Source organism: Streptococcus sp. E17BB (assembly GCF_041807725.1).
Taxonomy (GTDB): Bacteria; Bacillota; Bacilli; order Lactobacillales; family Streptococcaceae; genus Streptococcus; species Streptococcus entericus.
This window is the reverse complement of sequence record NZ_JBGTZC010000002.1, coordinates 1-104,479: the sequence shown is the minus strand read 5'-3', so window position 1 is coordinate 104,479 and position 104,479 is coordinate 1. Positions and strand designations below refer to the sequence as shown.

Genomic DNA, 104,479 nt, shown 5'->3' with positions numbered 1-104,479 from the left:
GATTATATTTTTTACTACAATAACAAACGAATCAAAACAAAATTAAAAGGACTTAGTCCTGTGCAATACAGAATTAAATCCTTTCAATAATATTTCTTGTCCAACTTTTGGGGGTCAGTACATTACCATGGTATGTTTTTTTAATTCTGATGAGTTGTGTGGTAGGATTCATATGTTTCATAAGATACTTTTTAATGATGGTTTGGTGATTATAGGGCATCAATGACTTCTTCAGTGGTTAGGACTTGGTTAGCAATGTAACCAAAGTTGGTTAGAGCAGCATCGTAAGCCTCCTGACCAGGAGCGCCAATGGCATCTTTTGCCACAATCACGTTAAAGCCTGATTCGATCAACTCACGCATGTGAGAATCCACACAGAGGTTAGCATTCATACCAGCGAGGATGATGGTGTCGATACCGTTTTTGCGCAATTGCAGAGCGAGGTCATTGCTTTCAGGACCGAAAATCTTGTGCGGGCTAGTGAGGATGGTGTCTTCATCCATGAGTTCCTTCATTTCAGGGATAATATCCGCTCCAGAACCATCCACAACAGGGCTGTATTGGCTGTCACGCCAGAACATTTGGTTTTCGATCATCATGGTTTCGCCAGCTGCTTTGAATTGCCACTTGGTGTCATGTGGGTAGAAGTAGTGCGCAGAGATGAAGCGTTTGTAGCCCTTGTTTTTAGCAACAGCAAATAAGTTAATCAAATTCTCGATGGTATTGACCTTTTCAAGAATGTCTTTTGTAGCCCCAAAGCCTTTACCAGCAGGCTTCAAGAACTCTACTTGTGGGTCAGTAATGACGATGGCAACGTTTTTTGGGTTAAACATAAAAATACCTCTTCAATATGATTTTCAGTACCTACCGTTCGGTACAGAAAATAGAGTACCATGAAAAAATCATCTTGTAAAGTATTTGGCTTGAAAAGATGGTATAATTAAAAAAAACGGATAAAAAGGTATGAAGATGACAACCAGAGAGAGGATTTTAAAGCAGACCACTGAATTGATTTATCGTCAAGGTTATCTAGCGACATCAATTAGTGATATTATGGCAGCCAGTGGGGTTGGCAAGGGGCAACTCTATCATTATTTTGCATCGAAACAGGCCATCGGTCTGGAAGTAGTTACTCAGCTTTTAGGGGAATGGAGAAGTCAGCTCTTAGATGGTATTCTTTCCCAAGAAAATCCTAGACAGGCTCTAGTGGCCATGGTGGATTGGTTTTTTGAGTTTCATCAGAATCAGACGGTGTTCTATGGTTGCCCTTTGGGAAATTTGATTGTCGAGTTATCGGCTCAAGAACCTCATTTTCAGGAATTGCTGAAAGCGTTTATGACTGACTGGGAGGAGGCTCTTGTGTCTGTTTTACAAGCAGCTTATCCCGAACGCTCAAGAGGCGCTTGTCGTGAACAGGCAATTAATCTCCTAGCTAGCCTTCAAGGAGGTATTGTATTAGTAAAAGTTCACCAAGACCTAGATAGTCTAACTCTGGTTCGTCAACGTTTATTGCAGGACCTCGGCTTGGTGGCAGATAGAAGCTAATGAGTCTTTGACTTTGGCTTGGTCTTTTGAAAATCGTTAGTCCTTAAATGTCGATGATTTTTTGAGATGTCCTCGATTAAACACTTGTGGCAATAGGGTTGTTATAAGTGTTTTTTCATATTATTCCTGCTGTGAGCGTTACCTTTTTTGCCTTGTTTGATACCAGCCTTTATGGTAAAATGGGAGAACAGTTTACCGCTCGGCTATTTTCCAAAAGAGAAAATCAATGAGCTAAAAAAAGTCAAGAAGGAGGCGAATATGGACCTTTATGTGAAGCGGGTCATCATTCACCAATTTAGCCCAGATGATACAGAGCTTCGTTTGGCAGAGCAACCCTTGGAGTTGACGCCGCGCTTGGATGAGTATTTCCGAAAAAAACTCAGTAAGGTCTTTTCTGATGAGGCAAAGCGCGGGCAGTTTGCCGCCGACAATGCGTTCCTGAGCCTCTTGAGCGATGACCGCTATGAGACCTCTGTCAAGATGGCACAGCTCTGGAAAGAAGAGTTTGTCATCAGCGACAATCAGAAGACCAATGACTTGGTCTTTTTGGATGTTGATAAGGACGGACAGCCGTATTTTGCCTTCTTGCGTCTGACCCTCAAGGAAAATCTGGTGCACAGCTCGGTAGATAGCGATAAGCCCATTCAGATGACGACCAATAACCTCCCATCGGCAGCTCAAGCGCCGGATGAGGCTCTCATCATCAATCTGGACACCCGTGATTATTACCTGATTGAGAAGCGGATTAAGCACAATGGCGCCTTTGCCAATTATTTCTCTGAAAATCTCCTTGCGGTAGCTCCTGAGCAGTCGGTCAAAAAGTCCATCAAACTCATGGAGCAGACGGCGCAGAAGATTGCGGACAATTTCAATCAGGACGATTTTGCCTTTCAGGGCAAGATGAAATCAGCCCTCCACAAGAGCTTGGAGGCTGGTCATCAGTTATCGCCTGAGGAGTTGGCTAATCAACTCTTTGCTGATAATTTAACTGCTCGGCTGACCTTTGTGGACGAGCTCAAGGAAGCTATCCCAGAGCCGATCAAGCTGACAGACATCAATGCCTCACGCCAGTTAAAAAAGCTGGAAAATCAAAAACTCCCTCTCTCCAACGGCATCGAGCTTTTGGTGCCCAACCATGTTTATGAGGATGCTGACAGCGTGGAATTTATCCAGAACCATGACGGGACCTACTCCATTTTGATTAAAAACATCAAGGACATTGTCAGCAAATAATGTTGAAACGTTTACGACGCTTGATCGTGTTTGTGCTAGTGCTAGGTCTGGGTTTATGGAGTGCCCGAACCTATCTGGCAATCAAACATGTGTTGACCTATCGTCCCTTAGTGCAGGAAGTCTTGGCTGAAACAGGTAGTCCTGCTGGTCAAGACTTGATTTTAGCCATGATATTCACCGAGACCAAGGGTAAGTCTGATGACCTTATCCAGTCCAGTGAGAGTCTGGCTGGTTTACCAGGTCACATCACGGATAATAAGGAGAGCTTGATTCAAGGCATAACTGTTCTGTCTGAGAATTTCGTGGTGGCTGACAACGCTGGTGTTGATGTTTGGACAGCCGTTCAAGCTTATAATTTCGGTACAGCTTACATTGACTATGTGGCTCAGAGGGGTGAGGTGACGACCGTTGACCTAGCCAAAACCTATTCCCGAGAGGTGGTGGCTCCAAGTTTGGGGAATACCGATGGGCAGACTTATCCCTACTACCATCCTGTGTCGATTTGGCATGGAGAACCTAAGCTCTTACGTAATGGGGGAAATTATTACTACGCCAAACAGGTTCAGCTCAACCTCACTTTGATAAAGTTGGTTGCCACTATTGAGGAAAATTGATGTGACTTACTTTTTACCCTTTTTAAAACCCTATCGCTGGCAACTGATTTGGTCGCCGCTCTTAAAACTCTTAGAGGCATTACTTGAGCTTTTAGTTCCGATGGCTCTTTCAATCATCATTGATCAGGTCTTGCCTCAGCACCAGCCCCGTCTGCTATGGTTCTGGGGGGCTGGTCTGATTGGTCTAGCCATGTTTAATGTGCTTGTTGCCTTGCTCGCTCAGTATCTAGCAGCAAAAGCGTCGGTCGGTTTTGCGACAGCGCTCAATCAGACCCTGTTTCGTCATGTAACAGGGCTTTCGGTTCATCAGCAACAAGCGCTAGGAAATAGCGCTTTATTGACGCGATTGACAGTTGATGTTCTAGCTTTACAGACAGGGCTCAACCTTTTTCTACGGTTAGTATTACGCGCACCAATTATTGTTTTTGGTGCGGTGGTCATGGCATTTTTCATCAGTCCTTCACTAACCATCATTTATTTATTGATGGTAGCTGGTCTTTTTGGTTTAGCATATGGCCTATCCAGACGTGTTAGCGTTGCTTTTCTGTTCTTGAAACAGCAGCAAGAGAAGTTGTTTTCAGTCATTTCAGAGCAATTATCGGGCATGCGATTGATTCGAGCATTTCATCAAATCGATAGAGAGCAAGCCGATTACTCTAAACATCAGGAGACCTATACCCATGAAACGATAAAAGCGGCCAATCTGGCTAATCTTATCAATCCAGGAACCTACATCATTGTCAATTTGTCTCTTCTTGTTTTAATTTATCAGGGACGTCAGGATATTTTTGGTGGTCAGCTTAGTGCGGGAGCTTTAGTTGCTCTGGTAAATTATTTATTGCAGATTTTGCAAGAATTGCTCAAGATGATGAGTTTAACGGCTAGCCTTAGTCAGGCTTGGGTGAGTGGTCAGCGGATTAGAGGGCTCTTTTTGGAAGAAGAGGAAAACGTACACCAAATCTATCCGATTGACCGTCAATCAGTGTTGGGTTATGAATTGGAAACAGTTGGTTTGACTTATGGTTCTGCTGATTATCCTGTCTTATCCAATTTATCCCTCACTCTTCCATTAGGGCAATTTGTTGGGATTGTTGGAACAACGGGTGCAGGAAAATCAAGTGTTGTCAATCTTCTGGCAGGCTTATTACCGCCTAGTCGAGGGCAAATTTCCTTAAGGCTAAGCCGAGCGAGTGCAGAGCTGACACTTACTGAATGGCGTCAAGCTGTTCGTCTAGTGCCACAAAAAAGTCGCCTACTGTCTGGGACAATTCGTTCTAATTTGATGCTAGGGCTATCAGCTCCTGTCTCAGACGAGACCTTATGGCAGGCGCTGGACTTGGCACAAGCTAAAACCTTTGTTCAAGCCCTACCTGAACAACTTGATGCGCCTGTAGCGCCACTTGGCGCTAACTTTTCTGGTGGTCAGCGCCAGCGCTTGGCACTGGCTCGTGCCCTGGTGAAGCCATCACCTGTTCTCATCTTGGATGATGCGACATCAGCCTTAGATTATCTGACGGAAATGAAGGTCTTATCTGCGATTAAGGCGCAGTTCCCTGATACCTTGCTCGTGATGGTTTCCCAACGTCTAAAAAATGTGATGACAGCAGAACAGATTCTGGTTCTTGATAAGGGGCAATTGGTTGGTCAAGGGACCCATCAAGAGCTCCTTAGGAGCTCTGCTATTTACCAAAATCTTTATCAGTCACAGCTGAAAGGAGGTGGGGCGAATGATTAAAGGGCTACTCTCTTTTTTAGATGAGTTGAGGCACAGTCGTCTATTTTGGGGAATTGGTTTACTCTTGATGGGGCAGGTGGGACTGACGACCCTTTTTCCTTATCTTTTAGGGAGAATTCTTGACCAACTGTTGATTGAAGGAGCATTCTGGCAGTTGTTGCTGCAATTGGGCACGCTAATACTGCTAAATACATTCCTCCAGTGGGCAACACCACCGCTATATAACAGGCTGGTTGAAACTTATGTTAGCGAGCTGAGGCAGACTGCTATGACAAAGACCTTTCGCCTGCCGATAGCGGTTTTGGATAAGTATGGGCAAGGTGATTTTCTTAATCGTCTGACAGTAGACAGCCAGCAACTTAGTCAGGGCTTGATTTTGTTGTTTAGTCAATTTTTACCTGGCGTGATGACACTTGTCCTAACCCTAGCCATGATGGCGTACATGAATGGCTGGCTTGTCCTTCTTGTTCTTGCCCTGACTCCTGTCTCTTTTTTGTTGACTCATCGTGTGACAGCATCAGCTCATCGTTTCTATCAAGAGCAGGGAAAAACACGTGATCAGATGACTCAGTTTTTAGATGAGCACCTGCAAGTTCTCCCTTTGATACAGGCTTATGGTGCACAGGAACAGGTGTCTACACAATTTCAAGAGTTAAGCTCTGAATATGGGAAAAGTAGCCAATCAGCAATTTTTTACAGTTCAACAGTCAATCCCTTGACCCGCTTTGTCAATGCAGTGATTTATGCACTTTTGGTTGTTTTAGGCAGCTATCAGTTGCTTTTAGGTCGGATGACGCTGGGGCAATTAACAAGCTTTTTAACCTATGTCAACCAGTACACCAAGCCTTTCAACGAGATTTCGTCTGTTTTTGCAGAATTACAGGCTACGCAGGTCAGTTATCACCGTTTGTTGGATATGATTGACTTGCCTGAGGAAGCAGATGTCGTCTCAAGTCCTAGACCAGTTGTTCAAGGGGAAATAACTTTTGAGGATGTGAGTTTTGGTTATGAACCTGACCGCTTATTGATGAAGCATCTTGACCTCGAGATTCCTGCTGGTAGCATGGTGGGGATTGTTGGCCCAACAGGTGCTGGAAAGACGACCTTAATCAATCTGTTGATGCGGTTTTATGAGCCTCAAGGGGGACAAATTTTACTGGATGGTCAGCCGATTAAAGCCTTAAAAAAGGCTGACTTTTATGACCACATTGCAGTCGTCTTGCAGGAAACTTGGCTAAAAAAAGTCACTATTGCAGAGAATATTGCTTATGGTCGCCCGTCTGCAAGTTATGATGAGATAGTAGCAGCAGCTCAGACAGCCAATGCAGACTTTTTTATTCGCCAATTGCCACAAGGGTATGATACGATTTTGGATGGTGATCAGGTTGTCTTATCACAGGGACAGGAGCAGTTATTAGCGATCGCTCGGGTATTTCTCAAGTCACCACAAATCATCATTTTTGATGAGGCGACGTCGTCCTTAGATACCCTGACAGAGCAGCTTGTTCAAGATGCGTTGTCAAAATTGATGGTAGGTCGTACCAGTTTTGTCATCGCTCATCGTTTAATGACCATTCAGTCAGCCGATGTGATTTTAGTGATGGCAGATGGAGATGTTGTAGAGCAAGGCACTCATCACAGTCTGTTAGAAGCAGATGGACTGTATGCTAGATTATGGGAGACGGCTACTTCTTAATGTTCAGATAGCTCAAATGTTGTGCTTGCCAGCATCACTATTTTTTGATACAATACACTTAATTGAATATCAGCCTGTGAGACCAGTAGACAGATGGGAAGCTGTTCAGGGAGTTGAGCCGAGACTGCAAGCTCAATCAGTGAAACGCTGTTGAATTCACTCATATCAAGGTCTAAAATCAAGGTCTGTTCCCTCAGGGATGGATAGAAAACGGATGGTACCGCGTGTCAACGCTCCGCTTATTGGGAGTATTGGTATGCGTTTTCTTTTTTCTGACGAATAGACCACACTAACAAGAAAGGAATCTCATGGATTTACAAACACAACTTAAAGATTTACAGGCGACGACCGTTGCCAAACTCAAGGAAATTCGGCACGAGAATGCCAAGGACCTCCAAGACCTGAAAGTGCAGGTGCTGGGGAAAAAAGGTTCCCTGACCGAATTATTGAAAGGTCTGAAAGACTTGTCCAACGACCAGAAGCCGATTGTCGGCAAGATGGTCAATGAGGTGCGTGATGTGCTGACAACTGCCTTCGATGATGCTGCCAAACTCTTGGAAGAAGCAGCCATTGAAGCCAAGCTGGCTGCTGAAAGCCTTGATGTCACCCTGCCAGGTCGCCCGATCAAGCAGGGAAATCGTCATGTCTTGACCCAGACCAGTGAGGAGATTGAGGACATTTTCCTTGGTATGGGCTTCCAGATTGTCGATGGGTATGAGGTGGAGAAGGACTATTACAACTTTGAGCGGATGAACCTGCCAAAAGACCACCCTGCTCGTGACATGCAGGATACGTTCTACATCACCGAAGACATCTTGCTTCGCACCCACACCAGCCCTGTGCAGGCCAGAACCATGGACCAGCATGACTTTAGTCAAGGGCCGCTCAAGATGATTTCACCGGGGCGGGTTTTCCGTCGTGATACTGATGATGCGACCCATAGCCACCAGTTCCATCAGATTGAGGGGCTCGTGGTCGGCGAGAACATTTCCATGGGTGACCTCAAGGGCACGCTTGAGATGATTATCAAGAAGATGTTTGGTGAGGACAGAAAAATCCGCCTGCGTCCGTCTTACTTCCCATTTACCGAGCCATCGGTTGAGGTCGATGTGTCCTGCTTCAAATGTGGCGGTGATGGCTGTAACGTCTGCAAAAAGACGGGTTGGATTGAGATTTTGGGGGCTGGCATGGTTCACCCACGTGTGCTGGAGATGAGTGGCATTGACCCTGAGGTTTACTCTGGCTTTGCCTTTGGTCTTGGTCAGGAGCGGATTGCCATGCTGCGCTACGGCATCAACGATATCCGTGGCTTCTACCAAGGCGACGCCCGCTTCTCAGAGCAGTTCAAGTAGGAGGGAGCTATGACCATTAGTCGCGTGAGCCCTGACCAGTGGCAGGCGCTTCAGACCTTCTGTCAGGCGACCTTTACAGAGACCTTTGGTCAGGACAATAGCCCAGCAGAACTGGAGGCTTATTTTGCCACAGCTTATAGTGAGGAGCAACTACGTTCAGAGCTTCTGCATCCTCAGTCTGCAACCTATGTCCTGACTGTCGATGGGAACTGGGCTGGCTACCTCAAACTCAACTGGGGCAGTGCACAGACCGAGCAAGAACTCGACAAGGGCTTTGAGATTCAACGGATTTACCTGCTCAAGGCCTATCAAGGTCAGGGGTTGGGACAGGCCTTGTTCAATTTTGCCTTGGAGCAGGCCGACCAGTCTGGACAGGACTGGGTCTGGCTGGGGGTGTGGGAGCACAACCACAAGGCGCAGGTTTTTTATGAGCGATATGGTTTTGAAAAATTTTCAGAGCACCGATTTCCTGTCGCAGACAAGATTGATACCGACTGGCTGATGAAACGGAGGATTACCAAATGACCCCAGAACAGTTATGGAAAGAATATAAGACAGTTAACCCTCAAGCAGGAGATGACTATGAGGCTTGGGCCTTCGGCGTTTTGCCAGATGAACTCGCTCAGTTAGTCCTAGACGGTACCAAAACCGCTACCGCCTCTGGCTATGACCTTTATGCTCTAGATAATGACCCTCTGCCAGAAGCAGGTAGCTATGATGTTGTCTTAGATGGTCAAGGCAATGCTGTCTGTGTAATCCAAGTGACTAAGGTCTATGTCACGCCCTTTGATGAGGTGAGCGCAGAGCATGCCTACAAAGAAGGCGAGGGCGACCGCAGTCTAGCCTACTGGCGACAAGTCCATGAAGACTTTTTCAAACCTTATTACGAAGAAGCAGGACTTGTCTTCAACGGTCATTCAAACATTGTCTGCGAAGAGTTTGAAGTGGTGTATCCAATCCTATATCAGGAGTAACAAACGAGCGTTAGCGAGCGTATCAACTGTCTCCTCTGTAGTGAAAGAGGCTGGACAAAAGTTCTTTTCTCTCCATTTATTATCATAAAGTCAGCAAGACGCAGTGGTTGAGTGGGCTCTAATACGCTGATTTCATCAGCTTTTACAGCCCCACTCAACTGTGCGGAGGTGGGACGACAAAATCGAAACCTTCGGGTTACCGATTTTTGTCCCACTCTCACGGAAGTTTGGAGACTTTAGGCTCCAAACTTAGGAATGGAACTCTGTAACTTTGCTAAAACAGTCTCCTAGACTGTTTTACCTACCGTCCGCACCACTTAAGGAAACAGTCAAAATAAAAAATAAAGAAAGAAGAACCCATGTTAGTATCTTACAAGTGGCTAAAAGAGCTGGTCGACATTGATGTCCCAGTCGCTGAATTAGCCGAAAAAATGTCAACGACAGGTATCGAAGTAGAGGGCGTGACTACACCTGCTGAGGGCCTGTCCAATATCGTGGTCGGTCATGTCCTCTCTTGCGAGGATGTGCCTGACACCCATCTCCACCTCTGTCAGGTGGACACTGGTGACGGTGAGCCCCGCCAAATTGTCTGCGGAGCGCCTAATGTCCGCGCAGGCATCAAAGTCATGGTGGCTCTGCCAGGGGCTCGGATTGCCAATAATTACAAGATTAAAAAGAGCAAAATCCGTGGGCTGGAGTCTCTCGGCATGATTTGCTCTCTGGGGGAGCTAGGTGTTTCTGACAGCGTGGTGCCTAAGGAGTTCGCCGATGGTATTCAGATTTTACCAGAGGAGGCTGAAGTTGGTAGCTCCGTCTTTCCTTATCTGAGCATGGACGACGCCATCATCGAGCTCTCCATCACCCCTAACCGTGCCGACGCCCTCTCCATGCGTGGTGTTGCTCACGAAGTAGCAGCGATTTACGGTAAGTCGGTGCATTTTTCGGAAAAATCGCTGAGCGAAAGCCAAGATCAGACTGCCGATAAGCTTTCGGTGGCTATCGAGACCGACAAGGTGCTCAGCTATCAGGCTCGGGTGGTGGAAAATGTCACCATCGCGCCAAGCCCGCAATGGCTGCAAAACCTGCTCATGAACGCTGGTATTCGTCCCATTAACAACGTGGTCGATGTGACCAACTACATTCTGCTCTACTATGGACAGCCCATGCACGCCTTTGACTTGGATAAGTTTGACGGTAACCACATTGTGGCTCGTCAGGCTCGGGACGGAGAGACCATCATCACCCTTGATGGCGAGGAGCGAGAGCTGGTGACTGACGATATCGTGATTTCGGTCAATGACAAGGCTGTTGCCTTAGCAGGTGTCATGGGAGGTCAGTCAACTGAGATTGATGAGACCTCTAAAAACGTGGTCTTGGAAGCTGCTATTTTCAATGGTAAGTCCATCCGCAAGACCTCTGGTCGTCTCAATCTACGTTCGGAAAGCTCTTCGCGTTTTGAAAAAGGCGTCAATGTGGCGACGGTTTCAGAAGCTCTGGACATGGCAGCAGCTCTTTTGCAAGAGCTGGCAGGTGGTCAGCCAACGGCTGGTAGCTTGGTGGCAGGTGATTTGGACACCGAACCAGTTGAGGTGACTAGCAGCCTTGCCCATGTCAACAGCCGTTTGGGAACAGAGCTGACCTATGCTGATGTGGAGCAAATCTTTGCCCAGTTGGGCTTTGGCTTAGAAGGATCTGCCAACAGCTTTACGGTCAGTGTGCCAAAACGCCGCTGGGACATCAGCATTCAGGCGGATTTGGTCGAGGAAATTGCCCGTATCTACGGTTATGATAAGCTCCCAACGACCCTGCCTGAGACAGGTGGGACAGCAGGCGAGTTGACGATGACTCAGCGCCTCCGTCGTCAAGTGCGAACCTTAGCGGAGGGGGCAGGCTTGACTGAGGTGCTCTCTTATGCCCTGACCACGCCAGAAAAGGCGACAGCCTTCACCCCAGCACCGACTGCCCAGACAGAACTCATGTGGCCGATGACGGTCGACCGTTCTGTCCTGCGTCAAAACATGGTCTCTGGTATGCTCGACATCGTCGCCTACAACGTTAACCGCAAGAACAAGAACCTTGCCCTCTATGAAATCGGCAAGACCTTTACCCAGACTGGCAACCCACAGGAAGACCTGCCAACGGAAATCAATAGTTTCGCTCTTGCTCTGACAGGACTGGTGGCAGATAAAGACTTCCAGACCCCAGCTGTACCAGTAGATTTCTACTATGCTAAGGGAATCTTGGAAATGCTCTTTGCCAAGCTAGGACTTGAGGTGACTTATGTGCCAATGGCAGAGCTGGCTAGCTTGCATCCAGGTCGGACAGCAGCGATTCAGCTGGCAGATGGTACCAGCATTGGCTTTATCGGTCAGGTGCACCCGCAGACGGCCAAGGTCTATGATATTCCTGAGACCTATGTGGCTGAGCTCAACCTGACAGCGATCGAGGCTGCCCTGCCAGAAGCGGCTATCTTTACAGATATCAGCAAGTTCCCAGCTGTTAGCCGTGACATCGCTCTGCTCTTGCCAAAAGCCACTAGCCACCAAGCAGTGCTTGAAGCCATCGCAGCAGCTAAGGTCAAACGCCTGACAGCCATCAAACTCTTTGACATCTATGAAGGGGACAAGCTGCCAGCAGGCACCAAGTCCATGGCCTACAACCTGACCTTCCAAAACCCAGAAGCCAGCCTGACGGACGAGGAAGTCGCGACATTTATGGATAAAATTACTAGCTCTCTGACCAACACACTCGGTGCAGAGGTGCGGTAGAAGCAATTAACACTTTATCTTAGGAATCGAACAACCACTAAAAAACGTTCGGTTTAATTGGCATATCTTTAAAAAAAGATAAAAAATAATGCGTTTTTTATCTTTTTTTGTTATACTTAAGCAAATGCAGTAAGGAGACTAGACCATGACAACAGATATTGCAATTGCTCAGGCAGCAGTTCTTCAGCCTATTGTGGATATTGTTGAACCTTTTGGAATTTGTCCAGATGATTTGGAGCTTTATGGGAAATATAAAGCTAAGCTGTCTTTTGAGAAAATAGCTCAGCTATCCGATCAGCCTTTAGGGAAATTAGTATTGGTGACAGCAATCAATCCAACCCCAGCTGGTGAAGGTAAATCAACCATGACTATCGGCTTGGCTGATGCACTGAATAAAATAGGACAGAAAACCATGATTGCTTTGCGCGAACCATCTCTTGGACCAGTCATGGGGGTCAAGGGTGGTGCAGCTGGCGGAGGTTATGCACAGGTTCTGCCTATGGAGGACATCAATCTGCATTTCACTGGGGACATGCACGCTATTACAACAGCCAACAATGCCTTGGCTGCCTTGATTGATAATCATCTCCAGCAGGGGAACGAGCTAGGCATTGACCCCCGTCGTATCATCTGGAAACGCGTTGTTGACCTCAATGACCGTGCGCTTCGTCAGGTAATCGTTGGGCTGGGCAGTCCTGTCAATGGTGTGCCTCGTGAGGACGGCTTTGACATCACGGTAGCCAGTGAAATCATGGCTATCTTGTGCTTAGCGACCGATTTAGACAATCTTAAAGAGCGGTTGAGCAATATTGTAGTCGCTTATCGCTACGATAAATCACCTGTCTATGTCCGAGACCTGCAGGTTGAGGGTGTTTTAGCTCTCTTGCTCAAAGATGCGATCAAACCTAATCTGGTACAAACCATTTATGGCACACCAGCTTTTGTTCATGGCGGACCATTTGCTAATATTGCTCATGGCTGTAACTCTGTTTTAGCAACAAGCACCGCTTTACGACTAGCAGATGTGGTGGTAACAGAAGCTGGTTTTGGTGCTGATTTGGGGGCAGAGAAATTCCTGAACATCAAGACACCACAATTACCTGTGCAACCAAGTGCAGTGGTCATTGTCGCAACCTTACGAGCACTCAAGATGCACGGCGGTGTTGCCAAATATCAGTTAACTGATGAGAATGTCAAGGCAATAGAAGCAGGTTTTGCTAATTTAGCGCGGCATGTGGAAAACATTAGAACATTTGGTATTCCTGCGGTGGTTGCCATCAATGAATTTGTTACTGATACACCTGCTGAAATTGCTAAACTCAAAGAGTTATGTGCTACTATTGATGTGCCAGTCGAGCTGTCTAGTAGTTGGAAAAATGGCGCTGCTGGTGGCGTAGCTCTAGCTGAAACCTTAGTTGAAGTCCTAAAAGAGGATAAGGCAAGTTACCAACGTCTCTATGCGACTTCTGATCAGTTATTGACCAAGGTCGAAAAAGTTGCTAAAACAATCTACCGTGCCAAGTCTGTGACCTTGACCCACACTGCAAAGCAACAACTAGCCGATATTGAGAAAAATGGTTGGGGAGACTTACCAATTTGTATGGCAAAAACGCAATACAGCTTTTCAGACAATCCAGCCCTTCTTGGGGCACCTGAAGAGTTTGAGGTAACCATCAGAGAATTTGTCCCAAAAACTGGTGCAGGTTTTATTGTAGCCTTAACAGGTGATGTGCTGACCATGCCAGGCTTGCCGAAACAACCAGCCGCCCTCAATATGGACGTCTCGTCAGACGGTAGAGCTATTGGTTTATTTTAGTCCTCTGTGTGGTGCTAGAAGGTCAGTTGTGACACGAGCAACACATCTTGTAACATGATTGACAAAAAAGTGCTTAAATAATACAGTTTGGTTAAATCATCCCTAAGGCTATTGAAAAAGCAGTTGTTTGTGCTATGATAGAGATAGTCTCGAAAGAACAAGGAGAAATAACCATGCGTAAAAAAATGATTCTGGGCTCAAGTGTGGCTCTGACATTATTGACTTCAGGGATTGTTCAGGCACAAGATGTCGTTTGGACACCTCGTACAGCAGATGACGTGGCTGCAGATTTGAGTCAGCAGGGCCATCAAGCAAGTTATACCATCAAATATGGCGACACGCTTAGCACGATTGCTGAGGTACTGGGTGTTGATGTTGAATTATTGGGTAACATTAACCAAATCAGCAACCTTGATTTGATTTTCCCTGGAACTGTGTTGACAACAACTGTTAATGAAAACCATGCAGTGACAACTCTTGAGATTCAAGCGCCAGCAAGACAAGAAGCAGAGCCTGCACAAGCCAGTATCAATCTAGAAACAAACCAAGCAGTTATCAATAATCAAGTAGTGGACTTGGCAGAAGTAACAAGTAGCGAAACTCCTGCTGAACAGCCAGCAGTAGAGGTAACAGCTCCAGTAGCAGAAGCACCTACTGAAGTTGTTCCAGAAGTATCAGAAACTGAGGCTGAGGTGATTGAAGAAACAGTTCCAGCAACACCAGTTGCTGAAGCAACGCTTACTGAGGAAGTTACTCCAGAAACCCCAGTTGCTATCGAAGTGGTTGAAGCTCAGCCTGAGACCACAACAGTTGAGACACCTGATTCTGCCGTTACAGCACCAGCACCTGTTGAGGCGGCGCCTTCAACTGAGCCAGTAGCTTCAGTAGCACCAGCTCCAGCTGTGTTAGAACCTGTTGTTGCGACAACTCCTGTTGAAGCTGCTCCAGAGGTCGTTGAAAAAGTCGTAGAAACCCCTGTGGCAACAACTGTCGCTCCTGCGGTTACCGCAACTGCTCAAGCCACGACATTTACAGGATCTGAGGCAGGTTTGCAGCCACATGTTGTTGCCTACAAACAGGAAGTCCTATCGGCATTTGGTTCCATGTGGGTGCATGGCTACCGTCCTGATTCCGGTGACCACGGTAAGGGACTAGCTCTTGATTTTATGGTGACAGATAATGCTGCGCTTGGTGACCAAATTGCAGCCTATGCGGCCTCGCATATGGCAGAGAAAAAGATTTCATACATCATTTGGAAACAGCGCTTTTATGCGCCTTATGAGAGCAAGTATGGTCCTGCCTATACTTGGAACTTAATGGAAGACCGTGGCAGTGTCACTGAAAACCATTATGACCATGTGCACATTTCATTTCTTCCATAGTCAGGATAAACATTAAAAGCTGGGCAATAGGTCCAGCTTTTGTGTATAGATTTAGTGAGAGCAATAATGTATTAGGTGAGATTGCCTTTATACCCGAGGTAACCCAGTTTAGCTCAGTTTAAGTTAATTCTGTTATCTTACCTTAACTAGGCATTTACGATAGAGCTTAGCCGTGCTATAATAGCATAAAGGAGGCAAGAAGATGATTAAAGTATTGTTAATTGAAGATGATTTGAATTTGTCCAATTCTATTTTTGACTTTTTAGATGATTTTGTTGACGTGATGCAGGTGTTCGATGGTGACGAGGGACTGTACGAAGCGGAGAGTGGGGTTTACGATTTGATTTTGCTCGATGTGATGATTCCTGAGAAAAATGGTTTTGATGTGCTGAAAGAACTGCGTGCTAAGGGAAATACAACTCCTGTCTTAATCATGACTGCTAAAGAAGATCTTGATGACAAAGGTAAGGGATTTGAACTTGGAGCAGATGACTATCTAACCAAACCATTTTATTTAGAAGAGTTGAAAATGCGTATCCAAGCTCTATTGAAGCGTTCAGGCAAGTTGACTGATAACAATCTTCAGTACGGTAACGTTGTTGTTGATATGGCAACCAATACGACTACTGTTGACGGTGTTGAGGTTGAATTGCTCGGCAAAGAATTTGAGTTGCTGGTTTATTTTATGCAAAACCAAAATGTTATTTTGCCTAAAACACAAATTTTTGACCGTATCTGGGGCTTTGATAGCGATACAACGATTTCAGTTGTAGAAGTATATGTATCTAAAATTCGTAAAAAGCTTAAAGATAGTGACTTTGGGCATAATTTACAGACCTTGAGGAGTGTGGGGTATATGTTGAAAGATGCGAAATAAGTGGTACGGTCAACAACCCAAGCACGATGAATCGTCATTCAAACTGTTTTTCTCTGTGTTCACCATCATTTTCCTTGTGATGACCATGATTATCATTCAAGTCCTAAATAGTGGTATCTATGGCTCTGTGGATAAGAGTTTGTTCGAAGCGCGGGACAATATTAACCAATATGTTGATTTTCAGATGTCACTTCCGACAATGGAAGAGTTAACTTGGGCAATACTTAATGAAAAAGAGGCAGATAATCCACAAGATGAGCGTCCAAAACTAAAACCTAATCGGTACCTTGCAGCAAATATTGACGTTGTTCTTTATGATGCAAAAGGAAAAATTATTAACCAAATGGGCTATATGGCGCAACCCTATGACTTTCCTTTAGATGACTCACGTTTGAACGTTATTGAACAAGAAAAGATTCTAACCTATTGGGGGAAAGAAGAGTATTATCGGATTATTACTGTTCCAGTAGGCAATCTTAATTACCCCGAGATTGCTTATGCCAGCATTTTGGTGAATACGGAACAGCTTGACATCAGTAACAGGCGAACGGTTCGGGTTGTGATTAGTGTCATGATATTTTTCTGGGTGGTGTCACTTTTTGCAAGTATTTATCTGGCTCAGCGGACGAGAAAACCGATTTTAGAGAGTTTTGAGCGACAGAAAAAATTTGTTGAAAATGCCAGCCATGAACTAAGAACCCCTTTGACCGTTCTTCAAAATCGTCTAGAGAATCTGTTTAGAAAACCGCAAGCTACTATCTTGGACAGTAGTGAGAGTATTGCGGCTAGTCTGGATGAGGTACGCAATATGCGCTTGCTGACGACTAATTTGCTCAATCTAGCTCGGCGAGATGATGGTTTGACGCCTGAATTAACGACAATTCAGCCAGAATTTTTTGATACGATTTTTACCAACTATCAATTAGTCGCTGATGAAAATAGCAAAATGTTCAAGGGCATCAACCGTCTGGAGCATGCAATTCGCTCAGATAAAACCCTGCTGAAGCAATTGTTGACTATTCTATTTGATAATGCAGTTAAATATACAACAGACGATGGACACATCATCTTGACAGTTAGTCAGGTGGAGAAGTCTTTGCTTGTTGAAGTTGCCGATAATGGTGTTGGCATCTCAGAGTCAGATAAAATTAAGGTATTTGACCGTTTTTACCGAGTGGACAAGGCAAGAACAAGACAGACAGGTGGCTTTGGTCTAGGCCTATCTTTGGCCAAACAGATTGTCCATAGCCTAGGTGGCACGATTAAAGTTAGAGATAATCAGCCTAAAGGGACGGTTTTTGAAGTTAAATTACCTCTACAACAGATGAGCTAGGGCAAATGTCCTAGCTCGTCTTGCTTTCCTTTTGAAACCATGCTATAATGACCAAACACAGGAGTTTATATGAATAAAAGAATACGATATGGTCTGGCAGCTCTTGCTTTGTCAACTCTGTCTCTCTATCCTGTAGCGAGCAAGGCAATTCGCCATTACCAGCAAAAGCTGGTTCGTTTAGGAATTGCTGAGCAAGCAAAACAGCCCGAAGCAGCTGATGATGACGTGATTAAGCAGGGGCAAGCTGCGGTAGCAGCTAACTTTTATTACCAGCAATTAAGCAAAAAAGAACAGGCAGATTACATTCGACTGGTCACAGCTTTGCGGCAATTCGATACAAAATCACCCTTTAAAACGACGTCTAGTGACCGTTTGAAACGCATCTATCTGGCAGTGACCTACGATTTTCCAGAGTTTTATTGGCTATCAGAACAATCAGAAATTGATTTTTCTCAACTAATCTACCCCAAAGATGCCAAAGAAACTTATCAGCGTGTGCAAAGAGTAGCAGATGAGGTTATTGCGCAGATGCCTGACGGTAGCGATTACGATAAGGTCAAGTACCTTTACGAATACGTTATCCAACATACTCAGTACCATATAGAAGCCTTAAACAATGAATCGTTGATTTGGCAAGACCAGAGTGCTCGTTCTGTTTTTCTGGAACAAGAGTCTGTTTGTGCAGGATACAGCCGAGCTTTCCAGCTTCTCTGTCAAAAAGCAGGGCTAAATTGCCTCTACGTTGCTGGGGATATTGTTGCTTACGATTATCCGCATGCGTGGAACCTTGTTGAGATTGATGGTGATTATTACCCTGTAGACACCACTTGGGGAGACCCAACCTTTGAATCAGCTGTCGCTGGTCAAGATGCCAATCACATTAATTACAGCTATCTTTGTACACCGCGAGAGATTTTTGAGCGAACCCATACTGCATGGACAGGATTTGACAGTCCTGTTGGAGAGGCGCTGGTCTATCCGGCTCTAGCAGAGAATGCTCTTAACTATTATGTGCTGAACGGTTCCTATTTTGAGACGTATGATGAAACTGCATTAACTAACTTTATCGCAGAAAACGTTAAAGATGCTTCAGTCAAGGAGATTAGCTTTCAAATGGGAAATCAAGTTGCCTATGAGACAGCCTTTTCGGTCTTACAATCAGACACCTCACCAGTTCATGCCATGTTAGGGCATTTACCCAATTATCAAGGTTATGAGTTTTATGGTGACCAGCACACCTATCAGCTAGCCATCAAGATTCCGCGCTAAATAATTTGGGTACAAATCAACAATAACAAAAAACCAGTTCTTTTTTGAAGGAACTGGTTTGTTGTTTTGGTATTATGCCAATTTTGACGCAAGGCGTGCTTTATCACGACTTGCTTTGTTTTTGTGGATCAAGCCTTTTGACTCAGCCTTGTCGATGCTAGAAGAAGCAGCGCGGAACAACTCTTCAGTTGGGTTTGCTTCAAATGCTTTAATCGCTGTACGCATCGCAGATTTTTGTGATGAGTTCTTAGCGTTTTGTTTAACGTTAAGCTCAGCACGTTTGATAGCTGATTTGATGTTTGCCAATGTTTTCACCTCCATTTATCTTAACTATCCCATTATATAGCAAAAACTCTCATTTGACAAGTGGAAATTACTTTTTCAGAAAAAATTTTATAAGAGGTCAAACTAGACTGCATTTTGCAGGATGTGACGGTGGATAAGCAAATCGCCTTTATCTAGGTAGTCTGCCTGCTCAGAACCACCAAACACTAAAGCTGGCGTAAAGAAATAGCACTCATTTGGAGCCAATGGTCCTAGACCTTTGACAGCTTCTTGATAAAGAGGTTGTTTGAGGAGGTCAGTTGTAAACTGGTCTTCAAGAGCGAGTTGGCTAAAGAAATCTTGCCACTGATAGGCTAGAACAGGGGGTTGTCGATAATGAATGTCGAGAAGAGCGATATCGCTGGTGGTATCATCAAGGTGGCGATAATAAATCAGATCACCAAAGGCCGTTTTGAAGAGAGGGATACGGTCTAGAGAATCCTGACCCAGCCAAGCATTTAAGGTACCCTGATAATCTTTGGGGTTAATGATGGTCAGTAAGCCATCAGCTAATTCCCTTTCGCCATGCTGTAGCAAAAAATCCTGCAACTCTTGAGGCAAGCGGTGGTTATAATCAGCTAATTGCTCTGCAGAAATGTTGCTAATTTGCTTACCGGGTGGAAATTTTCTCAAGAAACGAGCAAAAAGCTGAGTTTCTTTTTGCTTTTTGAATAAGTTGAAAAATGACATCAGTACTCTCCTAGTTTACTTTTTCAAGTAAATCTTATCAATTTGATGGTTATCGCTTTTATGAAGAATGAGCTCGGCTCGATTTCTGGTTGGCTCGATGTAGTGCTCCAGATTGACCAGATTGATGGTTTTCCAGATGTTTTTGGCAAATTGCTGAGCATCAGCCTTATCCCAGAGAGAAAACTTGTGGTAGTAGCTGGTCGTGTCTTCTCTGGCACGATCCAGGTGCTTTTCAAAACGTTCCAGGTACCAGTTTTCGATAATTTGGCTATCGGCATCGATGTAGATAGAAAAGTCAAAGTAATCGCTCATGTAGAGCCGATTGTTTTGCTGGTTTTGAAAGACGTTAATACCTTCAACAATCAGAAAATCAGGAGCATCAATCGTTTGGACTTGGTCAGGCACGATGTCGTAGATGTCATGAGAGTAGACAGGCATGGTTGCTCTGCCATTATTTTTTACCGTATCAAGAAAATTCAGCAAGCGTTCCATGTCGTAACTCTCAGGGAAGCCTTTTTTGTTTAGGATATTATTGGCGATAAGATACTCGTTGGGGTAGAGAAAGCCGTCCGTTGTGATGAGCTCGACCTTACTTTTTTTATAGGTGCGTTCGAGAAGCAGCTGGATTAGCCTGCTGGTGGTTGATTTGCCGACAGCGACACTACCTGAAATCCCGATGATAAAGGGACGGCTATTCAAGCGTTCCTGTAAGAACATGCTTTTGGAGAAGTTGAGGTTATCTTGATTGTGTTTGTAAATCTGAATAAGCTTGATAAGCGGGAGATACACTTCGCTAACTTCCTGAATGGTGATGCTGTCGTTGAAGCTTTTGATGGCGTTGAGTTCATCTTCAGTTAAGGGAACATGGCTTTTTTGATGGAGCGTTTTCCAATCTTGACGTTCAATTGGGGTAAAGTTGATTAATTCCTGCATGGCTAATCCTTATTAAATTAAGTTTTTTGCATGTTTTCTCTATTATAGCATGATTTCATCAAAACAAGCCTATAAAAATGCCACCATATTCTGCGAATAATACGTCTCTATTTTTGAGGGGACTGATTGGACGAGGATAAGGTTAAGGATCTGGCAATTTGGCTTGTTCTGGTTTAGGAGTGACATGTCATGAACAAATTTTTAAGGCTTAACTTTGCCCCAAGCCTTTTTCTCCATGGTGTTTGTTGCGAAGAAAACGTTGTGAAACTGGTTATTTTCTTTAAAATATGCTATAATATAGCAGAATGTTACTCTTATTTAGGAGTAAAAACGGTAAAGAAAGTGTAAATAATGTCAGAGAAAGATTTAGAACAATTAGCACAGGAGTATGACGCTAGTCAGATTCAGGTTTTGGAAGGCTTAGAAGCTGTTCGGATGCGTCCAGGGATGTATATTGGCTCAACCTCCAAAGAGGGCTTGCACCACTTAGTCTGGGAGATTGTTGACAACTCCATCGATGAGGCCTTGGCTGGTTTTGCTAGTCAGATTGAGGTGTTTATTGAGCCGGATAATTCCATCACGGTTGTTGATGATGGTCGTGGGATTCCTGTCGACATTCAGGAAAAGACAGGTCGTCCTGCGGTGGAGACGGTCTTTACGGTACTCCATGCGGGGGGTAAATTTGGCGGTGGTGGCTACAAGGTATCAGGTGGTCTTCACGGCGTTGGCTCATCTGTTGTAAATGCCCTCTCCACGCAGCTTGATGTTAAGGTTTATAAGAACGGGCAGATTTACTACCAAGAATACCGTCGTGGTGATGTGGTGGCCGATTTGGCGGTCATCGGTGAGACTGACCGCACGGGGACGACGGTGCATTTTACGCCAGATTCTGAGATTTTCACAGAAACAACCGAGTATGATTTTGCCCGTTTGGCTAAGCGTGTTCAGGAGCTGGCCTTTCTCAACAAGGGCTTGAAAATCGCTATTACCGACAAACGTGGTGAAGACGAGGAGACCAAGAGCTTCCATTACGAGGGTGGGATTGCCAGCTACGTCAGCTTTATCAATGAAAATAAAGATAATATCTTTGAAGAGCCGATTTATACCGATGGGGAGCTGGATGGTATCTCTGTCGAAGTCGCGATGCAGTACACCACCGGTTATCATGAGACGGTGCTCAGCTTTGCTAATAATATCCATACCCACGAGGGGGGAACCCATGAGCAAGGCTTCCGCACAGCTCTTACCCGTGTTATCAATGATTATGCTAAGAAAAATAATATTCTCAAAGAAAAAGATGATAACCTGACGGGCGAAGATGTCCGTGAGGGGCTGACAGCAGTTATTTCAGTCAAGCACCCGCATCCGCAGTTTGAGGGGCAAACCAAGACCAAGCTTGGTAACAGCGAGGTTGTTAAGATCACCAATCGTCTCTTTAGCGATGCCTTTAACCGTTTCTTGTTAGAACACCCACAGATTGCTCGTAAAATCGTTGAAAAAGGTATCCTTGCTAGCAAGGCGCGGATTGCGGCCAAGCGGGCGCGGGAGGTCACACGAAAAAAATCAGGGCTTGAAATTTCCAACCTGCCTGGGAAACTTGCGGATTGCTCGTCCAACGATCCGACCCAAACGGAGCTCTTCATCGTGGAGGGTGATTCGGCTGGTGGTTCAGCTAAGTCAGGACGTGATCGTGCATTCCAAGCTATTTTGCCGATACGGGGTAAGATTCTCAACGTCGAAAAGGCAACCATGGACAAAATCCTTGCCAACGAGGAAATTCGGACCATTTTTACCGCTATGGGGACAGGGTTTGGGTCGGACTTTGATGTGTCCAAGGCGCGCTACCAGAAACTAGTTATCATGACCGATGCCGATGTTGATGGTGCTCACATCAGAACCCTGCTCTTGACCTTGATTTATCGCTTCATGCGCCCTGTTTTAGAGGCGGGATATGTTTACATCGCCCAGCCACCGATTTATGGGGTTAAGGTTGGTAGTGAGATTAAGGAGTACATCCAACCGGGAGCCGACCAGGAAGAACGGCTCAGAGAGGCAGTTGCCAAATACAGTCAAGGGCGCTCTAAACCAACAGTTCAGCGTTATAAGGGTCTGGGGGAAATGGATGATCACCAGCTCTGGGAAACGACGATGAATCCAGAAAAACGTTTGATGGCACAGGTGTCTGTCGATGATGCCGCTGAAGCAGACCGCATTTTTGATATGCTGATGGGTGATGACGTCGCTCCTCGACGTGAATTTATTGAAGAAAATGCTGTTTACTCAACGATTGATATCTAAAACCCTTTGTCAAAGCCATTTAAATATGCTATAATCGTAATGATATAGACTAAAATTAATATTCTAAGGAGAATATATGCCTATCAAACAGAGCGGAATTATACTACTGATTGTAGCCGTCATTTTGATTGCTATCGTGGGCTACCTTGTCAGTGTATTTGTTAGACGGAAAAATGACGGTATTATTGCCGAATTAGACAAACGAAAAGAAGGGCTGATGTCTCAGCCAGTCTCTGATGATATCGAAGCGATTAACCAGCTCCAGTTGGTTGGTCAAAGCCAAGAAGAATTTGATTCTTGGAAGGAACGATGGGCTATTTTAACAACTGAGACATTTAAGCAGTTGGAAGAGGACATAGAAGAGGCTGAAGTTTTTAATGACACCTTCCATTTCTTAAAAGTAAAAAAATCAGTGGAAGCTATTGATGCACAGCTTAAAGAGACTGAGACGGAATTATCAAATATTCGTCAAGGGCTAGTAACTCTCAAAGAACAGGAAGAAAAAAATAGTGCACGTGTGAAGTATGCACTTGACCTGTATGAAGAGTTGCAGGAAGGCATTTCCTCAAAAGAGAGCGAGTTTGGTTCTGCTCTTACTGAAATCAACAAGCAATTATCAAATATCCAAACCGAGTTTTCTCAATTTGTAGCCTTGAACACATCAGGGGATCCACTCGAAGCAGCAGAGATCTTGGAGCGTGCTGAAGAGCACACCATTGCGTTGGGTCAAATTAGCGAAAAGGTCCCTGGACTAGCTAAAGAGCTACAAGATAGACTAGCAGATCAGCTAGATGACCTGGAAACAGGTTATGCGAAACTCTTAGAAGAGAACTATCATTTTGGAGACCAACCGATTGAACAGCGTTTCCAGACCATTCGTGAAGCCATTACAGCTGGGAAAAATGATTTGGCTGGTTTAGAGTTAGACAAAGCAGAGGCAGGTATAGAAGACATCCAAGCACGTCTTGATAGCCTTTATGAACTCTTCGAGAAAGAGATTGCTGCTCAACGAGAAGTGAAAAGACTTATCCGTCGCTTGCCATCTTACTTGGAGCATGTGAAAACTAATCATAGCAAGTTACAAGAAGAAATTCTTCGCTTGCAACAGTACTACATTCTGGATGATGCAGATAGCAGTACCCTGAAAGGGTTAAGCCGTCAGATTGAAAAATTGGAAGAAGGCTCATTGGCGCATTTGGATGACAGTCAGTTGCCAGAAGAACCATTCTCAACCTTGGAAAAGCGTTATAGCACGGCAGTGAAAGGGTTAGAAGGTATCGAGCAAGAACAGTTATCTCTGACGACTCATCTTAAAGAGATTGATAAAAAAGAAGTAGAAGCTCGTCAGCTGATGGAGCAATCTATCAACCGTCTTCATATCATTAAACGTTTTATAGAAAAGCGCCATATACCAGGTGTGCCACAAGAATTTCTGAGCATTTTCTTTACTACTAGCTCACAAGTGGAAGCTCTCATGGCTGAGCTTGACCGCCATCGCATCGATATTCAGGCAGTCAATCGTTTGACTGAAGCCTCTGATAGTGCCATGGCTAAGCTTGAAGAGACAGCTTACACCGTTGCCCAGTATGCTACCTTGACCGAACAGCTGCTACAGTATTCAAACCGCTACAGAAATTTTGACAAGAATGTCCAAGCTAGTTTTGAAGCAGCTCTTCATTATTTTGAGGTTGAGTATGATTACCGTGCAGCCTTCGATGAAATTTCCTATGCTTTGGAAATTGTTGAGCCAGGAGTGACAGAACGGTTTGTAACATCGTATGAAAAAACGAGAGAAATGATTAGATTTTAACAAAGGGCTGGAATTTTCCAGTCTCTTTTATATGCAATGAACATCATGTCACAATAAAAAATCAACCTTGTAATGGTTATTAACTAAAGAACAATTATTTGAGCATTCTAATCTAATTGTGCTATAAGTTCCTCATTGATCGCAAAAATAAAAAAAGCTGACTGATAAGGTCAACCTTCTATGGTAATGAATCAAAGGTATAAAGGATTCAGGCAGTCGACAGAGGAAGAACATATTTTCAGTGTAAGAAAAGTTCAGTAATAGCCGCTTTTTGACCGGGAATTAAGAGGTGGTTTTCAATGAAAAGGGGCAGTTCTGATGGTGACACCCAGCGGTAATCAGCTGTTTCTTCGATTTGTAATTGGACTGCCTTTTTATCGTTTGTCGTCATGGCTTGAAAAATATGGAAGTAGCAGTGGTAGCGATCGTCAAAATAGGTGTTGTAAAGTGACAGTTTATCGAGGCTTAGTCCAGTTTCTTCTAAGACTTCTCGCTTAATAGCCTGCTCTGCCATTTTGCCCGCTAGGGCAGAACCACCACAAGAAAATTCCCAATAATTAGGGAAACTCGCTCGGCTAGCAGCGCGTTTGACAAAAAGTAAACTCCCATCTTCATGGCAAACCATGGCTTCAACAACTAGGTGATAATACCCGTCTGGAATGGGCTCTCCTCGGGTCAGTTTCAAATCAGCAAGGGTACCATCAGCTAGGTAAGCATCCCAAATTTCTGTTGTCATTTTTGCTCCTTTACTTAGTTGATAGGGAAGTCAATGATAGCAGATGGCTTAGCCTCTGTCAAGAGGCTTGCCGCTTGTGTGAACTTAGTGTAGACTAAAAAGAGAGGTTTGCTCGATTTATGCTTGTTAATAGAGTGATTTTCATAAGTTAATCTAATTGCCAAGATAGGAGGTCAGTATGATTTATGTGATTTACCTTTTAGTTGTATTTTTCGCCACTTGTATCGGTGCTGTGACTGGCGTTGGGGGTGGCGCCATTATTAAGCCGATTTTTGACAGACTGGGTTATGATTCTGCTGTCGTCATTGGCGCTTATTCGTCAATCGCAGTTTTTACCATGTGTTTGAGTTCGCTTGTGCGCCAACTCTGTATAAAGCCTACTGTTGATTCAACGGTTTTAGTCGGTCTAAGTGCGGGCTCAGTCTGTGGTGGCTTTTTTGGAGAGCAACTGTTTCATCAGATGACCAGTAGTGTCCCGAATGAAACCGTCAAAGCCTGGCAAGCAGGACTTCTTATTCTTGTTTTGCTCTTTACCACCGGCTATCACATCAAAAAGGAAAGTCTCCCCACCTATCGTGTCAATAATGCTTGGTTGATTACTTTTTTAGGTCTTGTCATTGGGATGCTGTCGATTTTCTTAGGCATTGGAGGCGGGCCACTTAACATCGCTGTTCTCGTGATACTCTTTTCATATACGGTCAAAGAAGCCGCCATGTACTCCCTAGCTATGATTTTCTTTGCACAATTGCCCAAGATTACCTTAATCGTTTGGAAATGGCAGAGCTATGGAGTTAGCCTTGGCTTTGTTGGTCTGCTGATAGTCGTTGCCGTTGCTGGTGGAATGATTGGGACATGGGGATATCGCCGCTTGACTGATAAGCAAGTAAATGTACTATTTTTAGCTTTGACGATTGCTATAATTGGTATTAGTGTGATGAATTTAGTGACTAATCTCATCTAACCAAACAGCTTTTTCCAGAGCGATTTTTTGGTAGGCTGAGTAGGCTCATCGACAAAGTAGTCGGGATAGAGTTCCTGTACCTCGATTTCTGATAGCTGTTCAGCCTTATCTGTATGAAGGACAAACCCATAAGGCGACTGTGCCTTATCCTCATCAACAACTGTTGCTTGGATACCAATTGCTTGAGCAGCTTTTAGGTAAGATATTTCAAGAGCGTTATCCAGACGAGCAGAGAGCTTTAGGTGAAGGTGGGCGTATTTTCTGTGATAATCTTGCAGAACGGTGTCAAGATTCTTGATGAAGACGGGGTGCTGAGCGTTAGCTATTGTCCCTAAAAGCACCACCCGTTCAGCAAATGTGCCGAGGTAGTGCCTCTGTTGGTCAGGGTCAAGCCGATGTTCGCCTGTTGCCATCTGTTGAATTTTTTGGTCTAATGTCATTAGTGTCTCCTTATGATGAAATCACTAACTATTATACACGTTTTTAACTTTTTACGGACTTTTAAGATTTTGATTTGATTATCTGGCCATTTTATGATAAGATAAAAAGGTAACAAATTAAAACTCATAAGGAGAGTCAATAATGTCAATTATTACTGATGTTTACGCTCGCGAAGTCCTCGACTCACGCGGTAACCCAACTCTTGAAGTTGAAGTTTATACAGAATCAGGTGCATTCGGACGCGGTATGGTACCTTCAGGTGCCTCTACTGGTGAGCATGAAGCAGTTGAGCTTCGTGATGGCGATAAGTCTCGTTACCTTGGTCTTGGTACTCAAAAAGCGGTTGACAACGTGAACAATGTCATCGCTGAAGCGATTATCGGTTTTGACGTTCGCGACCAACAAGGTATCGACCGTGCGATGATTGCTCTTGATGGTACACCTAACAAAGGTAAACTTGGTGCTAACGCTATCCTTGGTGTGTCTATCGCTGTTGCGCGTGCAGCTGCGGACTACCTTGAAGTGCCACTTTACAACTACCTTGGTGGTTTCAACGCTAAAGTGTTGCCAACACCAATGATGAACATCATCAATGGTGGTTCTCACTCAGACGCTCCTATCGCTTTCCAAGAGTTCATGATCATGCCAGTTGGCGCACCATCATTCAAAGAAGGTTTGCGTTGGGGTGCTGAAGTCTTCCATGCCCTTAAGAAAATCCTTAAGTCTCGCGGTTTGGTAACAGCTGTTGGTGACGAAGGTGGTTTTGCACCTAAGTTTGAAGGCACTGAAGACGGTGTAGAAACCATTCTTGCTGCGATCGAAGCTGCAGGCTATGAAGCTGGCGAAAACGGCATCATGATTGGTTTTGACTGTGCCTCATCAGAGTTCTACGACAAAGAGCGCGGTGTTTACGACTACACTAAATTTGAAGGTCCTGGCGGTGCCGTTCGTACGTCTGCTGAGCAGGTTGACTACTTGGAAGAGTTGGTTAACAAGTACCCAATCATCACCATCGAAGATGGTATGGATGAGAACGACTGGGATGGTTGGAAAGCCCTCACTGAGCGTCTTGGTAAACGTGTACAATTAGTTGGTGACGACTTCTTCGTGACAAACACTGACTACCTTGCTCGCGGTATCCAAGAAGGTGCTGCTAACTCAATCCTCATCAAAGTTAACCAAATCGGTACACTTACTGAGACTTTTGAAGCGATTGAAATGGCTAAAGAAGCTGGCTACACTGCTGTTGTTTCTCACCGCTCAGGTGAAACTGAAGATTCAACCATCGCTGACATCGCTGTTGCGACAAACGCTGGTCAAATCAAAACAGGTTCACTCTCACGTACAGACCGTATCGCGAAATACAACCAATTGCTTCGTATCGAAGATCAATTGGCTGACGTTGCTCAGTACAAAGGGATTAAGTCATTCTATAACTTGAAAAAATAGTATGTAAGGGGTAAAACCTTACTATACCAGCACTTTGGGGCGGTTTCCCAAGGTGCTTTTTTCAATTTGTTACCCCTTTGTTACCCCAAAAGCTGATTTTTGGTGCAGAGAAAGGGCAAACCCCAGAGGGGTAACCCTAGCTATTTTATAAATTATTGACGGCTGTTGCATAGGTGATAGCCGTTTTTTGTATCTGGTCATTGTCAACATGCCAGTAAGTGTTTTGTGTGAGATTGGCGCTTGAGTGTCCTAGCCGATATTGAGCATCTTTGGCATTGACCCCAGCATACAAAATCAGTGACGTGTGCGTGTGTCTGAAGCCATGAAAAGAGACATAGGGCACGCCAGCAGCTGCAAAGTGTTTTTTTAGTCGCTGTCTCAACGGACCAGAGTAAGCATATTTTTGCGTAAACACAGAGAATACAACCGTCTCAGACCGCCCAAGTTGCCAGCTTTCGATTTGTTGGCGGTTTTTGTATTGCTTGAGCATGAGTAGCGTTGCCTGGTCTATTGGTATATCACGATAGCCAGCATTTGATTTAGGGCTGTTTAGCCCATTCTGACGGTTTAGGGTCTTATTGATGCTGATAATACCCTTGTTTAGGTCAATATCAGCCCATTCAAGAGCCAAAGCCTCACTAATACGGCAACCAGTAGCCAGCAAGAGCTTATAAAGCGTGACATCGAATAGAGTAGTATAGTTTGATTGGTCGAGGGTATCGAGATAAGCCAAGAACGTTTTTAGCTCTTGCTTATCTAGGCACTTGACCTTTTTCTGTTCGGTTTGCCTTTTACGTGGCATAATAACCTCACGAGCTGGATTGAACGGCATCAGTTGCATAGCTACGCCATATTGCAAGATGCGGCGGTTGAGGTTATGGAGTAAGCCATAGTTAGCAAAAGCCCCTTTCTCACCGCTATTGGCTTTATTTGCCCATTTATTGACCTGTTGCTGGATAATAGGGGTCGTGAGCTTATCCACCCTGTAATCACCAAAAACAGGTAGCAGGTGCTTTTTGATAGTCCCAGACATTGATTGTACAGTATTAGGCTTGACTGTATGCTTGTAACTATCCCACCAGAGGGAGACAAGCTCTTTATAGGTCGTGATGGTTGGTTTTGGCTTTCTGGTTGAGCCGTTAGCAATAAACTCGCTGATAGCTGTTTTAGCCTTTGCTTTTACGCCCTTTTGAGTTGATGCCGTCACCGTGGTGCGTGTCTTTTTACCTGTCATCTGGTCAATGCCAAGATAAACGCTAGCCCGATAAACGATTTTGCCATTTTGCTTTGTAATTTGTTTGATATTCATGTATGTTTCCTTTCCATCAGCAGGCAAGCGGATTTGTTGTTAAGGTATTTATACATGGATTGTCTCTATATCGTCGCTAGAGGCACGAGAATAGGGCTGTAATCGTTTGTTTTGGGGTGCGTGGTAAAATTATACCGCCGAGGGTTAAAACGGCTGTATGGGGGTTATAGGAGCGTGATAGTCACAGGATGTTGAAAATATTGAATAGGTTTAGTAGTGGATAAACTTGACACAACTTGACATTTATTCCCAACAAAACCCAACATTTGGGGGTTATAGCGTTATTGTTAGCCTTTGTTTTGGATGAGTTTCTTTCCAGAAAATGCTATGCGTTTTTTGAATGTATCTATCCACATATCACCACCGTATTTAGGTTGTTCATATTTTAAGAAATTTTCACAGATAGCTATCTCAGCTTGATAGTCTTTCAAACCACGGTAGTTTATAGCGATACGTTCGTAAAGTGGTGCTGTAAAATCAACCCCTTTTTGTCCGATGAGTGGCAGTAGCAACTCATTTGACTGTTGGTATTGCTTTTGTTTGGATAATCTTTCGCCTTTTTCAAATAGTTTCCAGCCCTCATCTCTTAACTTATCAAATGCTATCTGTTCTCTTAGTTCTTTGGCGCTGTCTTTCAGACCTATTTGGTCGAGATAGTCAGCGTGTTTGGTTCTGAAAGCTTCATAACTTGCTCTGTTTGCAGCCTTATCCTCGTCAGTCACCCAGCCAGATTTGTGTAGTTTTATGTAATGCTGATTATTGTTGATTAGTTCTTTCCCTTTTGGTGTGAGTAACCCATCTTGTTCCAAAAGCCCAAGATTTATCAATCGAAGAGTGGCAACGCCATAGTCTGTTACGCCGTAGTTCCTAGAGAGATGAACAGGGTATTTTTCAGTAAATAGACCAAGCCGCTTTATAACCCAGAGCAAGATTAAATCAGAGATAACTATGTTGGGTTCGGCTATTTGCTGTTTTGCCCAAGGGTAAACATGCTCATAAAAATCAGGGTCGTCTATTTCTTTACCATAGATTTTTATTTGGTCTCTTGTAGGCGGTTCTGGTATAGTGCTAGTTTTTGAGAATAGTTTTTTTAAGGAGGATAATAACGGCATCTGTTTAGTCCTTTTTATGCATACGGTCGATGAGTTTGCTTATTAAATCAAAATCATCATCTTTTAGTTTTGAAAGTTTAGATATGACTGTATTGTATTTTGAGAGATAGTCATCAAATGACTGTTCGCTATTTTTCTCATCATTATCAGAAGCATCATTTAAATCAGGCATCACCATCGGATAACCCGTAGTATAGAAAAAATCCTCCTCTGACCAAGTCCTGAAACCGCTATGACCCAAGAGGTAAGAAACTTGCACTCCAAAATAGTCCGCTAGTTGCTGGGCTTTGTCGGATTTGATATCACGTTGGCCTTGCTCCCAACGGAGTATGGTCAGCTTTGAAACACCTATTTCCTCGGCTAGCTCTTGCTGGGTTAGCCCTTTTTCTTTGCGTAAGTCTTTAATTTTATTTTCCATGAGTTTACTACCTTTCCACTTGATTATATCCCGATTTTAGAAAAGTATCAAAAAAAGTTACAAAAAAATAAAAAAGTTGTTGAAAAGTAACAAAAAAGGGTACATAATCAATATTGTATTATCCGAAACGGATACACAACCCAAGCACTCAAACCTTACTACCTTTCACGCTTGGCTATTAAAAGACAAAGGAGGACATCAATGCTTATCACTCACGATATGGCGGAGCGTATTCGTATCAAGAGAGCCGTGAACCGTCAGACCATGAAAGACCTAGCCCAAGAGCTGGGAACGACCTATAAGACCCTATCGCTGATTGAGCAGGGCGATTATGACCTACGGCGTGACATCTATGACAGGGTGGAACGCTGGCTAAAAGATGACTAGAGAGGCAGGCAAGATGGATTATAACATCATTTTACGCAACGGCGATTTAGTCGTTGACAGTTTGACAGTAGCGGATAAATTCGGTAAAGAGCATCATCGAGTGCTGAAAGATATTCGCAAACGGATAGCAGACATCGATGAGTTAGGAGATGAAGACAATTTTGACTATATCTCACCAGATACCTATTTTTATGCTGACACCTACCCAGATAGCTACGGCAGGAATAAACCTTGCTATTACATGAACCAAAAAGGTTTTACATTTTTAGTCATGAGTTACACAGGCAAAGAGGCGACTAAGTACAAACTAGCCTATATCGAGCAATTCGAGCGCATGAGACAGGCGTTGTTGACCAGAGAGCAACCGCTCATTAGAACACATACCGAGTTTATCCGTGAGGGCTTGCGCCGTCGCCCTCAAGTTGTCAAGATTGATTGGGAGACACCCGGACCAGACCATTATTGCTTTGGTATTTGGGAAATCTTGAGACTTTACGGCTATAGCGGTGCTGTCACGATGAGCTTTTTACAAGAGGCTAGACCGCTAGTTGTCTTTTATGGTTTGCCTTATTTTGAGGAAGTTATCAACTATTGCGCAGCTAAAGACAAGTTGCATCTAGGCTATATTTTAAAGGTTCTTGACGACTACCACCCAAGCGAAGTTGAACAGATGGTAGATGACCCTGTCTTTGGCATGGGACAGTCTTACTCACCAACAGCTATGACATGGCTGGTTGATTAACCTTAAATCAATTTGAAAAACAACCAAACATAGGCTCACAGAGCAAAGAAAAAGCCGTATGCAGGCAACCAAACCAAACGCATACGACCTCGACCAAATAAACAACAAAACAGCAGGCAAGCGGATTTGTTGTTAGGGTATTTACATAGGGGAACAGCCCCTTTGAAATACTATTTACTACATTTTACCAAAGACGGAGGAAAAATACAATGACCACAGATGAAATTAAACGCTACGGTAACCAGTTAGCCGATATGTTACCACGTATTGAGATGATAAAAGGGTATAGTAACGCTCTTATTTTAGCGAATAGACACGGGGTTGATGCCACTATTTTACGCTGCCAAATGCATGAGGCTTTTGTTACCTTTTATGCTCAAGCGGAGCAACTATATAGGGAGCTGGATTTAATCGCTTTTGACTTGATGGCTTATGATGACGAAAAAGAACAGGAGGCTATCAGAAAACATGGGAGATAAGATTATAGGTGGTTATGAGTTGCTACTGACAGAACTTGAGGATTGTATCACGGTTTTAGAGGCAGTAGATAGCGATATTGCCCCAGAAAAGGCACAAGCATTGTTAAAAGTAGCTACCAATGCCTTAAAACACCTTGTAACAGAACATACAGCTGTTATTGATGAACAAATAAAGCGAGGTGATAATTGATGGAAGTTCTATCTAAAGAAATCCAGCTAGAAGGGTTGAAAGAGCTGAAACAAGCTCTAAATACCCTTGTTGAGCTAGAGAAACAGAGAGCAGGTAAACTAGATTTGATAACACTCAAGGAGTTATTAGAGATACTGGATATATCAGAGCCAACGCTGAACAGATGGGAAGATATGGGACTGAAAAGGTATCAAGCCCCCGTGGATGGAGCTAGAAAAATCTTTTATCGCCCTAGTGATATTTACTTGTTTTTAGCAGTTAGTTAGGAGGTAAACAATGCAGATAGTCATTATAGACAGCACTAGATGGCGAGGTAAGGGCTTTTATTTGCCTACCCTTGATGTTGCCTTTATCAGCGATAAAGTCGCAGAGGCGGAGCGTGAGAGCCTGCTAGACAGGCTGAAACAGTCACAGAATAAAACGATTTGGAGGTAAGAATGGTTAAACAACATTACACCGTTAGCCATGTGATGGCAGACGGTACAGAGCTAGATGATATTACAGGGTATGTTATCCCAGATGATAACCCAGTATATGACATTTTTAAGAAAATCAATGAAGATAGATGGGCAGGTGAAGTTAATTAGTGGCAAAAACAAAGATTTATTTTTGGCTCAAGATTGATAAAAAGTTTTTTGATAATATCTTTATCAAGCGACTAAAGACAGTTCCAGGTGGCTATACAATGACAGTTATTTATATCCGCTTGATGCTTGAGAGCCTAGATAGTGATTGCATTCTTTACTATGAGGGTTATTTTGAAACACTAAAGGAGGAGTTAGCTCTAAAGTTAGATGTTTCAGAAGATGACATAGATATGACCATGGCATATTTTACGAAATGTGGTCTTATCCAAATCGACGAGGATAAAAACGCAGAGCTACCACAAGCTAAAGCCTTGGTACAACAGGAGACTAACCAAGCAGCATATATGCGTGAATATCGCAAAGAGCAACGGAAGAAAAACAATAATCTTACAATGTTAACTGATGGGCTTACAACGTTAACTACGTGTAAGACAGAGATAGAGAAAGAGTTAGATAAAGAGAAAGAGGTAGAAGTAGAGAAAGAACAACCTACCACCCCCACCCCTATCCATTCTCAAGATTTTGTCACTCTTTACAAATCATTCGAGCAGGAGACAGGCAGACCGCTATCACCTATGCAACAAGAGGAGCTAGGTTATATGTTGCAGGATTTTAGCCCTGACCTTATCCAAGAGGCTTTGCGTGAGGCAGTAGGACAAGGGAAGGCTAATTTTGCCTATATCAGAGCTATTCTTAACCGTTGGAAGTCTGACAACCTGCTGACAGTTGAGTTAGTGCATAATGCCAAGAAATCACGCACCAAGTCAGCGGACACTAAAAAGCCGATGACACAGGAAGAATGGCAACCCACGCCAGAATATCCATTTTAGGAGGTTATACAGATGACATTAAAAGCGAGTTTTGATATACCGCAGGCAGTAGAGATACATGAGGTTTGCCCGATACACAGTATAAACTTACAACAAATCCCAAAACCGCTGACAACAACAATTGGCAGAAATGCAAACTATGAGGCAATTAAGGCAAAACGTCACATCCCCCCTTTTTGCCCACTTTGTCGCATGGAGCAAACGGAACAAGAAAATCAAGCAAGAATATCAAGCTCACTCAATCAGCAACTATACTCCGAAACCTACCACGTTTTGGAGCGTGATAGCAATATCCCCTCAGAGTTGCAAGGAGCTAGCTTTGATACTTTCAAGGTGAGCAACCAAAATGAAAACCAGCTACTGGAATTTGTCGTAGAACAGTCTGAAAAGTATCTAGGAGGCATGAAAGGTAATACTCTGATAACAGGCGACCCAGGCATCGGAAAGAGCCATTTAAGTCTTGCTATGGCTAAAGCTATCAACGAGGGCTACAAGGCTAAGGGAGAGCCTAAAAGTGTCCTATTCATTAGTCTGACCGAGATTATCAAGGAAATTCAAGAGGGCTGGAACTATGGCAGAAACGCTAAACTGACCGCCCATGATGCTAAAAGGTTACTGACAGGGGTTGACTATCTGATTTTAGATGATATTGGTGAAATAAGCGGAGAAATCGGAAAAACTGAAAGGGATTTAATTTTCGATGTGTTGAACCATCGAGAAACAACGATTTTTACAACAAATCTGGATAGTCAGCAACTCAAACGCTATTACGGTGACAAGATTTATAACCGCATTTTGAAAGGTCTTGAGGGAAATAGTTATAAGGCTTTTGGTATTGCGGGTAAACGGTACGCTATCAATCGACTAAGAGAAAATGGCACTTTATAGTTAACCAAGAACGTACCAAGAACTTTTAGGCTCATAGAGCCATCAAAAAGCCCATATCAGCTGTTTTAATTGTTGGGTGGTAGAAATTATCTAGCGTGACTTAAAACGGCTGTACAGGGCTTGTATGAGCTTGTGGTGTTGAACAATGAATGAACAATGAGAAAATGGTTGAGTAGAAGAGCATCTAATCAATCGAAGCTAAGATAAAGCAAAGAACAGGAGGCGAAATAATGAAATGGATAAATTCAGACAGCGATGTAATGTGGTGGTTGAAAATGTGTTTAATCACAGGGGTTACAATCCCTATTGTGTTGATAATCAGCTTTGTAGTTCTCGCCTTATCAATCCATTTGCTAAGAGCAATAGGCATTGATATTCATAGTCTATCAGACCTTATTAGGTAACAAAACGGGGTAATAAATTCCCTTTACCAACTGAAAAAACTTATAAAATCAAGGTTTAGGGCAAGAAATATTATTTGAAAATCAAATAGGAGGTATAAAATGACACAATCAGATGATAAAAAATTAGAGGCTTTGCTAAAAAATGGTTGCATTCTCTATATGAAAAATGGTATAATAAAGCAAGTGACACCCCCAGAGCATGGAACTATTAAGCTAAAAAGCCAAAATGGTGTGTTAGTTTACAAGGAAGTGACCGCAGGGGAGCAACTATAAAAAATATACTGACTAGAAAAACTAGAGGTATGATAATTGAGTTTTAACGCTCTTTTGTCATACCTCTTTTTCGTTGTCATAAGTCATAGGGAGGTACAACATGACACTTACAATAATTAAAAACGACATCAAGGCTTTTGCTAAGAAAAAACACGGTTATATGACAGGTTATATTGCTATGCAAGAAGATTTTAATAAGCGGTTAGCTGCTGGTATGATTGGCGAGCAACGGGCAAAACAGGAGCTTGAGAAGTACAAAGCAGAGGGTAACACCTATGCACGCACCACGTACAATCAAATTATAGATAATATTGACCGAGTGCATGAGCAAGAATTAGCCAAACTCAAAGAAAAAGAGCTGTCAGTAACTGCTGATGACGTGGCAGAATTGAATTTGCTAGCTAGTATGGAAATGACCAAAGATGAGCTGGTGACTTACTATGAAAAATTCAAGCATAAGCCGTTAGCGATTAAGAAGCTTAATGAGATTGCCAAACAACAGCCAGAGCTGTTTGTAAATATGCAGGATTACACCGCAGAACAGGCATTAACTAACCTTATTGACTTTTTCAAACAACAACTAGCATTTTTTGAGGGGCGGTTACAAATCAACGGTGATAAAATTTTGGCTGTCACAATGGATATGGTGGTCAGTGCAGAAGTAACCGCTCTTGATGCCCGTTTAGGGGAGTATTTGGATTTATAAAGGGGCTGACACCCCCCTTTATTTTTCTATGGAGGTATGAAATGGCAAATGAGCATAACCTAATACCAGTAACCAAGCGAACCAAAGAAGAACAGCGAGCTATATCGTCTAAAGGTGGTAAGGCATCAGCTGCTGCTAGACGAAAGAGAGCAGACTTAAAGCGAGCATTAGACATTATTTTGACAGCAGAAGTCAGCAATCCAAATACTAGGGCTATGCTAGAAGAGATGGGTCTGCCCACCGATAATCAGACTTTGCTAGCCTTGTCCTTATTTCAGAAAGCTGTCAGAGGAAATGTTAGAGCATCAGAGTTGATTGTTAAAGTTGTTGCTGAAAAAGATGAGCTAGACAGGCAAGAGCAGAGAGAACGGATTAAGCTCTTGAGGCATAAAAACAGGGAGGCACAGGCGATAGATGCCACGGAGGCAGAAAAATTGGTATTTGTTGATGAGTGGGCAGGGGAGATGCCAGAGCTTGATACTTTAGGTTTGCCCCCTATTGAGTGATGATATGAAGATGACAATTAAGGAGCAACTAAATGAGCTGAAAGACCTAGCCCCATTTATCAAAAACCTAGAGGAGGAGCTAGCACAGGGTTATCCCATCTATGACTTTTTTGCTGATAACTTGGCGGAGTGGGAGGAGCAAACCCTGGATAGCATTAAGCAGCTAAAAGCCAAACGGCAAGCTGTGATAGATTTAATCAACAGACTAGACAGCCCTTTACACCGTGAAATCTTGCTTGTAAGGTACAGAGACGGTATAAAATGGAAAGACTTGCCCCAAAGTTTGAATTTGCCAGATACTGATATTCGCAGACTGCATAAGCAGGCCATCGAGGAACTGGATAGGGTGGAGCGTGACCTTAAAAAGGGCTAAGATTAGGCTAAGGTTGTCATAGGCCACACAAAGCCACGAGAACAGGGGAAATTAGGCGATTAGCTACCTAGTCAGAGTAAATAGGCACGCACCGCCTAAAATCGCTATACGGCCTTTATATGGCGTTTATAGATGGTGCAAGTTTTAGCTTTTAATTTTCAGTAAAATATGCTATAATTTGTTATCAAGTCGCATAGCCGACACCTGCCCACCAGAGCAAATCTGGTAGAGAGCTATCTTGTGAGGGATAGACTTTCCGTGTTGATTATACTAGTCACTACAACATGTTAGCCCTTTTGGGCTTTTTTGATTAAATCACTTGACACGTATGACACGTATGATATAATAGAGTTGTCAGGAGGTAGAGTACTATGCCGATGACACAAAAAGAAACGGTTAAGCTCTTGACCGCTCATGGTTGGATAAAGACCAAGGGTGGCAAGGGATCGCATATCAAGCTAGAAAAGGCAGGAGAGCGACCGATAACCGTTCCCCACGGTGAAATCAATAAATACACCGAACGGGGTATTAGAAAGCAAGCAGGGCTACTATAAGCTAGCCCTAGGTTTTCTTTGGATTTTGCAGGAGGTAGCACATGTTAGTAACTTATCCAGCTTTATTTTATTATGACGATACAGAGGGCGAAAATACAGTCCCTTACTTTGTACATTTTCCCGATATTGAGGGGTCAGGTACACAAGGAAGTAGTATTACAGATGCTATGGCGATGGGAGCAGAATATCTAGGTATGATGGTCTCGCATTATATCGAGAACGGCGAGCCAGTACCTCAACCATCAAGCATTAACAGCCTATCCTTGATTGATAATGACCCATTCAAAGATGATGCCGATTTTACCTTGACTTATGACCTAGACAAGTCTTTTATCTCGCTTGTGACTGTTGATGTGGCAGAATATCTAGGACAGCAAGAGCCTATCAAAAAGACCTTAACAATCCCAAGATGGGCGGATAAGGTGGGGCGTGAGTTAGGGATTAACTTTAGTCAGACCTTAACTAAGGCTATTGCAGAGCGAAGATTGCAATCCTAAGCCTAGCACCTGCTGGGCTTTTCTGCTATAATGCATCCAGACAACGATAAGCAGGATAGACTAAAAACACTAGGTAACACTAGAAATACAGTAGCGAGAGGTGCGTGAGTATGCTATGATGTTAATTGACAATCCTTAATAAATGTGTTACAATGTAACACAAAGAAACGAGGTAAACATCATGAGTACAGTAACCATCAGATTAAATCAAGAAGAAGAAGTCTTTTTCAAGAGCTATGCCCAACTCACAGGACAAAGCCTATCAAGTCTTTTTAAGAAAGCCTTGGAGCGTGATATTGAAGATGAGTATGATTTGAAAATCTATAAGCAAGCCTATGCAGAGTATCAAGCAGACCCTGAAACAATCAGCCATGCCGATTTTAAGAAAGAGCTGGGCTTGTAAATGTACCGTATAGAGTATTCAAAAAAGGCTCAAAAGCAGATTAGAAAGCTAGATAAATCTATCCAAAGGCTGCTTTTTGCATGGGTAGATAAGCATTTAGACGGTACAGAAACCCCACGAGCCAACGGTAAGGGTTTAACGGGTAATCATGCCAACGAATGGCGTTATCGTATTGGTGATTATAGGCTGATATGTGATATTCAAGATGACAAGTTAGTGATTTTGGCACTTGAATTTGGACATCGTAAAGATATTTATTGATACGGAGAAAATCAATGGTAACTAATGGTGCTATTGGTAGTAACTGGCGAGATATTCAGAAAGAACTTTTGTCACTAGAGGAAATCCGAGAAAGTGATATGAGAGTTGCTATCATGAGTGAGCTTATCGAGGCTAGAAACGAAAAAGGTATCAGCCAAAAAAGCTAGAAGAACTTAGCGGCGTGAGCTAGAAGATAGCACAAAAACAGCGTAAAAAATAAATCTAGATGCAAAAAGAAAAGCACGTTTAATCGTCCTTTTCCCTTGCCTGCTGAACTCGTCAATTTGTTACCTATTTTTATTACCCTTTGCCTTTATTGTGTGTTACCCTAGTTTATCCATTATAGCTAAATTAGGTTTTCTAAAGGTTAAAATTAGGCTTGTTTTAGGCTGTTATCTACTATTGTTAATAACTTGAAAAAATAATCTGACATAGATTAAAAACAGTCTCGGTTTTACCTAGGCTGTTTTCCTGTAGATGGGAGGAGAGATGGGAAAAAAGTGGTTGTATTTTGATATTGGTTCGACCTTGGTTGATGAAGAGTTAGCTTATCAAGATTTTATTAAACGGTGCGTACATCAGTTACAAGAAATTGGTATAGAGGTAGACGAGCAGAAGTTTTATGATAAGATGCTGCAGTTTGCCAAGGAAGGATCTGATCCAATAACAAGTGCTTGGAATTTCTTTGTTTCATTTGACGTGGCACGACCGAAGTGGTCGCATGCATTTGAAACGGTCTATCCAGGTGTTGTAGACATGTTGGCAACATTAACGAAAACTTATAAATTAGGGATTATTGCCAATCAAGGTTTAGGCTTGCAGGGACGTTTAGAAGGGTGGAAGATACGTCCATACTTTGAGTTAGTAATTGCCTCGTCCGATGTAGGGATGAAAAAGCCAAATAAGGAAATATTTCAATATGCTCTCACTAAGGCAGATATTTCAGCTAAACAGGCGATTTATATCGGAGATCGGATAGATAATGATATTATTCCTGCCAAAAAGATAGGAATGCGAGTCATCCGTATCTTGCAAGGCTTTGGGCAATATGCACCTGAAAATATGCAACAGATAAGCGATGTCTGTATTGCAAGTATCTTAGACGTACCTGCTGTTTTACATGGGATGACGAATTAGTTGAGGATTATCCGTTTTTTCATATTGGGATAAGGGTTAGTAAATCTAATAACTTTCTTTTGGACCGGCTTTAAATGAGTTGGTCTTTTTGTCTAGAAAAGCTAGCCGTTTCAAGAAAAAACTGTAAAGTGCTCTCTTATGGTTTTTGCTAACAATAGGAGCGTGAATTTGGTATAATAGTATCATGATGGAACAAATATGGACTCTTCTAAGCCATATACTTTTTATTTATGTGATACATGGCTTATTACTAGAAAAATAAGTCAATGTTAGTGGAACGTCTAGGAGATTTATCCTAGGCGTCTTCTTGTTTTTAAAATAATCGATTATCACAAGCTTTTGCTGCTGCCTTCAGGAGTGATTGTGCCTATTTGAATTGAAAGAAGGTAAATACTCTAGCTATTTTATGCTATAATTAAGTCATGAACGATAAAATTGTACCAAGTTATGCGGTCGTTGATTTGGAGGCGACGGGAACGGGTTCTACTGCGAGGATTATTCAGGTAGGTATTGTCATTATTGAAGAAGGGAAAATCGTGACAACCTACGAGACGGATGTCAATCCTCATCAGTCGCTTGATAAGTCTATTGTAGCATTGACAGGAATTACAGATGAGCAGCTGGCAGTTGCTCCTAATTTTTCTCAGGTAGCTAAGACCATTTATCACTTACTTGAAGATCGGGTTTTTGTCGCCCACAATGTTCATTTTGATGCCAATTTATTGGCTGAGCATTTATTTTTAGAGGGATTTGAATTACGAGCGCCCCGTGTTGATACGGTTGATTTGGCACAGGTTTGTTTTCCGACGCTTGCAAAATATAGCCTTGAAAGTCTCAGTCAAGAGTTAGGTTTGTCTTTAGATGCCGCCCATACGGCGATTTCTGATGCTCTGGCGACTGCTCAGCTATTTTTGAACATTATAGAGGTGTTACATCGATTGCCAAGGCAAACCCTGACGAGTTTGTCAGGGCTTGCTCATCATCTCTTGTATGAAACGGGTCAGGTGATTGAGTTAGCCTTGGCACAGGCTTCGTCTAGAACACAGCCTCATCTGTGGGCTGTCGACAACTTGCTAATCAGACAACCGATCGTGTTGCCTCAGCCTTTGCCGTTGGAAGAGGAATTTAAGGCTAATCTTAAGCGTTTGGGGCTAGAGGATCGGTCAAAGCAATCTGACTTTGCGGCAGTGGTGTCTTCAGAATTAGCAAAGACAGCTCCTGTCTTTATACAGGGTGAGGCGGGGCTGGGGAAAACCTACGGTTATCTCTTGCCCTTGCTAGCAGCTGCTAAAGGGAGACAAATCGTTGTAGCAGTGCCTACAAAATTGTTACAAGAGCAGTTGATGACCAAGGAAGGGCAACGATTGTCGCATGTTTTTCAGATACGTTTGACCAGCATAAAAAGTTCCAAACATTACCTTGATTTACAAACTTTTTCAGATAGTTTACAACAAGAAGATAGTAACCGTTTGGTTAATCTGTTCAAGATGAAACTTCTGGTTTGGTTACTTGAAACGACAACTGGAGATTTAGATGAGATTGGTCAAAAATTTGGCCTGGATGCCTATATTGACCAGTTTGGTCATTCAGGGCGCCTCAATGATTATTCTGTTTTTGCTAAGGCTGATTTTTGGCGACGTTGCCAGCAGAGTGTTCAAAATAGTCAAGTTATTGTCACCAACCACGCCTTCTTGCTGTCTAATTTGCAAGCTCAGCCAGACCTCCTAAAAGACAGGTTGCTGGTGGTGGATGAGGCGCAGCGATTTTTCCTCGCTATGGAAAGCAGCTCAAGGCGGCGTGTAGATATCACAAAGGTCTTAGTAACCATTCACCAACTACTGGGACAAGAACAGGACTTGCTTCACCGGCGTCTTTTGGAAAGTCTGCAACGACAGCTAAATCGGATGGTGACGACCTATTATCAGCACAAAGGCAGTGACGTAGGGCAACAAGTGATAGAAAGTTTGCGCCAGGATTTGGCCGAATATGACCAGATACATTTGCGCGACTTAAGAGAAGTTGTGGCAGGTTATGCTGATTTTTGGCTTGAAACGAGTTATCAAACTGGAAAACGTCAGACCTTTTTAGTCGGTGCGCACCTTGATTTTTTGAACATTAGTCCTCAGCTTCTACAAGCTGCCAAGGCTTATTTCATTTCAGCGACTATTGCGATTAGCAAGCGCGTGTCCTTGCCCGATCTCTTAGGTTTGCCTAACTCCTCTGTTCATTTGTTGGACAATGGCAGAGCAGCTAATCAGCACATTTGGGTCGACACCAGTATGCCGACACTGAAACAGGATAGTGATGAGCACTATCTCGATGCCCTGATTGCGCGTTTACGGCAGTTATCAGAACTGAACTACCCTATTCTCGTCCTATTAACCTCAAAACAGATGTTGCGAACCGTTTCAGACCGCTTAGCCGCCATCGACTTGCCCCACCTTGCTCAAGATTTGCATGGCAATGCCAGTGCCGTTAAACGTCGATTTGACAAAGGCGAACATCAAGTGTTACTAGGTCTAGGGACATTTTGGGAGGGATCAGATTTTGCTGATCAGGATAATCTGATTATTCTCATTCCGAAGTTACCGTTCGATAACCCTAAAGACCCATTCGTCAAGAAAATCAATACCCAGCTTAAGGAACAGGGGAAACAGCCTTTTTATGACTATGCCTTACCTCTAGCGGGTCTACGCTTAAAACAAGCACTCGGAAGAGGAACTCGCCGAGAATACCAACGCTCTGCAGTTTTAATCTTAGATAGTCGCTTGGTCACCAAGCCCTACGGTAAAGATCTGTTGAACATCCTAGAGCAGCAGGCAGAGACGACCCTTGAAAAAATTGAGAAAATCCTACCCCAAATTCAAGATTTTTGCTATAATAATAAGGATAAGCCAGATAAGGCTAAATAAACAAGGAGAGGGCTAATGAGTGAACGTTGGAATTGGTTTAAAACAGTCATCACTTGGCTAGGGTTAAGTCTAGTCCTGATGCTGCTGACTGGTTTAGTATTTTTTTATCTGGCGATTTCACCACGCCTGACCGCACAACATCAGTTGCAACACTTGGCAAGGGATTATGCTAAATTGACTGATGTGAGTGACGTTGCAGTGTTTAATGGCGCAGACACTTATTACAGCATAAGAGGGAAGGATGACAATGAACAGGACATTTTACTTCTCTTGTCAGATCATCAAGAACAGCCTGAACTGATCAGTCTTGACAACCTATTGAGTCATGAGGAACTCCTAAAGCGAGCTGAAGAGGAGGGGCTAGTGCCTCAACGAGTAGTAGCTGGTCGCCATAACAACCGACTTGTCTGGGAGATTAAAAGTCAGGAAAAATACTATATTTTTGATGCTGAGACAGGTGACTTAATCACCGTCTGGGGCTAGAGAAAGGAAGCGTATGACCAAGTTATCTGACCGTGTCCTGTCCATGCAGGAAAGTGTGACCTTGCAGGCAGCGGCGCGTGCTAAGAGTCTAAAAGCTCAAGGGCGAGATATTTTAGAATTGACCTTGGGAGAGCCTGACTTTGTGACCCCTCGGCATATTCAGCAAGAGGCGATGGCTGCGATTGAGAATGGCTCTGCTAGTTTTTACACCGTAGCGAGCGGTCTGCCAGCTCTAAAGGAGGCCATCAGTCGTTACTATGAGACCTATTACGGCTACTCTGTTGACCAGAATGATGTCGTGGTGGCGACGGGTGCCAAATTTATCCTCTATGCCTTTTTCATGGCGGTGATCAATGCTGGTGATGAGGTATTGATTCCGACCCCTTACTGGGTATCTTATGCTGATCAGGTAGAGATGGCAGGAGGCAAACCTGTTTTTGTAGAAGCAAGACAAGAGCAGCACTTCAAAGTCACAGTTGACCAGCTAGAGCAGGCGAGAACGCAACAGACCAAGGTCTTGCTATTGAACTCGCCCTCTAATCCGACAGGCATGATTTACACATCTGATGAATTGACCGCTATTGGAAATTGGGCAGTCGAACATGATATTCTGATTTTGGCTGATGACATCTATGGTCGCTTGGTCTACAATGGAGCGATCTTTACCCCTATTTCCAGCCTATCAGAAGCCATTCGTCAGCAGACCATCGTGGTCAATGGGGTGTCCAAGACCTATGCCATGACGGGTTGGCGCGTGGGCTGGGCGACAGGGCAGACAGACGTCATTGCTGCCATGAGTAAAATCATCAGCCAGACGACCTCTAATCTGACCACTGTCTCCCAGTATGCTACCATCGAAGCGCTGACGGGTGACCAAGAGCCAATTGAAGCCATGCGAGCGACTTTTGAGGAACGGCTAAACACTATTTATCCGCTCTTGAATGAGGTGAAAGGTTTTGAAGTGGTCAAGCCAGAAGGAGCCTTCTACCTCTTTCCAGAGGTGTCAGAGGCCATGCGACTGAAAGGCTTTGATGATGTGACCGTCTTTACCAATGATATCTTGGAGCAAACAGGTGTCGCTCTGGTGACAGGAGCAGGATTTGGAGCTCCTAGTCATCTTCGCCTCAGCTATGCCACGGATATGGAGACCCTAAAAGAGGCGGTTAGACGATTGAGAGAATATATGGAAGAAATGTAACGAGCCACACCTATGACTAAATGAGTGGGTGCTGCGACGTTCTCACCTAGAAATCGAATCTATTTCTAGGTGAGAACTAGTGCAGAGCTTAGCCAAGTCCCCATAGGGATTGGCGTGTTAGCTCTGCCGTCCATACGACATCAGGAAGTATCAAAAAAGAAAAATCATTTTTGTAGAAAAGAGAAGATTATGACTAGAACATTAGTAACCATTAACCAAGTTAAAGACCATGTTGGTCAGGAAGTGACCATCGGTAGCTGGGTGGCCAATAAGTCAGGTAAGGGCAAGATTGCCTTTTTGCAACTGCGTGACGGGACTGCCTTTTTCCAAGGAGTTGCCTTCAAGCCAAACTTCATTGAGACATTCGGTGAAGAGGAAGGAACAGCGAAGTTTGACCTTATCAAACGCTTGAGCCAAGAAAGTTCTGTTTACGTGACGGGTATTGTCAAAGAGGACGAGAGGTCTAAATTCGGCTACGAGCTGGACATTACGGACATCGAGCTGATCGGTGATAGCCAAGATTACCCGATTACACCGAAAGAACACGGCACGGACTTCCTCATGGACAATCGCCACCTCTGGCTGCGTTCGCGCAAGCAGGTGGCCATTCAGCAAATCCGCAATGCTATCATCTATGCGACTTATGACTTCTTTGATCAAAATGGCTTTATCAAGTTTGACAGCCCGATTTTGTCAGGGAATGCGGCGGAAGACTCAACAGAGCTTTTTGAAACGGACTATTTTGGTCAGCCAGCTTACTTGAGCCAGTCTGGTCAGCTCTACTTAGAAGCTGGTGCCATGGCACTGGGGCGTGTGTTTGACTTTGGTCCGGTATTCCGTGCAGAAAAATCCAAAACCCGTCGTCACTTGACCGAGTTCTGGATGATGGATGCAGAGTATTCTTTCCTGACGCACGATGAATCTCTGGACTTGCAAGAAGCCTATGTCAAAGCTCTGATTCAAGGGGTGATCGATCGTGCACCGCAGGCTCTTGAAACTCTTGAGCGGGATGTGGACTTGCTGAAATCCTACATCGACCAGCCCTTCAAGCGGGTGTCTTATGACGATGCGGTGACGCTTTTACAAGCTCACGAAAATGACGAAGACGCTGATTATGAGCACATGGAGCATGGAGATGACTTTGGTTCACCACATGAAACCTGGATTTCAAACTACTTTGGTGTACCGACCTTTATCGTCAACTACCCAGCCAGCTTCAAGGCCTTCTACATGAAGCCAGTTCCAGGAAATCCTGAGCGCGTGCTCTGTGCCGACCTTTTGGCGCCAGAAGGCTATGGGGAAATCATCGGAGGTTCCATGCGTGAGGACGACTACGAGGCACTGGTTGCTAAGATGGATGCTCTTGGCATGGACAAGTCAGAGTACGAGTTCTACCTTGACCTTCGCAAGTACGGCTCAGTGCCACATGGTGGTTTCGGGATTGGTGTCGAGCGGATGGTCACCTTTGTCGCAGGAACCAAGCACATCCGTGAAGCCATTCCATTCCCACGGATGCTTCACCGAATAAAGCCATAGGAAAATCGGTAAAGCATGGGTGCGACGCCATTCTCAGGCAACAAAGTCTTTCTTGAGAATGGCTAAGGAGTGGCATCGGATTGGGGATCTATAATCACGGTGAACAGTAAACGTGCAGAGACGGCAAGAATATTTAAAATATCTGATTAAACCTGTTTTAAAAGTTATCAAAATAGTAGTGTTAAGACTGAAGAGAATGCAAGATGGATTTTCTTCAGTTTTTTTGTATTTAATTTACTTATTTTTACTTATTTTTACTTATTTTTACTTATTTTTACTGATAAACACTTGACTTGTAATAAGAAAGCGAATACAATATAAATGATGATATAACAAACAGGAGGCTTTTGATGATTCAGAAGAAAAAACTCAGAAAATCTAAGGGCAAGTGGATTGTTGTCCTGTATTCGGCCTTGGCCTTGGGAGCAGCAGCTGGGCATGAGACTGTTTTAGCTGAAGGTCCTGCACCGCAACCACCTGCAAGTGGAGAAACAGGTGGCGTAACGAGTTCGGCGGGAACATCGGAATCACCAGAGACAGTGATATCTACAGCAACAGCTCAGCCATTGGCGACGCCAAATACCAATCATCTGAAAGCTGCAGAAGTGACAGCATCAGATGTTGAAACAGGTACGAGCTTTACAGCTGAAAAGGCAGTAGATGGAGATGAAGCAACTCGTTGGGCGACTGATCGTAACCCTTCACAACCGAGCTTAACCCTAACCTTGACTAACGATACGCACATTGAGCGAGTAGAAATCGATTGGGACAAGCGGGACAATGCTGGTAAGAATGCTCCTGACCCGAATGTTAGACGATGGCGCCTGTCTTATGCCACAAGTGATGCTACTAATGCTAATCCCGAAACAAGGGAGTGGCTTGTGGCCTATGAACGTTCAAGCGGGACACCAGCAGCAGAAGAGGTTGTTAATCTTGCTGCACCAGTGGTTGCTCGTTACTTAAAATTAGATATTTTAGAGTCAGTTCCAGGCACCATCAATTGGAACAACGTTGGGGTGCGTGAGGTGAGAGCCTTCTCAAATCCATCAGACAGTGCCTTGCCAACTCGCTTGGAGCAAATTGATGCCCTAGCGTTCAACGATACAAAGACTCAGTTAGTCTTGCCAGAGCTGACAGGAGTAGAGTTAATTGGTAGCGACAAGCAAGGGGTGATTGATTTAACTGGTCGTGTTTACCAGCCCTTGACTAATCAAACCGTTAAGGTTATGCTCAAACAAACCTTGGGAACTGCTGTTGCGACTAAGGAATTTGAGGTAGCAGTGACTGGTCGCTACGCTGATGAGGGCGTTGGCACAAAACCAGCAGTTGTTCCCGTTGTCCAGCAGTGGCACGGGGTAGAGGGGACCAGCACGATTACAGCTGATACTGTGATTGTTGCTGATGATAGCAACTTTGGTAGAGCTGCTGAGCTCTACCGCGAGGATCTGCTAAGCCGTGGCTTAACCTTGTCAACGGGCGATAGCACAGCTGCTCAGCGGATCGAGTTCAAAAAAGTTAGCGACAAAGGCTATGGTCAAGAGGGCTATGGCATCACAATTAATAACGGTGTCATCACCATTGAAGCAGACCATCATACAGGAGCTTTTTATGCCACTCGCACGCTCTTGCAGCTGGGTGAAAGTAACTTGCAAAATGGTGAGATTCGTGATTTCCCAAGCTTCAGTCACCGTGGTTTCTTGCTAGATACAGGTCGTAAGTTTGTGCCATTTAACACCGTCGTTGAGATGATGAAAAATATGGCCTACTACAAGATGAATGACCTGCAGTTGCACCTCAACGATAACTACATTTTCCTCAAAGAGCATATCAAGGATAAACATCTGACTTCAGAGCAAGAGCTGGACTACGTACTCAATAACGCTAGCACAGGTTTCCGCGCTGAGATTGATGTGGTTGGTGAAAATGGAGTTCGCCTAACGTCAAAAGACCATTATACGAAAGACGAACTCAGAGCCTTGGTCCGTCTGGCTGGTGATTTAGGCATTAACCTTGTACCAGAGATTGACACGCCAGGTCACGCCTTGTCCTTTGTCAAAGTCCGTCCAGACCTCATGTATAAGGGGGCATCTCTCCATCGTGGCAAACATAATGTTGAGCGCGTTGCGATGTTAGACTTGGGAGAAAAATATGACGAAACACTCGCTTTTGTCAAATCGGTCTACCAAAAACTCTACTTCGATGAGGATGCACCGCTCAAGGATGTTACAACTGTTCATATCGGAACGGATGAATATTATGGTGAGGGGGATCACTACCGTCGCTACTTGGCAGACATGCTTCAATATGTCAAGGAAAAAGGCAAAACACCACGTTTCTGGGGGTCACTATCCTTTATGTCAGGTGACCAAGCCATTGATGGTCGTGGAACGGAGCTTCAAGTCTGGAACGTGGGCTGGCACCATCCAAATCTTGCTCTGTCTATGGGAGCTAAGGTGATCAACATCACCGACAATCCAACCTATAGTGTACCGAGCGGTAGTGGTTCTGTCGGTGGTTACGGTGACTATGCTGGTTATACGACACAGTATGACCGCTGGACACCGAATGACTTCCGCACAGGTGGCGGTCCTGCCTATCCTGCCTCTCACCCTCAAATTATCGGTGGCGGTCATGCGGTTTGGAACGACAACATTGACCTGCATGAGACAGGTATTACTTCTTATGATGTCTTCAAACGCTTCTTTGTGACCATGGGTGTTACTGCTGAGAAAACATGGGGTTCCCCACGTTTAGCGACAGCATTTGCCAACCGACAAACCCTGCCTCAAGACCGTGTCTATGCCCCTGGAACCAATCCAGAGTTCCGCTCTGCCATTGACCATGCGACAATAACAAAAGAGAGTTTAGCTGACCTTCAAGGCGAAGGTGTTACAGCAGGTGCAGATGGGCTGGTCTTTGCAAACAACCATTCTTATCTGGAAACGGGATTAGGTCAAGTTGGACCTGATGTTGTGTTGACCTTGGAGGTGACCCCAACTGGTGAAGGTCCTCAAGGCATTTTAACTGATGGTCGAAATGCCATCTTCCTCTCAGACCAAGACGGTAAGCTGGCCTATATTAACGAGCACCTCCATATCCAATTTGACAAGACCTTGGAAGCAGGGCGCCGCTACAAAGTGACCTTTGTCACCAAGGAACTCAAAACAGATGTTTATGTCGATGATGTTAAGATTGCCCGTCTACCACAGGCGGCTCACCCAAATCTAGCCCACACAACCTTTGTCCTCCCGCTAAACTATATCGCTGGCTTCAAGGGAACGCTTCATCGCCTTGACTTGACCCACGATCCTTATGTGAGTCCATTGGTTGTTAGCCCTTCGGAAATAGCAGATCTGACCACTAATAGTCAGGATACCGAGCATGGTGGACAGATTGATAAAGCCTTTGATGGAAATTCAAGCACCATTTGGCATAGCCATTGGACAAATAAACAGCCACATTACACTGTTGATATTGCTCTGAAACAGCCAACTGCACTGCAAAGTTTGACCTACCTCCCACGCCAGTCTGGGACAAATGGGCATATTCGTCGCTATGAAGTCTACGCTAAGGTAGAAGGGCAGTTGACCAAGATTGCTGAAGGTCAGTGGGCAAATGATGCCGCTGAAAAAGTAGCTAATTTCACACCGCTGACGACCAACCATATTCAGTTGAAAATTTTAGAAGGAACAGGTGGCTTTGCTAGTGCTGCAGAACTGACCCTAAACAAAGTCCTAACTCAACCGGGAGAAACTGCTTCTCCTGATGCTACGGATGAACAGCCAGACAATGGGGTAAGTCCAGAAGCACCAAAACCAGCTAATCCAATTATCAAACAGCTGAGCAACCAGCAGACAGCAAGTGCTACAGGAAATAAGATTGTCTTAGAGGATGATGTTAAGGACTATCTGAAAACAGCAGAAGAAGGAACCATTTATGTGGAATATCGTGTACCACAAAATGCTCCAGCATTCTATAGTATTTTTAACGCCACCAGTGGCAACAATCAAAACCAGTACACTGTTTTGTACGCTAAAAACGGTCAAATCGGTGCAGAAATTCGCCCAAGCGTTACCATTGACCTAAATGCAGGAACTGAACGTGTGAAAAATGGGGAGTGGCATGCAGTAGCGATGACCTATGGAAAAAATCCAGAAAATGGTCAAAACATAGTAAAACTTTATGTCAATGGCGTGCTATCACAGTCTAAAGACATTGAGCCAGATGTGTTCAAGGCAATCACAAACTTAACTCACGCTCAGCTAGGTGCTGCCCAGCGCGTGAACGGTCCAGTTTGGGGAGTTGCTGGCATGGATATCAGGAACTTCACCCTCTATAATAAGGCTCTGACAGCTGAAGAGGTTGTTGAACGTTCAGAAGCCTTTATCCGTGTACCTTACGACTTACCAGCCAATCCAGGCGAGGTAGCGACAGCTAAGGCTGCCGTCTTTGAGAGCGGTCGAAATGGTCAGAAGAACAGAGATGGCGTGCATTCCTTCCGTATTCCAGCCTTGCTGAAGACGCTTGATGGCACACTGATTGCTGCTACTGACCAGCGCCATACGACATCAGGTGACTGGGGAGATATTGCAACGAGCATCAAACGAAGCACAGACAATGGTGCCACTTGGGGAGATACCATTAAGATTGTTGATTTGAAAAATAATCCAAATCCAGCCAATCCTAATTTTAACCCAATGACCATTGACCCAGGCTTGGTACAAGAACCAACGACAAAACGTATCTTTGCCCTCTATGATATGTTCCCAGAAATGCAAGGTGCTTTTGGGTTATCCAATCGTCGTCCAGCATCATACACAACAGTTGGAGAACAGTCTTATCTGAACCTCTATAAGGCCGGAGAGACAGCTGCTTATACCATTCGTGAAAACGGTGTGGTTTATACACCAGCTGGAGAGGCCACAGACTACCGTGTTAATGTTAATGACAATAGCCAACACTATGCTAACTTAGGGGATATTTATCAAGGAAATACTTTAATCGGTAATGTTTATTATCAGACCAACTCAAGCTCACCGTTTAAGGTTGCTCCAAGCATGCATATCTGGATGTCTTACAGTGATGATGATGGGGTAACTTGGTCACGACCAAAAGACTTAACAGCCAGTCTCAAGAAAAATAAAGAGTACATGAACTTTATGGGCATCGGTCCAGGCACAGGTGTCGTCTTGCACACAGGAGAGCACAAGGGACGTCTGGTTATCCCAGCTTATGCCACCAACTTTATTGGTAATTCTGCCATTAACAATTCGCAGTCATCAATGGTCTTCTACTCAGATGACCACGGCGAAACTTGGCATTCTGGAGAGTCTGTCAATGATAATCGTAGACTTGCTGATGGCACGGTTCTGAATTTGCGAGATATGGATAATCGTATCGAACAAATGACAGAAGCAACGTTATTGCAACTAAATAATGGTCACCTCAAAATGTTCATGCGCAATCTTAAAGGTAAGGTGCATATGGCGACTAGTTTGGATGGCGGAGCAACGTGGCAAAATGACCTTGAAACCTTGATTGATGTTCCGGACGTTTATGTTCAGCTATCTGCTGTTCGTGTAGAGCGTGATGGTAAGGAATATGTGGTGCTTGCCAATGCCAACGGTCCAGGTCGTACCAACGGTCATGTGCGTCTGGCGGAAGTCACAGAAAATGGTCAGTTGAACTGGATTAACCATCGTTTGATTCAAGATGGTAGCTTTGCCTATAACTCTCTGCAATACTTGGGCAACGATGAGTTTGGCTTGCTCTACGAACATAGTGAAGGCGGTCAGAACGATTATACCCAGTATTATCGCAAGTTCAACTGGACATTCTTGACCAGCCCTGAACCAAAATTGCCAGATAACAACGTGACATCTGTTGTTTTTGAGGACGATACGACTGCTTTGATTAGCTTTGACTATTCTGTTCTACCAACCAATCGTCCAGAATTATTGCTTTCAAACGGTAACCGTGCAACCTTCATTGACCAGCGAAGCGGCAATACCTTGGCCTACCGCATTCAGCCAACGGATAAAGGGAAGCTAATTTTAGAAGTGGTCAATGGTGATATTAGTAATATCAATGGGCATCGTGTCAATGTTGTGACAACACTTGATGACACGAATCGCAATCAACTAAGTAAGATTGATAACAAGTTGCTTGCAATCACAGCAGGTCGAGCAGAAGCATGGCAACCAGGTGCTGAGCCAGATAAACTACTTGATGGCAACAAGGCAACTGTTGCTGAGCTCAAGTGGGACATGTCATCCAACTATGTTAACGGCGCTTATCCAGAAGCTTGGCGGTTACCACAGACAGTGACAATCACCGTTAAAAATGGTCAGCCACTTGACCTTCACGGGTTATTGATTAGTAAGCGTATTAACAATAATGGTACGTTGACCAAGTACCAAGTTGAAGCTTTCCGAGGTGATGAGACTGTCTATAGCTCTGGTGAACTTCTTGTACCGTATGAACAGGCGGAGGTCAGCCACGGATTTGGAGAAGCAGGAGTTAAAGCAGATCGTGTGGTGTTGACGCTGCTAGAAGCCAAGCAAACAGCTGGAGGACCAGCAACGCCAACCATGCTAACCTTACGTGAATTAGCATTATTTGGTTCACAGATAAGTGCTGAAAGTGATACAACAGATACCGACAGCAACACCGGAGGCGACCAAGATGGTAACACGGAGACCAACACAGGCGAACACACCGGTGCAGACCAAGAAGGTAGCACCAGCTCAGACCATGGTGATTCAGATTCTGGCAATCAATCAGGCGATGCAGGTCAAGATTCAGGCGCAACCGACGATTCAGCTGGTACCACCCCAGCCCCGGGCGATGACCAGAATAATGGTGGCAGCCAAGGTGATAACGCCGATAACGACTCAGGTGATAACACCGATACTAACCAAGGCGACAACACAACTACCCCTGATACCATGCAACCACCGCGTCAAATTACTGACGTCAACCCTCAAACTGACTCAGGTATCATTGCAGAGGTTCAATCAGCGGATGCCAAGGTGGCAGGCTTGAGAGTGGTCTTCCACAAAGAAACCAACAACCCTGAAACACCAGCCATCCTCAAAGGAACCGACTACGACCTCTTTGACATCGAGCTGGTTGACACAGATGGAAACATCGTCAAGCCAACTGCTCCAGTTGACGTCTACCTGCCAATTGATGACGGCAAAGACGTCGCTCAAGTGGTTTACTTGCCAAATAGTGACCAGAGCCATGCTCTGCCATTCACAACAATAACTCGTGATGGCAAGCGCTATGCCAAATTCACCGCAGAGCACTTCAGTGAGTATGGTATTGTTTATGAGCCACAATCAACACCAGATCCAGACCATGTTCCGACCCCAGGAACCCCTGGTCAAGGTGGGGACACCTCAAATCCTGGGAACTCAGGCATTAACCAAGGTAACACACCAGACACTGGTAATACACCAAATAAACCTATGGACAAGGCTAAGTTGGCGACTGATTTGCTTAAATCAATTGATGCATCAAACTTGACTGACGAGCAAAAAGGCGATTTGGCTGTCAAGGTGGCATTCGCAGAAACTGAAGCTGAACTCGAAGCCATCAAGGCAGAAGTTGCTAAGCTTGTTAAATCGACAAGCCGTTCAGCTACAGCTCCTGCAGCTTCAGCACTAGCCTCAGCGACAGTAGGTAAGAAGGGACTCCCTGCAACAGGCGATGTTCACACAGCTCTAGCTGCTGTCGGCGCAACAGCCCTCTTATCAGCCTTAGGTTTAGCCGGACGGAGAAGACGAGCTAGGTAAGTTAATAAAAACTAGATTGGCCATGAGCCAGTCTAGTTTTTTACGCTTTTATTTCTTAGGATACCTCATCTAAATCTAAACTATGGTATAATAATCCTATGACAAATTTAGATGCATTGACAAGGTTGAAAAAAGAAACGTTATCCTCAGTGACGGTTCTTTTTGGAGAGGATGTTGGCTTGTTTGCCCATATGAAAGAGACCTTGCTGAAACAAATTGGCTATCATCCAAGTGACCTGACCTACTCTTATTTTGATTTGTCGGCAACACGTTATAGTGATGTTGCTATGGATTTGGAGAGTCTGCCTTTTTTTTCAGAAGAAAAAGTAGTTGTTTTGGACAACGTCCTAGACATCACGACAACAAGAAAGTCTTACCTGACTGAACAGGAACTAAAGCAGTTAGAAGTCTATCTGGAACATCCACTAGAGACAACACGATTGATTATCTGTGCGGCTGGAAAACTGGATGGAAAGCGACGGCTGGTCAAGTTACTGAAGCGTGATGCCCTTCTTTTAGAAGCTAGTCCCCTATCAGAAGATGAATTGCAGAAGTATTTTATCAATCTGGCTCGGACATCAGGTCTATCTTTTGAGGCGGGAAGTTTTGATGCTTTGATGAGAAAGTCCCAGTATGATTTCGGACAGTTGTTAAAAAATATGAGTTTTTTGACCAACTACAAAGGCTCAGGCTCAGCTATTTCTTTGAAAGACATTGACGAGGCTATTCCAAAGAGTTTGCAGGATAATATTTTTGATTTGACTAAGTTAATCTTGTCAGGGAAAGTGACTGAAGGTCTGGGATTGGTGGCTGATTTGCGCTTGCAAGGTGAGGATGAGGTCAAGTTAATTGCCATTATATTGGGGCAGTTGCGGTTGCTCTTGCAGGTTAAGTTGTTGTCGCGACGTGGTTTTAGTGAGCCTCAGCTAGTCACAGAGTTGTCTGATTATCTTGGGCGGTCGGTTCATCCTTATCAGGTGAAAGTTGCTCTGAGAGATGGTCAGCAGTTGCCTGTGGAACGGTTAAAAACAGCCATTAAGACTTTGATTAAGACGGATTTTGAGATTAAATCAGGACTTCATGAGAAAGCTTATTTGTTTGAGATTGCCCTGTTAAAACTGGCTAATCAGTCCCATAAAAGCTAACAAATGTGTCGTGAGAAGGATAGCAGGCAAAAATCTTGAAAGCTCTGCCATTTTACCGTATAATAAGAGTATCAAAAGAAAAGAGGTATTGACCAAATGGCGATTATTTTACCAGACTTGCCTTATGCTTACAATGCATTAGAACCTGTGATTGATGCGGAAACCATGACACTCCATCATGACAAGCACCATGCGACCTACGTGGCTAATGTTAACGCTGCGCTTGAAAAGCACCCAGAAATCGGTGAAGATCTGGAGGCTTTGCTGGCTGATGTGGACAGCATTCCGGCTGATATCCGCCAAGCTGTCATTAACAATGGTGGTGGTCATTTGAACCACGCGCTTTTCTGGGAACTCTTGTCTCCAGAGAAAACAGAGGTACCATCTGAGCTTTTGGCTGATATCGAGGCAACTTTTGGGTCATTTGACAGCTTCAAAGAGGCTTTCACCGCAGCAGCAACGACACGGTTCGGTTCAGGTTGGGCTTGGCTAGTGGTTAACAAAGATGGCAAGCTCGAGGTTACTTCGACTGGTAATCAGGACACACCGATCATGGCAGGATTGACCCCAATCCTTGGTTTGGATGTTTGGGAGCACGCCTACTACCTTAACTACCGCAACGTCCGTCCGAACTACATCAAAGCTTTCTTTGACATCATTAACTGGACTAAGGTGGCTGAGCTCTACACGGCAGCCAAAGCTTAATCAGGCAGACTATTTTATTGACAGAGGCTGGGACTAATCCCAGTCTTTTTAAGCATTTCATGAGATGTAGTTAAGTTGCCTAACCTTATTCATGTTAGCCAGCTGTTTGAAAATTTGGTATAATAGACCCAAGAATCTATCTCTGTCAATGACAGCTTAGTTAATCACTGACCTGATGGTCATCGCTTGAGGGAAACAGAGCAGAAAGGAATAGCCATGAAATTAGTCTATACCGATTTGGCAAATGATTTAACACAACTCTTAGCCCAGCAGGCACAAAGCTATGCTGATGCTGGTAAGAGGGTGTTTTACATTGCCCCCAACTCCTTATCGTTTGAAAAAGAGCGTCGTGTCTTGGAATATCTGCCGAGTCGGGCTTCCTTTGCCATCACGGTGACGCGTTTTGGTCAGATGGCGCGCTATTTGACCTTGTCTCGTCAGAAAGGTCAGAAAACGATTGATGAGCTAGGGTTGACACTGGTGATATATCGGGTTTTAGCTGGTTTGACTGATGGGGGACTCCGTCGCTATCAGTTGCTCGGCACTGATCCAGCCTTTATCGCTCAACTAGTTGATTTTTATAAAGAATGGCAGAGCAGCGACTTAGATTTAACCGAACTAGCTGCTTTTGAGAGTGATAAGCTATCAGATGTCTGTCTTATCATGGAGAAAGTTAATGAAGCCTTGGTTGACTTAGATTTTTCAACACAGTCGACCATCAGCCAGTTGCGAGATGATATAGAAGCAGGTTTGCTGACAGAAGACCTTGCTCAGGTGGTTGTTCTTATCGATGGTTTCACACGATTTACTGCAGCGGAAAAAGCACTCATCCATCAGCTGGATCAGACTTGTCATGAGGTAATGATAGGGACTTACGCCAGCCAATCTGCCTACAAATCACCTTATCAAGCAGGCCAGCTCTACCAAGCCAGTGTTGAATTTTTAAGGCAATTAGCAGAAGAATTTGCCACTAAGCCTACTTATATGACCTTAGGAAGCCCTGAAACTTTCTTTAGTCGAGTGACTGCTCAATTAGAGAACCGTTATGCTTACCGCGACGTTGATAGCTTTCTCACCGATGATGACAAATCTAGGATTCAGATTTGGCAAGCCAGCGGTATCAAAGAAGAGTTGGAACTTGTCGCACAGCGCATTCGCCAGAAGTTAGATGAAGGGTATCGCTATAAGGATATGCTGGTTTTGCTTGGCGATGTTGAGGCCTACCAGTTACAGCTGGGGCAGGTTTTTTCGACCTATGCCATCCCCTACTATCTCGGTCAAGCAGAATCGATGGCAGATCATCCCTTGGTTCATGTTGTCGATAGCCTTGAGCGGCTCTATAGCTATCAGTTTCGTGCAGAAGATGTTCTAAACCTCATTCAGTCAGGGCTTGTGGGACAGCTTGACCAGATGGCGATTGACCAATTTGACCGCTATGTGAGTTATGCCTTAATTAGAGGGAAAAAAGGATTTTCAGAACCCTTTGTTAAAACAAACGGGCGATTTGACCTCGACCAACTCAATCAGACGCGCCAAGCCATCATGAATCCTTTGCTGGCATTTATGCAAGCAGATGGCTTGCCTGTCGAGAACGTGCTTGAGCACTTGTTAGGCTTTTTTGAGTCTGTTGATTTACGTCACCATTTAGCAGCTCTCGCTTCAACAGGCAGTCAGCAGGAAGCAGAAAAACACGAGCAGGTTTGGAAAACCTTTTGTGCGCTTCTGGAACAGCTTCAGCTGATTTTTGCTAAAAAGACCTTACCTTTGATTGAGTTATTGGGACTACTCAGGGCGGGTATGCTGGCTGCGACCTATCGGATAGTCCCTGCAACCCTTGATGTGGTTAACATTAAGTCTTACAACTTAATCGAGCCCCATACCAAGCCGTTTATCTTTGCCATTGGGCTCAGCCAGTCAAACTTCCCAGAAATTGTCAAAAATGTCAGCCTGCTGTCAGATGAGGAGCGTCTGTCCATTAACGCCCATCTGACAATAGGGGAGCTAGACCTTCCTGGCGGAGATAACCTGAAGCGAAATAATTACACTATGGTGTCCTTGCTAAATGCAGCGACACAGGAATTGGTCTTGTCCAGTCCGACCATGCTTGGTGAGACCGAAGACACAGCATCAACCTACCTGAATCAGCTAGCGGAGTTGGGCTTGCCTGTCGTTCACCACAAGCGCTCATATTACTCTCCTGTTGATGTGGCAACCTATCGTAGCCTCCTGTCTCGTTTGGTTGAGGCCTATCAGACAGACCTTGATCTTGACCAGCTGGATAAAACATCGGCCGATTATTGGTCGGTCTTGATTCGTCGCTTACGTCGGAAAATGGCAGAGCAGGGTTTGGTGTTACCTGAGGTGATTGCAGATGTGGTAAGCAGGCCACTTAGTCCTGAAACCCTTGCTGTGCGGTACCCGAAAGACTCTTCCTTACGCCTATCAGCGTCGTCGCTCAGCGATTTTTATAACAATGAATATAAATTTTTCCTGACCCATGTCCTGCGCCTGCAAGAGGAAGACAGTATTTTACCAGATGCTAGACAACACGGTATTTTCTTTCATCGGGTGTTTGAATTGGTGACAGCAGATAAGTCTAAGACAGATTTTGATGTCAAGTTGGATAGGGCTCTAGAGCAGGCGAGCCAAGAGCCAGAGATTGCGATGCTTTACCAGCAATCAGCTCAGACACGGTTTGCCCATGACTTGATGACCAGTATGATTCGTCAGACTGCCCAAGTGTTAAAAGAACAATCGCCTGTCGATATTGTCGGTGAAGAGCTTAATTTTAGCTTTACCAATCAGAAGAAAGCCACTTTATCTGGGGGGCGCGAGCTCGTCATCACTGGTAAGATGGATCGTCTCGACAGACTGTCTGATTGCCAAAGTTATGGCGTTGTCGATTACAAGTCGAGTGACCAGCGCTTTAAGCTTAATGATTTTTACAACCGATTAAGCCCTCAGTTGTTGACCTATGTGGCAGCTCTGAAACAATCGAGCGACTTTTCGCAAGTCGAGGACATCTTTGGTGCCATGTATCTCCAAGTTCATCACCCTCTTGTTACACTATCTAAAACAAGCTCCGCAGCTGACTTAATAGCAGTTGCTCACCAAGATGTCACCTATAAAGGGCTGTTCATCACCGACCAGACAAGTTTCCTCGATCAGCGTTATAGCAGCAAAAATAATACCTACTCAACAGAAGAGTTAGCTGTGCTACTTGAGTATAATGCCTCCCTCTACAAACAGGCAGCTGAACGCATCTTAGCCGGTCATTTTGCAATCAATCCTTACACGAGAGATGGTCGCTCAGTTGCAGGTGATCAGCTCAAAAGCATCACACGCTTTGAGGCTGATCTGCATCTAGGCCAAGCTAGACGGTTGCAGCAGTTCCCACGTGCGGAACAGCGTGCACTGATTTTTGGAGCAATGAAAGAAGAATTGGCTAAGGAGAAGGAGGACCATCATGCGTGAACCATTTTTAACAGAGGCTGAGATTGCGCGATTGGCTGAGGCAGAGCAGACGAGTGATAAGAAACAAAAGCGGACTAAAGAGCAGATTGAAGCCATTTATAGCCACGGTCAGAATATTCTGGTGTCTGCTTCAGCTGGTTCGGGCAAGACCTTTGTCATGGTGGAGCGTATCATTGATATGCTAAAACGTGGGGTTAGTATCAAGGAACTGTTTATCTCAACCTTTACCGTCAAGGCAGCTGGTGAATTAAAAGAACGCTTGGAAGATAAACTGACAGGCTTGATTGCCAAAACCAGTAACCCTGAGCAGCTAGCGCATTTGTCACGTCAGTTGGCGGATGTGCAGCTGGCAGATATTGGTACCATGGACGCCTTTACCCAAAAGCTGGTTGGCGAATACGGCTACCTTTTGGGTTTATCGCCGAAATTTCGGATATTGACAGATAAGTCAGAGCAAGATTTGCTGAAAAAAGAGGTGTTTGATGACCTGTTTGACGATTACATGAGGGGGACATCAGCGTCAGTCTTTAAGCAGTTGGTGCGCAATTTTTCAGTTAATCGTAAGGATGTCAAGGCCTTTCGTCAAGTCGTTGATCAGATTGTGACCTTTGTCCAGTCGACGCCAAATCCTCAAGTCTGGCTCAGGGAAAGCTTTTTACCTGAGGAGAGGTCATCTGAAGAGGTTTTAAGTGCCCTTAGACAGTCAGGGTTAGGCTTATTAGATGACCTAGAGCAGTTTTTCCAAGCTCACCTCCGGCATGAAGCTCAGCTATTTCCCAAAGCCAAATATCTGGAAAATGTGCAAGTAATCGTAGATCGGTTGACGCTAGTTGAGCTGACAGTAAGCCTTGAGGAGCTTGAAGAGCAGTTGCAATACGTGGTTGATATGGCTGCGACGTCCAACGGTCGAGGCCTGACCAATGCGACACGAAAAGAGGATACCAAGATCATCAAAGAGGTCTATAATGCCAATCGTAAGGACTTGATTGAGCAGGTGAAGGCTTGGTTGGCTCAGCTCTATCAAACGCGAGTTGTACTAAATTATCAAGATGGGGCATTGCCACTACTTGAGGTGCTTCAAGACTTTGCTAGTGATTTTTGTCAGCAATATTTGCAAGTCAAGCAGCAGGAACGGGCTTTTGAATTTTCGGATATTAGCCACTTTGCGATTCGGCTCTTGAGTGAGTTTGATGAGGTGCGTGAGGCTTATCGTCAGCGTTATCAAGAAGTGATGGTCGATGAGTATCAGGACACCAACCATACGCAGGAATGTTTATTGGAACTTTTATCGCAAGGCAATAATCGGTTCATGGTGGGTGACATCAAGCAGTCCATCTATCGTTTTCGTCAGGCAGACCCTCAGATTTTCAATCAAAAATTTAAGCAGTATCAGATTGATCCGTCAGCTGGTCGCTTGATTTTGTTGAAAGAAAATTTCCGTAGTCAAACAGAAGTTTTAGAAGCGACAAATGCAATCTTTACTCGCTTGATGGACGAAGAAATTGGTGATTTGGTTTACGATGAGAGCCACAACTTAGTAGCCGGTTCTCCTGGTCAGACCATTGCAAACACGGCTAATCGTTGCCAATACCTTATTTACGATACAGACCAAGAGCTTGATGACGATGACACCAATACGGTAACTCAGGGCGAGGTAGACCTCGTTGTTAAGGAAATCATTGCCCTGCACCAATCAGGGGTACCATTTAGTGACATCACGCTTTTGGTGTCCTCGCGCTCACGCAACGATGGCATTTTGAGGACCTTTGACCGCCACGGTATTCCTTTGGTGGCTGATGGTGGCGATATGTCCTATCTTCAGTCGGTCGATGTGCTCGTCATGCTCGATACCTTGCGCACCATCAACAATCCGCTCCACGATTATGCTCTGGTCGCCTTGTTGAAATCACACATGTTTTCCTTTACTGAAGATGAGCTGGCGCGAATCAGTTTGCAAGCTGACGAGACCGAGCGTCTCAGTTTTTACGAGAAACTTTGTCTGGCTCAGCAAGGTGATGGGCAACATCCTCATTTAATCTTACCGGCATGTCGTGACAAGCTCAGCCATTTCCAAAAGTACCTGACAAAATGGCGGCAGTATGCTAAGGGACATCGTCTTTATGACTTGATTTGGCTGATTTATCAAGATCGACTCTATTATGACCATGTCGGACTTTTGCCAAATGGGGAAAAACGTCAGGCTAATCTCTATGCCTTGGCGCTTCGTGCCAATCAGTTTGAAAAAACAGGGTTCAAGGGCTTACCACGCTTTATTCGAATGATTGACCGTATTTTAGCGACAGATAATGACTTAGCTAGTGTTGAGCTAGCACCGCCTAAGGATGCGGTTAACCTGATGACCATTCATAAGAGCAAAGGGTTGCAGTTTGCTTATGTGTTTATCTTGAATATGGACAAGGTCTTTGACCAACGTGATGAACGTGCTCATTTAGTCATCAGTCGTCAACATGGCGTGGGTATCAAGTATATTGCAGATGTCTCTGCTGATTTAGCAACAGAGACAGCACCTCTCAAGCAGGTGTTGGTGTCACTGGACACCATGGCTTATCAAGCCAATCAGCGTGAGTTAAGACGTGCTAGTTTATCTGAGCAGATGCGCTTGCTCTATGTTGGCATGACGCGGGCAGAAAAGAAATTGTATTTAGTTGGCAAGGGAAGTCCAGAAAAGTTAGCTGAACGATACGAAGGTCAATTGATTGATGGACGGATGCCCGTAGCTCATCGTGAAAAACTATCATCTTTTCAAGATTGGGTGTTGGCAGTGGCTAAGGCAGATAAAGACTTACCGATAGAGGTGTCCTATGTTCGAGATGAGGATTTGACGCCAGAGAAAATTGGTCATTTATCTTCTTCTGTGGCTGACTGGTCTAGTCGACAGCAAGCTGTGCGACAGACTGATGACATCAAGCTGGCTTTGGAACGCTTAGAGGCTGTTGAGATCCTTAATCAGCGTTACCGCTCAGCGATTAACCTGCCGACCGTCCGAACACCAAGCCAAATCAAGGAGCGTTACCAGCCCATCCTTGACAGTCAAGCCCTGTCGGTGATGGAACAGGTGAGTAAGCCTGCTCGTTTTGACTTGCCGATAGTTGGGGGAGAGACAGTTGCCACAGCTCAGCTTATCGGTTCGGCTGTGCATGACCTGATGCAGCGCGTCGAGATGAAGCCATCCGTGGCTCTTGAAGACTTGAAACAGGCACTAGATGAGGTTCCTGCTAGCGCACAGGTCAAAGCCAAGATTGATTTGGAAAAATTATTTGGCTTTTTTGACACATCGCTAGGACAGCTGTTAGTGACACATGCGGATCAGCTTATCCGTGAAGCGCCTTTTGCCCTCTTGACCGTAGATGAGGACAGCAAAGAGGAATTTGTTGTACGGGGGATTATTGATGGTTTTGTTCGGTTGGAAGACAGGATTATCCTGTTTGATTATAAAACAGATAAATACAGTGACCCTAGTCAACTAGTGGCACGTTACCGCCCACAGATGAGCCTTTACGCTCAAGCCTTGCAACAAGTTTATGGCAACCAACACATTGAACAGTATCTAGTCTTACTGGGGGGCGATAAGGTTGAGGTGGTTAGTCTCTAAAGACTATCGTGATAAGATAAAGTGAAAAGGCAACCCTTTTCAGTGAGATTATAATGGACTAATTGATGAGAGAGTGGGGCATTTCATGACAGTGTCTCACTCTTTATTGATAGGTAACATCTTTGCTTGGCGCTACCTGACAGTCATGACATGAAAAAGGGGGAAGAATTTTTCTTTTGCCCCTTTTATTTTTATAGAAAAGTGGTACAATAGGTCTAACGATTTTTTGAAAGGACTGGATATGAAGAAAAGTTTTATTGATCAGCAGGGTGAGATTTCTTTTGTCAAAAATACCTTTACCCAGTATTTGATTGACAAATTAGAGATTGTCGAAGTGCAGGGACCGATTTTGAGCCGTGTCGGTGATGGGATGCAAGATAACCTATCTGGGGTGGAGAATGCGGTGACGGTCAATGTGAAATTGATTCCAGACGCTGTTTATGAGGTGGTGCATTCCTTAGCAAAATGGAAGCGACATACCTTAGCACGTTTTGGTTTCAATGAGGGAGAAGGGCTCTTTGTCCATATGAAAGCCTTGCGACCGGATGAGGATAGTCTCGATCCGACCCATTCGGTATATGTGGATCAGTGGGACTGGGAAAAGGTCATTCCTTCGGGGCAACGCAATTTGGCCTATCTTAAAGAAACGGTGGAGCAGATCTATAAGGCTATCCGTCTGACAGAGCTAGCAGTGGAAGCTCGCTATGATATTGAGTCTATTTTACCCAAGCAGATTACTTTTGTTCACACCGAAGATTTAGTTGCTCGCTATCCAGAGTTAACCAGCAAGGAGCGGGAAAATGCTATTGCAAAAGAATACGGAGCCGTCTTTCTCATCGGTATCGGAGGTGTTTTGGCTGATGGTAAACCTCATGATGGTCGGGCACCTGACTATGATGATTGGACAACGCCGTCAGAGCAAGGCTACAAAGGCTTAAACGGAGATATTCTGGTCTGGAATGATCAACTGCAGGCAGCATTCGAGTTATCCTCTATGGGTATTCGAGTAGATGAGGCTGCTCTTCGCCATCAGTGCGAATTGACAGGGGACACCGAGCGTTTGACCTTTGACTGGCACCAATCCTTGTTAAACGGTGAATTTCCTCTGTCCATCGGAGGCGGTATCGGTCAGTCTCGTCTGGCAATGTTTCTCTTGCGGAAAAAACACATTGGAGAAGTTCAGTCCAGTGTTTGGCCAGCGTCTGTTCGCCAAGAATTTGAACACATTTTGTAACCCATGCTGATAGAAGATCATATTTTTCAACACAGACAATTTCAGGTGGATAAGTTACTAGCTTATGGGTTCAAAAAAGATGGCGAGGTTTATCGCTATAAAACACCCCTTCTTGATGGTCAATGTGAAGCCCATCTGATGATTTCTGAGCAAGGTCAGGTGTCTGGTTGTTTGATTGACACAGATTTGGCTGAGGAGTACACCGCTTTTCGAACCAAGCAAACAGGCGCTTTTGTCGGTCAAGTCAGGGAGGCTTATCAAGCATGTTTGGAACAGATTGCCCATTCTTGTTGCTCGGAACAATCGCTTGTCTCGCGACAGGGTCAGGCTTTGGAGCGGTATCTCTCAACGACATTTGGTGATGTTGCAGAGGTATTTGGACGATTTAAAGGCATCTACTCTTTTAAACACCCTGCTAATCAAAAATGGTACGGTCTTGCATTGCGCCTGCCTTTTGGAAAGTTAGACTTAGGAGATGAAGGCTATTCGCCTGAAAGGTTGGAAGAAGAGGTTGAAGTCATCAATATCAAAATCGATCCAGCAGCCAAGGCAACTCTGATTAGAAAACCCGGTATCTATCCTAGCTACCATATGAATAAACAACACTGGGTGACCATAGTGCTTGATGGCGGACTAACAGATGAGCAACTAGTTGAGCTTGTCACAGAGAGTAGGGAACTCGTCAGCCAGATGAAAGCACAATCGAATTTGGCAACAGATTACTGGATCATTCCTGCTAATCCAAAACACTACGATATTGATAACGATTTTGCAAGCAGCCGCTTTGTTTCTTGGCCACAGAAAAAAGGTATGTCAGTTGGTCATACTGTTTATATCTATCTGACAGCGCCCGATCGTTGCCTAAGATATGCTTGCCGAGTGGTTGAAGTATTTCCTGATAGGCAGGAAATGCTGTTGGAATGTTTGGCAACTTTTTCCGATCACACCTATCCGATGAGCTTCTTACAAGAGCATGGCGTCACCAATATCCGAAGCACCAGGCGAATGACAAAAGAACTGGTAAAGGCCTTGGCAGGAAAGTAATGGTTGCTGACACCATTGTTAATGTCGTGTTTAATGCTATAGGCAAATATTGGGCAGCCTGATGAGCATGAACAACCCCCTGCTACCGATTGGAGTAGCAGGGGGCTTTCTCATGTGTGAGGTTTTGATAAGTTCACAAAATGTACCGATATTAGAAGGTTTAGTAGTGAGCTTAGTATGATATAGAATTAGTTAAGCTTTCGGACTTATCTAGCCTATGACCATGTAAAAGGAATGCTCTTGTCGCGGTGTTTTTCAATAAAGGCATAAAAGCGATTTTTGGAAAGGTTGAGATGCTTGATTTCTAGTTCGGTCTCAAGCAGTTCAAAAATGTTCATGCAGGCTTTCGCTAATGTCAGCCCTTCAGGTTGGTTACGCAATACCATAATAATGGCAGTATAGCACTTGAGAGCAAGGTGCTCATTAACGTAGGTAGCGAATTTGGCACATTTTATTTCTTGCCTAAATGATTGAATGATGGCTTCGGCATCATCAAGTAAATGCCGCTGGTATAGAAAGCGAATCCCGTGAAAAATCACCATCATAATACTCTTTGGAGTAAGCCCAGTTGGTTTCCCTGAGCTTAGAAATGAAATAGCTTGTTGACTTCTAAAGCGTACCATCGCAGGAGAGCATTCGTCTAGAATAAATGAGTATAAGAACCATTCTAAATCACCCCATGTTTCAATAGACGACAGATAATTTTTTAGGAAATCCAATTCTTTTTGGAATTCCGTGGTACGATGATTTAATATCGAGAGATGCGCATCAATCATATCGTTAATCAGTTGCTTGAGTAAGGGATGGTCAGCGTAGCGGTCTTCAACAGAATGTCTAGCAAGTTGTGCTAACTGATAAAAATCTCGCGTGCCATAAAGCTCGTTGAAATCTTCAAGAGGTGCAATCAGCTGCGTAATGCTATCACCATGATAACACCTCAGAAAATCGCCAACTGGCACCGATACGGAGCAAGAGACGCCCGAATTGATCGACAGAAATACCAACTAAATCCCTTTCGAATCGGCTAAGGAATTGTGGGCTAACAATGTCACCCGAAGCTTCCTTGAGTTTATAACCCCGTTGTTGGCGCAACTTTCTAAAAGCAGCGCCATAACTTGTTATTGACTGTGACATTCAAAAAATCCTCCAACAAATAAATTTGAATAACCCTTTGCAGAAACCAGCACAGATGGTTCCTAGTAGTTATCCGCTATCTATTATAGACCATCTTAAGCATTATTGGTGAAAAATAGTACAAAATTTATAAAAATAATAGCATGACCTTTAGTTTTGGTGCTAAAAGAAACATATAGGGGAGTTTTTAGAGACTTTGTGACATAGCCGAGCTGTTGTGCAAGCCGTAAGCCTATCGAGCTAATCAGTGTTTGTTGTTTTCGATATTTTAGAAAAATTTCAGAAAAAAACTGGAAACATTTTTATTGTTAAAATCTTATCAAAATGCTTGACTTTTCGGGCAAACGGTTGCATAATGAGAAGTGAACTATAAATTAAAGGAGTTTCTTTTATGGCACAAGAGACAAGAACTAAAGGATTCAGAATGTGGAAATCTGGCAAGCGCTGGTTATTTGCGATAGGGGCTTCAACGGCTATTTTTTTAGGCACAGGAGTGCAAGCGGTTGCTCAAGGCCCTGACGAACTCAACCAGCAGACGGACCAATTGCCACAACACATCACTGCGACGGATACTGTCAGCAATCTTGTGATTGAGCCAGAGACCAATTCATCAAAACATGGTGAGGTTTTGGATGCTCATTTGGCAGAAGAAGATGATGAGGTTGATCATATTATCGGAGACGATAGCCAAATTCCCAGTGAATTTTTACGCAGTGCTAGTCCAGTGACAGCTGTCCCAAGTTCCGTTGATGTCACAACAGCAAAGCCCGTGACGATTTATTATAAGCCTACACAGGATGAGGGGGATTACTATGCCTATGTCTGGGGCGATGGACTTGAACAAAATCAACAGGGCAAAGAGGTACAGATGACAAAAGAGGGGGAACAGTATAAACTAACTGTTACTCCCAAAAAAGATGCAACTTTCTTTAACTACATTATCAAGAAAGGTCAGGGCTGGAATAACAATAAAAAAACAGGCGATATGACCGCCACGGTTAATCCCTACACGGAGACAGCTATTTACGTTGGCGATGATTTTTACTCTCAGATTTCTAACCTACAAACAGAAGCTTTTGATAAAACGTTTGGTTATGAGGACAAACGCGTTAGCGAAACAGCTCCAGATAAGTTTGAAACTGTCGGTAGTTTAGGTCGTCTAGGGGCGACATTACATGATGATGGGACTGCTACAATCAACCTTTGGGCACCGACAGCTAAGGAGGTTAAGCTCAATCTTTATAAAAAACTTGAACCAGGTGCACAAGCGGACAAAGAAATTCAGATGAAACGGGGTGAAGACGTCAATCCTGATGACCATACTAAAAATACCGTTGGCGTTTGGCATTACAAGATTACTAAAGACATTCTGGATAGCCTGAACCTGACAACAGCTAAAAATCTAGCTTATGACTACACTCTCAGTCTTCCAAACGCCCACTTTATTCAAGTGGAAGAACAGCATGTTGAACTAAACGGTCAGAGGAAAGTATTAAAAGTCTACCGTAACTCTGCAACGGAGAAAGTTCTCAATTACCATCATAAAGATGCTAGCCAGACTGTCCTAGGTCAAAACCGTGAGGCAACTCGTGAAGAAGTAGCTGCTTTTTATGCCGGTGATGAGATAATTAGGGAAAATGGTAATATTAAAGTTTCTAAGCACGAGCATAAGATTGTCACCACTCAAGACCCATACTCAGTAGCTGTTATCCAAGGCGGTACACGGTCAGTGATTCTTGATCCAAGTAAGGTCGGTGATAAGGTAACAATCACTAAGAACAAACGTGCCAAAACTAATTCAGAAGTGAGTGTTTTGGAAGTAAATATCCGTGATTTTTCAATCGACGAGTCATCAGGTGTTAAAAAAGAAGATCGTGGAAACTATCTTGGATTTGTTCAAGAAGGGACAAAAACGCCAGATGGCACGATGACTGGTCTTGATTACCTCAAATATCGTGGTACCAATTACTTGCAAATGATGCCGCTTAACGATTTTGAGACGGTTCCAGAGTTGGATAAAGAGGATCCTGAAAATATCAAAATTTCTGAAAAAGAACCTGATGGTGTTCACAACAACCAACAAAACTGGGGCTATGATCCAAAGAACTATAACGTGCCAGAAGGTTCTTACGCCACTGATCCAAAAGACCCTGAAAATCGCATCAAAGAACTCAAGCAGATGATGCAAAAACTCCACGATGTCGGTCTTAACGTCATATTGGACGTGGTTTACAATCACCTCTACCATGGGCAAAAAAATGTCTTTGAACAAACTGTTCCTGGCTATTTCTACGCCATCAACCAGCCTGCCAACGTGATGAACAACGATATTTTTGTAGGCAATGCGGTGCGTTCTAACTCTGAGATGATGAGACGTTACATTGTCAATTCAACAGCTTTCTGGGCAGCTGAGTATGGCATGGATGGCTTCCGATTTGATGCCATGAGTGACCTTGATGTCAAGACCCTGAACGATGTCCGTGACGCTTTGAATAAGGTTGGTGAGAATATTGTCACTTACGGAGAAGGTTGGGACAGTATGGGTAAATACTTGCCTGAGGGTCAGGCAGGTAGTGATGCCCATGGTAAGAAAATCCCGACATACGGCTTCTTTGATGCAACCAGCCGAAACGCCATTGTTGGGCATGCTCACGATAGTCATCTGGATGCGCCCGGATTTGTGAACCAGGCGGTAGATGACGGAGAGAGAAAAAGGGTCAATAATCCAAATATAGACAAAACGACCAGTCTGGCGAATAGCCTACTGGGTGGAGACCGTGGAAAATATGCCAATGCCTCTCAGCAACTTAATTATGTTGAGTGCCATGACGGGATGACTTTGAGTGACATTTTGAAACGTTATAACGTTATTGACACGCGTGACCCACAGCGCCATTTAAATCGTGTAGAGTTAGCGACAGCTATGAGTGCTTTGGCACAAGGGATTCATTTTTCACAACACGGTCAAGAGTTCTTACGAACAAAAATGAACTCCGTAAACACTTATAACTCTGGTGATGAGTACAACAAGATTGACTGGACTTTAGTGACAAAACACTCAGATGCAGTAAACTTTTCTAAGGCTATTACCCAGCTACGTTTAGCAGAGCCATTGTTCCAGTTATCTGAATATAAGGATATTGACGAAAAAATGGTTGTCACTAATGCCCAAGATCAGTCAGGTGTTATCACTTATGAGCTTCGTCCTGATGGTAAAGGTGAGACTGTTAATGGCAAGTACCTTGTTATCTTTAATAATAATAAGGGTGATGGCGAGTCTTCACTAACTCTCGGTGGTGATGAATGGTACTATGGCGGTAAACAGGATATGGAGAATCACAAGAACCTTGAAGGCAACCGCGGTGTCATCAATTCAACCAACGATTTCAGTAAAGCCTTTATCGTTACGACAAATGCTAAGAAACTTTATGACAAAATTGGTCAAACGGTTGGTGAGAAAAAATTGACGGTAGATCCGCTGTCTGCAACGGTACTCTTTATCCCAGCACCTGCAAAAGCTGTGGAGTTGAAAGATGCTGAGCGCGTGATTACTTATGTTAATCGAAAAGGTGAAACTGTAGCGTCTGAAAAGAGGCAGGCAGTAACTTATTTGACCGTTGAGGAAACAGCACCGGAGTTGAAATTTGGCTTTGAAAAATCTCAGATTCCAGTGACCACAACTGATTTGGGACATAAGGAAAACATTGTCAACAAGGTTTCCCGAGAAACGCCAACTGTCAAACGTATCTATGTAGCAACAGATGCTTCAGGACGTGCCATTAAGGCAAATACTGAATTAAATCAGGTTCAAATCGGTGACGATGGCAAGCCGGTTGATACCGACCAAATCAAATGGAAACTGATGACACCTGTTGCTTTTGTGGAACAAGCACCAAAAGGCTTTAAAGACCAACCTGTCTACACAACTGATAAACAAAAATGGCTCTCTCAAGCGTGGGATAACGTAGCGGAAATTCATCATCCGAAGGTAGAAAATCACCATGTTCAATCTGTTAGTCCAACTGAAGCAGGTGATAAAGAAAAAGTGAATATTGGGTCTGTTCAACTTGGTCAAGCGACGGCAACGGTCACAGTGACCTATGCTAAGGAAAGCGTAGCTAGAATTATTTCTGAAAATGACCCTGAGGAAAAATTGCCTCTAAATGAAGCTGCAGCTAATAGTGAGTATATGGTAAAAGGCTTAGAGGGCGATGCGATTGCATTTGCAGTGACTGATGATGCCTTGAAGCGAGAAGGTTACACTTATACAGTTAATGGCAAAGCTAATTTGACAGAGGCGTTGGCTGATCCGGCGGGTGTCTTCGGTGAAGAGGAGAAAGTCTTTAGAGTCGTTTATGAGGAAAAACCTATCCCAGCCTTGATTATTCAAGATATCGCCACGACGACAATCCCAGCGATGAAGATTGAGAATACAGCTAAGACCACAATCCCAGCCTTGATTATTCAAGATATCGCCACGACGACAATTCCGGCGTTGAGAATTGAGGATACCGCGACGACTACCATTCCAGCACTGAGAATTGAGGATACCGCGACGACTACCATTCCAGCACTGAGAATTGAGGATACCGCGACGACGACGATTCCCGCGTTGAAGATTGAAGATGTCGCGACGACGACGATTCCAGCGCTGAGAATTGAGAATACCGCGACGACGACGATTCCAGCACTGAGAATTGAGGATACCGCTATGACGACAGTTCCAGCCTTGATTATTCAAGATATCGCTACGACGACAATTCCAGCACTGAGAATTGAGGATACCGCGACGACGACGATTCCAGCACTGAGAATTGAGGATACCGCAACGACGACAATTCCCGCGTTGATGATTGAGGATACCGCGACGACGACAATTCCCGCGTTGATGATTGAGGATACCGCGACGACGACGATTCCAGCGCTGAGAATTGAGAATACCGCGACGACGACGATTCCAGCACTGAGAATTGAGAATACCGCGACGACGACGATTCCAGCAATGAAAATTGAGGATACGGCAAAAACCACAATCCCAGCAATGAAGATTGAAGATACGGCAACAACCACAATCCCAGCCATGAAGATTGAGGATACGGCAATGACCACAATTCCAGCCATGAAGATTGAGGATACGGCAACAACCACAATCCTAGCGTTGAAGATTGAAGATACGGCAACAACCACAATCCCAGCAATGAAAATTGAGGATACGGCAACAACCACAATCCCAGCAATGAAAATTGAGGATACGGCAAAAACCACAATCCCAGCAATGAGAATCGAGGACACGGCCACGACGACGATCCCAGCGATGAAAATTGAGGACACGGCCACGACGACCATTCCTGCGTTGAGAATTGAGGATACCGCGACGACGACGATTCCAGCACTGAGAATTGAGGATACGGCCACGACGACCATTCCAGCATTGAGAATTGAGGATATTGATAAAGATGGGCAAAAACCTCTAGCAGAGCCATTTGAACGTCGACTTGTCGATACACGAACAGGTGTTACTGTTATCCTTGACAGACGTGAATCTTCTGATATTGTTTCCCTACGTGTTGTTCCCAAGATTCTATCTCCTCAGGAAACACCAGAGAGTCTAGTAGAACAGGATTATGATTTGTACGATATCGATCTAGTGAATAGAGAGGGGAAAGTTGTCAAAATGGCCTATTCTGTTAGAGTTCTCTTGCCGGTAGACCCTGATAAAATGGTTAAACAAGTTCTTTATCTACCGGAAACATCTCCTGTAAGAGCCCTTGATTTTACACTTGTTGAGTCAGGTCGATTTGTGGAGATTATAGCGAAAAGCTTTAGTCAATATGCTGTCATTTATCATTCTCAAATAGTATTAAATAATCAAGAAGATGATGAAGCTCGTAGCATCCAAGAACCAACAGAACAGATTATTGTGCCAGCTTTAGATCGTCCAACAGCAATAACTGTTGCCGATAGCACTGGTGTAGCATTGACGTTGCCAAGCACGGGAGACAATGACTCTGCAATTTCTCAGCTAATTGCTGGTGTTACTTTAATAACACTTGGCTTGGTTGGAGTTTCTCGTCAAAAGCGAGAGGAGTAAAGAATTGCTAAAGAGATGACTTTAGCTGAGTATGAGAGGAGACGAAATACCGTCTTCTCTTTTGCTATACTCAAAGTTTTGAGGAGTCTGTGGTTAATTTAGCTACTATAATCACAGTCTTTGGCTGATATAATATCTGTTAACGTGTTATCAACGTATCAGCTACATAAGATATTTTTTAATGGGCTAGTTAGAGCGTTTTAATCAGAGGTTTTGTGAGTTTGTTTCGGAGTCTCTAATTGATTTACCAGTGGTCTTATACGGTTTTTGAGGTATCGTCTAATCAGTTATTATTGTGATTTTGCTTTTCTGGTCAGATTGTGATACACTGATGGCAGAATTTATTCGTTAAACAAGAAAGGTAAATGATGATTATTTCAGCAGTTTCTCAAGGGCTTTTATGGGCTGTTCTAGGCTTGGGTATTTTTATGACCTACCGTATTTTGAACTTTCCTGATATGACGACGGAGGGCTCCTTTCCGCTGGGAGGTGCAGTTGCTGTAACGCTCTTGGTGCAAGGTGTTCACCCATTATTAGCCACGTTTGTGGCAGTGCTAGCGGGCTGCTTAGCTGGTCTGGTGACGGGGTTGCTCTATACCAAAGGCAAAATCCCCACCATCTTGGCTGGGATTTTAACCATGACAGCTATTCATTCCGTGATGCTCTTTATCATGGGTAGGGCTAATCTGGGTTTGTTAGACGTGGACACGCTTCAGTCAGCTCTGCCATTTTCCCAAAGCATCAACCTCCTCATCATGGGGCTTATCGTCGTGAGCTTGGTTATTGCTGCTCTCATCTTTTTCCTCCATACTCAGCTGGGCCAAGCCTATGTGGCGACGGGAGATAATAAAGAGATGGCGCGGAGTTTTGGGATAAACACTGACCGTATGGAAGTACTAGGCTTGGTGCTATCAAATGGCGTGATTGCGTTGGCTGGAGCGCTAATTAGTCAACAGGATGGCTATGCTGACGTGGGTAAGGGAACTGGTGTTATTGTTATTGGGCTAGCTTCCATTATTATCGGTGAAGTGCTCTTGGCTGGTCATCTGACCCTGCTTGAGCGACTTTTAACGATTGTTGTAGGGTCAATCTTTTATCAGTTGTTGATTGCCCTAATTATTACCCTTGGCTTTAATACCAGTTACCTGAAATTCTTCTCGGCGCTGGTTCTGGCTATCAGCCTGATGATACCTGAATGGCGCAATCTGGTGCTGAAAGGAGGACGTGTCAAATGACAACAATTGTATCCCTGAAACAAGCCACCGTGGCTGTGGATAATGGACTTGACCAGAAAAAAATTATTCTCAATCAGGTCGATTTGGATATTGACGAGCAGGATTTTATCACCATTTTGGGAGGCAATGGCGCTGGAAAGTCGACCTTGTTTAACGTGTTGTCTGGGACCTTGCCCTTGACCAGCGGTCAGATGTTGGTCAGAGGAGAAGACGTGACGCGACTTCCTGCTCATGAGCGGGCGCGTTACTTGTCTCGGGTCTTTCAAGATCCAAAGCTAGGGACTGCCCCTCGGATGACAGTTGCTGAGAATTTGCTGATTGCCCTAAATCGTGGTGAGAAAAGGCAGCTTGTCCCGAGGCAACTTGACCAGCAACGCGAAAATTTCCAATCGCTACTCGCTCAGGTTGGCAATGGCTTGGAGAACCATCTGGACACGGCAACAGGGCTCCTATCAGGTGGTCAACGACAGGCACTCAGCCTTTTGATGGCGACCCTCAAAAGACCCGACCTCTTGCTCTTGGATGAACATACGGCAGCCCTTGATCCAAAAACTAGTCAGTCCTTGATGAGATTGACGCAACGCTTTATCGATGAGGGCAACTTGACCGCACTCATGATTACCCATCAGATGGCTGATGCCTTGACCTACGGTAATCGTCTTTTGGTCATGAAGGATGGGAAAATTATCAAAGACTTGCGTGCAGAAGAAAAGAACCTTATGACAATGGCAGATTATTATCAGTTGTTTGATTAGAACAGACTTGATGATGGCAATTAACTAAAAAATGACTGAAACTATTGACAGTTACCATTATATTTGATAGAATAAATGTGTTAGATATGTGAAAACATTTATTCGATGGGGCCTTAGCTCAGCTGGGAGAGCGTTTGGCTGGCAGCCAAAAGGTCAGGGGTTCGATCCCCCTAGGTTCCATGATAGACTGGGGTTACCCAGTTTTTTTATGGTTTCATTAGGTTGCTTGGCTCATAAAAACGCCTAACATCAGGTTATTACAACCAATGATGTTAGGCGTTTTTGCTAGTTTTTATCAACCTTACGTTTCATGTCTTCGTATTCTTCTGGTCGTTCGAGACTGAGAATATCCTCATAACTGGCTAGTTGAATATCTTGACCGTAACGGTTTTTAAGAGCAGTGACGACAAGACGATAGGCCAGGTTGGTGTTGCGAGAGAGGATGGGACCGTGGAAGTAGGAGCCGTAGACATTCTTGTACTGAACACCTTCCCCATCATGTTCATCATTGTTTCCGATACCGTAGAGGACCTTGCCCAGTGGTTTTTGATCATCGGCTAAAAAGGTTCGCCCCTGATGATTTTCAAAGCCATAGTAAATCTCATCAAAATCTTCGTTATAAATCTTAATATCGCCGATGTAGCGGTTGTCGGTCTGGTTGAGGGTGTAGTGCCCCATGACCCCAACGCCGTCAATCTTGACACCATTAGCTTGTATATAGTATTGCCCTAGAAGCTGGAAACCACCGCAGATAGCCACGACCACCTTGTTTTCTTGGATAAAGGCGTCAAGCGCTTCTTTTTTCAGAGGTAAATCCTTAGATACGATGGACTGTTCGTAGTCTTGACCACCACCGAAGAGGGCGATGTCATAGTGGTCCTTGTCAAAAGAATCTCCCAGCGACACGATGTCCGCCGTCACCTTAGCCCCCAGCTTTTCACCGATGTATTTGAGCATGAGGATATTGCCATAGTCCCCGTAGGTATTCATCAGATCCCCGTAGAGGTGGGCGATGTTGAGCTCGTAGGTGTAGTCACGAGTGTCGGGAGAGCTTGTTGAGGTGTAAACCATTAGTCTTTCTCCTTTCTGACCGCTTGTTTTTGGGCTAATAGCTCGCGCAGCTCCAGCATGGCGGTATAGGTCGCAAGAATATAGGCGTGCTGACTATCCTGCCTTTCAATGGCGCTGAGCAGGTCTTCCAGCGTTTTTCTAGCGGTGATTTTTTCGGCTGGGTAGCCAGTCACCCGCAAACGTCTAGCGATTTCTGGGTACCGAACGCCACCAGCATTGATTTCAGTGATAGCCATCTGGTTAATCTGTTCAAAATCCGCATCCCAGATCCAGCTGGTATCAATCCCGTCGGCGTAGTTGGCATTGAGCAGGACAGACAAGCTAAATGCATAAGGAGCCAGCTTAATCATCTCCAGCGCCTGACTAGCCCCAACAGGGTTTTTAATCAAAACAAGGGTACAGTCTTTATCACCTATTTTAAAGGTTTCTTGGCGACCGAAAACAGCTCGTGATTTATCAAAGCCAGTCTTGATAACCTCAGGGGATATGCCCAGATGCTCTGCTATGGCGACGGCCGCTAGGGCGTTGTAGATGTTGTAGAGCCCGCCGACATTGATGGTGTAGTTTTGCCCATCGATGACAAAGCTAGAGGAGACATGAGTCAGATTGGTTAGCTCGGTCAGGGTATAATCCAGTGCTGGTCGCTCAAAATCGCAGTTAGGACAGGTATAGTCGCCCAAGTTAGCGTAGGTGTTGAGACGATAGTTGATGATGCTGTCACAGTGCGGACAGAGAATGCCTTCCGTGTTAAAATGTGCCCGCTTTGGCTCTGTTTTTGTCGTGTCAAAACCATAGTATTTGATAGAATTGTTGATAGGATGAGAGTTGAAGAGCGGACTATCACCATTAGCCAGAACTGTTACTTGAGGAGCTTTAGCGATGCCATCCAAAATCATCTGATAAGTGGTGTAAATCTCGCCATACCGATCCATCTGATCACGAAAGATATTGGTCATGACAATCAGGCTTGGGGTGATGTGGTCGGTGATTTTTGATAAACTTGCTTCGTCAATTTCCAGTACCGCAATTTTTCGACCAGAAGCATTCGGTCTAGCCGTTAAAAAAGTTGACGTGATGCCGGTAATCATATTGGCACCGCTTGGATTGGTCACCACTTGTCCAAATGCTTCCCTAAGGATACCAACCGTCAGGGCAGTGGTCAGGGTTTTGCCGTTGGTGCCTGTAATGACGATAATCTCATAGTCTTTGGCGAGATGTTTAAGAATGGTTGGGTCTAATTGTAGAGCAATTTTACCAGGCAGGGTAGAGCCACGACCTAGCTTACTCAGCATAAAGTGAGCTGCTTGTCCAGCAGTCTTTGCAAATACAGTTTTCATGTTCATGTGTTTTATTGTACCATAAAGCACCAGAGCTGTCATGCGGAGAAGATAGGATTAAACTGCTAATTAGTTCTAAATGCTTGCCAAGTTCTCTTTTTTCTGTTATGCTTAAATAGTCTTCAGGGCAGGGTGTAATTCCCGACCGGCGGTGACTGGTGAGTAGACTGCCTTCTAAACCGTATTTTACCTTTCTGGTTGTGCGATTGGTGTACACAGAGGTATTAAACGTTTAGGGAACAGTCAATCATCAGAAGTCCGTGAGCGCAAGCTGATGTGGTGTGATTCCACAACCGACAGTATAGTCTGGATGGGAGAAGACAAGGAGTTTTGTTTGAAGCAGGGCTGTATAAGCTTTATCTTTTTGGTGGGTCTATGTCAATTTTTTTGATATTTGATACATCAATTAGGAGAGCAGATGTTGTTCTGTATCGACACCGACCTCTTTGTGACTTCTTTCAATTGTCAAAAATTGGAGGAATTTTTTATATGTTAAACACACGACGTCTGACGTTCATTGCGATTTTAGGGGCACTGTCTTTTGTACTCATGTTTTTCAGCTTTCCGATTATCCCAGGGGCGGATTTTTTGAAAGTTGAACTGAGCGTGTTACCGGTCTTGCTAGGCTTATTTCTAATGGATGTGAAAGCGGCTTACCAGATACTGATTCTGCGCACCGTGCTAAAGCTCTTACTCAATAATCATGGTGTTAATGATGTTATCGGTCTACCGATGAACATCGTCGCTCTTGGGCTATTTGTGACTTGCTTTGCCGTCTTCACCCATCGTCGTCAGTCGACCAAATCCCTGCTATTAGCAGGGGGTATTGGGACGCTTAGTCTGACAGTTGCTATGCTCTTTTTAAACTATGTGTACGCCATGCCTCTTTATGCAACCTTTGCAAATTTTGATATCGCCAAGCATATCGGAACAAGCACTTATTTAGTTGGAATGGTCTTGCCCTTTAATCTGGTTCAAGGTGCCTTGTTCACCTTAGCGACGGTCATCATATTACTGCCCCACAAACGCTTATTTAGAAGGATAATGGATGATGCTCAATAAAACGACGTATTATGCGAAAGCCTCGTTTGCCCTGTTAATTGTGGTATTTCTGGGCTATGTGGTTAAATTCTACCCCAATCAGCTGGTTGAGGCGGATAGTGCGATACAAGGTGCTGTGCGTGGCAATCTGCCTCAGATTTTAACCAGCTTTTTCTCTCATGTGACCGTTCTTGGTAATACCCTAACTCAGGTTATTTTGGTTAGCGTGCTGACAGCCATACTTTATTTTTGGAAGAACTGGCGCGCTGAGGCGATTTGGGTCTGGGCTAGCGGTCTGTCGGCAGGCATTTTAATTCCGACATTGAAACTTATCTATGCACGTCCACGTCCTAGCTTGTCGCATTTGGTAGAGGCAAGTGGCTATTCCTTTCCGAGTGGTCATGCAACAGGGGCAATGCTGATCTTTGGCAGTCTGCTTGTTATCATCTCGCAACGTATGCCCAAGGGATGGTTCAAGCTGTTGGTGCAAACAGGTCTGATGTTCTTGATTGTTCTTGTTGGTCTATCAAGAATTTACCTAGGTGTGCACTACCCTAGTGATGTGCTAGCCGGTTTTGTGCTTGGCTTTGGAGTGCTTCATCTGCTCTATCCGACCTATATGACATGGCGCTTCAAGTGGCGTTTTACCGGTCAATCACGCTAAGCCTATAACCTAAACGATTGAAAAGATAGAGACTGATATTTTAATCACTGTGTTAAACGAAGAGATTTGGACAGACTTATTCAAATCTCTTTTCTTTTTATTCTTTTTCAAGATAATGGTATAATAAAAGAAAACGATATTAGGAGGTGTCGCATGAAAAAATATGTATGGGCAATCGGACTTGCTCTTATCGTAGGTATCTTGTGGTGGTTTAGTTTACCAAAGGCTACTGACATAGCTTTGCGCTTGGAGCGAGACCGTGCGGAACAGTTTTATCCCGTAGCCTATGCCGATTGGGTAGAGCGCAATGGTCATCAGTTTTATCTAATTAGTCCGTTTGGAGAGCATTCACCAACAAATAACTTACAGGTGATACTGAGTGCAATCTCTACACAAGAGGAGCTGCCGTCGAATCAGATTAAGGTAATTCGTGGGGACTATCAGGAGACCGAGCTGGCTGGTATCCGCTATCTCGTTTTCAATGAGAGTGTTTATGACATCGGTGGTTCAACGCCACGTCTTATCGCCAGTCGTCCGATTAGCAAACAGCACCATATTGAAAAAAATCAGGGTCTTTTTACCTTGACTGATTTATTCAATGGCTATCAGACTTATGTGACTGACGCTGTAGCTAAAGCATTAGAAAACCATCCCAGAAAAGACGAGTTATTAACCAAGCAGTTTGACTGGTCTCCTCTGGAAAAGTATGAGAAAAGCGGGGTTCAAACAGATGGCTATACCATCAGAAACGGCTATATGGTATTTGATATCGGTGTTAGCCTTCCCTTGTCGACATTTCACGATGTCATTGACCCATCTTATCTCAAGGGGAATGACTTACTTGATTATCAGACCTTACAAAGCAGGCAATAAACGATAAAAAAAAAGCAGACTAGCCTGATTGTAAAGCCATCAAGGCAGCCTGTCTTTTTTAAGCCTTATACAATTTTTGGTCTTTGAGGATAAGCTCGCTAACTGAGGCAAATTTTTTCAGTTGCTTCAGTTCTTCTTGATGGCTAATCAGGGTGATGACTAGACCTTCCTTACCCATGCGACCGGTACGCCCAGCACGGTGAGTATAGGCCTCCTTATCCCGAGGCACCTCGTAGTTGATGACCAGCTCAAGCCCTTCAATATCAATTCCTCTGGCAACCAAGTCAGTCGCCAACAGGAGAGCGATGTCATGCTGTTTAAACTTGTCTAAGATGACCTTTCTGAACTTGACATTAACGTCACTGGCAAGGGAAACAGCAGAGCTACCGAGATAGGTTAGTCGCTCCTCGCAAGCCCCTAAATCGGATAAGCTGTTAAAGAACACCAAACCACGGCAGTCTGGAATATTAGCAAATTTGCGCAAAATATCAAGCCGGTCGCGCTTATCAACCATCATGTAGTGGTGGCTGATGGTGTCCAGCTGCTGATGAGATAAATCAATAATCACGGTGCCTTTTGCCAATGACGTTTTTTCGATAGCTTGCGTGGCAGAGACATAAATCATCTGATGGTCACGAGGGGCATAGGTGATGATTTTTTTGACAAACTGATACTGGCTGTCTTGCAAGAGGTCATCAAACTCATCTAGGATAATGGTGTTGATTGACATCATTTTTATCTTTTTCAGCTTAATCAACTCAAAGATTCGACCTGCCGTACCGATGAGAATCTCCGGTCCTTTTTTTAATCGCTCAATTTGTCGTTTTTGGCTGGAACCAGATAAAAATAGCTGAGCGGTCAATCCTAATGGTTCTGCCCAGGTTTTGGTGACTTCAAAAATCTGCCCAGCTAGTTCAGAGTTGGGGGCCAAAATCAGCAACTGCTGACTTTTTTTAGGGCTTAGTCTCAGTAAACTTGGCAAGAGATAGGCTAGGGTCTTGCCTGTTCCTGTCGGACTCACGGCTAGTAAACGTTGACCGTCTTTAATGGGGGTAAAGACAGCTTCTTGGATGGGAGTCAGTTGGTGAAACTGAAGTTCAGTCAACTGGTCTTGCCAAACCTTTGGGAAATTCGATAACATGATGCTCTACTTTCTTTTGTCAGTTGCCCTCATTATACCATAAAAAACCTAGCTAGGGGCTAGCGACTTTTTTTAAAATAAGGTAAAATAGGATGAGACGACTAGAAGAACGAAGGAGACAAGATGCGACAAAAACCTATTATTATCGGTGTGACAGGTGGATCTGGTGGTGGAAAAACAAGCGTTTCTCGTGCGATTTTAGCTAATTTTCCGGATGCCAAAATCGCTATGATTGAACATGATTCCTACTATAAAGACCAAGCCCACTTAACCTTTGAAGAGCGGGTGAAAACCAACTATGACCACCCCTTAGCCTTTGATACGGACTTGATGATTGAGCACTTAAAAGAGTTAATCGCTGGTCGTCCGGTCGACATCCCGATTTACGACTACACCATGCACACAAGGAGCGATAAATCCTATCGTCAAGAGCCACAAGATGTTTTTATTGTTGAAGGGATCTTGGTGTTAGAAGACAAGCGACTGCGCGATGTCATGGACATTAAACTGTTTGTGGACACAGATGACGACATTCGGATTATCCGTCGGATTAAGCGCGATATGGAGGAGCGTGGGCGCAGCCTTGACAGTATCATCGAGCAGTACACGACAGTGGTTAAGCCCATGTATCATCAGTTTATCGAGCCGACCAAGCGCTACGCCGACATCGTCATCCCAGAAGGCGTGAGCAACCTGGTGGCAATCGACTTGATTAACACAAAAATCGCAACGATTTTAGCAGAGTAAAAAGAGAGAAGTTATGATAACTTCTCTCTTTCGTTCATTACAACAAACCAGTGCCGTGGACTTGGTTGGTTCCTGTCTGTGCGAGCAAATCAGCATAGTTGGTCTTGTTGACACCGCCACCGAGGAGAATCTCGATGCGACCGTCAGCGTGGCTAATTAGGGTCTTGATATGGTCGATGTTGTCAAAAATGTTATGACGTTTTTCTGAACCATGAAGGAGAAGGCGCTTGAAACCGAGCTCAATCAGCTGGTCGAGGGCTGTTGTCTGCTCTGCTATTGGTACCAAATCAAAAGCCATATGAAAGACCATGTCTACCCCTTGGCAAGCGGGCAAGAGTTGCTCGATAGCCTCTATGTCGATGCGGTTATCCGGCGTCAGACAGCCAAAGACTAGAGCGTCGCTTTCCAGCTCAACCGCGCGGAGGATGTCCTCCTCCATGATACGGAGCTCGATGTCGTTATAGACAAAGTCACCGCCGCGAGGGCGAATCATGGTTGCGACACTGATCTGGTTGTCGTGGAGGAAACGAGCAGCTTCCTTGATGACACCGTAGCTGGGAGTTGTTCCCCCAACAGCTAGGTTATCACAGAGCTCAACACGGGTGATGTCCGTCCCAACCAGGCGGTGGAGGTCAGTTAGGTTTTCGGCGCAAAATTCTTTTGTAATCATCTTAGTCTCCTTATTTTTGTTAATAATTCATTATAACATAAGGCGTTAACGGTTGCAATTTTCGGCTATTTTTTGTAGAATGAAGACAGAAAACAGGAAAGTGAGATAACGATGAGAACGATTAACACCCCCCATGCACCAGCAGCTATCGGTCCTTATGCCCAGGCTAAGGTTGTCGGCAACCTGCTCTTTACCAGCGGTCAGCTTCCCTTGTCAGCAGAGACAGGAGAGGTTGTCGGCACAACCATCGAAGAGCAGACCCAGCAGGTTCTAAAGAACCTGGAAGCCATTTTGACTGAGGCGGGGACAAGCTTTAACAAGGTTGTTAAGACCACTTGTTTCTTGGCAGATATGGCTGATTTTTCGGTGTTTAACAGTGTTTATGAGACGGCTTTTGCAGCAGAAGTACCAGCTCGCTCTGCCTTTGAGGTCGCTCGTTTACCGCGTGATGTCAAGATTGAGATTGAAGTGATTGCAGAGATTGGGTAAACTCTAAAAGGCTAAGAGCAGAGGAGGGGATGATGAGATTATTAGAAGAACGTATTTTAGCGGATGGTCGTGTTTTAGGCGAAAACATTTTAAAAGTTGATCGTTTTTTAACCCACCAAGTGGACTACCAGCTGATGAAGGCCATCGGTCAGGTCTTTGCGACTGCCTATGCTGAGTGTGGGATTACAAAGGTGGTGACCATCGAAGCCTCAGGTATTTGCCCTGCCCTCTACACTGCTGAGGCGCTTGGAGTTCCCATGATTTTTGCTAAAAAGCATAAGAACATCACCATGACTGAGGGCATCTTAACGGCTGACGTTTATTCCTTCACCAAGCAGGTGACCAGCACTGTCTCGATTGCAGGTCGACTCCTATCCGCCGAGGACAAGGTCTTGATTATCGATGATTTTTTGGCAAATGGCCAAGCTGCCAAGGGGCTTATCGACATTATCAGTCAGGCTCAAGCCAGCATAGCTGGTGTCGGCATCGTTATCGAGAAATCCTTTCAAACAGGCCGCCAAGTGCTGGAAGATTTAGGTGTTCAAGTGACGTCTCTGGCTCGGATTGAGCGGTTTGAGGACGGTCAGGTGGTCTTTGGACCAGCAGATGCTTAGAAGTTGAGACTGGGACAAAAATCGGTAACCCGAAGGGGGCGATGAGTCGGTAGCCCACCTCCGCACAGTTGAGTAGGGCTGTAAAAGCTGATCAGATTATCGAATTATAGTCCGCTCAACCACTGCGCTTTGCTTGAAAATTAAAAATCACTTGAGAAGTTAGGACTTTTGTCCCAACCTCTTTTTGGTGTAGAGGGGAACTTTTACCTCAGGCTCTTGTGACGAGTTAAGAGCAGTGAGGCTTGAACAACGTGAAAGCCAGCGTCTTTAGGTGCTGGCTGGTCTCGTGAGCCTATAGCCCTTGTTCAAACCACCCGTTTGACGGGTGGTCGTGATTGGTGACGACGCTAGATGCCGTTGTGGAGTGCTTCAAGGAACCTGACCCTTGAAGGTGGGAAATCGTGAGTCGCAAGGCAACTCCACTCCCCAATACGCTGGTGTCATCAGCAGAACAGCTCTGAATGAATCAAATGTGGAAAATAATGTTTCCAAAATTTCCAAATGAAACGTGCGTGATGATAGGGTGGTCATCTACCACATGGATGTACACCGCACGCTGGATATTACTGGATGCTTTTGAACGTCTCTCAAAATTTTCCTTGTCCAGCTGTTTGCCCCACTCCATGCGTTGAGTGATAGGTCATCCGACATGTTGGATACTGGTCACTGTATCCTATCACTTGAACCTATCTTTGTGTGGCAGACTGTCCAAACATGCGACAAACTTATTTTTTCCATAAAAAAACTAAACTGTTCAAAACAGACATCACTGTTCTTCATGCGTTTGTCCTGATTTTCAGTTTTTTTTGTGGACAGTTCTTATAAATTGTGATACAGTAGATTTGAATACTATAAATAAAAATAGTCTTTGCACCTGATTGCCCCATCTTATGCTGAGATGAGCATCATAAAAGACGCTTTTATTAGATAAGGAGAAAGGGTCTATGACAAAATTTAGACGTTCACTGTTTGGGTACAAGGTTCGAGATGTTGACAAAGCAGTGAAGTTTTTAAAGGCAGAGTTGCGACAGCGAAAGCAACAAAACGATGAGTACCTCCGTCAAATAAAGCATCTTACTGATGAGTTGAGAAAAGCCAAGGCCGAAGAAGAACTAATCAGAGATGCCATTATCGATGCGAAACATTTATCTAAACGCTTGGTACGTGAGGCAAAAGAACAAGCGACCGAGATGTTGTTTGAAGCTGAGCGTGACATCAATAAACAGTTCGTCCAGTTTGAGGAAAACATGTCGGTTCTAAAACACATGCATGCCAACATCGTCTCTCAAAAACAAGCCCTTAAACAAGAACTCGAAACCACCATCGATCGTTACAAGGAGATGGTAGGAACAGTCGATCAGGGGGCTGAGCGGTTTGATCGTCTCCAGCAAAACATGACGACAGGGCTTGAGCAGGTGGCTGAAAAGACGACCAGCTCTAAACAGGTCATCTTTTTACCTAAAGCGATTCAGAAAAAAGAAGAGGTCAAGGTCGGTCTTGATGTGTCTAAACTGAGCGCGACTAGTCCAGATTATGCTCAGTATATTGCGCCGGAACAACCACCTAAAGCAAAAGCACCTCTAACTGATTATTCTGGTCATGCTGGCACTGGCGACAGGCTGGTGGCAGCCCAGAGTAGTCCGTCAGGTTTTGTCTCAAGTGACGAGATTCCTGTCTTTTCTTTTAAGTGAGAAAGGAGCAGTATGGATAAACTAAACCAGTCCTTTCAGGAAGTTCTTCACCAACGAGGGTTTCAGATGAAGGTGACCTCTGCTGAACAACAGCTCACCTACAAAAGCAGGCTAGCGCTTGATGATGGTGTTCTAGTTGATTTTGCAGTGCAGGTGCCGGTTTCTGACACCAGAGAGGTGATCCAGTTGGTCTTTGACAACCTCTTGACCTGTCCTGATCAGGCTCAGAGGAGTGTGTTTTTGGACATGCTTAACCACATCAATGTGACCTTTGGGATATACTTTTACTTTGCTTTGCGAGAGGATGGGACGGTCTTTGCGCGATACATGCTACCAGTTGACCCTGATCGGACAGAGGTCATTATAGAACTAGCTCAGACCGGTAGTCATCTCATCAAACAAGTCAGGGAGTTACTGATTGAGACCCTTATCCAATGATTGGGGCAGTCAGTCGTCCATGACCGCTGGTTGACTGTTTTAGCGACAACTTCTTGTTCTCTAGCTGTCGTGCTGAGAGGCAGGGGGCGTGGCTTTTAACAGTAATACTGACTTATTTTGTATTATATAGATATATAGAAAGAAAACACAAATAAAACACTATGTTTAAACGCTTTAAACGTGACACGAAACAGATTTTTTCGATTCGTAAGTTCAAGGCTTACGGGGCGTCGTCAGCCTTGCTAGTGACCCTGTTCTTTGCGACGGGGGCTCAGGCTGAGGAGGTGGCTAATCAGTCCTCACCATCAGACAGTGATGGGGCGTCTGCGACAGAAACCTCTAGCTCATCAGGCGCGGTCGAAACCGACAGCCTGATCATCTCAGAAACACCTGAAACGCCTGAGGCAAGCTCAGCCTCTGCTGAAGCAGAGGTAGATCCAGCGGCGTCAACAGTTGCTGAGGCAACCACAACAGCGACTGAGACAACAGAGCAGGAAAAACCTGCAGCTGAGACCCCAGTCAAACGCTCTGCCATCATCAGCTATACGGTTCAGTACGTCAGCAAGGCGATTGGCAAGGTCGTCCACAGTGTGGTCAAGACCAAGGTCGTTGAAACGACCGAGGCTGTTGCAACAGCAACCGTCAACGAAAACGGCGCTGAGTTGGTCAATGACAGTCAACTGGAAAACTACTACGTCCCAGATGGTCTACCGACAGCACGGACGGCTGAGATCACCGAGGGGGCTACCAATGTCATCACCTATGAGGTGGAGGGCTTTGGTGATGCCACGGCGCGTGAGGTAGCCATCAGCTACCGAGTGGACTATGTCGATGCGACGACCAAGGAAGTCCTCTACAGCGAAAACAAGACCCATACCGTCCTCGCCGAGAGCGATCAGGCTGAGGCTGTCATCACTGAGGAAGCAACTGCTCTCACCACTGTGACCAAGCTCGACAACTACCGCCTGCCAGTCAACGCTGCAAAACTCCTGACCCAAACCATCAAAACCCAACAGGAAAACGTCCTGGTCTTTGTCGTGGAGTCAAACGACACCGCTAAAAGCCGCCGCACCCGCAAGGTGGAAAGCTCAGTCAGCGAGGACAAGCCCTACTTGACCATCGAGAACTTTACTGATTACCCAAGTTCTGATGAAAGCACAAGTTTGGGAAATGACCGCCCGATCTATAAAGACAACGGCAGCAACCAGGTGGTGCCGCTGGTCTTCAAAATCGGCTTTAGCCGTATCGAAGCTGATCAGTTAGAGTTGACCGATGATGCTAAAACACTAGGTCTGAGCCTGGATGCCACATCAGGCTATATCCGAGGCGATATCAACCTGTCTAGTAAACAACCCAAGATTTACAATGTCGGCTTTAAGTCCAAACTTGACTCAGAAGTGGAGGTGAGCATTCCAATAACTATTGAAAAGATACCTGTTTATGGTTTCTTCCTCTATGACGACGCTGATTCTCCTTATAGTACGAATTATTTCTATACTGGTGGAAATAGTTGGGAGAGATTAAGAAATGATTCTACTTCTTCCTATGAGAAAGATGATAACCCAGTAAAAGTTACGATGGAAATCGAAAGGTCATTAGATAAGAGTGACTTTTTACCTACAAAGAAGACCACCTTTGATTACAATATCCAACTAACCACGACGCCGTTTGGTTATTATGTACGCCCCACTCAGAAGGTTAGTGATGCCACTAAAGATACCCAAAAATATTTGACAACGGTTCCCATTTTTGCAGGTCTGGATAGCCACAAGACATTCAATGATGACAGGCTAGCTTTACAAATTACTGACTTCAAGGTGCTATCAGCTAGCGAGGATGTAAAAGTTGAGTTGCTAGACATACGGTCTACAGAAAATCTTCCTCAATCTTATTATTCAGATAGGGCTTCTACAGTGGCCGTGTTATCCTCGGGATATAATACCACAACTTTAGACAAGCCATACATTTATTCCGAGGACAAGCCTATCTACTACCTCCATTTCACAAAGTTACCCAAAACAGCAGGGAACTATAAAGCTACAGTGCAAATTACCGATAACCTTGGTGTTGTCAAGACCTTTAACCTCAACTTGACAACAATTGAGCGTTCCATTGGCGGCGCCTTGACCAATGCCGATGTGCAGTTTGAGGGTAACCCAGATCGGATATCTAGCTTCTCTGGTCTGGTTAGCGTCCCAAGTGAGATGGCTAAACAAGAGCTCGGTAAGGTCGTCCTCAACAAAGACAACGCCTGGATCATCGAGAAAACCCTGCCACCAGGCATCGCTCTGGAGCCGATCAGCTCCAATGACAATGGTCAAATCCGCGAGGCCAAGGTGGTCAAGACAGAGGGTCAAAAACTAAAACCAGGTCGCTATAGTTTCGAAGTCAAGGCTGTCGATGGTCACTTCGGGGACAACGCTCCTGTGCGTGAGTTTGTCTTTGAAGTCACCGATTCCATCGTTAAGATCCCTCACCAAGTCTGGGAGGAGGGCAAGGCTCACGATCCGATTCCAGTTGCCATGGAGAACGGCACGGCCATCTCCAGCATTCGGATTGACTATACACCTAATCATGCCGTCATTGCTACAGATGGCGATAACGAGAGACTTGAGGTATTTGCTACCAAAAAAACCGATGCTAACCAGACGGCACGCCTCTATGTGACCTATATCAATGGCGATGGCAACACATCTGAAACCTATACGGACTTTACCTATGAGGTCAAGCCAGGTCAAGTCAACGACCTGACCCTTGAAGTGAGCAATGCGAATCAGACCGTTAAAGAGGGCGATAGTTGGGAGACCATAGCCATCACCCATACCGAGGGGGCTAGTCTGCGGATCGACACCACGACACTGCCTAAGGGTACCCGCTTTAACCCGAGTGACAAGACCATCACCGGTCGCGGTCTCTATGAGGGCACCTACAATGTGCCAGTTGTTGTCGAAAAAGATGGTCTGGTCAAATTGACCCTCATCGAGCTGGTGGTCACACCGGATCGGTTTGAGGTAGAAGATGAGAACGTCACCATTAAGGTCTTGGACAAGGTTGATGGCATCAAGTTTGAAAACATCCCTCAAGATGCTAGGGTGACCTATGATGATAACGTCGCAACAATGCTCTCTGACTATGGTTTGAGCCTGACTGGAAATGTCATCACCGGGACACCAACAAAAACTGGGGGCATCAGCCTTAGAGCGAATATCACTGTCAAAGGCAGCAATGGTCTAATACGGTCGGACTGGGCGTGGCTGTACATCACCATCACAGGACGAACAGTCAGCCTAACTGCTGATAATAAAGAGCAACGTCTTGAGGTCGATAGCGATGCTTTTAAACCCATCACTCTGACCAAAGACCTTCACTCCACGCTAACCTTTTATGCGGATAACAAGGAAGTCGATCCTGAAGTTGCTCTGCCACCAGGTCTGACCTATAACCCTGCGGATAAAACCATCACCGGGACACCGACAACAGTGGGCAAATACACGTTTTATGTTTTAGCAGGACTTCCATTAAACTTGGTTGAAAGCGGAGAATTAGAACCACGATTGTTACCTCCCAACCTAAGTAAAAATAACCAATATACCTGGGAGAGAATCGACGTCACCGTTGTTCCCGTTAATCCTAAGTTCAGCCTGACCAATGAAGAGCAGACCTTCTCAACGGTTGAAAACATGCAACCGGTTAAGATCACGGCTGATCCAGGGGTGACCATCGAAGTACAAAATCTCCCAGTAGGGGTCTACTATGATCGTCGCACCCAGACCATCACCGGTCGCCCAACAGATGGGATAACTAAGCAATTTGTTTTAGATGACGATGGTATATACAGAGAGGTTCTAAAAGACACCTATGAAATTGCGGTGGTGGCGACCAACTCTGTGGAGAAAGGGAGCGGTAAACTGACCAAGTATGTCACCCTCAAGCTGACCCCGATCGCACCGAGTCTTCAGGCCACGCTTGCTGAGCAAACCATCGATGCCACTCAGGCTATTACACAGATTGTCTTGCAAAAGGATGCGTATTCGACGCTTAGTCCAATCAATTTGCCGTCAGGTCTTAGCTATGATGAAGGAACTCAGACCATCTCAGGAACACCGACTGCAGTTGGTACCCACCGAATCACGGTGAACACAAATCTTGAGCAGAAATTGGTCGGCGCTAATCTGACAACTGCGACGCAAGAAATCGTTATAACTGTCAATCCAGTAGCGGTTAATCTGACAGTGACGCCAGAGCGTCAGACCAAGCAGGTCTTGACCCCGATTGATGAGGTTAAGATTGAGACCTCAGCAGGGGCAGAACTGACTGTTAACGGTGAGAAACTTGGAGACTACATCCAGAGTATCCCGGGTCTGACCTATAACCCAGATACCAAGACCATCTCAGGAACACCAACGAGGGTTGGTACCTATACCTTTACGGTTGACGCTAACTATCCTGTCTCTGGTAACCCGAAAACCTCCAAAGAGGTAACCATCGAGGTGACTGCCTTGCCGGTTGAGCTTTCCATCGCGGACAACGACCAAACGGTCCAAGTCAACAAGCCAATCACCCCGATTAAAATTAGTCACACTGATTTGAGTAACCTATCCATTTACACCCCTGGTGGGGGAATTATTCCTGAAGATGAGATGGCTGATTACCTCCTGGAGCGTTACGGTCTGGTGTATGACAAGGATAGCAACACGCTATCAGGTTCACCGTTTAGCGTCGGCTTGATTCGTTTCAAACTTCGTGCCCAACACACGACTGATAATGGTGGACTCAAATACGAGAAATACTTGACAATCAATGTACTACCTAGCGATACCCTGCCAACAACAACCGTCCCAGTGATTGATCCAATGATTGAAGGGTCATCCGTGGTGACAGGTAAAGGTATCGAGGGGGCAACGATTAATGTCATCCTACCAGACGGCATTCAAAAATCAACAACGGTTAAAGGTGGTGTATGGAGCATTGATGCTAACGCACCATTCGTCAAAGGTGAGAATGTCATCGTCAGCCAAACACGCCAATCAGGTGCTCCAAGTGACCACATCACAGCAACTGCCGTACCGAAAATTACCCAAGGCAACGACGATAAAGACGGTAAAACCCCAACCGTGACAACTCGACCAGACACACAAGACGGCAAGACCGGTGTCTGGGTGATCTTCAGCCTAGATGGCGAAGAAATCACCAAAACCTTTATTGCTAACGGTCAAGATGGCGCAGCAGGTCAAGACGCTCGTCAGATTTCAGTGAAGAGTGAGCCTGCTAATGTCGGTGGCAAGTCAGGTCACAACATCATCGTTTACTACACTGATGATAATTCCGTCGTATCAACTACCTTTGTCGCAGATGGTGACAAAGGTGAGCAAGGTGAACGTGGTGACAAAGGTGAGCAAGGTGAACGTGGTGAAAAAGGTGAGCAAGGTGAACGTGGTGAAAAAGGTGAGCAAGGTGAACGTGGTGAAAAAGGTGAGCAAGGTGAAAAAGGTGAAACTGGTGCAGCAGGTGCTAACGGTCAAGATGGTGCAGCCGGTCAAGACGGTACCTCAGTTGGCATTAGCAACACTGAAACCCTACCAAACGGCGACATCAAAGTAACCTTCACAGATGGCAATGAAATCATCATTCCTAAAGGTGGCAAAGGTGACCAAGGTGAAAAAGGTGAAACTGGCTCAGCCGGCACAAATGGTGTTGACGGTAAAGCTGGTATCTCTGGTACTGACGGTGCAACCCCAACAGTTACTGTCGGCACAAACGGCAACTGGCATGTGAACGGTGCTGATACAGGCATCCCAGCAGCTGGTACGAACGGTGCAAACGGTGCTAATGGTTCAACACCAACCGTTTCAGTTAGCGACAACGGCAACTGGTTCATCAATGGTTCAGACACAGGTATTCCAGCCAAAGGTCAAGACGGTGTAGCAGGTAAGAATGGTCAAGATGGCACAACAACAGCCAACACGATCGTTATCGGCGACAACGGCAACTGGTTCATCAACGGTAAAGACACTGGTATCCCAGCGACAGGTTCAAATGGCGCAAACGGTACAAACGGTCAACCAGGTTCAGTAGCGATTAACCCAGCAACAAACACATGGGTCATCAATGGTAAAGACACTGGTATCCCAGCAAATGGTACGAACGGTCTTAACGGTAAAGATGCGGCTACAGCAACCATCATCATTGGTACAAACGGCAACTGGCACGTTAACGGTGTAGACACTGGCGTTCCAGCGACAGGTGCCAAAGGTGAACGTGGTGAAAAAGGTGACCAAGGTGAAACTGGTGCAGCAGGTGCTAACGGTCAAGATGGTGCAGCCGGTCAAGACGGTACCTCAGTTGGCATCAGCAACACTGAGACCCTACCAAACGGCGACATCAAAGTGATCTTCTCAGACGGTAAAGAAATCGTTGTACCGAAAGGTCAGGATGGTCGTGATGGTAAAGACGGCAAGACTCCAGTTGTTGAAGCAGTCAAAGGTGCTGATGGTGTGACCACAATCACCTTCAAAGACCCAGACACTGGTGCGCCAATCGGTGACCCAGTCAAGGTTAAAGATGGTGAGAAGGGTGCAGACGGTACATCCGTAACCATCACCAACACCGAAACTCTGCCAAGTGGCGACATCAAAGTGACCTTCTCAGACGGTAAAGAAATCGTTGTACCGAAAGGTCAGGATGGTCGTGACGGTAAAGACGGCAAGACTCCAGTTGTTGAAGCAGTCAAAGGTGCTGATGGTGTGACCACAATCACCTTCAAAGACCCAGACACCGGTGCGCCAATCGGTGACCCAGTCAAGGTTAAAGATGGTGAGAAGGGGGCTGACGGTACATCCGTAACCATCACCAACACCGAAACTCTGCCAAGTGGCGACATCAAAGTGATCTTCTCAGACGGTAAAGAAATCGTTGTACCGAAAGGTAAAGATGGTCGCGATGGCCGTGACGGCACAAATGGTAAATACGGACGCGATGGTCAACCAGGACAACCAGGTAAAGATGGTCGCGACGGTCAGACCGATTCAAATCATTCAACTGGTACTAATGGGTCTGTCAGCTCACATGACATGCAACCATTAGCATATACAAGTCAGAAAGCTACTGTTACAAGTCAGACAAGCACAGCACAACTACCAAATACGGGAGTTGACAATGCAGTCTTCCTTGAACTTGCTGGCTATATGACATTGTTGGGTGGTGCGATGTTTGTTAATAAATCACGTCGGAAAAAATAAGTGATTAGAACAATGTCTTGACGGACGAACTCTAGCACAAATAGTCACTTATTTTAAAGCAAGTGACTATTTGTTTATAATAAATGAAAGAATTGACGGATGAAATGGGAGAGATATTTAAAACATTCAATTAGAAAATTATCTATAGGTGCGGCATCAGTTTTAATTGGGTTAGGTCCAGCTGTTACACCATTGCAACAAGCTTATGCATCAGAAGCTCAAGATTTTAATAAAAATCAATATATTATCGATACAGCTGCAGATTTAAAACAGCAGGTTATTAATCTACAATCATATACTGACCTTTTTAGTAGTCAGGTTAGAATTAACCTATTTAATCAGTATGTTCAAAAATTGCAGACAAAACTTGATGCTTATTCTCAGCGTCAGTCTGTCTGGTACAAGCCTGCTGATTGGGAAAGATATGAACAAAAAGTGATTGAGGCTACTTCATTGCTTGAACAGGCGCAGCCTATTTATAATGTTTTACCGAGTATGGCGAGTAAATCTAGCGAAAATTTAGCGAAAGCACAAGCTATTTTCGCCAGAAAAAATCAGTGGGGTATTATTTTTCGAGAGGATCACGAGACTATCGAACAGGCAGTAGATAGAACTTATCAGGAGCTTAAAGTTGCTTATGAGGAAATGCTACCGCTTACTAACGATATTACGCCAATCGCTTCGGTTTATCAGCGCCTCATGCCAAGTTTTGAGCAACAAAATCCCCTCTATAGGATGTTAAATGATTTGACGAGCTTGGAGAATTATATCGAAAGTACAGCGACAACTGCTCGTCGCGAGCATGAAGAGTTATCTAAAGGCTTCGCAGAAAATCATAAAATTTTGGTGAGTAACCTTAATGGTCGCTTAAGTGAAGATGATGAAAAAGCACTTTTAGAGGCGTTAACGTTCGACTATACCGTTTCATTTAATGATACGGAAACTGCTGTTTTTGTTAACTATGATCGCGATTACAAAATAAGGTTTAACCATGACGGTACTTTAACTGTTCACTATACAACCGATGGTTCAGAAGATACAGTTCCACTTAGTTTGTTTGCAAGACAAGATACTAATGCTCAGCCTAGTTATACCATTAGCTATCGTTATGAGCATGCACCCGAGGGGCTAGTACCACCAGTAGCTGTGAGCAAGAAGATAGGTGAAGTGATTGATTTCCCACAAGATGGTGAGGTAATTACTAGATCCGAAGGAACTTATCGTTTGTCTTGGGATAAATCAGTTAACCGAGTTCCTAGTTCTAACTATGAAGTGGTTGGTATCTGGGAATTTATACCAATCACTCGTTATGATGTGACTTATGAATTTCGTTCAACCGATGGCAGTCAATTGCCAGAAGTCGTTCAAAAGTTAAAACCGATTGATCAAATAGGAGTAGTGCAGGGGACACAGGTCACTCCTCCAGAAACGTTCCAAGATCAGTTAGAAGCTCGTGGTCTTTGGCGCTTTGAAGGCTGGGATAAAACTAGTCAACTAGTTCAAGATAGTCCATTACGCTTCATTGGTACCTGGGAGTTTGTTAAAAATCATGAGTTATTGGCGGCAATAGCAGAGCTGGAAACAGAAGTTATTCTTTCTAACAGAATCTTGACAACTCAAAACTATCAGCAAGCAAGCAATCGTTTGGCTTATGATCAGTCACTGGCTAAGGCACGTGCTATTCTAGCAAATAGTCAATCAGATTTGACTGCTATCCGAGAAGCACTGACGAGCCTATCCACCGTCAAAAATAGTCTTGATGGTGATCAACGTATTGCCACAAGTAAGGTAGAAGCCGCAGAAAGCACAGCCCAAGCCGCCCAAGCTAAATTGGCTGATGCGACCTCTGATCAGCTCGTCACTCCAACGGAGAAATCCGCAGTTGATGATGCCATCGCTGAAGCGCGTACAGCCCTATCAGAAGCTAGACGTGCTGTTGACAGCTTGCCATCAGGTAGCGCTAAGACAGCCTTGGAAGGTCGCCTAGGTGCCGTATCTCTTCCGGCTAGCCCAGCAATCACCGACAGCAATAGCAACGGTCGCTTGGACAGTGAGGAAGCAGCGGAAGCCAAGGCTATCGCCGAGGCAACAAGTAAGGTAGAAGCCGCAGAAAGCACAGCCCAAGCCGCCCAAGCTAAATTGGCTGATGCGACCTCTGATCAGCTCGTCACTCCAACGGAGAAATCCGCAGTTGATGAGGCCATCGCTGAAGCGCGTACAGCCCTATCAGAAGCTAGACGTGCTGTCGACAGCTTGCCATCAGGTAGCGCTAAGACAGCCTTGGAAGGTCGCCTAGGTGCCGTATCTCTTCCGGCTAGCCCAGCAATCACCGACAGCAATAGCAACGGTCGCTTGGATAGTGAGGAAGCAGCGGAAGCCAAGGCTATCGCCGAGGCAACAAGTAAGGTAGAAGCCGCAGAAAGCACAGCCCAAGCCGCCCAAGCTAAATTGGCTGATGCGACCTCTGATCAGCTCGTCACTCCAGCAGAAAAGACAGATAATGTTTCGATGGGAGTGGATAAAACTGTATTCCCTTCTATTCAGCAAAGTGTATATAGGAGTAACCTAGACATAGAGTCACGACTCTCATCTACTAGTCAACCCTCGACGTCTTCAATCCCTTCTTTGACGGTTACTCAGACTGAACCGGAATCATTGAAGTCAGCAGATAGCTCAGAGGATATTCTATCATCGAAACCTTCTGTTCAACCATCAAATGAAACGGTACAGCAGATTGACTCAAATACCTTACCGCTAATTATTGCTTTAGGTGGAACTATATTCTTAATATCAGGACTAGCAGTCGTTATTATTAAGCGTAAGAAGCATGATGATTAAAGTGTTGATGGCTCTTATTAACTACAGTTGATTATTGGATAGTCACTAATAACTGAGTTCAGACAAAGAGAATTTTCAGCTCAAAAAACAGAGATTCACAATTGCCGTGAGTCACTGTTTTAGTAATAGGAGATTAGCTAGCTATAAGACCTGTTTTAGGTCAACCCTAGCTTGCAGTTTTCATATCAGGGTACATCGTTTGCTCCCCAGGCAAGCAGGCTCCGTATCAACTTTACTTTGGGCTAAAATTGTTGGTTTTTCTTGATGTTTTAAGATTCGGATCTACAAATTTCTAATAGAGAAACGTCAAAAAACTTTGCAAATCTCTTGACAGATCTGCTATTTTTCGGTAGAATAACTAAGAACGTGAAAATGTTACATTATCTTGAGGAGGTGAAAAATATGTCAAAAACAGTTGTCCGTAAGAATGAGTCACTTGACGACGCACTCCGTCGTTTCAAACGTGCGGTTGTGAAAGCTGGTACTCTTCAAGAGGTGCGTAAACGTGAGCACTATGAGAAACCGTCTGTGAAACGCAAACGCAAATCAGAAGCTGCTCGTAAACGTAAGAAATTCTAATGTTTAGCGAGCGCAAACAATGACTGTGATAGAGGCTGGGACTTAAGTCCTCGCCTCTATCTTGTTTTTTAGCGCTGGATGATTTGGGTCTATAGAGACTTAAAGAGGAAAAGGAATGATCAATTTTCAAGAGGCTTTTGAATGGTTGAAAACGAGCTTAAGTTTTGGGATAACGCCAGGTTTAGAGCGTGTTCAGTGGCTATTAGAGCAACTCGGCAACCCTCAACATCAGCTAGCTGCCATCCATGTGGTTGGGACAAATGGCAAGGGTTCAACGGTTAACTATCTAAGACATATCTTTCAGGAGGCAGGGTATACTGTCGGCACCTTCACCTCGCCGTCTATCATGGATTTTAGAGAGAGAATAGCGATTAATGGTCATATGATCAGTCGTGAGGATTTTGTCAAAGCGGTTGAGCTCCTTCAGCCAGTAGTGTCTCGTTTGGAAAGCGAGACGGACTTTGGTCCTGTGACGGAGTTTGAGCTAATAACCCTGATCATGTTTATTTACTTTGCTCGGTTACATCCAGTCGATTTAGTGGTGATTGAGGCGGGCTTGGGCGGTCGGTATGACTCGACTAATGTGTTTACCCCGCTGGCAGTTATTTGTACCTCGATTGGTCTTGACCATCAGAATTTTCTAGGAGATACTCATCTGGCGATTGCTGGTGAGAAAATCGGTGTGCTAAAGAGAGGGGTTCCTTTAATTTTTGCTGAACATCGTTTGGAGGTCCGCCAACTGTTTTACCAAACAGCTGAACATCTAGCCAGCCCTGTCTATGAAAAGGGCAAACATTTTGACCTGACAGAGACTGAAACAGGTCTCACCTTTTCTGACGAAGAGGGGCAATTAACAAATCTCGTATTGGCCATGCCAGGTCAACACCAGGTATCAAACGCTAGTCTAGCGCTGATGACCAGCCGCCTGTTGACAAAGACTTACCCAAATCTTACTGATGAGCACATCAAAAATGCTCTAGCCAAGAGCTTTTGGTTGGGGCGGACAGAGTTTATCTTCCCCAACCTCATGATTGACGGTGCCCATAATGATGAAAGCATCAAGGCTCTAGTCGATGTCTTACAGCAAGATTATGCTGACAAGACGATTCATATTCTCTTTGCGGCCATAGATACCAAACCTGCTCACTCTATGTTGCAGCAGCTACAAGGCTTTGCTGACCTGACCGTCACGACATTTGATTATCCCAAGGCCTATGCCCTAGAGGCTTACCCTGAAGCCTATCCCCGTGTAGCGTCTTTTGAAAAATGGCTAGCGCGGTTGGAGGAAGCAAGAGAAGAAGATCTTTTTGTCATTACAGGCTCACTTTATTTTATTGGTCAAGTGAGACGACATCTTTTATCGCCTCAAGGCTCGTCAAATGCTTGAGCTTTTGGTATAATAGGTAAGATTGCTCTATTTGTGCAATTAGTTTGACACGGAAAAGAATAATAACGACACATGAAACAACACATCATAGACACCTTAGCAGGTATCGATATTCGGTTTGACGAGCCACTGAAACCCTATACCTACACAAAAGTTGGTGGTCCGGTTGACTACCTTGCATTTCCTAGAAACAAATTTGAGTTGGAACGCCTCGTTCGCTTTGCCAATCAGGAAAACATTCCTTGGATGGTTTTGGGAAATTCAAGCAATATCATCGTTCGCGATGGGGGTATTCGTGGCTTTGTCATCATGTTTGATAAATTCAATACAGTGACGGTTAATGGCTATGTTATTGAAGCAGAAGCAGGGGCCAACTTGATTGAAACGACCAAAGTTGCTCAGTTTCACAGTTTGACTGGTTTCGAGTTTGCCTGTGGCATTCCTGGCAGCATCGGTGGGGCAGTATTTATGAACGCTGGTGCTTACGGTGGTGAGATTGCTCATATCCTACTATCTGTCAAGGTGATGACCTCATCAGGCGAGATAAAAACCATTGAAGCCAAGGACATGCGTTTCGGTTACCGCCATTCCATTATTCAGGAGACAGGGGATATTGTTATCTCTGCTAAGTTCGCCCTAAAACCAGGTGATTACACATTGATTAGTCAAGAGATGGCGCGATTAACCCATTTACGCGAGCTCAAGCAACCACTGGAGTTTCCGTCCTGTGGGTCTGTCTTTAAGCGACCAGTCGGACATTTTGCAGGTCAGCTCATCATGGAAGCTAATCTCAAAGGTCACCGTATCGGTGGTGTTGAAGTCTCAACCAAACATGCAGGATTTATGGTTAATGTGGCTGATGGCACTGCCCAAGATTATGAACAGTTAATTGCCCATGTGCAGGCTGTCGTGAAAGAACGAACAGGCATTGCGCTTGAGACAGAAGTACGAGTGATTGGAGAAAAGGGATAATCCTCTTGAGTGGATTAGTCCGATAGAAATAAGACAAAGTGAGGAAAACAGGCAGTGACACAACCGATTATCGCCTTTAAGAATGTCACCAAGACATTCGAGGATAGTGGCACGCAGGTGCTGAAAAATATTAATTTTGAACTAGAAGAAGGGAAGTTCTATACCCTTTTGGGAGCTTCTGGTTCAGGAAAATCAACCATACTGAACATCATTGCAGGACTTCTTGATGCGACTAGCGGTGATGTCTATCTGGATGGCAAACGGATTAACGATGTCCCAATCAACAAGCGGGATGTCCACACCGTTTTCCAAAACTATGCCCTCTTCCCCCACATGAACGTCTATGAGAATGTGGCTTTCCCACTCAAACTGAAAAAGGTGGACAAGGCTGAGATAGACCGTCGTGTGGTAGAAGCCTTGAAAATGGTACGTCTGGAGGGTTATGATAAGCGGCCTATTCAGAAATTGTCTGGCGGTCAGCGCCAGCGGGTAGCCATCGCCCGTGCCATTATCAATCAACCGCGGGTGGTGCTTCTGGATGAGCCCCTATCAGCTCTTGATTTGAAATTGCGGACGGAGATGCAGTATGAGCTCCGTGAGCTCCAGCAGCGTTTAGGCATCACCTTTGTGTTTGTCACCCATGATCAGGAAGAGGCGCTTGCCATGAGTGACTGGATTTTTATCATGAACGAAGGCGAGATTGTCCAATCAGGGACGCCAGTTGACATCTACGACGAGCCCATTAACAACTTTGTGGCAACTTTCATCGGCGAATCCAATATCTTGCCTGCTACCATGATTAAGGACTATTTGGTGGAATTTAACGGCAAGCAATTTGAAGCTGTGGACGGAGGGATGCGCCCTAATGAACCTGTTGAGGTGGTCATCCGTCCAGAGGATTTGCAGATTACCCTGCCAGAAGAGGGCAAGTTGCAGGTTAAGGTTGATACCCAGCTCTTTCGAGGGGTTCACTATGAAATTATCGCCTACGATGACCTCGGTAACGAATGGATGATTCATTCGACCAGAAAGGCCATTGTCGGAGAGGTCATTGGGCTAGACTTTGAGCCAGAAGACATCCATATCATGCGTCTCAACGAGACTGAAGAGGAGTTTGACGCTCGTATCGAGGAGTATGTCGAGGTTGAGGAGGTTGAGGACGGTCTCATCAATGCTATTGAGGAGGAACGTTATGAAGAAAACCTCTAGTTTCCTGGCTGTCCCTTACTACCTTTGGCTGGTTCTCTTTGTCGTTGCGCCTGTCGCCTTGATTTTTTGGCAGTCGCTCTTTGATGTGCAAGGGAACTTTGGACTTGCCAACTATCAGACCTTTTTCAGCAGTAACACCTATCTGCGGATGAGTTTTAATTCGGTCTTCTACGCTGGTGTCATCACCCTGATTACCCTAGTCGTCGCCTATCCTTTAGCTTATCTCTTGACCAAGATCAAGCACAAGCAACTCTGGCTCATGCTGGTTATCTTGCCGACTTGGGTTAATCTCTTGTTAAAAGCTTACGCCTTTATGGGGATTTTCGGTCAGCAAGGAGGGATTAACAGCTTTTTGAGCTTTATTGGGATTGGTCCCCAGCAGATTTTGTTTACGGATTTTTCCTTCATTTTTGTGGCTAGCTATATCGAGTTGCCCTTTATGATTTTGCCGATTTTTAACGCCCTAGACGACCTTGACCAGAACTTGGTCAATGCCAGTCGAGATCTTGGCGCTAACGAGGTGCAGACCTTTAGCAAGATCATCTTTCCCTTATCGCTTAATGGCGTCCGATCAGGGGTTCAATCAGTTTTTATCCCCAGTCTAAGCTTGTTCATGCTGACCCGCCTGATTGGTGGTAACCGAGTGATTACGCTGGGAACGGCTATTGAACAACACTTCTTGACCACGCAGAACAAGGGTATGGGTTCAACCATCGGAGTCGTTCTGATTGTGGCTATGATTTTGACCATGTGGGTGACAAAGGAGAGACGGAAATGAAAAAATTAGCAAATCTTTATCTGGGTTTAGTCTTTGTCATTCTCTATGCTCCTATTGTTTACTTGATTGTTTATTCTTTCAATGCTGGGGGGGATATGAATGCCTTTTCTGGTTTTACCTTGGAGCACTACGGTACCATGTTTGGCGACAGTCGGCTCATGTTGATTTTGGTGGAGACCTTTTTCCTGGCTTTTCTGAGTGCCCTCTTAGCGACGGTGATTGGCACCTTTGGGGCTATCACCATCTATCAGCTGCGACAGTCGTCGCAAAATGTCCTTCTGGCAGCTAATAACGTGCTCATGGTTGCGCCTGATGTCATGATTGGTGCTAGTTTTCTCTTGCTCTTTACCTTTTTAGGGTTTCAGCTGGGCATGGTCTCTGTCTTGCTGAGCCATGTGGCCTTTTCGATTCCTATCGTGGTGCTCATGGTTCTGCCGCGTCTAAAAGAAATGAATGCTGACATGATTAACGCTGCCTATGACCTTGGGGCAAGCCGTTTTCAGATGATGAAAGAAGTCATGTTGCCTTATTTGACCCCAGGGATTATCGCCGGCTACTTTATGGCCTTTACTTACTCGCTGGATGATTTTGCGGTGACCTTCTTTTTGACAGGAAATGGGTTTTCGACCTTGGCTGTGGAGATTTACTCTCGGGCGCGTAAGGGGATTTCACTTGAAATCAATGCCCTGTCAACCATCGTCTTTCTCTTTAGCATCTTGCTGGTGATTGGCTACTACTTTATCTCTCAAGAGAAGGAGGACAAGCATGCGTAGATTATATGCCTTTTTAGGGGGTGTTATCGCCATCGTCGCTCTGCTATTTTCCATAAGTCTCGTGATGAAAAAGACCAATGATACAGGTGGCAATAAGCTGGTGGTCTATAACTGGGGGGACTACATCGACTCTGAGTTGTTGGAGCAGTTTACTGAAGAGACGGGCATCCAGGTGCAGTATGAGACCTTTGACAGTAATGAAGCCATGTACACCAAAATCAAGCAGGGTGGGACAACCTATGACATCGCGGTGCCGAGTGACTACATGATTGACAAGATGCGGCGCGAGGACCTTTTGGTCAAGCTGGATAAGTCTAAACTGGAGGGGCTAGAGCACATCGGTCAGGAGTTTTTGGGCAAGAGTTTCGATGAAAGTAATGACTACTCCATTCCTTATTTTTGGGGAACGGTAGGGATTATTTACAATACTAGCCTGATTGATGAGGAAATCGCTCACTGGGAGGATCTCTGGAATCCTGACTTTGAAAACAGCATTATGCTGGTGGACGGGGCGCGTGAGGTCATGGGCTTCGGGCTGAACAGCATGGGCCATAGCCTTAATTCAAAGAACATGGCTGAGCTGACAGCGGTTGCTGAGCGGCTCAACCAGCTGACGCCAAACATCAAGGCCATCGTGGCTGACGAGCTCAAGAGGTATATGATTCAGGGGGATGCGGCTATTGGCGTGACCTTTTCAGGAGAGGCCAGCGAGATGCTGGATGCCAATGAGGACTTGGTTTATGTGGTCCCAAGCGAGGGCTCAAACCTCTGGTTTGATAATCTTGTTATCCCTAAAACGGTTAAACACGAAGCAGAAGCCTATGCCTTTATCAATTTCATGTTGCGACCAGAAGTGGCCGCCCAGAATGCGGAGTATATCGGTTACGCCACGCCAAATACCAAGGCAAAGGCGCTCTTACCTGCTGAGATTACTGAGGACGAGGCCTTTTACCCTAGTCAGGAAACCGTTGAAAAGCTAGAAGTTTACGACAACCTTGGTCAGAAATGGCTGGGCATTTATAACGATTTGTTCCTACAATTTAAGATGTATCGGAAATAGGACTATCAGCAGCAAAACCAATTTTATCTAGCTGCTGAAATTTTTTAACAGCCTAAGGTTAAGATCGAATCGAACACTTGATTAAGTTTATTAAGGGTGATCTGTTTAGAACGAGATTTGTGACGACATTGCTAGCTAGCCTTGTCGTCACCAGTTTAACCTGTAGCCCTTTCCCTAATCAAAAAAGAATAGGATTACTAAACAACAACCGGGCAAGATGATGGTGATGGTTGACCATCATCTTGCCGGGCTGTTTTTCTGTTTGACATTTAAGGAGGGAGCTGGTACACTATTCTTAACTGGTAGTTTACTGATTAAGGAGAAGATGATGGCATCCCTCGTGCGCTGGTTTTTTTATTTGGTTAGTTCAATTGCTTTAGTTGGTTGTAGTGCTCAGTCAGATCAGAATATTGAGAAAAAAAGGTTAAAGATTGTCACTAGTTTTTACCCATGTACGCCTTGGTCAGTGAAGTATCTGGGGACATTAACGATGTTCGCATGATTAACTCAGCATCAGGTATCCACGACTTTGAGCCTTCTGTGAGTGATGTCCGAGCCATTTATGATGCCGATGTTTTTATTTACCACTCCCACATTTTAGAGAGTTGGGCTGGTCGATTGGACCCCAATTTGAAAGGTTCCTCGGTTCGTGTGTTAGAGGCATCCAAAACCTTGCCACTGGAGCGGGTTGAGGGTTTAGAAAAGTTTGTTGTTAAGGAAGGGATGGATGACAGTAGCCTCTATGATCCACATACTTGGTTAGACCCTGTCTTGGTTGGTCAGGAAGCCCTGGCCATAGCAGAGCAACTCAGTCAGGTTGATCCCAGCAATCGTCTCGTTTATGAAGAAAATGCTCAGGCTCTCAAAGATAAGGCTGATGTTCTGGCCGAGACATTCCAGCAACGGTTTGAGAGTAGCCAACAAAAAAACTTTGTTACCCAGCATACGGCGTTCTCCTATACTGCCAGACGCTTTGGTTTAAAACAACTTGGTATCACGGGCGTGTCTGCTCAAGAGCCTAGTCCTCGTCAGTTGGCAGAGATTAAAGAATTCATCACAACCTACGGAGTTAAGACGATTTTTGTTGAAAAAAGAGTTTCGGACAAATTGGCGAAATCTCTGGCAACTTCAACAGCAGTTCAATTTAAGGAGTTGAACACCTTGGAAGCAGATCCTAAGAATGATTTGACATTTTTAGAGAATTTAGAGGCTAATTTGACGATTTTAGCAGATGTTTTAGCGACGGAGGAAGAATGAAATATAATTTGTTTAAGTTTTTACCTGGTTTGCTTGCTGGTGTTGGCAGCTTGTTCTCAAGAGTCAGCTAATCATCGTGTCTCCTATGTTGAATCAACAGCAACCAGCTCAGCTATTTCCCAGGAGAAGGACAGTCAGTTAAGTCCAGAAGACGTGGCAGAAGCTGAAGGGAATCACGCAGAGCAGATTGTGGTGCAGGTGACAGATGAGGGGTATGTCACAAGTCACGGTGACCACTACCACTTTTACAATGGTAAGGTAGGCTTTGAAGCGCTGATTAATAAAGATTTAGTACTAAATGATCCTGCCTATGTCTTAAAGCAAGAGGATATCGTTAGTGACGTAGCTGATGGGCATATCATCAAGGTTGGTGATCAGTATTACCTTTACCTAACTCAGGAAACACCAACACATGTGCGATGAGCCAAGCAGATAAATATTAGTATTTATGGTGTGCCAACTGGCACGCTTTTTTCACTTGTGTGGTATAATGTTAGTTAACTAAATAGCTATGTTAGTTGTATGAATTGAAAAGAAGGATAGAGTATGATTAAGGTAATTGCGACAGAAATCGGAGTAAGGAAATTGATACAATAGAATACAGAAAAAGCCTAGGAACTAGCTGTTTCCAAGGCTTTTTAGCTGTCCGTAGATATAGTTTCAATGCTATTAAAGATGATGCGTTTTGTTTAGACACCTTTGATTCGTGAATCGTTAAATTGTATGTTACCAAAGACAGACCACGTCGAGTGTGTAGCATTGCTCGTAAAAGTTTAGAAATCTTTGAACGAAAGGGATAATGAAAAGCCCTAATTGCAAGGCTTTTTGTCATATAGGGTGAAAAGGCACCCCTTTTCTGTACAATTTTTATAAAGTGTTTTTGTTAAGCGATAACTCGCTTAACCATAGGTGTTTGGTAATCGAGACTACCGTGAATGCGATGATGGTTCCACCAGTGGACA

The 104,479-nt window shown here is 44.6% G+C and carries 86 protein-coding genes, 1 tRNA gene, 2 pseudogenes and 1 riboswitch; of the genes and pseudogenes, 72 read left to right on the top strand and 17 right to left on the bottom strand.

Annotated elements, in window-relative coordinates:
- A partial coding sequence (locus ACERC7_RS00940; protein WP_373660429.1) for an IS3 family transposase occupies window positions 1–90 on the top strand: 90 nt, incomplete at its 5' end.
- A 119-nt stretch (window positions 91–209) separates the two neighbouring features.
- Here the strand turns inward: ACERC7_RS00940 and ACERC7_RS00935 are convergent.
- Complete coding sequence (locus tag ACERC7_RS00935) at window positions 210–833, bottom strand: cysteine hydrolase (protein ID WP_373660294.1); 624 nt, start codon at window positions 831–833, stop codon at window positions 210–212.
- Between the two features lie 130 nt (window positions 834–963).
- Between ACERC7_RS00935 and ACERC7_RS00930 the strand changes: the two genes are divergently transcribed.
- The 5 genes from ACERC7_RS00930 (at window position 964) to ACERC7_RS00910 (ending at window position 6,823) form a co-directional block, all read left to right on the top strand.
- Window positions 964–1,545, top strand: a complete 582-nt coding sequence (locus ACERC7_RS00930; protein WP_373660293.1) for a TetR/AcrR family transcriptional regulator — start codon at window positions 964–966, stop codon at window positions 1,543–1,545.
- A 258-nt stretch (window positions 1,546–1,803) separates the two neighbouring features.
- Window positions 1,804–2,778 carry a nucleoid-associated protein gene (locus tag ACERC7_RS00925; protein WP_373665869.1) on the top strand — a complete coding sequence of 325 codons (975 nt, stop codon included), beginning with the start codon at window positions 1,804–1,806 and terminating at the stop codon, window positions 2,776–2,778.
- Window positions 2,778–3,392 carry a lysozyme family protein gene (locus tag ACERC7_RS00920; protein WP_373665868.1) on the top strand — a complete coding sequence of 205 codons (615 nt, stop codon included), beginning with the start codon at window positions 2,778–2,780 and terminating at the stop codon, window positions 3,390–3,392. Before ACERC7_RS00925 ends, ACERC7_RS00920 begins: the two co-directional genes overlap by 1 nt.
- 1 nt (window position 3,393) lies before the next feature.
- The gene (locus ACERC7_RS00915) at window positions 3,394–5,127 is read left to right on the top strand and encodes an ABC transporter ATP-binding protein (protein WP_373665867.1); all 1,734 of its coding nucleotides are present in this window, start codon (window positions 3,394–3,396) and stop codon (window positions 5,125–5,127) included.
- Window positions 5,120–6,823, top strand: coding sequence for an ABC transporter ATP-binding protein (locus ACERC7_RS00910; protein ID WP_373665866.1), 1,704 nt, complete (start codon window positions 5,120–5,122; stop codon window positions 6,821–6,823). Before ACERC7_RS00915 ends, ACERC7_RS00910 begins: the two co-directional genes overlap by 8 nt.
- Here ACERC7_RS00910 and ACERC7_RS00905 read toward each other — a convergent pair.
- Entirely contained in the window at window positions 6,820–7,005 is a 186-nt protein-coding gene (locus ACERC7_RS00905) for a hypothetical protein (protein WP_373665865.1), read from the bottom strand. The two genes, ACERC7_RS00910 and ACERC7_RS00905, sit on opposite strands and share 4 nt — an antisense overlap.
- A gap of 126 nt (window positions 7,006–7,131) precedes the next feature.
- On the opposite strand from ACERC7_RS00905, the gene pheS reads away from it, so the two are divergent.
- The 9 genes from pheS (at window position 7,132) to ACERC7_RS00860 (ending at window position 18,594) form a co-directional block, all read left to right on the top strand.
- Window positions 7,132–8,175, top strand: a complete 1,044-nt coding sequence (pheS, locus tag ACERC7_RS00900; protein ID WP_373665864.1) for a phenylalanine--tRNA ligase subunit alpha — start codon at window positions 7,132–7,134, stop codon at window positions 8,173–8,175.
- A gap of 9 nt (window positions 8,176–8,184) precedes the next feature.
- Entirely contained in the window at window positions 8,185–8,700 is a 516-nt protein-coding gene (locus tag ACERC7_RS00895; RefSeq protein ID WP_373665863.1) for a GNAT family N-acetyltransferase, read from the top strand.
- On the top strand, window positions 8,697–9,149 hold the full coding sequence (locus tag ACERC7_RS00890; protein ID WP_373658992.1) for an ASCH domain-containing protein: 453 nt from the start codon (window positions 8,697–8,699) through the stop codon (window positions 9,147–9,149). The genes ACERC7_RS00895 and ACERC7_RS00890 overlap by 4 nt, the downstream gene beginning before the upstream one ends.
- 359 nt (window positions 9,150–9,508) lie before the next feature.
- Entirely contained in the window at window positions 9,509–11,917 is a 2,409-nt protein-coding gene (gene pheT / locus ACERC7_RS00885; RefSeq protein WP_373665862.1) for a phenylalanine--tRNA ligase subunit beta, read from the top strand.
- Between the two features lie 145 nt (window positions 11,918–12,062).
- A complete protein-coding gene (locus tag ACERC7_RS00880; protein WP_373665861.1) occupies window positions 12,063–13,733 on the top strand; it encodes a formate--tetrahydrofolate ligase in 1,671 nt (556 codons plus the stop codon).
- A gap of 173 nt (window positions 13,734–13,906) precedes the next feature.
- A complete protein-coding gene (locus ACERC7_RS00875) occupies window positions 13,907–15,115 on the top strand; it encodes a LysM peptidoglycan-binding domain-containing protein (RefSeq protein WP_373665860.1) in 1,209 nt (402 codons plus the stop codon).
- Between the two features lie 202 nt (window positions 15,116–15,317).
- The gene (locus tag ACERC7_RS00870; RefSeq protein WP_018368581.1) at window positions 15,318–15,992 is read left to right on the top strand and encodes a response regulator transcription factor; all 675 of its coding nucleotides are present in this window, start codon (window positions 15,318–15,320) and stop codon (window positions 15,990–15,992) included.
- On the top strand, window positions 15,982–17,325 hold the full coding sequence (locus tag ACERC7_RS00865; RefSeq protein ID WP_373665859.1) for a sensor histidine kinase: 1,344 nt from the start codon (window positions 15,982–15,984) through the stop codon (window positions 17,323–17,325). Before ACERC7_RS00870 ends, ACERC7_RS00865 begins: the two co-directional genes overlap by 11 nt.
- A 69-nt stretch (window positions 17,326–17,394) precedes the next feature.
- Window positions 17,395–18,594 carry a transglutaminase domain-containing protein gene (locus ACERC7_RS00860; RefSeq protein WP_373660285.1) on the top strand — a complete coding sequence of 400 codons (1,200 nt, stop codon included), beginning with the start codon at window positions 17,395–17,397 and terminating at the stop codon, window positions 18,592–18,594.
- A 72-nt stretch (window positions 18,595–18,666) separates the two neighbouring features.
- Here ACERC7_RS00860 and rpsT read toward each other — a convergent pair whose 3' ends face one another.
- The 3 genes from rpsT to coaA form a co-directional block, all read right to left on the bottom strand.
- Window positions 18,667–18,915: a 30S ribosomal protein S20 gene (rpsT, locus tag ACERC7_RS00855; RefSeq protein ID WP_018368578.1), complete on the bottom strand. Its 249-nt coding sequence runs from the start codon at window positions 18,913–18,915 to the stop codon at window positions 18,667–18,669.
- 87 nt (window positions 18,916–19,002) lie between these two features.
- Window positions 19,003–19,608 carry a T6SS immunity protein Tdi1 domain-containing protein gene (locus ACERC7_RS00850; protein WP_373660284.1) on the bottom strand — a complete coding sequence of 202 codons (606 nt, stop codon included), beginning with the start codon at window positions 19,606–19,608 and terminating at the stop codon, window positions 19,003–19,005.
- A 15-nt stretch (window positions 19,609–19,623) separates the two neighbouring features.
- Window positions 19,624–20,541 carry a type I pantothenate kinase gene (gene coaA / locus ACERC7_RS00845; protein ID WP_373660283.1) on the bottom strand — a complete coding sequence of 306 codons (918 nt, stop codon included), beginning with the start codon at window positions 20,539–20,541 and terminating at the stop codon, window positions 19,624–19,626.
- A gap of 351 nt (window positions 20,542–20,892) precedes the next feature.
- On the opposite strand from coaA, the gene gyrB reads away from it, so the two are divergent.
- Window positions 20,893–22,839: a DNA topoisomerase (ATP-hydrolyzing) subunit B gene (gyrB, locus tag ACERC7_RS00840; protein WP_373660281.1), complete on the top strand. Its 1,947-nt coding sequence runs from the start codon at window positions 20,893–20,895 to the stop codon at window positions 22,837–22,839.
- Window positions 22,840–22,915: 76 nt separating this feature from the next.
- The gene (locus ACERC7_RS00835) at window positions 22,916–24,649 is read left to right on the top strand and encodes a septation ring formation regulator EzrA (RefSeq protein ID WP_373665858.1); all 1,734 of its coding nucleotides are present in this window, start codon (window positions 22,916–22,918) and stop codon (window positions 24,647–24,649) included.
- A gap of 238 nt (window positions 24,650–24,887) precedes the next feature.
- On the opposite strand, the gene ACERC7_RS00830 is transcribed toward ACERC7_RS00835, so the two are convergent.
- Complete coding sequence (locus tag ACERC7_RS00830; protein ID WP_373665857.1) at window positions 24,888–25,385, bottom strand: NUDIX domain-containing protein; 498 nt, start codon at window positions 25,383–25,385, stop codon at window positions 24,888–24,890.
- Window positions 25,386–25,563: 178 nt separating this feature from the next.
- On the opposite strand from ACERC7_RS00830, the gene ACERC7_RS00825 reads away from it, so the two are divergent.
- Complete coding sequence (locus ACERC7_RS00825; protein WP_373665856.1) at window positions 25,564–26,346, top strand: sulfite exporter TauE/SafE family protein; 783 nt, start codon at window positions 25,564–25,566, stop codon at window positions 26,344–26,346.
- Here ACERC7_RS00825 and ACERC7_RS00820 read toward each other — a convergent pair.
- Window positions 26,343–26,786 carry a DUF1694 domain-containing protein gene (locus ACERC7_RS00820; protein ID WP_373659005.1) on the bottom strand — a complete coding sequence of 148 codons (444 nt, stop codon included), beginning with the start codon at window positions 26,784–26,786 and terminating at the stop codon, window positions 26,343–26,345. The two genes, ACERC7_RS00825 and ACERC7_RS00820, sit on opposite strands and share 4 nt — an antisense overlap.
- A 142-nt stretch (window positions 26,787–26,928) precedes the next feature.
- On the opposite strand from ACERC7_RS00820, the gene eno reads away from it, so the two are divergent.
- Window positions 26,929–28,236, top strand: a complete 1,308-nt coding sequence (gene eno, locus ACERC7_RS00815; RefSeq protein WP_018368570.1) for a surface-displayed alpha-enolase — start codon at window positions 26,929–26,931, stop codon at window positions 28,234–28,236.
- A 145-nt stretch (window positions 28,237–28,381) separates the two neighbouring features.
- On the opposite strand, the gene ACERC7_RS00810 is transcribed toward eno, so the two are convergent.
- The 3 genes from ACERC7_RS00810 to ACERC7_RS00800 all read right to left on the bottom strand — a co-directional run bounded on the left by ACERC7_RS00810 (window position 28,382) and on the right by ACERC7_RS00800 (window position 31,075).
- The gene (locus ACERC7_RS00810; RefSeq protein ID WP_373665855.1) at window positions 28,382–29,545 is read right to left on the bottom strand and encodes a tyrosine-type recombinase/integrase; all 1,164 of its coding nucleotides are present in this window, start codon (window positions 29,543–29,545) and stop codon (window positions 28,382–28,384) included.
- Window positions 29,546–29,832: 287 nt separating this feature from the next.
- Window positions 29,833–30,657, bottom strand: coding sequence for a hypothetical protein (locus ACERC7_RS00805; RefSeq protein WP_373665854.1), 825 nt, complete (start codon window positions 30,655–30,657; stop codon window positions 29,833–29,835).
- A 4-nt stretch (window positions 30,658–30,661) separates the two neighbouring features.
- On the bottom strand, window positions 30,662–31,075 hold the full coding sequence (locus tag ACERC7_RS00800; protein WP_373660274.1) for a helix-turn-helix domain-containing protein: 414 nt from the start codon (window positions 31,073–31,075) through the stop codon (window positions 30,662–30,664).
- Window positions 31,076–31,276: 201 nt separating this feature from the next.
- Between ACERC7_RS00800 and ACERC7_RS00795 the strand changes: the two genes are divergently transcribed.
- The 30 genes and pseudogenes from ACERC7_RS00795 (at window position 31,277) to ACERC7_RS00650 (ending at window position 65,435) form a co-directional block, all read left to right on the top strand.
- Window positions 31,277–31,462 carry a transcriptional regulator gene (locus tag ACERC7_RS00795; RefSeq protein WP_373660273.1) on the top strand — a complete coding sequence of 62 codons (186 nt, stop codon included), beginning with the start codon at window positions 31,277–31,279 and terminating at the stop codon, window positions 31,460–31,462.
- On the top strand, window positions 31,455–32,204 hold the full coding sequence (locus ACERC7_RS00790; protein ID WP_373660272.1) for a Rha family transcriptional regulator: 750 nt from the start codon (window positions 31,455–31,457) through the stop codon (window positions 32,202–32,204). The genes ACERC7_RS00795 and ACERC7_RS00790 overlap by 8 nt, the downstream gene beginning before the upstream one ends.
- A gap of 209 nt (window positions 32,205–32,413) precedes the next feature.
- Window positions 32,414–32,683 (top strand): hypothetical protein, encoded by a 270-nt coding sequence (locus ACERC7_RS00785; protein ID WP_373660271.1) that lies wholly within the window; start codon window positions 32,414–32,416, stop codon window positions 32,681–32,683.
- Window positions 32,673–32,873, top strand: a complete 201-nt coding sequence (locus ACERC7_RS00780) for a hypothetical protein (protein ID WP_373660270.1) — start codon at window positions 32,673–32,675, stop codon at window positions 32,871–32,873. Before ACERC7_RS00785 ends, ACERC7_RS00780 begins: the two co-directional genes overlap by 11 nt.
- On the top strand, window positions 32,873–33,139 hold the full coding sequence (locus ACERC7_RS00775) for a hypothetical protein (protein ID WP_373665853.1): 267 nt from the start codon (window positions 32,873–32,875) through the stop codon (window positions 33,137–33,139). Before ACERC7_RS00780 ends, ACERC7_RS00775 begins: the two co-directional genes overlap by 1 nt.
- 10 nt (window positions 33,140–33,149) lie before the next feature.
- The gene (locus ACERC7_RS00770) at window positions 33,150–33,308 is read left to right on the top strand and encodes a hypothetical protein (RefSeq protein ID WP_373660268.1); all 159 of its coding nucleotides are present in this window, start codon (window positions 33,150–33,152) and stop codon (window positions 33,306–33,308) included.
- A gap of 2 nt (window positions 33,309–33,310) precedes the next feature.
- On the top strand, window positions 33,311–33,460 hold the full coding sequence (locus ACERC7_RS00765) for a BOW99_gp33 family protein (protein WP_373660266.1): 150 nt from the start codon (window positions 33,311–33,313) through the stop codon (window positions 33,458–33,460).
- Complete coding sequence (locus ACERC7_RS00760; RefSeq protein ID WP_373660265.1) at window positions 33,460–34,290, top strand: DnaD domain protein; 831 nt, start codon at window positions 33,460–33,462, stop codon at window positions 34,288–34,290. Before ACERC7_RS00765 ends, ACERC7_RS00760 begins: the two co-directional genes overlap by 1 nt.
- A 12-nt stretch (window positions 34,291–34,302) precedes the next feature.
- Complete coding sequence (locus ACERC7_RS00755) at window positions 34,303–35,178, top strand: ATP-binding protein (RefSeq protein ID WP_373660264.1); 876 nt, start codon at window positions 34,303–34,305, stop codon at window positions 35,176–35,178.
- A 503-nt stretch (window positions 35,179–35,681) separates the two neighbouring features.
- Window positions 35,682–35,855 (top strand): hypothetical protein, encoded by a 174-nt coding sequence (locus tag ACERC7_RS00750; protein ID WP_373665852.1) that lies wholly within the window; start codon window positions 35,682–35,684, stop codon window positions 35,853–35,855.
- Window positions 35,856–35,955: 100 nt separating this feature from the next.
- Entirely contained in the window at window positions 35,956–36,561 is a 606-nt protein-coding gene (locus ACERC7_RS00745) for a hypothetical protein (protein WP_373665851.1), read from the top strand.
- Window positions 36,562–36,602: 41 nt separating this feature from the next.
- Complete coding sequence (locus ACERC7_RS00740; protein ID WP_373660260.1) at window positions 36,603–37,067, top strand: hypothetical protein; 465 nt, start codon at window positions 36,603–36,605, stop codon at window positions 37,065–37,067.
- A 4-nt stretch (window positions 37,068–37,071) separates the two neighbouring features.
- Entirely contained in the window at window positions 37,072–37,440 is a 369-nt protein-coding gene (locus ACERC7_RS00735) for a hypothetical protein (protein ID WP_373660259.1), read from the top strand.
- 371 nt (window positions 37,441–37,811) lie between these two features.
- Window positions 37,812–37,994 (top strand): type II toxin-antitoxin system HicA family toxin, encoded by a 183-nt coding sequence (locus ACERC7_RS00730; RefSeq protein WP_373660257.1) that lies wholly within the window; start codon window positions 37,812–37,814, stop codon window positions 37,992–37,994.
- A 41-nt stretch (window positions 37,995–38,035) separates the two neighbouring features.
- Window positions 38,036–38,491, top strand: a complete 456-nt coding sequence (locus ACERC7_RS00725) for a type II toxin-antitoxin system HicB family antitoxin (RefSeq protein ID WP_373665850.1) — start codon at window positions 38,036–38,038, stop codon at window positions 38,489–38,491.
- A 181-nt stretch (window positions 38,492–38,672) separates the two neighbouring features.
- The gene (gene relB / locus ACERC7_RS00720; RefSeq protein ID WP_373659009.1) at window positions 38,673–38,894 is read left to right on the top strand and encodes a type II toxin-antitoxin system RelB family antitoxin; all 222 of its coding nucleotides are present in this window, start codon (window positions 38,673–38,675) and stop codon (window positions 38,892–38,894) included.
- On the top strand, window positions 38,895–39,155 hold the full coding sequence (locus ACERC7_RS00715; protein ID WP_373659010.1) for a type II toxin-antitoxin system RelE/ParE family toxin: 261 nt from the start codon (window positions 38,895–38,897) through the stop codon (window positions 39,153–39,155).
- A 14-nt stretch (window positions 39,156–39,169) separates the two neighbouring features.
- A pseudogene (locus tag ACERC7_RS00710) lies at window positions 39,170–39,342 on the top strand (transcriptional regulator); the annotation flags it as partial.
- Window positions 39,343–39,644: 302 nt separating this feature from the next.
- Entirely contained in the window at window positions 39,645–40,292 is a 648-nt protein-coding gene (locus ACERC7_RS00705) for an HAD family hydrolase (protein WP_373660255.1), read from the top strand.
- A 422-nt stretch (window positions 40,293–40,714) separates the two neighbouring features.
- Entirely contained in the window at window positions 40,715–43,204 is a 2,490-nt protein-coding gene (locus ACERC7_RS00700; protein ID WP_373665849.1) for a bifunctional DnaQ family exonuclease/ATP-dependent helicase, read from the top strand.
- A 15-nt stretch (window positions 43,205–43,219) separates the two neighbouring features.
- Window positions 43,220–43,687, top strand: a complete 468-nt coding sequence (locus ACERC7_RS00695) for a DUF5590 domain-containing protein (RefSeq protein ID WP_373659014.1) — start codon at window positions 43,220–43,222, stop codon at window positions 43,685–43,687.
- Window positions 43,688–43,700: 13 nt separating this feature from the next.
- Window positions 43,701–44,885 carry a pyridoxal phosphate-dependent aminotransferase gene (locus ACERC7_RS00690; protein ID WP_373665848.1) on the top strand — a complete coding sequence of 395 codons (1,185 nt, stop codon included), beginning with the start codon at window positions 43,701–43,703 and terminating at the stop codon, window positions 44,883–44,885.
- A gap of 189 nt (window positions 44,886–45,074) precedes the next feature.
- Window positions 45,075–46,421 carry an asparagine--tRNA ligase gene (gene asnS / locus ACERC7_RS00685; RefSeq protein ID WP_373665847.1) on the top strand — a complete coding sequence of 449 codons (1,347 nt, stop codon included), beginning with the start codon at window positions 45,075–45,077 and terminating at the stop codon, window positions 46,419–46,421.
- Window positions 46,422–46,771: 350 nt separating this feature from the next.
- Window positions 46,772–54,220 (top strand): family 20 glycosylhydrolase, encoded by a 7,449-nt coding sequence (locus ACERC7_RS00680; protein WP_373665846.1) that lies wholly within the window; start codon window positions 46,772–46,774, stop codon window positions 54,218–54,220.
- 98 nt (window positions 54,221–54,318) lie between these two features.
- Window positions 54,319–55,365, top strand: coding sequence for a DNA polymerase III subunit delta (gene holA, locus ACERC7_RS00675; RefSeq protein WP_373665845.1), 1,047 nt, complete (start codon window positions 54,319–54,321; stop codon window positions 55,363–55,365).
- 96 nt (window positions 55,366–55,461) lie between these two features.
- Window positions 55,462–56,070: a superoxide dismutase SodA gene (gene sodA, locus ACERC7_RS00670; RefSeq protein WP_373659095.1), complete on the top strand. Its 609-nt coding sequence runs from the start codon at window positions 55,462–55,464 to the stop codon at window positions 56,068–56,070.
- A 216-nt stretch (window positions 56,071–56,286) separates the two neighbouring features.
- Complete coding sequence (gene rexB, locus ACERC7_RS00665) at window positions 56,287–59,544, top strand: ATP-dependent nuclease subunit B (protein ID WP_373665844.1); 3,258 nt, start codon at window positions 56,287–56,289, stop codon at window positions 59,542–59,544.
- Window positions 59,534–63,157, top strand: coding sequence for a helicase-exonuclease AddAB subunit AddA (gene addA / locus ACERC7_RS00660; RefSeq protein ID WP_373665871.1), 3,624 nt, complete (start codon window positions 59,534–59,536; stop codon window positions 63,155–63,157). The genes rexB and addA overlap by 11 nt, the downstream gene beginning before the upstream one ends.
- Before the next feature lie 241 nt (window positions 63,158–63,398).
- Window positions 63,399–64,391: an aspartate--ammonia ligase gene (gene asnA, locus ACERC7_RS00655; RefSeq protein WP_373665843.1), complete on the top strand. Its 993-nt coding sequence runs from the start codon at window positions 63,399–63,401 to the stop codon at window positions 64,389–64,391.
- 3 nt (window positions 64,392–64,394) lie between these two features.
- Window positions 64,395–65,435 (top strand): MmcQ/YjbR family DNA-binding protein, encoded by a 1,041-nt coding sequence (locus tag ACERC7_RS00650; protein WP_373665842.1) that lies wholly within the window; start codon window positions 64,395–64,397, stop codon window positions 65,433–65,435.
- A 215-nt stretch (window positions 65,436–65,650) separates the two neighbouring features.
- Here the strand turns inward: ACERC7_RS00650 and ACERC7_RS00645 are convergent, their stop codons facing one another.
- Window positions 65,651–66,394, bottom strand: a complete 744-nt coding sequence (locus ACERC7_RS00645; RefSeq protein ID WP_373665841.1) for a hypothetical protein — start codon at window positions 66,392–66,394, stop codon at window positions 65,651–65,653.
- A complete protein-coding gene (locus ACERC7_RS00640) occupies window positions 66,357–66,569 on the bottom strand; it encodes a helix-turn-helix domain-containing protein (protein WP_373665840.1) in 213 nt (70 codons plus the stop codon). Before ACERC7_RS00640 ends, ACERC7_RS00645 begins: the two co-directional genes overlap by 38 nt.
- Before the next feature lie 391 nt (window positions 66,570–66,960).
- Between ACERC7_RS00640 and ACERC7_RS00635 the strand changes: the two genes are divergently transcribed.
- The 4 genes from ACERC7_RS00635 (at window position 66,961) to ACERC7_RS00620 (ending at window position 74,830) form a co-directional block, all read left to right on the top strand.
- Window positions 66,961–72,660, top strand: a complete 5,700-nt coding sequence (locus ACERC7_RS00635) for a KxYKxGKxW signal peptide domain-containing protein (protein ID WP_373665839.1) — start codon at window positions 66,961–66,963, stop codon at window positions 72,658–72,660.
- A 368-nt stretch (window positions 72,661–73,028) separates the two neighbouring features.
- The gene (locus tag ACERC7_RS00630) at window positions 73,029–73,895 is read left to right on the top strand and encodes an ABC transporter permease (protein WP_373659097.1); all 867 of its coding nucleotides are present in this window, start codon (window positions 73,029–73,031) and stop codon (window positions 73,893–73,895) included.
- Window positions 73,892–74,650, top strand: coding sequence for an ABC transporter ATP-binding protein (locus ACERC7_RS00625; RefSeq protein ID WP_373660334.1), 759 nt, complete (start codon window positions 73,892–73,894; stop codon window positions 74,648–74,650). Before ACERC7_RS00630 ends, ACERC7_RS00625 begins: the two co-directional genes overlap by 4 nt.
- 107 nt (window positions 74,651–74,757) lie before the next feature.
- Window positions 74,758–74,830, top strand: a tRNA-Ala gene (locus ACERC7_RS00620).
- A gap of 105 nt (window positions 74,831–74,935) precedes the next feature.
- Here the strand turns inward: ACERC7_RS00620 and gatD are convergent.
- Both gatD and murT read right to left on the bottom strand, forming a co-directional pair.
- Window positions 74,936–75,721 carry a lipid II isoglutaminyl synthase subunit GatD gene (gatD, locus tag ACERC7_RS00615; protein WP_373665838.1) on the bottom strand — a complete coding sequence of 262 codons (786 nt, stop codon included), beginning with the start codon at window positions 75,719–75,721 and terminating at the stop codon, window positions 74,936–74,938.
- Entirely contained in the window at window positions 75,721–77,064 is a 1,344-nt protein-coding gene (gene murT / locus ACERC7_RS00610) for a lipid II isoglutaminyl synthase subunit MurT (RefSeq protein ID WP_373659084.1), read from the bottom strand. Before murT ends, gatD begins: the two co-directional genes overlap by 1 nt.
- 108 nt (window positions 77,065–77,172) lie before the next feature.
- Window positions 77,173–77,384, top strand: a riboswitch (FMN riboswitch).
- 163 nt (window positions 77,385–77,547) lie between these two features.
- Here murT and ACERC7_RS00605 point away from each other — a divergent pair.
- From ACERC7_RS00605 to ACERC7_RS00595, 3 genes are all read left to right on the top strand, one after another.
- Entirely contained in the window at window positions 77,548–78,120 is a 573-nt protein-coding gene (locus ACERC7_RS00605) for an ECF transporter S component (protein WP_373665837.1), read from the top strand.
- Entirely contained in the window at window positions 78,107–78,763 is a 657-nt protein-coding gene (locus ACERC7_RS00600; protein ID WP_373665836.1) for a phosphatase PAP2 family protein, read from the top strand. The genes ACERC7_RS00605 and ACERC7_RS00600 overlap by 14 nt, the downstream gene beginning before the upstream one ends.
- 153 nt (window positions 78,764–78,916) lie before the next feature.
- A complete protein-coding gene (locus ACERC7_RS00595; RefSeq protein WP_373665835.1) occupies window positions 78,917–79,636 on the top strand; it encodes a hypothetical protein in 720 nt (239 codons plus the stop codon).
- Window positions 79,637–79,694: 58 nt separating this feature from the next.
- Here ACERC7_RS00595 and ACERC7_RS00590 read toward each other — a convergent pair whose 3' ends face one another.
- On the bottom strand, window positions 79,695–80,777 hold the full coding sequence (locus tag ACERC7_RS00590) for a DEAD/DEAH box helicase (RefSeq protein ID WP_373665834.1): 1,083 nt from the start codon (window positions 80,775–80,777) through the stop codon (window positions 79,695–79,697).
- Between the two features lie 123 nt (window positions 80,778–80,900).
- Here ACERC7_RS00590 and udk point away from each other — a divergent pair, with 123 nt between their 5' ends.
- The gene (gene udk, locus ACERC7_RS00585) at window positions 80,901–81,524 is read left to right on the top strand and encodes a uridine kinase (protein WP_373659077.1); all 624 of its coding nucleotides are present in this window, start codon (window positions 80,901–80,903) and stop codon (window positions 81,522–81,524) included.
- Window positions 81,525–81,561: 37 nt separating this feature from the next.
- On the opposite strand, the gene ACERC7_RS00580 is transcribed toward udk, so the two are convergent.
- Window positions 81,562–82,194, bottom strand: a complete 633-nt coding sequence (locus ACERC7_RS00580) for a copper homeostasis protein CutC (protein ID WP_373659076.1) — start codon at window positions 82,192–82,194, stop codon at window positions 81,562–81,564.
- A 111-nt stretch (window positions 82,195–82,305) separates the two neighbouring features.
- Here ACERC7_RS00580 and ACERC7_RS00575 point away from each other — a divergent pair, with 111 nt between their 5' ends.
- Both ACERC7_RS00575 and ACERC7_RS00570 read left to right on the top strand, forming a co-directional pair.
- Window positions 82,306–82,683 carry a RidA family protein gene (locus ACERC7_RS00575; RefSeq protein ID WP_373660339.1) on the top strand — a complete coding sequence of 126 codons (378 nt, stop codon included), beginning with the start codon at window positions 82,306–82,308 and terminating at the stop codon, window positions 82,681–82,683.
- A 32-nt stretch (window positions 82,684–82,715) separates the two neighbouring features.
- Window positions 82,716–83,297 (top strand): xanthine phosphoribosyltransferase, encoded by a 582-nt coding sequence (locus ACERC7_RS00570; protein WP_373659074.1) that lies wholly within the window; start codon window positions 82,716–82,718, stop codon window positions 83,295–83,297.
- A gap of 466 nt (window positions 83,298–83,763) precedes the next feature.
- Here the strand turns inward: ACERC7_RS00570 and ACERC7_RS00565 are convergent, their stop codons facing one another.
- Complete coding sequence (locus ACERC7_RS00565; protein WP_373665833.1) at window positions 83,764–83,922, bottom strand: hypothetical protein; 159 nt, start codon at window positions 83,920–83,922, stop codon at window positions 83,764–83,766.
- A gap of 319 nt (window positions 83,923–84,241) precedes the next feature.
- On the opposite strand from ACERC7_RS00565, the gene ACERC7_RS00560 reads away from it, so the two are divergent.
- From ACERC7_RS00560 to ACERC7_RS00500, 13 genes and pseudogenes are all read left to right on the top strand, one after another.
- Entirely contained in the window at window positions 84,242–84,988 is a 747-nt protein-coding gene (locus ACERC7_RS00560; RefSeq protein WP_373665832.1) for a DivIVA domain-containing protein, read from the top strand.
- Window positions 84,989–85,000: 12 nt separating this feature from the next.
- A complete protein-coding gene (locus ACERC7_RS00555; RefSeq protein WP_373665831.1) occupies window positions 85,001–85,426 on the top strand; it encodes a hypothetical protein in 426 nt (141 codons plus the stop codon).
- Window positions 85,427–85,587: 161 nt separating this feature from the next.
- Complete coding sequence (locus ACERC7_RS00550; RefSeq protein ID WP_373665829.1) at window positions 85,588–92,664, top strand: putative Ig domain-containing protein; 7,077 nt, start codon at window positions 85,588–85,590, stop codon at window positions 92,662–92,664.
- Between the two features lie 99 nt (window positions 92,665–92,763).
- The gene (locus ACERC7_RS00545; protein WP_373665828.1) at window positions 92,764–95,502 is read left to right on the top strand and encodes an SHIRT domain-containing protein; all 2,739 of its coding nucleotides are present in this window, start codon (window positions 92,764–92,766) and stop codon (window positions 95,500–95,502) included.
- 402 nt (window positions 95,503–95,904) lie between these two features.
- Window positions 95,905–96,081, top strand: coding sequence for a 30S ribosomal protein S21 (rpsU, locus tag ACERC7_RS00540; protein ID WP_018367869.1), 177 nt, complete (start codon window positions 95,905–95,907; stop codon window positions 96,079–96,081).
- A gap of 118 nt (window positions 96,082–96,199) precedes the next feature.
- Window positions 96,200–97,468, top strand: a complete 1,269-nt coding sequence (locus tag ACERC7_RS00535) for a folylpolyglutamate synthase/dihydrofolate synthase family protein (protein ID WP_373665870.1) — start codon at window positions 96,200–96,202, stop codon at window positions 97,466–97,468.
- A gap of 72 nt (window positions 97,469–97,540) precedes the next feature.
- On the top strand, window positions 97,541–98,440 hold the full coding sequence (gene murB, locus ACERC7_RS00530; RefSeq protein WP_373659572.1) for a UDP-N-acetylmuramate dehydrogenase: 900 nt from the start codon (window positions 97,541–97,543) through the stop codon (window positions 98,438–98,440).
- Between the two features lie 54 nt (window positions 98,441–98,494).
- Complete coding sequence (locus tag ACERC7_RS00525) at window positions 98,495–99,649, top strand: ABC transporter ATP-binding protein (protein ID WP_373660345.1); 1,155 nt, start codon at window positions 98,495–98,497, stop codon at window positions 99,647–99,649.
- Entirely contained in the window at window positions 99,633–100,427 is a 795-nt protein-coding gene (locus tag ACERC7_RS00520) for an ABC transporter permease (RefSeq protein WP_373660346.1), read from the top strand. The genes ACERC7_RS00525 and ACERC7_RS00520 overlap by 17 nt, the downstream gene beginning before the upstream one ends.
- Window positions 100,424–101,200 (top strand): ABC transporter permease, encoded by a 777-nt coding sequence (locus tag ACERC7_RS00515; RefSeq protein WP_373665827.1) that lies wholly within the window; start codon window positions 100,424–100,426, stop codon window positions 101,198–101,200. Before ACERC7_RS00520 ends, ACERC7_RS00515 begins: the two co-directional genes overlap by 4 nt.
- The gene (locus ACERC7_RS00510; protein WP_373659578.1) at window positions 101,193–102,260 is read left to right on the top strand and encodes a PotD/PotF family extracellular solute-binding protein; all 1,068 of its coding nucleotides are present in this window, start codon (window positions 101,193–101,195) and stop codon (window positions 102,258–102,260) included. Before ACERC7_RS00515 ends, ACERC7_RS00510 begins: the two co-directional genes overlap by 8 nt.
- A 328-nt stretch (window positions 102,261–102,588) precedes the next feature.
- Window positions 102,589–103,517 (top strand): annotated as a pseudogene (locus tag ACERC7_RS00505) (metal ABC transporter solute-binding protein, Zn/Mn family).
- Window positions 103,518–103,559: 42 nt separating this feature from the next.
- Window positions 103,560–103,940 (top strand): pneumococcal-type histidine triad protein, encoded by a 381-nt coding sequence (locus ACERC7_RS00500; protein WP_373665826.1) that lies wholly within the window; start codon window positions 103,560–103,562, stop codon window positions 103,938–103,940.
- The last annotated feature ends 539 nt before the right edge of the window (window positions 103,941–104,479 follow it).

Bases quoted from the DNA above. Each gene is read 5' to 3' on its own strand.
- ACERC7_RS00735 (WP_373660259.1), top strand. From the start codon at position 37,072: ATGAAGATGACAATTAAGGAGCAACTAAATGAGCTGAAAGACCTAGCC.
- eno (WP_018368570.1), top strand. From the start codon at position 26,929: ATGTCAATTATTACTGATGTTTACGCTCGCGAAGTCCTCGACTCACGC.
- ACERC7_RS00850 (WP_373660284.1), bottom strand. From the start codon at position 19,608: ATGTCATTTTTCAACTTATTCAAAAAGCAAAAAGAAACTCAGCTTTTT.
- ACERC7_RS00700 (WP_373665849.1), top strand. From the start codon at position 40,715: ATGAACGATAAAATTGTACCAAGTTATGCGGTCGTTGATTTGGAGGCG.
- ACERC7_RS00810 (WP_373665855.1), bottom strand. From the start codon at position 29,545: ATGAATATCAAACAAATTACAAAGCAAAATGGCAAAATCGTTTATCGG.
- ACERC7_RS00555 (WP_373665831.1), top strand. From the start codon at position 85,001: ATGGATAAACTAAACCAGTCCTTTCAGGAAGTTCTTCACCAACGAGGG.
- ACERC7_RS00800 (WP_373660274.1), bottom strand. From the start codon at position 31,075: ATGGAAAATAAAATTAAAGACTTACGCAAAGAAAAAGGGCTAACCCAG.
- ACERC7_RS00835 (WP_373665858.1), top strand. From the start codon at position 22,916: ATGCCTATCAAACAGAGCGGAATTATACTACTGATTGTAGCCGTCATT.
- ACERC7_RS00545 (WP_373665828.1), top strand. From the start codon at position 92,764: ATGAAATGGGAGAGATATTTAAAACATTCAATTAGAAAATTATCTATA.
- ACERC7_RS00690 (WP_373665848.1), top strand. From the start codon at position 43,701: ATGACCAAGTTATCTGACCGTGTCCTGTCCATGCAGGAAAGTGTGACC.
- ACERC7_RS00935 (WP_373660294.1), bottom strand. From the start codon at position 833: ATGTTTAACCCAAAAAACGTTGCCATCGTCATTACTGACCCACAAGTA.
- ACERC7_RS00560 (WP_373665832.1), top strand. From the start codon at position 84,242: ATGACAAAATTTAGACGTTCACTGTTTGGGTACAAGGTTCGAGATGTT.
- ACERC7_RS00595 (WP_373665835.1), top strand. From the start codon at position 78,917: ATGAAAAAATATGTATGGGCAATCGGACTTGCTCTTATCGTAGGTATC.
- ACERC7_RS00865 (WP_373665859.1), top strand. From the start codon at position 15,982: ATGCGAAATAAGTGGTACGGTCAACAACCCAAGCACGATGAATCGTCA.
- ACERC7_RS00785 (WP_373660271.1), top strand. From the start codon at position 32,414: ATGACCACAGATGAAATTAAACGCTACGGTAACCAGTTAGCCGATATG.
- ACERC7_RS00570 (WP_373659074.1), top strand. From the start codon at position 82,716: ATGAGATTATTAGAAGAACGTATTTTAGCGGATGGTCGTGTTTTAGGC.
- murB (WP_373659572.1), top strand. From the start codon at position 97,541: ATGAAACAACACATCATAGACACCTTAGCAGGTATCGATATTCGGTTT.
- ACERC7_RS00705 (WP_373660255.1), top strand. From the start codon at position 39,645: ATGGGAAAAAAGTGGTTGTATTTTGATATTGGTTCGACCTTGGTTGAT.
- ACERC7_RS00680 (WP_373665846.1), top strand. From the start codon at position 46,772: ATGATTCAGAAGAAAAAACTCAGAAAATCTAAGGGCAAGTGGATTGTT.
- udk (WP_373659077.1), top strand. From the start codon at position 80,901: ATGCGACAAAAACCTATTATTATCGGTGTGACAGGTGGATCTGGTGGT.
- ACERC7_RS00590 (WP_373665834.1), bottom strand. From the start codon at position 80,777: ATGTTATCGAATTTCCCAAAGGTTTGGCAAGACCAGTTGACTGAACTT.
- gatD (WP_373665838.1), bottom strand. From the start codon at position 75,721: ATGGTTTACACCTCAACAAGCTCTCCCGACACTCGTGACTACACCTAC.
- ACERC7_RS00625 (WP_373660334.1), top strand. From the start codon at position 73,892: ATGACAACAATTGTATCCCTGAAACAAGCCACCGTGGCTGTGGATAAT.
- ACERC7_RS00745 (WP_373665851.1), top strand. From the start codon at position 35,956: ATGACACTTACAATAATTAAAAACGACATCAAGGCTTTTGCTAAGAAA.
- ACERC7_RS00930 (WP_373660293.1), top strand. From the start codon at position 964: ATGAAGATGACAACCAGAGAGAGGATTTTAAAGCAGACCACTGAATTG.
- sodA (WP_373659095.1), top strand. From the start codon at position 55,462: ATGGCGATTATTTTACCAGACTTGCCTTATGCTTACAATGCATTAGAA.
- holA (WP_373665845.1), top strand. From the start codon at position 54,319: ATGACAAATTTAGATGCATTGACAAGGTTGAAAAAAGAAACGTTATCC.
- ACERC7_RS00515 (WP_373665827.1), top strand. From the start codon at position 100,424: ATGAAAAAATTAGCAAATCTTTATCTGGGTTTAGTCTTTGTCATTCTC.
- ACERC7_RS00820 (WP_373659005.1), bottom strand. From the start codon at position 26,786: ATGACATTAGACCAAAAAATTCAACAGATGGCAACAGGCGAACATCGG.
- ACERC7_RS00790 (WP_373660272.1), top strand. From the start codon at position 31,455: ATGACTAGAGAGGCAGGCAAGATGGATTATAACATCATTTTACGCAAC.
- ACERC7_RS00920 (WP_373665868.1), top strand. From the start codon at position 2,778: ATGTTGAAACGTTTACGACGCTTGATCGTGTTTGTGCTAGTGCTAGGT.
- rpsT (WP_018368578.1), bottom strand. From the start codon at position 18,915: ATGGAGGTGAAAACATTGGCAAACATCAAATCAGCTATCAAACGTGCT.
- ACERC7_RS00510 (WP_373659578.1), top strand. From the start codon at position 101,193: ATGCGTAGATTATATGCCTTTTTAGGGGGTGTTATCGCCATCGTCGCT.
- ACERC7_RS00780 (WP_373660270.1), top strand. From the start codon at position 32,673: ATGGGAGATAAGATTATAGGTGGTTATGAGTTGCTACTGACAGAACTT.
- ACERC7_RS00925 (WP_373665869.1), top strand. From the start codon at position 1,804: ATGGACCTTTATGTGAAGCGGGTCATCATTCACCAATTTAGCCCAGAT.
- ACERC7_RS00770 (WP_373660268.1), top strand. From the start codon at position 33,150: ATGCAGATAGTCATTATAGACAGCACTAGATGGCGAGGTAAGGGCTTT.
- ACERC7_RS00795 (WP_373660273.1), top strand. From the start codon at position 31,277: ATGCTTATCACTCACGATATGGCGGAGCGTATTCGTATCAAGAGAGCC.
- asnS (WP_373665847.1), top strand. From the start codon at position 45,075: ATGACTAGAACATTAGTAACCATTAACCAAGTTAAAGACCATGTTGGT.
- ACERC7_RS00695 (WP_373659014.1), top strand. From the start codon at position 43,220: ATGAGTGAACGTTGGAATTGGTTTAAAACAGTCATCACTTGGCTAGGG.
- ACERC7_RS00605 (WP_373665837.1), top strand. From the start codon at position 77,548: ATGTTAAACACACGACGTCTGACGTTCATTGCGATTTTAGGGGCACTG.
- ACERC7_RS00575 (WP_373660339.1), top strand. From the start codon at position 82,306: ATGAGAACGATTAACACCCCCCATGCACCAGCAGCTATCGGTCCTTAT.
- ACERC7_RS00895 (WP_373665863.1), top strand. From the start codon at position 8,185: ATGACCATTAGTCGCGTGAGCCCTGACCAGTGGCAGGCGCTTCAGACC.
- rexB (WP_373665844.1), top strand. From the start codon at position 56,287: ATGAAATTAGTCTATACCGATTTGGCAAATGATTTAACACAACTCTTA.
- asnA (WP_373665843.1), top strand. From the start codon at position 63,399: ATGAAGAAAAGTTTTATTGATCAGCAGGGTGAGATTTCTTTTGTCAAA.
- ACERC7_RS00580 (WP_373659076.1), bottom strand. From the start codon at position 82,194: ATGATTACAAAAGAATTTTGCGCCGAAAACCTAACTGACCTCCACCGC.
- ACERC7_RS00890 (WP_373658992.1), top strand. From the start codon at position 8,697: ATGACCCCAGAACAGTTATGGAAAGAATATAAGACAGTTAACCCTCAA.
- ACERC7_RS00715 (WP_373659010.1), top strand. From the start codon at position 38,895: ATGTACCGTATAGAGTATTCAAAAAAGGCTCAAAAGCAGATTAGAAAG.
- rpsU (WP_018367869.1), top strand. From the start codon at position 95,905: ATGTCAAAAACAGTTGTCCGTAAGAATGAGTCACTTGACGACGCACTC.
- pheT (WP_373665862.1), top strand. From the start codon at position 9,509: ATGTTAGTATCTTACAAGTGGCTAAAAGAGCTGGTCGACATTGATGTC.
- ACERC7_RS00775 (WP_373665853.1), top strand. From the start codon at position 32,873: ATGGAAGTTCTATCTAAAGAAATCCAGCTAGAAGGGTTGAAAGAGCTG.
- ACERC7_RS00755 (WP_373660264.1), top strand. From the start codon at position 34,303: ATGACATTAAAAGCGAGTTTTGATATACCGCAGGCAGTAGAGATACAT.
- ACERC7_RS00805 (WP_373665854.1), bottom strand. From the start codon at position 30,657: ATGCCGTTATTATCCTCCTTAAAAAAACTATTCTCAAAAACTAGCACT.
- ACERC7_RS00825 (WP_373665856.1), top strand. From the start codon at position 25,564: ATGATTTATGTGATTTACCTTTTAGTTGTATTTTTCGCCACTTGTATC.
- coaA (WP_373660283.1), bottom strand. From the start codon at position 20,541: ATGCAGGAATTAATCAACTTTACCCCAATTGAACGTCAAGATTGGAAA.
- ACERC7_RS00520 (WP_373660346.1), top strand. From the start codon at position 99,633: ATGAAGAAAACCTCTAGTTTCCTGGCTGTCCCTTACTACCTTTGGCTG.
- ACERC7_RS00550 (WP_373665829.1), top strand. From the start codon at position 85,588: ATGTTTAAACGCTTTAAACGTGACACGAAACAGATTTTTTCGATTCGT.
- ACERC7_RS00725 (WP_373665850.1), top strand. From the start codon at position 38,036: ATGTTAGTAACTTATCCAGCTTTATTTTATTATGACGATACAGAGGGC.
- ACERC7_RS00640 (WP_373665840.1), bottom strand. From the start codon at position 66,569: ATGTCACAGTCAATAACAAGTTATGGCGCTGCTTTTAGAAAGTTGCGC.
- ACERC7_RS00750 (WP_373665852.1), top strand. From the start codon at position 35,682: ATGACACAATCAGATGATAAAAAATTAGAGGCTTTGCTAAAAAATGGT.
- ACERC7_RS00600 (WP_373665836.1), top strand. From the start codon at position 78,107: ATGATGCTCAATAAAACGACGTATTATGCGAAAGCCTCGTTTGCCCTG.
- ACERC7_RS00650 (WP_373665842.1), top strand. From the start codon at position 64,395: ATGCTGATAGAAGATCATATTTTTCAACACAGACAATTTCAGGTGGAT.
- ACERC7_RS00860 (WP_373660285.1), top strand. From the start codon at position 17,395: ATGAATAAAAGAATACGATATGGTCTGGCAGCTCTTGCTTTGTCAACT.
- ACERC7_RS00740 (WP_373660260.1), top strand. From the start codon at position 36,603: ATGGCAAATGAGCATAACCTAATACCAGTAACCAAGCGAACCAAAGAA.
- relB (WP_373659009.1), top strand. From the start codon at position 38,673: ATGAGTACAGTAACCATCAGATTAAATCAAGAAGAAGAAGTCTTTTTC.
- ACERC7_RS00730 (WP_373660257.1), top strand. From the start codon at position 37,812: ATGCCGATGACACAAAAAGAAACGGTTAAGCTCTTGACCGCTCATGGT.
- ACERC7_RS00630 (WP_373659097.1), top strand. From the start codon at position 73,029: ATGATTATTTCAGCAGTTTCTCAAGGGCTTTTATGGGCTGTTCTAGGC.
- murT (WP_373659084.1), bottom strand. From the start codon at position 77,064: ATGAACATGAAAACTGTATTTGCAAAGACTGCTGGACAAGCAGCTCAC.
- ACERC7_RS00875 (WP_373665860.1), top strand. From the start codon at position 13,907: ATGCGTAAAAAAATGATTCTGGGCTCAAGTGTGGCTCTGACATTATTG.
- gyrB (WP_373660281.1), top strand. From the start codon at position 20,893: ATGTCAGAGAAAGATTTAGAACAATTAGCACAGGAGTATGACGCTAGT.
- ACERC7_RS00565 (WP_373665833.1), bottom strand. From the start codon at position 83,922: ATGGAGTGGGGCAAACAGCTGGACAAGGAAAATTTTGAGAGACGTTCA.
- ACERC7_RS00635 (WP_373665839.1), top strand. From the start codon at position 66,961: ATGGCACAAGAGACAAGAACTAAAGGATTCAGAATGTGGAAATCTGGC.
- pheS (WP_373665864.1), top strand. From the start codon at position 7,132: ATGGATTTACAAACACAACTTAAAGATTTACAGGCGACGACCGTTGCC.
- ACERC7_RS00830 (WP_373665857.1), bottom strand. From the start codon at position 25,385: ATGACAACAGAAATTTGGGATGCTTACCTAGCTGATGGTACCCTTGCT.
- ACERC7_RS00910 (WP_373665866.1), top strand. From the start codon at position 5,120: ATGATTAAAGGGCTACTCTCTTTTTTAGATGAGTTGAGGCACAGTCGT.
- ACERC7_RS00870 (WP_018368581.1), top strand. From the start codon at position 15,318: ATGATTAAAGTATTGTTAATTGAAGATGATTTGAATTTGTCCAATTCT.
- ACERC7_RS00880 (WP_373665861.1), top strand. From the start codon at position 12,063: ATGACAACAGATATTGCAATTGCTCAGGCAGCAGTTCTTCAGCCTATT.
- ACERC7_RS00765 (WP_373660266.1), top strand. From the start codon at position 33,311: ATGGTTAAACAACATTACACCGTTAGCCATGTGATGGCAGACGGTACA.